The organism is Caballeronia temeraria (genome assembly GCF_001544795.2).
GTDB lineage: Bacteria > Pseudomonadota > Gammaproteobacteria > Burkholderiales > Burkholderiaceae > Caballeronia > Caballeronia temeraria.
This window is the reverse complement of record NZ_FCOI02000016.1, coordinates 1-111,759: the sequence shown is the minus strand read 5'-3', so window position 1 is coordinate 111,759 and position 111,759 is coordinate 1. Positions and strand designations below refer to the sequence as shown.

Below are 111,759 nucleotides of genomic sequence, written 5' to 3'. Positions count from 1 at the left end.
CGTCTCGGTCTGGTCAAGCGCGACGCGCTCACGGGCAACTACGAGCCGGGCCCGCTTTCGCTCAGGCTTGGGCTGCTGAATCTGGAGCATCAGCCGGCATACCGGGCGGCCGCGCCGCGCGTGTCGGCGCTGGCGCTCGCGACCGGCATGAGCGTCGCGGTCAGCGTGGCCGGGCCGCAGGGTCCGACGATCGTGCGCTACGAGCGCGGCGGCTATCCGCTGCACGTGAATCTGCACGTCGGCACCGTAATGTCGCTTTCGGCGACGGCGACGGGCCGCATATTCCGCGCTTTCGACAACGACGCCCGCGTCGCCGCGATGCTCGCGCATCAGGCCGAAGCGGTCGCGCCGGAAATGGCGGCGCGCATCGACGAGATCCGCGCGCGCGGCATCGAACGCAGTGTCGATGCGCCGAGTCCCGGCGTGAGCAGCATGAGCGTCCCGGTATTCGACGGCGCGCGCCGCATGCAGCTCGCGCTGACGGCGATCGGCCCGACCGGTCTTTGCGACGTCGACTGGGACGGCGCGCTCGCGCACGCACTGAAGGACGCCGCACGCGACATCACCGGACTGCTTTCATGACGATGTTCGAAGAAGACACGAAGCCGCAGCGCGGCATCAACGCGCTCGACGCGACCGGCGATCTGCTGCGCGCGCTGGTCGCGGCGGGCAAGCCGCTCACGCTGCGCGATCTCGCGGCCGCCGCCGGCATGCCGCCCGCGAAGGCGTTCGCGCATCTGGTGAGTCTCGTGAAGGTCGGCCTGCTCGCGCGCGACGACGCCGGGCTCTTTCACGCCGGCCCGTTGAGCCGCGAACTCGGACTGATCGCGCTGCAGCGCCTTTCGCCGATCCGCGACGCGGAAAGCGAGATCGTCGCGCTTGCCGCGAGCACGTCGATGACGGTCGCCGCCGCGGCGCTCGGACCGCTCGGCCCGACGGTGATCCGGCTGGAGGAATCGGCGCGGCCGCAGCACGTGAGCTTGCGGATCGGCACGGCGATGTCGCTCGTGAATACGGCGATCGGGCGCGTGTTCGCGGCGCATCTTCCCGCCGACATGCTCGCGAGCCTGATGGCGCAGGACGGCATCCGCCTGGCGGGCGCGCAACCGGACGCGGCGCTCGATGCCACATATCGCACAAGGCTCGATGAGATTCGCGAACGCGGTCTCGACACCGCGCTCGGCGCGCCGGTGCCCGGCATCCACACGCTGGCCGCGCCGGTCTTCGATCACACCGGCAGCGTGTGCCTCGTCATCGCGTTGATCGGCTCCTCGGGCGGCTTCGACAGCGCCCCCGACGGCCCGCTTGCCCGCGCGCTGCTGGCCGCGACGCGGCGTCTGTCGTGGCGTTTCGGGCTGATGGAGGCGACCTAGCCGCCCTTGACCGTCTCCGTGCCGGTCACGCGGATCGCGGGGAAACGATCGGTCGGCTTCGCGATTTCGTCCTGCGAGGCGACGATCTCCAGTTCGTAGCGCCCTGCATCGTAGGTTGCCTTCACGACCGCATTGACCGCCGCGAGCGTGTGCTCCAGCGCGGTGCGCAGCGAATCGCCCTGCAAGGTGCGCGCGACGAACACCGCGCTCGTCAGATCGCCGACGCCCACTGGCTGGCGCGCGAACGGATACAGCGGACGCTGCGCGAACCACGCTTCGGTCGGCGTCACGGCGAGCATGTTGAAGGTGTCGGCGCGGCTGTTGCGATCGAGCAGATGCTTCACCAGCACGATACGCGGGCCGCGCGCGAGCACTTCCTGGCAGGCGTCGACGGCTTCTTCCACCGTTTCGATCGTGCGCCCGACGAGCTTTTCGAGCTCGACGTGATTGGGCATGATCGCATCGGCGATTTCGGGCATCGTCGTGACGAGGAAATCCTCGATGCCGCCCGCGACCGTGCAGCCGCCCGTCTGGCCCATGACCGGATCGCAGAAAAAGAGCGCGCGCGGATTGACCGCCTTCACCATCTTCACGATTTCGACGACCGCGCGGCCCTGCTCCGGCGCGCCGAGATAACCCGAGAGCACCGCGTTGCAGCGCCCGAGCACGCCGATGGCGCCGATGCCCTCGATCACGTTCTGCAATTCTTCGGCGTCGAATGCGCTGCCGGTCCAGCGGCCGTACTGCGTGTGATTGGAGAACTGCACGGTGTTGAGCGGCCAGACGTTCACGCCCAGACGCCGCATGGGGAAGACCGCCGCGCTATTGCCCGCGTGGCCGAACACCACATGCGATTGAATGCTCAGGACGTTGTTCATGTTCTGCTTTCCCGATTGATCGTGTTCGGTCAGGTAAAACGTGTGTCGCGCCGGAGTCGTGCGGCGCAGCGCGACGATGGCTCCAGAAGGCACGCCCGTGGACGCCATGCGCGGGCAGTGCAACCTTCGTATTGTGCCGTGCCTCGACGCACTGCGGCATGGCGTGATCGTTATAAATTGCGCGGACGTATTTTGTCGACTGATGCGATCGATCGGCGGCCCAAAAGGTCGCGCGGCTGCAACACCGCCGCACGCCCGTGCGCGTTCGGCACACGCATTGCTCGAACCGGACGGCGCATTGGGCCGCCACCCGTTTGCATCGCGCTGCGAAAAAAACGGACGACTTCAGCACACGAATTTCAATACGCGCCGGATAATGCGTCATCGACGGATATAACGAAAGCACACGAGGACGAACACACGGCAAGACATCAATAGTCGCAGGTCAAATCAGGAGGCTGACATGGAGACGTTGTCTAAGAATCGCACCGATTTGCAGAAGTCGACCCTCGCAATCGTCCTCGCCGGCGGGCGCGGCACAAGGCTCGGACCGCTCACCGACAAGCGCGTGAAGCCGGCCGTTCACTTCGGCGGCAAGTACCGCATCATCGACTTCGCGCTGTCCAACTGCCTCAATTCCGGCATTCGCCGCATCGCCGTCGTCACGCAATACAAGGCGCATTCGCTCATCCGCCATCTGCAGCGCGGCTGGGGTTTCCTGCGCGGCGAGTTCAACGAGTTCATCGATATCTGGCCGGCGCAGCAGCGCGTCGATTCGAGCTGGTACCGCGGCACCGCCGACGCCGTGTATCAGAACCTCGACATCGTCCGATCGATCGGGCCGGAGTTCGTCATCGTGCTGGCGGGCGACCACATCTACAAGATGGATTACACGCGCATGGTGCTCGACCACGTGGAGAGCGGCGCGGACTGCACGGTCGGCTGCATCGAGGTGCCGCGCATGGATGCCGTCGCGTTCGGCGTAATGCACGTCGACGAGAACCGCCGCGTCACCGCTTTCCTCGAAAAGCCCGCCGATCCGCCCGCGATGCCCGGCAAGCCCGACGTCGCGCTCGCGAGCATGGGCATCTACGTGTTCAGCGCGAAGTATCTCTACGACATGCTGCAGGAGAACATCGAGACGTCCAACACGGATCACGATTTCGGCAAGGACATCATTCCGCGCGTCGTGACGACGGGCAAGGCGATCGCGCATCCGTTCGGCATGTCGTGCGTGACGTCGAGCAGCGATCCGGAAGCGCCCGCGTACTGGCGCGACGTCGGTACCGTCGACGCCTACTGGTCCGCGAACCTCGATCTGGCATCGACGATTCCCGAACTCGATTTGTACGACCGCAAATGGCCGATCTGGACGAATCAGGAACAGTTGCCGCCGGGCAAGTTTGTACGCGATCTGAACGGCCAGCAAGGCGCGATCACCAATCTGCTCGTGTGTGGCGGCTGCGTGATCTCGGGATCGCAGGTGTCGAAGTCGGTGTTTTCGTCGGCGGTGCGGGTGCACTCGTTCTGTAACATCAATGAGGCAGTCTTGTTGCCGCAGGTGACCATCGGGCCGAGTTGCCGCTTGCAGAAAGTCGTGATCGACCGCGGTTGCACGGTGCCCGAAGGTCTCGTGGTCGGCGAGGATCCGGACGACGACGCCGCGCGCTTCTTCCGCACGGAATCCGGCGTCACGCTGATTACGCGCGATGCGCTGGCGCGGCTGCCGCAAAGCTAAACCGCCGGCATCCAAAAAAACCAATCGACGGGAGCGCCGATGACCGTATGCGTGCTGCATGCCGCAGCAGAAATGTTTCCGCTGTTGAAAACCGGCGGCCTCGCCGATGTAGTCGGCGCGCTGCCGCCCGCGCAATCGCAACTGGGCACGAACGCGCGCGTCGTGCTGCCGGGCTTTCCCGCCGTGCTGGCGGGTCTCGACGATCTCCAGCCCGTGGCCGATCTGGGCGGCGCGTTCGGCGCGGGGAATATCCGCCTCGAACGCGGCGTGCTGCAACCGCATGGCGTGGTCGTGTACGTGGTGCGGTCCGATCAGTTCTACGATCGGCCGGGCAATCCGTATCTCGATGCCGGGCATCGCCCGTATGCCGATAACGACCGCCGCTTCGCGCTGCTCGGCTGGGCGGCCGCGCGCATCGCGACAGGCGCCGATCCGGCGTGGAAACCGCATATCGTCCACGCGCACGACTGGCACGCGGGGCTCGCGCCGGCGTATCTGCGCGCGTTCGAGCGCGGCGGCGCGGCGCGGGTTGCGAGCGTGATGACGGTGCACAACCTGGCGTATCAGGGCACGTTCCCGGCGTCGGAGTTCGGCGCCTTGCAATTGCCGGGCGACTTCTACGCGGTGGAAGGCGTCGAGTTCTACGGCCACGTCTCGTTTCTCAAGGCGGGGCTGTATTACGCCGATCGCATCACAACCGTCAGCCCTACTTACGCGCGCGAAATCCAGACGCAGGCGCAGGGCGCCGGCCTGCACGGCCTCTTGCAGACGCGCACACACGACATCACCGGCATTCTCAACGGCGTCGATTATTCGATCTGGAGCCCGTCCGTCGATGAATCCATCGCCACGAAATACACGCAAGCGAAGATCAGCGGCAAGTCGAAGTGCAAAACGGCGCTCCAGGAGCGCATGGGACTCGCCCGCGACGACGACGCCCTGCTCTTCGGCGTCGTCAGCCGTCTGACCGAGCAGAAGGGACTCGATCTGCTGCTCTCGGCCGTGCCGGACATCGTGCAGCGCGGCGGGCAGCTCGTCGTGCTCGGCACCGGCGATCCCGCGCTCGAAACCGGCATGAAGAACGCGGCGGCGGCGCACCCGGGCGCGGTCGCCGTCGAGCTCGGTTTCGACGAGACGCTGTCGCATTCGATCATCGCCGGCAGCGACGTGGTGATGGTGCCGTCGCGTTTCGAGCCGTGCGGCCTCACGCAGCTCTACGCGCTCGCGTACGGCGCGCTGCCGCTCGTGCATCGCGTGGGCGGGCTGGCGGATACCGTCGTCGACAGTTCGCTCGAAAATCTCGCCGATGAACTCGCGACCGGCTTCGTCTTCGATACGTTCGATCGCGCGGGCATCGTCGGCGCGATCCGGCGCGCATTCGCGCTCAAGGCGCGCCGTTCGGAGTGGAAAGCCGTCGTCAAGCGCGCGATGGGCCAGAGCTTCGGCTGGGAAGACGCGGCGCGCCGATACGCGGAGGTCTATCAGGGGCTGCTCGGCGCGTGAGGTTCGCCGGGCGCGCAATTTGCGTCGCCGACGGGCAAACCTCACACGAGAACACCCATGCACAAACCCCTCGCAGGCCAGATCGCGCTCGTCACGGGCGCGAGTTCGGGCATCGGCACGGGCGTCGCAACCGCGCTCGCCGATGCGGGCGCGCACGTCGCCATCAACTATCACTCGCACGCGGAACCCGCCGACAAGCTCGCCGCCGCGATCACGGCGAAAGGCGGCGAGGCGTTCGCGGTCGGCGCGGACGTGTCCGACGAAACCCAGGTCGACGCAATGTTCGATGCCGTCGTGAAGCGCTATGGCACCGTCGATATCGTCGTCGCGAATTCGGGCTTGCAGAAGGACGCGAAGTTCACCGCGCTCTCGCTCGCGGACTGGAACACGGTCATCGAAACGAATCTCACCGGCCAATTCCTCACCGCGCAGCGCGCCGTGCGCGAATTCGAGCGGCGCGGCATGCGCGACGTGTCGAAGGCGCTCGGCAAGATCATCTGCATGAGTTCCGTGCACGAGGTCATTCCGTGGGCGGGACACGTGAATTACGCGGCCTCCAAAGGCGGCATCCAGATGATGATGAAGACGATCGCGCAGGAAGTCGCGCCGCAGCGCATCCGCGTGAACGGCATCGCGCCTGGCGCGATCCGCACGCCGATCAACAAGGACGCCTGGGACACGCAGGAACAGCTCGACAAGCTGCTGACGCTGATTCCGTATGGACGCGTGGGCGAAGTCGAGGATATCGGGCGCGCGGCGGTCTGGCTCGCGTCCGACGACAGCGATTACGTCGTCGGCACGACACTTTTCGTCGATGGCGGCATGACGCTCTATCCGGGATTTGCGGATAACGGCTGAGGGTGGACAGGGGAATGAACGACATCAAGGCGGACGTCGCCGTGATCGGCGCGGGCACGGCGGGCATGGCCGCGTTTCGCGCGGCGCGGCTCGCGGGCACGAGCGCGGTGCTGATCGAAGGCGGCGAACTGGGGACGACCTGCGCGCGCGTCGGCTGCATGCCGTCGAAGCTGCTGCTCGCCACGGCGAACGGCTTGCACGATGCGCATTCGCTGGCGGCGCGCGGCATCGAAGGCACGCACGCGCTCGAAGCCGATTACGCGCATGTGCTCGACTATGTGCGGCGCGAGCGCGATGACTTCGTCAAAGGCGTGATCGACGAGGTGCGATCGCTGCCGGGCGGCATGCTGCTGCGCGGCGAGGCACGCTTCGAAGCGCCGACGCGACTGCGGATCGGCGGCGACACGCGCGTCGAAGCGAAAAGCGTCGTGATCGCGACGGGCGCGGCGCCAAAGGTGCCCGACGAGCTGAAAATCTTCGGCGACAAGCTCATCACGAGCGACGATCTCTTCGAGCTGCATACGCTGCCGAAGCGCATCGCCGTGTTCGGCGCGGGACCGATCGCGCTGGAGCTCGGTCAGGCGCTCGCGCGGCTGGACGTCGAAGTCTTTGTGTTCGGCAAGGGCGGCAGCGTTGCGGGGCTCAAGGACACACCCGTGCGCGACGCGCTCGCCGCCGCGCTCGCCGACGAGTTCTATTTCGACCCCGACGCGAAGTTCGAAGCGATGTCGCTCGACGACGGCCAGCCGACGCTGCGTTTCACGTCGCCGGACGGCGAGGCGCATGTCGAGCGATTCGATCTCGTGCTCGCCGCGACCGGACGCGCGCCGAATCTGAAGCCGCTGGCGCTGGAAAACGCGGGCATCGAACTGAACGATAAAGGCGTGCCGCTTTTCGACGAAACCACGATGCAATGCGGCAACAGCGCGATTTTTATCGCAGGCGATTGCGACGGCACGCGCCCCTGGCTTCACGACGCCGCCGACGAAGGCAAACTCGCCGGCGACAACGCCGCGCGCTTTCCGGACGTGCGGCCGGTCAAGCGCAAGGTGCCCTTCTCGCTCGTGTTCTGCGAGCCGCAGGTGGTGATCGTCGGTGCATCGTATGACGACCTCGACAAGCAGATGACGGTGACCGGCGAAGTCTCGTTCGAGAATCAGGGCAGAAGCCGCGTGATGCGCCAGAATCGCGGCCTGCTGCACGTCTACGCCGACGCGAAAACCGGCAAGCTGCGCGGCGCGCAAGGCTGCGGCCCGGCGATGGAACATCTCGGGCATCTGCTCGCGTGGGCGCTGCAACTGGAACTGACGCTGGACGAAGCGCTCAAGCTGCCCTTCTATCATCCCGTAGTGGAAGAAGGCTTGCGCAGCGCGCTGAAGGATGCGGACAGAAAGTGCTATGAGGAACGGGCGGAGACGCCGCCGGCCTTGCCGAGTGCAGCGGGTTGCTAAAAACGAAAACGCCGGTTGCGAACAACCGGCGTTTGATGATCAGAAGCAGGCAGTAGAACCGTTACCGATCAGCTTCCGCTCAGACCATATTGCAGTGCGAGATCGAAACCCAGCACGACCATCGAGCAGAACAGCCCCAGCAGCAGATTCGCCAGCCTGTGGCCGACGTCCTTGTGCTTCGTCAGCACGGCGCCCGCGAGGAACGCGATTTCCACGATGACCTGCATGCAGAACACGGCGATCATCAACGCGAACTCGTAACCCATCGAGTTGAAGTTCATGAAGTTGAAGCCGTTTACCGCCACCCAAGACCCCACTCGCCAAGCTTCGTATGCCAATAGCAGCAACGGAAAGAAATAGCTGGCTACATAAGTCGGCACCGTGGCGTGCCGCAATTCCATATTTAAGTGACGTGTTACTTGCATCGCGTACTCCTCATCTGATTGCCCGAAAACGACGGGCGTTCTACCTGCACCGTGGCGCAACCGGAGCGTTCTGACCGAACGGCAGACGGGCGTCGTGCTTTCAGAATAGGACAATTTTCTGGAAAGCGAATCATCGTATTCCCGATGATCGCAACCGATAAGGGATTGCGCGATTCGTTGTGCAGTGCAACTGAATAAAGCAGTTATTTCGCGGTGCTCGAATCGGCACGCGCGTGCGTGCCGATTTCCTAAAGTATTGGAGTTTTATTGCGCGCCCGAGTTCTTCGCGTACAACTTGATAATGCCGGAAAAATCGAGTCCGCCGAGTCCCTGCTGACTCATCGACTGATACAACTGTTGTGCCAGCGCGCCCATGAAAACCGGCTGCTTTGCGCCGCGCGCCGCATCGACGGCGAGACCCAGATCCTTGAGCATCAGATCTGCGCCGAAACCGCCCGCATAGTCCCGTGAAGCCGGCGCCGTTTCAACAATGCCCGGATAGGGATTACATGTATCCGAGCTCCAGCAGCGCCCCGTCGATGTATTGACGATGCTCGCGAGTTTCGCCGGATCGATGCCGAGCGTTTCGCCGAGTTTCATCGCTTCGGCGACGCCGATCATGGAAATCCCTAACAGCAGGTTATTGCAGATCTTCGCGATCTGGCCCGTGCCGGTTTCGCCGCAACGCACCATGTTTTTGCCCATGCCGGACAACACGGGACGCAAGGTTTCGAATAGCGCTTCATCCGCGCCGACCATGAAGGTCAACGTGCCCGCCTGCGCACCGACGACGCCGCCGGATACCGGCGCATCCGCGAACGGATTGCCCTGCTTTGCCGCCGCTTCGCCGATGAGCTTCGCGGTGGCCGGATCGATCGTGCTGCTGTCGACGACCGGCACGCCTTTGGCGACGCCCGCGAGCACGCCGTCGTCGTTCAGATAGACCGCCTTCACATGCTGCGCCGCGGGAAGCATCGTGATGACGACTTCCGCGCCTTCCGCCGCCGCGCGCGGCGACGCGGCGAGCGTCGCGCCCGCCGCCTTCGCGGCATCGAGCGCGGCGGGAACGAGATCGAACGCCGTCACCGCGTGGCCGGCCTTCAGGAGATTGGCGGCCATCGGACCGCCCATGTGGCCCAAACCAATGAAGCCGATTCGCATGAGAAATCTCCCTTTAGCGAAGCGCGATGGTCGTGTTGACGCCGTCGTTCACGGTGGCGTCGTCGAACCAGCGCGCCGTGACCGTCTTCGTCTGCGTATAGAACTGCACCACCTGTTTTCCGTACGGGCCGAGGTCGCCGAGCTTCGAGCCGCGCGAGCCGGTAAAGCTGAACGCGGGCACCGGCACCGGAATCGGAATGTTGATGCCGACCTGGCCGATATCGATCTCGCTCTGGAACTTGCGCGCCGCCGCGCCGCTTTGCGTGAAGAGGCCGACGCCGTTGCCCATCGGATTGCGGTTGACGAGCGCGATGGCGTCGTCGAGCGTCTCGGCTTCCAGCACGCACAGCACCGGGCCGAAGATCTCCGTCTTGTAGATCGACATATCCGTGTCGACGTTCGTGAAGATCGTCGGGCCGATGAAGTTGCCGCTCTCGTAGCCCTTCACGTCGATCTTGCGGCCATCGAGGGCGAGCGTCGCGCCTTCTTCAACACCACGGCCGATCAGCCCGAGAATGCGCTCTTTCGCCGCTTTCGATACGACCGGGCCGACATCCGTGTTCGGCTCCGTGCCGCCGTTGACCTTGAGCGTCTTCGCCTTCTCGACGAGTTCCGGCACCCAGTCCTTCGATGCACCGACGAACACCGCCACCGACGTCGCCATGCAGCGCTGGCCCGCCGCGCCGAAGCCCGCGCCCGCGAGCGCGTTGAGCGTCTGCTCCTTGTTCGCGTCGGGCAGCACGACGGCGTGATTCTTCGCGCCCATCATCGACTGCACGCGCTTGCCGTGCTGGCCCGCGAGGTTGTAGACGTGCGTGCCGACGGCCGTCGAGCCGACGAACGAGATCGCCTTGATATCGGGATGCGTGCAGATCGCATCGACCACGTCCTTGCCGCCATGCACGACGTTCAGCACGCCCGGCGGCACGCCCGCTTCGAGCGCCAGTTCTACGAGTTCCATCGTCGAAAGCGGATCTTGTTCCGACGGCTTCAGCACGAACGTGTTGCCGCAGACGATCGCCATCGGGAACATCCACAGCGGGATCATCGCGGGGAAATTGAACGGCGTGATGCCGGCGCACACGCCGAGCGGCTGACGCAGCGTGTACGTGTCGACGCCGCCCGCGACGTTCTCCGAGAACTCGCCCTGCTGCAAGGTGCTGATCGAGCACGCATGCTCGACGACTTCGAGACCACGGAAGATGTCGCCTTCGGCATCGGCGAGCGTCTTGCCCTGCTCGGCCGTCAGGGTCTGCGCGATGCGCTTCTGGTTCTGACGCACCAGGTCCTGAAACTTGAGCATGAGGCGCATGCGCGCACCGAGCGGCGTCGTGCGCCAGGTCTGAAACGCCTTGTGCGCTGCGGCAACGGCGGCGTCCACTTCGTCCATCGTCGCGAACGGCACGCGGCCGACCACTTCCTGCGTCGCGGGATTGACGATGTCGCGCCACTCCGCCGTCTTCGAATCGACGAACTGGCCGTCGATGAGCAGCTTGGCCGTACGGACGGACGCACTCTGCGCCGGATGTTCAGCAGCGATATTCACGAGTCACTCCTTTGGATGAGTTGCCACGAGGGGAAAGAAGGGAAGCGAAGACGCGCGGACGGAGCGCCGTTGCGGCGCCGAGGGGAAAAGCATGTCGTCTCCGTTTATAAGAAATCGGCCTGCACTGCTGCACGCTCGTTTCCTTGAGTATAGTTATGCAAAAGTCCATCATGGCACTAGAAAAATACCCGATCGATATGCAAAAAAACGCCATGCCATCTGGCAAGTTCGACCTTGCGCGGCTCAACTGGGACGACCTGCGCTTCTTCCTCGAAGTGGCGCGCACGCAGCGCGCGAGCGGCGCGGCGAAGCGTCTGGGCGTCGATTACACGACCGTCGCGCGGCGCGTGCGCGCGCTGGAGGACGCGCTCGGCACCCTTCTGTTCGACAAGTCGCGCAGCGGCGGATTCATTCTGACCGCCGAGGGCCAGCGTCTGCTCGGTTTCGTCGATTCGATCGAGACGACGGTGCAGTCCGCCACCGAGCAGATCGCCAATACGGGACATGCGCTGTCCGGTCACGTGCGCGTCGGTTCGACGGAAGGCTTCGGCTGCTTCTTTCTTGCGCCGCAGCTCGCGCGTTTTCAGGATGCGCATCCGAACATTTCCATCGATCTCTTGCCGGTGCCGCATTTCGTGAGCCTGTCGAAGCGCGAGGCGGATATCGCGGTGACGCTAGAGCGCCCGGAACAGGGCCAGTACGTCTACACGAAGCTCTGCGAATATCGGCTCAAGCTCTACGCGACCGCCGAATATCTCGACGCGCACGAACCGATCCGCACGAGCGACGACCTGCGCCATCATCGTTTCGCGAGTTATATCGACGATCTCGCGTTCAGCTACGAACTGCTCTATCTCGAACGCGCGGTGCCGGGCGCGGTGTCGCGCTGGCGCAGCACGAGCGCGATCGCGCAATACTTCGCCGCGCTGCAGGGCCGCGCGCTCGCGATCCTGCCGTGCTTCATGACCTCGCCCGATCCTCGCTTCGTGCCGGTGCTGCCCGACGATATCGTCGTGACGCGCGCCTTCTATCTGTCCTGCCGCGAAGATTTGCGCAAGCTGAAACGCATCACGGCCGTCTGGGACTATCTGCGCGCGGCAGCCGAAGCGAACCGCGCTTTCCTGATGGGCGACGGCTCTCAAATGGCCTGGGTGGACGTCAGATCATCGTGAGTACAGACAATTTTTGACAGCACCTCGAGACCGAACATGCTAACGATTCTTTGCCATCCAGCCGACACAAAATTTGACTCGATGTAATCGTGTAATTTTGCTTGGATGTACTGCTGAAACGTCACCCGCCCGGTCGGGCTCGGGCATAATCGCCGGCGATTCATTGCTTTGCCGTGGAGAGCGCGGCGTACTCCACCCCGTGATTTTTCTTAGCCTTTTCCCCGCCGGCCTGCCAGGCCGCGCCGTACGCTGATGGCTTTCGTCATCTGGTCACGGCGGACCATGTCCCGCCAGCGCATCCGCTTCGTCGAGGCACGCACGGCGCGCGCAATCGCGATCATCGGCGCAATCGCCCTGCTCGTTGCCGCGCTCGCGCTCGGCATCGCGATCGGCACCGTGTTCGCCCGCAGCCATCTCGGCGAAGAGCAGACGCTGATGTCGCGCCGTTCGTATGAGATCGAGGAACTCGGCCGGCTCAATGCCGCGCTGATCCAGCTCGCGCCACGTGTCGACGGCCTCTCCGCGCAAGTGAACGAACTGCACGAGTTCGATATCCATATGAAGGCCGCGAACGGCGCGCACGGTGCGTCCGGCGTGCACGATGTCCCGCCGCTGCCCGACAGCGAAGAATCGGCGGCTCCGCTCGACGGCGCCGGCGGCCCGCTGCTGCCGCCACGCCTCTGCGATATCGATCGAGACGACAGCGGCACGCCGCGCCAGCGCCTCAAGAAGACCCAGCGCGCCATCGATTGCCTGAACGGCGAAGTCTCGCAATTGCAGACGCAAACGCTCGACTACTACACCGCGTACATGGCGTTCCCCGGCCGCAATCCAGCGCCCGGCACGCGCACCGGTTCGCCTTATGGCAATCGTCTCGATCCCTTCACCGGCCATCTGAGTTTTCATCCCGGACAGGACTTCCCGGGTCCATCGGGTACGCCGATTCTCGCCAGCGCGGGCGGGCGTGTCGTGCAGGCGGGCGAGCGCGCCGGCTACGGCAACGCGGTCGATATCCGCCACAGCGACGGCATGGTGACGCGCTACGGTCATGCGTCGCGCATCTTCGTGAAAGCCGGCGACTACGTGATGCCGGGACAGGAGATCGCGGAAATCGGCTCGACCGGACGCTCCACGGGCCCGCATCTGCATTTCGAAGTGATCGTCGACGGCGCGCAGCTCAATCCCTCTCCCTATCTGGCGCTCTTCAGGCGCATGCCGAATGCGCAAAGTTGATTCGAAGCGGCCCTCGCTGCAACTCACTCGCCAGTCCTATTCCCTCACGCCCAAGCGCGGCGCGGGCATCTGGCTAGGCTCGATCGCGGCCGTGTGCGCGGTCGCGGCGCTCGGGGCTGCGGGCTTCGCACTCAAACGCTCGCATGAGGACGTGCGCAGGCTCGACACGCTCTGCGCGCCGCCCGTCTCCGAGCAGAAGCTGCGCGAACAACTCGCGCACGCACAGCTCGCGCTCGAACAGGAAGCGGCGAGCCGCAAGTCGCTGGAACAGAGCGTGAAAGACAGCACGACTCAGATTCAGCGCCTGCAGACCGATCTCGCTTTCCTCAAGAAACAGCACAAGCCCGATTGAGCGGCGCGCATCAGCGCTGACTTCGTGCAACCCTTTACCGCATTGCAAGGACTCGACATGTTTTCATCGAAGAAGGACTCAAACGGCGTCAAGATGGCCAAGCTCGCGACGCTCGTCGCGCACAACGTCCATATCTCGGGCAATCTCGAGTTCAGCGAAGGCCTGCGCATGGACGGCCAGGTGACGGGCAACGTGGCCGGCCGGCCCGGCGAAGAAACGCTGCTCGTCGTAAGCGACCAGGGCGCGATTCGCGGCAACGTGAATGCCTACGACGTCATCATCAACGGCTGCGTGACCGGCGATGTCACCGTCGCGCATTTCGTCGAACTTCAGTCCAACGCACGCGTGCTGGGCAACATCTACTACCAGCAGTTGCGCATGGATATCGGCGCGACGGTGGAAGGCAAGCTCACCAAAATCGATCCGCAGTCCGCGCAAATGCCGACCCTGCCCGCGCCGAACGAATACGATTTCGCCGCGAACTGATCGCGCGTAACGAATGCCTCATAGCCGTTGCTCGTTGGCAACGGCGCGCATGACCGGCTAAGATTCGAGGGATGAAGGCCACGCGCTCGCGCCCCTAGCGATTCACGCGACTTCGAGCACCCATCGACGCGTGGCCGGTGACATCGAAATAACTATAAAGGGCGCCCCATGCTGGTCAATTGCGCGGCTTATCAAAACGGCCGGAAACTCGCGGATGTCGATATCGAAGACATCAACGCTTATCGCGATCTGCCCGACTCTTTCATTTGGGTTGCATTGAAAGAGCCCGGCCCCGGCGAGCTCGCGCACATGACGCATCAGTTCGGCCTGCATGAACTCGCGGTCGAAGATGCGCAGCACGGTCATCAGCGGCCGAAGATCGAGGAATACGGCGATTCGCTGTTCGCGGTCTTCCATACGGTCGAGTTCGATGAAGAAGGCGAAGTGCTCGTCGGCGAAGTGAACGTGTTCGTCGGCAGGAACTACGTGCTTTCGGTGCGCAATCGCACGACGCAAGGTTTTCAGGAAGTGCGCAAGCGTTGCGAGCGCGAGCCGCATCTGCTCAAGCACGGGCCGGCGTTCGTGATGTATGCGCTGCTCGACGCGGTCGTCGATCGATATTTCCCCGTGCTCGAAACGCTCGGCGCGGAAGTCGACGAAGTGGAAGAGCGCATCTTCGAACAGAAGGGCTCGGTGGAATCGCGCGAGATCATCGAGGATCTGTACTCGCTGAAGCGCCGCATGACGATCCTGCAGCATCACACGGCGCCGCTGCTCGAAGCTGTCAGCAAACTGTATGGTGGACGCTCGCCCGCCGTGTGCTCGGGCATGCAGGAATATTTCCGCGACGTGTACGACCATTTGCTGCGCATCGTGAAGACCATCGAGGGACGGCGCGAAATGATCGTCACGGCGATTCAGGTGAATCTCGGCCTGATCGCGCTCGCGGAGAGCGAAGTGACCAAGCGCCTCGGCTCGTTCGCGGCGCTCTTTGCCGTGCCGACGATGATCGCCGGCATCTACGGCATGAACTTCAAGTCGATTCCGGAGCTCGACTGGGTCTACGGCTACCCGGTCTGCCTCGCGGTCATGCTGATCGTCGATCTGGTGCTCTACTGGCGCTTCAAGAAGGCAGGCTGGCTGTAGCAGGAAAGCCTCTTTTTCGGAACCTTCAGGCGAAATTCATTGTCTAATCAAGCGTTTTGCGAGAGAATGAGGGCTGGCCTTGCAACTCGGCCGATCGACCTCACATGACGTAAGCGCACCGCAGTTGCGCTCATTTCCGCAGCATACGTTGCTTTTCCGATTCACCCCGCACGTCGGCGTTGCTGTTTGCCGATGTCGCCGTCCCGGTCATGCCGGACAGGGCGCGCCGCATCCGCGGTTCGCCCTGTTGTCCGGCCTATGCCGTCAAGCTCACGACGAGCCTGAATTCGAGACGCGGCGCGCGCCGGTCGCACGTTTTTATCGTGCGCGGACGTGCCAGGCCACGCTTTGCATCGCCTCTTACGTTTCGTAGCGACGACGCTTCCAGGCGCGGCGCTGGATGATTCGTTGGCGTTGAGTGTGCGTTTTTCGCACGATGCGCGGCAGCACCCTCTATAACTCAATCAAAGGAGCCCCATATGGCGAAAGAAGAACTCATCGAACTCGACGGTATCGTTGACGAAGTGCTTCCCGACAGCCGCTATCGCGTCACGCTGGACAACGGCGTCGTCGTGGGCGCTTACGCCTCGGGCCGCATGCGCAAGAATCACATTCGTATTCTGGCCGGCGACCGCGTCACGCTGGAACTGTCCGTGTACGACCTGACCAAGGGCCGCATCAACTTCCGTCATAAGGACGAGCGTGCTGGCGGCGGCGGTCCGCGCCCACAGATGCGCCGTCGTTGATTGCCAGCCGTTTCAGCTGAATCATCCGCAACGAGCGTGAGCCTGATCCGCAGCGCACGCTTTTGAACCACTCTCGCGGATCATCCTGAACTTCGACGCGCCCGCTCACCGTCAAGGCTGCGCCACGCGTCGATGTCCTTTCTTCCTTCAGCCGCGCGCCGCCAGCAGCGCGTCGATGCCGATCGCGAAGCCGTCCTCGTCGTTGCTCTTCGAGACGAGGCTCGCGTGACGCTGCACGGCGTCGGATGCCTGTCCCATCACGATCGATACGCCCGCGACCTCGAACATCGCGACGTCGTTGCCCATGTCGCCGAGCACGGCCACGCGCTCGAGGGGCACGCCGGCAAGTTGCGCCAGTTCGCGCACCGCGGTGCCCTTGTTGGCCTCCAGGCTCGTGATATCGAGGTAGTAGGTTTGCGAGCGCGCCGCATGTCCGCGGCCCTCCAATTGCGTCTGCAAGTCGCTTTCCACGCGCGCCAGCAGCGCCGTATCGGCGGTCGAGCCGACGATCTTGTCGACCGCGCCGAGATCGATATCGTCGAAACGCGCGACTTGCACGCCCTCGTAACCGACCGTGCGCGTCTCCAGCGGCACGTACGTGCCCTCGGGATGCGTCAGATACCACGCATCGTCGATGAACACCCACGCGTCGACTTTCGCCGTGGCGAGCGCTTCGAGCGAGGTCTGCACGACATCGCGCGGCAGCTTGTGCGACGACAACACGTCCCACGTGCCCGGCCTCACAAGACTGCCGCCGTTGTACGACGCATACGGCATGTCGACGCCAAGCGTCTCGACGATATACCGCATGCCCTTGCCCGGCCGGCTGCTCGCGACCGTGAAGCGAACGCCCGCGTCCTTCAGACGGCGCACGGCGTCGATGGCCGGCTGGCCCAGCGCCTTGTCGGTGTAGAGCAGCGTGCCGTCGCAATCGGTGACGACGAGTTCCGCTTTCGCGAGCGCGGCGAAGGCCGCATCGGCGTCGCCGGTCGCGCTGTGAAGTCCGTATTTGCCGATGGCGTTCATCAGTGCGCCCCTTCCCGCTGATTGAAGTGCGGCAACTGGCGCGTCTCGCGCACGGAACGCGGATGCCACAGCCGCGCGCCGCCCTCGATGCCCGCCGCATTCGACACGATCGCCACGTTATCCGGCAGCTTGAACTTGATATGCGTCGCATTGCCGCCGCCGATCCAGAGCTTGTCGTAGTTCGTCAGCGTCGCCAGGATGCCGATGATCTTCTCCACCCGCCGGCTCCAGCGCTTCTTGCCCGCCTTCTCGCGCGCCGCGTTGCCGACGTACTCGTCGTAGGTCTTGTCCTTCGCAACCGGATGATGCGCGAGCTCCAGATGCGGCATCAGCTCGCCATCGCGAAAGAGCGCCGTGCCCGCGCCCGTGCCGAGCGTCAGCACCATCTCGATGCCACGTCCTTCGATCGCCGCGAGTCCTTGCATTTCGGCGTCGTTGATCATACGCGCGGGCACGTTGCCGAGGCGTTCGGCGATCAGTTGCGCGAGCGGCACGCCGCGCCAGGCCGGCGTGCCGAGATTCGGCGCGGTCAGCACGACGTTGTCGCGCACGACGCCCGGAAAGCCGATGGAAATGTGCGTCGGCGGCTCCGCGACAATCGGCGCGATCAGTTGAATCAGCGTCTCGACGACCACGTCGGGCTTCGCCGGATGCGGCGTCGCCACGCGCAGGCGGTCGCTCTTCATCTCGCCGTCCTCCGAGATGATGGCCGCCTTCAGCCCGGTCCCGCCGATATCGATCGCGAGAATGCGTTCCGCCTTGATCGCGAGTTTGTCGGCCGAAACATGCGTCTTCTGTTTGGCTCTGGATTCTGTGCTCATCTTCGTTGTCCTTTTGGTTGGCGTTGTGTTTCGGATGAGTTCAGTCCTTCTTGTGCGGGTCCGTCAGCGCGCGCCACGTGCGGCCATCGTCCGCAAGCAGTTGATCCGCTTCCGCCGGCCCCGCGCTGCCCGCCGCATAGCCGCGCACAGGAAGCGGGCTGTCCGGATGCAACACATGATCGACCGCCGCCCACGCCGTCTCGATGCTGTCCGCGCGCTGGAAAAGCGTGGCGTCGCCGAGCATGCAGTCGTAGAGCAGCGTCTCGTAGCCGACATTCGCGCGCTCGGCGAAGAAATCCGCGTAGTTGAACGCCGAGCGCACCTTGCCGATCTGCATCACCGGTCCCGGCACTTTCACGTTGAAGTCGAAGCTCGTGCCGTGCGCCGGATCGATGCGCAGCGTGAACACATTCGGCGTGAGTGCATCGACGGGCGTATCGCGGAACAGCAGAAACGGCACCGCCTTCATTTGCACCGAAATCTCGGTGCGCCGCTCGGTCAGACGCTTGCCTGTGCGCAGATAGAACGGCACGCCCGCCCAACGCCAGTTTTCGACATACACGCGCGCCGCGGCGTAGGTTTCCGTGCGGCTGTCCTTCGCGACGCCCGGTTCGTCCTTGTAGCCCGGCCCGGCCGGTCCGGCTTCGTACTGGCCGAGCACGACATCGTTGGCGGTGAGCGGGCGGATCGCATCGAAGACTTCGGCTTTTCGGTCGCGCACGGATTCGGCATCGAAGGAATTCGGCGGCTCCATCGCCACCATGCCGAGCAACTGGAACAGGTGATTCGGCAGCATGTCGCGGAACGCGCCCGTCTGCTCGTAGAACTTGCCGCGCCCTTCCACGCCGATCGTCTCCGCCGCCGTGATCTGCACGTTGTCGATGTACTCGCGCCGCCAGACGGGCTCGAACATCGCGTTGGCGAAGCGCACGGCGAGAATGCTCTGGACCGTGTCCTTGCCGAGAAAATGGTCGATGCGATACGCCTGCGATTCATCCGCGTACTTGAGGATGCAGCGATTGAGTTCCTGCGCCGACGCCAGATCGCTGCCGAACGGCTTCTCGATGACGAGCCGCCGGAAGTTGCCGTCTTTCTCTTCGAGCATGCCCGCCGCACCGAGATGCTCGATGATCGGCTGGAAAAAGCGCGCACCGACCGCGAGATAGAACACGACATTGCCGGACTTCGCCTTCGCGAGCCGTGCCTTGAGCCGCGCGAAAGTTTCGTCTTCCTCGAACTCGCCGGGGAAATACTCGAGCCGCCCGACGACCCAGTTCCAGGCGTCCTCGTTCAGTTGTGAGGTGTGGAACGTCGCGGCCTTGTCGGCGGCGAAGGTGCGCAGCGACTGTGTGAGTTCGTCGCGCCAGTCCGACGTCTCGCGCTCGCCATGATTCACGCCGATGATTTCCATGCCGTCGTCGAGCAGCTTGTCGGCGGACAGGTTGTAGAGCGACGGCATCAACAGCCGCTTGGTGAGATCGCCGCCCGCTCCGAAGATCACGAGCGTGCACGGCGGCGCGGGATGCTTGCCGGCGCAGGTCGCGCTCGCCGGGTTCGTTTGATTCGATTGATTCGACTGATTCGCTTCGTTCGATTCTTTCGGCATGGCGTGTCGCCCCTTGTCATTTGCGCGTGAACCTGGAAAGACCCTCATCGACGCGGCACAGTTCATTCGAACGACGCATCGCAAGCTCGCGCATCGATAAACGTATGCATTTTGTAATTTTTAACCTTACGTGTCGTAAAATATGCGCGCCTGGCGACTGCGCCCGCGGACATTGCGATATCGACGCTTACGAAGCCTGGACCACACATGAACGCACACGACACCTCCATCGACCTCGCGGCTTATTTCGAGCGCATCGGTTTTTCCGGACCGGCGCGGCCCGCACCGACGCTCGACACGCTGCGCGCGCTGCATCTGCTGCATCCTCAGGCCATTCCCTTCGAAAATCTCGACGTGCTCATCGGCCGTCCGGTCAGGCTCGATCTGGAATCGGTCCAGCGCAAGCTCGTCACCGACAAGCGCGGCGGCTACTGCTTCGAACAAAACCGGCTTTTTCGCAGCGTACTGCAGACGCTCGGTTTTCGCGTGCGCAGCTTCGCGGGCCGCGTCCTGTGGGGCCGTGAAGCGCCGGACATGCCGCCGCGCACGCACATGCTGCTGCTCGTCGATCTCGACGAAGGCACGTTCGTCGCCGATGTCGGCTTCGGCGGCATGACGCTGTCCGCGCCGCTCGTGCTCCAGACGGGCCTCGAGCAGATCACGCCGCACGGCGCGTTCCGTCTCGAAGACGCCAGCGGCGAGCCGCAAGCCTACCTCCTGCAGGCGCTCGTGAACGGCACGTGGACGAACGTCTATCGCTTCGACCTCGATCCGCAGTATGACGCCGACTACGAGATGGCCAACCATTTCGTGTCCACTTACCCGCAGTCGGTTTTCGTGCACAACCTGCTCGCCGCGCGTCTCGCGCCGGGCAAGCGCTACGGTCTCTTCAACCGGCGATTCTCGGCGCACGACGAACGCGAAGGCAGCGATCATCGCGAGCTCGATGGCGTGGCCGGCCTGCGCCGCGTACTCGAAAGCGAGCTCGGCATTCGTCTGCCCGATAGCGCCGAACTCGACGCCGCGCTCGCCCGTCTGCCCAACCAAGCTTAATCACAAGACCACGATGTTCAAGAAGAAGACACGCGGCGGCAGCGATTTCCAGACGCATCACCGCAGCACGGTGCTGGCGACAGCGCTGCCGGCATGGCGCTCGCGCCTCGTCGTGATCGGCGTGACGGCGGCGTTTCTCGCGCTCGCGGGGCGCGCGCTGTGGGTGCAGGTCATCGACCACAAGTTCTATATCGGCGAAGGTCAGAAGCGCTATCAGCGCACGCTCGCGCTCTCCGCGACGCGCGGTCGCATCGTCGATCGCAATGGCGCAATGCTCGCCGTGAGCCTCGCGACGTACGAAGTCTGGGCGACGCCGAAGCTCTTCGACGGCGATCACGGCAACGAGATCGCGCGCCTGCTCGACATGCCTCCACGCGACTTGCAGCGGCGTATCGACGGAAGTCGCACGTTCGTCCTGCTCAAACGTCAGGTGGAAGCGGAAACGGCCGAGCGCATCGCGACGATCGGGCGCGCGGGCATCACGCTCGTACCGGACACGAAGCGTTTTTATCCCGAAGGCGAATCGGCGGTGCATATCGTCGGGTTCACGAACAACGAGGATCACGGGCAGGAAGGCGTCGAGCTTGCCGCCGATGCGCGTCTCACGGGCGCAGCCGGCCAGCGCGAAGTGATCCGCGACCGGCTCGGGCGCGTCGTCTCGCAGATCGGCGAGCCGGCCATGCCGCAGAACGGCGAAACCATTCAACTGACGATCGACCGGCGCATCCAGCAGCTCGCGAACTCGCAACTGAAAGCGGCGATCGCGAAGCACAAGGCGCGCGCGGGCAGCGTCGTCGTGCTCGATGCGAAGAGCGGCGAAGTGCTTGCGCTCGCCAATTATCCGAGCTTCGATCCGAACGACCGCTCGCGCCTCACCGGCGAGCAGTTGCGCAACCGCGCGCTCACCGACACCTTCGAACCGGGCTCGACGATCAAGCCGCTCGTCGCCGCGCTGTCGATCGATCTCGGCCGCGTGCGGCCGGACACGCGCATCGACACATCGCCGGGCACGTTCAAGCTCGGCCCGAACGTGATTCACGACACGTCGAACCACGGCGTCATCACCGTGGCGCAGGCGGTGCAGATGTCGAGCAACGTCGCGCTGACGAAACTCGCGCTGCAGATTCCCGCGCAGACGATCTGGGACAAGTACCGCGAATACGGCATCGGCCGCGCGCCCGAACTGACCTTTCCCGGCGCCGCGACCGGCCGGCTGCGCGCGCCCGAGCGCTGGAAGCCGATCGAGCAGGCGACGATGGCCTACGGCTACGGCCTGTCGCTCTCGCTCGTGCAGATCGCGCAGATCTACACGGCGTATGCCGGCGACGGGCGCTTTCATCCCGCCACGCTGATTCACGGCGAAACGCGCCGCGAATCCGTACAGGTGACGAAGCCCGCGACCGCGAAAGCCGTGCGCGACATGCTCGAAAACGCGACGGGCGACCACGGCACCGGACGCGCGGCGGCAGTCGAAGGCTATCGCGTCGGCGGCAAGACGGGCACCGCGCGCAAGCAGGTCGGGCGTTCGTATGCGGCGAACAAGTATCGCGCGTCGTTCGTCGGCATCGCGCCGATGAGCGATCCGCGCGTGATCGTCGCCGTCATGATCGACGAGCCCACGGGCGGCACGTACTACGGCGGCACGGTGGCCGGGCCGGTGTTTTCGGGCATTGTCGGCGGGACGTTGCCGCTGCTCGGCGTGCCGCCCGACGCGTGACGGGGCGCGCATGCGGGCGCGGGCCTTGCTGCATCGACCGGTGCGTATCCCCGCGAACCTGACCGGTCTGTAAAGGGCTTGTGCTCTAATGTCGTGTTCGGCACCCAGCAAATCAAATGGGAAACACCATGAAAAAATTCGCCGCGGCGCTCGCGTTGCCTGTGCTTTTCGCCGCTTGCGCCCAGTTTCATAACGAAGACGCGGGACAACCCGAAGTCGAGAAGTCGTCGACGGAGAACAAGGTGAACGGCATCGTGCAATGCATCGCCGGCGAAGCGAAAAAGCACGACGCCCAGTACCAGCAGACGTCCATTCCGCAAGGCGTGATGCTCGAATTCGGCGACTCGAACGTGATCAAGGTCCGTTACGACAACGGCGAGACCACGTACCGGTTCTACCCGGGCGAGCGTCATCCGTCGAATCTGTGGATCGAAGGCGCGGGCAAGAAATGCGCGCCGGCAGACGCGACCGCGCACGACGAACCGCAGAAATAAGCAGGCACGAACATGCGCTCGACCAAAGCCATCAGCGCCGTGGAGCGGCTCAAGACGCGCAGCGGCAACGCGAACTACGCTGCCATATCGATGCCGGGCGGTTACTTCTATCTCGCCGAGCGTTCGCCCGAAGGCTCGAAAAAACTCTGCGATCCGATGCCCATGGACGACTTCGTCGCGTTCGTCAATGCGCGCGATCCGGCCAAGCCTCGCAAGGTCAGCAAGCTCGATCTCGCGATGGAAGAGCAGATCGGCCGCAGCGGCAAACGCACGGCAAAAGCGGGCGCCGCGAGCGACGACTAGGCATCGTTTCGCGTTGATTCCAATCGGCCCGCGCCGCCCTGGCGCGGCGCAACATCGAAATTCCCGCGTTGCTCTCACATGAATGTGCGATGACAGACGGAGCCAGCAGGCCCGCGTTGCGTACATTTTTGCTAACGATCCAACCCGCTGAGACGGGAAACGGTCGGTCATCCGAAGAAAAGAGCAAGGGCCACCCGCCGACGTACAAAAAAATGCGCGGGTGAACGGGGTGCCTGAACGGCGCACGCGTCCGATGTCCGGACCGGGTGTCGCATGGCCGAGAGGAAGACCAGAAAAATGAAGAAAAAGACCGAGACCAAGGGCAGCCTGCTGCCCTCGGCGATGGCGGACGTCGAGCTTCAGCATATCGAACGCGCAGTCGCGCAACTCCGCACGATGCACAAGCAATCATCCGGCACGCTCAACGTCGAGTACTGGCGCGAGCGGCTCACGGCCGTGCTGAAGGGCTACGCGCTCGTGCCGGCGCAGAAGCAACGCATCGAGGCGCTGCGCATCGCGCTCGATACGGTCGACAGCGGCCCGCGCGACGGCTCAGGCAGCCGCAGGAGGTCGACCAACAGGCTTTGGGCGAAAGCGGCCTAATCCCCGCTTTCGCCGCTCGCGCCACGGCGCGAATCCTACGTTCACGCCCGCGTTTCGCGACGAGCCGGGCGTGCGACGAATCATCGAACACTCGACGATTCACGGCCCGCGCCGTCAGGCACCGTTCATGCTCGAAAGCTAGTCTTTCGATCATGCCGGGAGTTCTCATGTTCATTCATCGTCACGACCACGCGCGCGAGATGCGCTGGCCGATGCTCGCGAACGCGGTCGTCGCCGGCCTCGTCGCGACGTTCAGCACGTACGGCGTCGCGCAGATCACGAACGGCGGCGGGTCCCAGAGTCAGGACAACCGTCAGTCGGATTCGACTTCGCGCGCGAATCCATCGGGTTCAGCGCTCGTCGAATCGCAAAAGCCGCAATCGAAGGATGCCGCGCAGGGCCGCGCCGCCACCGCCGGCAAGGATCACAAGCCGGACGGCAGCGGCGGCTTCAACAACGGTCTGTACGGCACCGGCGCGGGCAACAACAAGTGATGCGCGCGCGTGTCTAGTTGCGGCGATCCTGCGCCGCGCCCGTGATTTCCGGCGCGATCGCCGCATGATTGATGATCGCGACGAGCGACACGCCGCCGATCACATTGCCGATGAACGTCGGCACGAGGAACACGAAGAAGTAGTCGGAGACGCCCGCCGCGCCGATCATCACCGCGTACGCCGCTTCGACCGATCCGGCGATCACGTGCGTGAGCTTGCTCACGGCGACCGTGTAGGTCACGAGCAGGACCGTGAGGAGCCGCGCCGAGCGCGCGCTTGGCAAGAGCCACACCATCAGCGCGATGAGCCAGCCCGAGAACACGCCGCGCACGACGGTCACGCCGAAGTCGGCGGAGAGCGGCGTCATCGCGACTTTGGCGAACGCCTCGCTGACTTCCGGCGAGAACACGCCTCGAATCTGCAGGATGCCTGCGAATATCGTCGTGCCGACGAGGTTGAAGAACAGCACGATCGCCCAGACCCGCAGCGCCTTGAACAAGGTCGTGAGATTGCGGCGCGTGAGCACGGGCAGCACCGCCGTCAGCGTGCTTTCGGTGAAGAGCTGCTGACGCCCGAGAATCACGAAGACGAAGCCGATCGTGTAGCCGAAGCTCGATATCAGGCCGCGCCAGCGCGTCTCCGGCAGCGCGCTTTCGAGAATCGACTGGACGAGAAAGGAAAAACCCATCGAGAGCCCGGCGGCGAGCGCGGACCACATCAGCGCGGCGAAAGTGCGCTCCATCGCGACTTCGCCCTCCTCGCGCACGATCTCGTGGATGACGAGCGGATGCGGCGCGGAATGCTCGGCGGCCTGCTCCTGCTCGGCGCTATCGAGGTGCGGCGAGTCCGCGCCGGCTTGCGGCTCGTTCATGATCGTTCTCCCTGTACGCCGCTCGATACGGGATGTGGATGAGCGGCTGGCGGAACTGCCAAGCAGGAAGAATGCCCGGGTTAACGGACGATGCCGCCGTCGAGCGACTCGTAACCGCGCCACTTGTAGATGAGTAGGGAGACGATCCAGCACGCGACGAAGATCGCGACGATGCCGTAGCCGAGCATCCCGAGGTGCTCGGAGAGCGACGCGGCCACGTCCCACAGTCCGCCCTTCAGTTGCAGCCGGTCCGCGATCAGTCCGAGCGCCTCGATGCCGCCCACCAGCACCGCGATCAGCACCGACACGAGCGTGACGGTGAGGTTGTAGTAGAGCTTGCGTATCGGCTTCATGAACGCCCAGCCGTAGGCGCCGGTCATGAGCAGGCTGTCGACGGTATCGATGAGCGACATGCCCGCCGTGAACAGCGCCGGAAACACGAGAATCGACCAGACCGGCATGCCGCGCGCCGCCTCGGCCGCCGCGATGCCCATCAGCCCGATTTCGCTCGCCGTGTCGAAGCCGAGGCCGAACAGAAAGCCGAGCGGATACATGTGCCAGCTTTTGCCGATCAGCCTGAAGAGCGGCCGCGCGATGCGCGCGAGCGGACCGCCGCCGGCCGCGAGCAGGTCGATGTCCTCGTCGCGGCAGGCTTCGCCACGGCGCACGCGCCGGAAGGCGCGCCACACGCCGCGCAGCACGAAGAGGTTCATCGCGGCGATCGCGAACAAGAAGAGCGACGACACCGACGTGCCGATGATCCCGCCGATCTCGCGATAGCCGGCGAACCGGCCCTGCACGGCCATCGCGGTTGCGGCGATGAGCGCGGTGGCCGCGACGACGATCGTCGAATGCCCGAGCGAGAAGAAGAAGCCGGCGAAGAGCGGGCGCTTGCCTTCGTGCATCAGCTTGCGCGTGACGTTGTCGATGGCGGCGATGTGGTCGGCATCGACGGCATGGCGCAAGCCGAGCGAATACGCGAGCAAGGACGTGCCAAGCAGCAGCGGATAGTGACGGAACGCGAGAAGCGCCCAGAGCCACGCGAGCACGTTGAAAGCGATCAATCCGCCGATGAGACGCGCGGATTTGCGCGGCAGGACGCGATGCGCCGGACTGGGCGCGGAAGCGGGCGTGATCGGTTCGGTCATATGCGCGCGCAGGCGATGATGAAGGGACAAAGCATACCGTGCGCGGCTGCGTGGCCAATAATCGATCGCCGCGCGAACGAATGCTTATTGCGCCGATCGCGGAATCCTTAGCCGGATTCCTTGGTTGGGACGAACCGGACGCGCCGCTACGATGGCCCTTCGCCATTATCGACGTCCGCCATGCCCCGCTATCTCGACGACGCCCAACGCCAGGACATCCAGCGCCAGCGCAACACTTGGCGCTGGCGCAGCGAATGGCCGACGTGGGCGGTGATCGTCGCGATCTACGGCGGCTGGTTCGGCGTCGCGCTCAACGCACGGGCGATCGGGCTCGTGCCGGCCATCGCGCTGCTTGCGGTGCTGTCGTGCTGGTACATGTCGCTGCAACACGAGTTGATGCACGGCCATCCGACGCGCTGGCCGCTCGTCAACATGCTGCTCGGCATCGCCCCGCTCGCGGTGTGGTTTCCCTACGAGGTGTATCGCGAGTCGCATCTGCGTCATCACGACAATGCGTATCTGACCGAGCCCGGCCGCGATCCCGAAAGCTATTACGTCACGCCCGAACAGTGGGCGAGCGCCGGTCCCGTCCTGCGCGCCGCGCTGGCCGCGCGCAATACCTTCCTCGGGCGCATGCTCATCGGGCCGTGGTTCTCGATCGCGGCGTCGTGGCGGGAAGCGGCGCAGGCCGTCGTCGAGCGGCGCTGGCGCATCGTCGCGAGCTGGGCGGTGCATCTCGTGTCGCTCGGGCTGCTCGCGAGCTGGCTGGAAACGCGCTGCGGCATTCCGTGGCGCGCGTTCGTGTTCGGCGCCGGTTACGCGTCGCTGGCGCTGGCTTCGGTGCGCTCGTTCCAGGAGCATCGCGCGGCGGAGCGGGAAAGCGAACGCACGGTCGTCAACGAAGCCGCGTGGCCGTGGCGCCTGCTCTTTCTCAACAATAATTTTCACGCGGTGCATCACGATCTGCCCGGTCTGCCGTGGTTCGCGCTCGGCCGACTGTATGCGCGCCATCGCGACGCTTATCGCGCAAGCAACGGCGGCTTCGTCGTGCGCGGATACGGCGAATGGGCGAGCCGCCACGCCTTCGCGCAGGCAGCGGAGCCGGTGCATCCGTTCGCCGCGCCGGAATCGCCTTCGAGCCGGAACCGGAACGCGCGCGGCCGCGATACAGCCAGCCTCGCGAGCTGACGCATCGCGCGGTACGATTCGCGTCATGCACTGGATCGCAGCCCTGCCGATGTACAACGTCGCGCCCGCGCTCGCCACCGACTGGCGCACGCTGCTCGAGCGCGTCCGTGAACGTCTCGCACACTGGCTGGACGCGCGCGGTGATACGCTCGATATCGTCGATCCCGGCGCGGACCTCACCGCCTTCTGGCTGCGCGACGATGTGCTGCTGTCGCAGACCTGCGGCTATCCGCTCGTGCATGCGCTCGCGGATCGGGTGCGAGTTGTCGGCGCGCCCGATTTCGACGTGCCCGGCTGCGAAAACGGCGCATATCGCAGCGTGATCGTGGCCGGCGTGCATGTCGACGCACGGTCGATCGACGCCTGTCGCGGCCTGCGCGCCGCCTATAACGACGACGATTCCAACAGCGGCATGAACCTCTTCCGGCATGCCGTCGCTCCGTCCGCGCGGGACGGACGGTTTTTCGCTTCAGTCACGAAAACCGGCGCGCATCTCGCATCGCTGCGCGCGCTCGTCGAATCGCGCGCGGACGTCGCCGCCATCGACTGCGTCACGTTCGCGTTCGCGCAAGCGCATCTGCCGGAACTGACGGCCGGCGTGCGTGTGCTCGGCGCGACCGCGAGCGCGAGCGGGCTGCCGTTCATCGCGTCGATGCGCGTGCCGCAAGACGCGATCCGTCCCATATTCGACGCCCTCGCCGATACGCTCGATCGCGAACCGGCGCTCGCGGCGCGCCTGCGGCTCAAAGGCGTCGTGACGCGCACGCAGGCGGACTATGCGCCGATCCTCGACTACGAGCGCGAAGCCATCGCGCGCGGCTATCCACGGCTCGGCTGACCAAACGCAGAAACGCGCCCGCCCGATCCGGCAGATTCCCCGAAGTTTCGGCACAATCGGTTTTTTCAGCGCGTGGCAGCGGCGCGATGCGCCTGCATCGCGATCCGCCACGCTTTCGGAATGCCGCAATGATCCCCTTCTCGCTACTCGACCTTTCTCCGGTTCCGCTCGGCTCGACGCCGGCCGATGCCTTCGCCCATTCACTCGATCTCGCCCGGCACGCCGAACGCTGGGGCTATCTGCGCTACTGGCTCGCCGAGCATCACAACATGACGGGCATCGCCAGCGCGGCGACGGCTGTCGTGATCGGCCATATCGCGGCGGGCACGACGACGATTCGCGTCGGCTCGGGCGGCATCATGCTGCCTAATCACGCGCCGCTCGTGATCGCCGAGCAGTTCGGCACGCTCGCGTCCCTGTTTCCGGGGCGCATCGATCTCGGGCTCGGACGCGCGCCCGGCACCGACCAGACCACCGCGCGGGCGCTGCGCCGCGACCTGCACGGCAGCGCCGAATCGTTCCCGGACGACGTCGTGGAGCTGCAGCGCTATTTCGCCGATCCGGTCGAAGGTCAGCGTGTGCGCGCCGTGCCCGGCGCCGGCCTGCATGTGCCGATCTGGCTGCTCGGCTCGTCGCTCTTTTCGGCGCAGTTAGCCGCCGCGCTCGGACTGCCGTTCGCGTTTGCGTCGCATTTCGCGCCGGATTATCTGCTGACGGCGCTGGAGGTGTATCGCAAGCAGTTCCGTCCGTCCGCGACGCTGCAAAAGCCCTACGCGATGGTCGGCGTGAACGTCTTCGCCGCCGATACCGCCGAGGAAGCGCGCTTTCATTTCACATCGCTGCAACAGCAGTTCATCAATCTGCGGCGCGGCACGCCGGGACCGTTGCCGCCGCCGGTCGAATCGATCGCGTGGAGCGAGGCCGAACGCGCGGGCGTCGAGCATTCTCTTGCGTGCTCGGTGGTTGGCGCGCCGGCCGATGTCGAAGCCGGCCTGCGCTCGGTGATCGACCAGACACAGGCCGACGAGTTGATCATCACGGCGCAGATCTTCGATCACACGGCGCGTCTGCGCTCGTTCGAGCTCGCGAGCCAGGCACGGGACGCCATCGGCTCAACTAGCTGAACGGGCGTCCGACCGACAAAAATTAGGGGCCGCAAGGCTTCGACAGGTCTCCCGCTTTACGCGCGCGCTTTTGACAGGCAATAATGAGATACCGGAGGGCGGCGCGGGCCGCGGCGCTCTTCGCGTCTGCTTCATTCGCCACGCCGAAACTTCGCATCGCGCGCCCGGAATTCGTGCACGCCGGTAGTCGGCGCGGCGAAACAACAACAATGACGTCGCAAGACGGGAGGAAGAATGTCGATGCCGAGAAGCGCCGCCACCGGCGCCATGACGCTCCTGACGGAATACGACGAAGCCAGCGGACAGGAAGTGCGTTCGTTGCGCCTCGAGCCGGCTTCGGACGGCAAAGCGGTACTGCTGATAGAAATCGACGAGCGCAAACCCGGCATTCACCGTGAAGTGCGTTATGAGATTACGCCTGCGGAACTGATTGCCGCCATTCGCGCGCACGGTGCGGAATTACCGGGGGAGCAACACAGTCGTTAAAACGTTTTAATAGTTGCCGCAAGCAGCATACAATAGAGTTAGGCGAGGTTTTCGACCACCATGCAGCACCGGCGGCGGGCCTCGCCATCGGTTCGTGGCTCCCCGGCGTGACTTTCCGCGCGCATCCCTTTCGCGCGTCCGTCACGGCGATGCTCAGGCGGGCGAACCGTCGTATTGGTGGCAAAGCCCACATTAAAGAGGCAAAGTCGCTGTGCGAATTAATAGCGTGCGGTAAATACACTAATTGACGCGAGGTATGCACTGCGTCAGGCTTCATAAAACACATATATTCAAGTCATCGAACCGCCCCGGTCCGCGCGGGGTATCGGTTCGTCCTTTGAAAATCAAAAAGCTGAATCAGGAAAGCCGTGGACGAAAGAAAGCGAGACAGCATCATTGCGTATTTGCGCAGCCGAATGGTCGAGTTCGGCATTACGGAAGGAGCGTTGGCCGAAGCATTGGCCGAAGCGCCGGCGGAGAATCCGCCGCCACCTTCCTTTACCAAGACCAACGGGGCTCATGGCGCGCCGAAGGCAAAGCGGCCGATGCCGCAATTGCCCTTGATACCGCATTCGGCGGAAGGCGGAGCGCCGATCTTCCGAAACGCGAATGGCGACACGTGGGACGGCCTCGGCGATATGCCCGAGTGGCTCAAGCGTGCGGTGCACGCCGGGCAGGACATCGAGTTCTATCGCGTCTGAGGACGTCGCCGGCCATTGGCCGCGACGCGCCACGACCGGCCGCGAGCCGCTCGCGGCGGATCACGTCTGCACGGCGCATACGAATGGCGTGCCCGAACTGCAGACGCATCGGTGTTGAAACGGACGCGTGCGGTATTACGCGCCGCGTCGCGCCCGGTGCGTTGCCCCTCGCGTGATCGCTGCTAATCGGCAGCGTTCATAGGCAATTCACTGAGATTTATCAAGCCCAAAAAATTTTCGCCGATGGTTGCCCATCGAGCCTGAAAACGTTTATTGATACTTTCTTGTAAGTCGGCTCGCCCGGACGAGCCGCGCATCGGCCTCACGTCAAGCACGCCCGATCAAGTCCCGCCGTCTCCATTCGACAAGGGGGCACGCATGAACCCATACGGACGCCGCAACGTTGCACTCGTCGCTCAATCGCAACGACCGGCGCGGACGTCGGCTCCGGTTCGCGCAGTGGCGCCTGACGCCCCGATCGACCTCACGCAATCCTAACGATCGAGCGGCGCGCGCCATGCTCTCCCGCCCCGACACACTGCCGAGCGTCGTGCGACGCATGACGGCCGGGCGCATGCTGCTCGATGGCGCGTCGGTCGAGGCCGTGGCCGAGCATTTGCATCTGTCGGTGCAGACGGTGCGGCGCTACAAGGCGATCGTCACCGAGGGCGGTCTGGACGCGCTCGGACGGATGGGCGTCGGCGGACGCGCGTCGGTACTGGATCGGGAGGCGCTCGACTGGATCGCCGCCGCGCTTCGCGGCTCGGCGCGCGAGCACGGTTTCGAGAGCGATACGTGGACCAATGCGCGCCTGCGCGAACTGATCGAACGGCGCTATGGCGTGCGTTACTCGCGCGTGTATATCTGGCAGATCGCTACGAATCTCGGACTGGGACACTTGTTGTCGAAATCGCGCCGTTGAGCGCGTTTGCATGCTGACTGGAACAACTTGAAAACAAGGAGGCAAGGCATGTTCCGCTCGTCATCTCAAGCTTTGCAACGTCCGATCGCCATTGCGGCCGCGTGTTTCGCGCTTGCTGCCGGCGCGATCGGAAGCGCGTCCGCGCAGGACGCCGCGTCGGAACCGACGGCGCGCGGCGCGGCGGCGATCGCGCAAGTGCAGGCGCGTGTGGTCGGCATCGATCCGACGACCAATAGCGTGTCGCTGCAAGGGCCGTCCGGGCGCGTCGTCGAAGTCGCGGTGAGACCCGAAGTCGGCGATGTCAAGAAGCTCCAGCTCGGCGATATCGTGAACATCGACTATCGCAGCGCGCTGCTCGTGGCCGCGACGAAGGTCAAATCCAACGGCATTCGCGAGCGCATCGATACTGAAGCGACGATTCCCGCATCGGGCGGTGTGGCGGCGCAGGCGCGCGTTGTCGAGGTGATCGGCACCATTGAGCGCGTCGACACGAAAAAGCGGCTTGTGACGTTGCGCGGACCGAACCGGACAGTGACGCTTCAGGCCGCGCCGGATGTATCGCTCGCCGGGTTGAAGGCGGGCGATATGGTGCACGCCCGGTTTGAATCGGCGACGGCCGTGCAGGTGATGCGGGGCGGCCAGCCGATCAAGTGATCGCGATGGATGCGGATGGTGGGCCAGCGCTGCCAGTCGCGGGGCGCTGGATCAGAGCGCGAAAAAAGCCCCGCACGAGGCGGGGCAACCTTGAGACGCAGGACGGTCGATGAGTGACTCGCTGCAAGAGACAGTGTGCAGCAGGCTCGATCCGGACTGAACACGGAAAGTCCGAATCTACGCGATCGCGGCGCGGTTGATTCGTGGGTTCGGAGTCGGCCCCACCCTCACGGCCTCATGCACCGCACCCAATACATATTCACAGTTTCCGTGGAGAGCCTTGTGGACAGCCATATGAGCATCGGCGCAACTCCGTGATCGGAAAGGCTTTTCCGCCGAGCATCGGCAACGCGGCAACAAGGCAACAAGGCAATCGCTGAAAAAACGAAACGCCCCGAAGGGCGCGTCGTCATCCTCTCAGGTCCGGCAATCGCTGCCTCAGAAATTGAAGTTATCGATATTCGCCGCATCGAAGGTCGTCGGCGGTCCGAGAATCACTTCCCCGCTCTTGCCGACCGTACGCTTGCCCAGTTTCCCCGCCTCGAACGAATCGCCTTCCTTGCCGGTGATCGTCCCCGATGCGAGATTGGCCGCCGCGAACGCCGCCAGATAACCCAACTGACCCGGATCCCACAACTGGAACGCCTTGACCGTGCCGTTCTTCACGAACGCGCGCATCTGGTTCGGCGTGCCGAGACCCGTTACGACGACCTTGCCCTTCGCCGGCGAGCTCGAGATATAACGCGCCGCCGCCGCGATTCCGACCGATGTCGGCGCAACGATACCCTTCAGGTTCGGATACGCCTGCAGCAAGCCCTGCGTCTCGACGAAAGACTTCTGATCGTCGTCATTGCCGTAGGCGATCTTCACGAGCTTCATCTTCGAATACTCGGGCTTCTTCAGTTCCTCCTGCATCCACTTGATCCAGGTGTTCTGGTTCGTCGCGTTGGGCGTCGCCGAAAGAATCGCGAATTCGCCCTCGCCGCCGATCAGCTTCGACAGCAACTGAATCTGCCCGCGCCCGATCGCTTCCGAATCGGCCTGATTGACGAAGATCTGCCGGCCATCGGGCGCGGTGTCGGAATCGAACGTGACGACCTTGATGCCCTGCAACATCGCCTTCTTCAGATACGGCACGACCGCGTTGGCGTCGTTCGCCGCGATCACGATCGCGTTCTGCCGCTGCGTGATGAGCGTGTTGATATAGCTCACCTGCGACGACGCGCCCGCATCCGATGGACCGACGACCTTGCCATCGCCCTTGAACTCCTTGATCGCGGCCATGCCGCCGTCGTCGGCGATCACTTCGTACGGGTTGTTGATCTGCTTCGGCAGGAAGGCGATCTTCAGGCCGCTCTTGATGTCGGCGGCGCTCGCGGAGAGCGCGACGGTCGCGGCGAGAAAGGCCGCGGCCAGCGCCGGGCCGCGCAGGAATCGATGAGGTTTGTTCATGTTGGCATGTCTCCTGTCATTGCGCATTGGCTGCGCTGGTTAACTACGAACATCAAGGCGTCTGCGCCATCAGACGCTTCTCGCGCGCCGCCCGCCAGCGCGCGACGAGATTCGGTATCAGCACCGACGAGAGCAACAGCGCGCCCGTCACGATGGTCAGCGTTTCGCTCGATACATCCGCGAGCGTCAGCGCATTGCGCAGCACGCCGATGATGACGAGCGACAGCAGCACGCCGATCATCGAGCCGCGTCCGCCGAAGATGCTCACGCCGCCGAAGAGCACCGCCGCGATCACCGACAGCTCGAAGCCCTCGCCGTTGTCGCCGCGCGCGCTCGTGAAGCGCAGCGTATAGACGATGCCCGCGAGCGCCGCCATCGCGCCCGACATCATGAAGAGCTTCAGCTTCGTCTTCGCGACATCGATGCCGGAGAACTGCGCCGCCGTCGGATTCGCGCCGATCGCAAAGAGGCTGCGGCCGAATGGCGTCGCCTGCAGCAATACCGTGAAGACGAGCGCGCCTGCGATGACCAGGACGAAGGGCATCGGCAGGAACGTGTCGCCGACCGTGTTGATGCCGAACGCCGTGTACGACGCGGGAAAATCCGCGATCGCCTGATCGCCGAGCAGCACGTACGCGAGACCGCGAAAGAGCGCGAGCGTGCCGATCGTCACTGCGAGCGAAGGCAGGTTGAAGCGCACGATCACGAGGCCGTTGAGCAGGCCCGCGAGCGTGCCGAACACGAGCACGAGCACGATCACGAGCGGCATCGGCAGACCCATGTGCCAGAGCACGCCCATCAGCGCGCTCGATGCGCCGAGCACCGACGCCACCGATAGATCGATCTCCGCCGCGACGATGATGAGCGTCATCGGCAACGCGATCAGCGCGATCTCGGTGAAGTCGGCGAGCATGTTCGAGATGTTCGCCGCCGATAGAAACAGCGGCGACAGCACGCGCCCCGCGACGAGCGACACGACGAGCACGATCGCGAGCATCGCTTCCCATTGCAGATGGCGACGCTTCGCGGTGGACAGTGCGGAATCGGGTTTAGCCATGATCGCGTTTCCTCATCATGCGGCGCGCGACGGACCGCGCGAGCAAGGTATCGAGCGCGATCGCCGCGACGATCAGCGCGCCTTGAATCGCCTGTTGCCAGAACGGCGACACGCGCAACACCACCAGTGCGATGTTGATGACGCCGAGCACGAGCGCGCCGAGCGTCGCGCCGGCGATGGTCCCGACGCCGCCCGTGATCGCGACGCTGCCGACCACCGCCGCCGCCACCACTTGCAGTTCGATGCCCTTGGCCGTGCTGGCATCGACGGTGCCGAAGCGCGCGAGCCACAGCACGCCCGCAAGCCCCGCGATCGCGCCGGACAGCAGGAAGCCGATCATCACGCGGCGATCCACGCGAATGCCCGCGAGACGCGCGGCCTCGGGATTCGAGCCGATCGCGTAATGCTCGCGCCCGCCGCGATAGTGCTTCAGATACACCGACAACGCGATCAGCACGGCCAGCGCGATCAGCACGAGATTCGGCACGCCGAGGAGCGAGCCCGTCGCGATGGACGCGAACGCGTCGGGCAGGCTCGTCGCGTTGATCTGGCCGCCGTGGACCCACGCGTAATCCGCGCCGCGCACGATATAGAGCGTCGATAATGTCGCGACGAGCGAAGGCACGCGCCCGAACGTGACGAGCGCGCCGTTCACCGCGCCAATCACAACGCCGACGCCGATGCCCGCCAGCATCGCGACGATCACCGGCATATGCGGGAATATCACGAAGAGGCTGCCGACCGCATACGCGCTCACGCCGACCGTCGAAGCGACCGACAGATCGATATGCCGCATCAGCATCACGATCGTCATGCCCGCCGTCAGCAAGCCGATGATCGAGACATTGAGCAGCACGTCGCGCAGATTCTGCAAGTTGAGGAAGTCGGGCTTCACTGCCGCCGTCGCGCCGATCAGCACGAGCAGCACGATGAAAAGCGTCAGCTCGCGGCTCTTCGCGATCGTGACCGCGAGACTCTCGCGCTTGGTTTCGGCCGGCGGCATCGCGGGTAGCGTCGGAGAATGTCGTGTCATCATGCTGCGCGTCCCAGTGCTTGCGGCGATGCACCCAACGCGGCGCTCATCACCCGTTCCTCGTTCGCATCGGCGCGCGCGATATCCGCGCTGATGCGGCCTTCGTGCATCACGAGCACGCGATCGGCCATGCCGAGCACTTCGGGTAGCTCGCTCGAAATCATCAGCACGGCCATGCCCTCCTTCACGAGTTCCGCGAGCGTGCGATACACCTCCGCCTTCGCGCCCACGTCGATGCCACGCGTCGGTTCATCGATGATGAGCACCTTCGGGTTCGTCGCGAGCCATTTGCCGAGCACGACCTTCTGCTGATTGCCGCCCGACAGCGTGCCGACGGGCGCGTCGAGATCGGCGGCTTTGAGACGCAGGCGTTTGCCCCAGCCGGCGGCGAGCGTCGATTCGCTTTTCGCCGTGATGAGCCCGTGGCGCATCAATCTTCCGAGCACGGTCAGCGACGCATTGCGCGCAATGCTCAATTCCAGCGCCAGTCCTTGCGCGCGACGATCCTCCGGCACGAGCGCGAGTCCCGCGCGCACCGCCGCCGCCGGATGGCCCAGCGCGAGCTTCTTGCCGGCGATCTTCACCTCGCCGCCATCGACCGGATCGATGCCGAAAATCGCGCGCGCGACTTCGCTGCGTCCCGCGCCGACGAGCCCCGCGAGCGCGACGATCTCGCCCGCGCGCACATCGAAGGAAATGTTTCGGAACACGCCTTCGCGCGTCAGATTGCGCACCGAGAGACGCACGTCGCCGGGCGCGACATCGGCTTTCGGATAGAACGTGTCGAGATCGCGGCCGACCATCTTGCTCACGATCGCATCGATGCTCATGTCCTCGGTGAACGCGTCGTAGACCTTCATGCCGTCGCGCATGATCGTCATGCGTTGCGTCAGCGCGAACACTTCATCGAGACGATGCGTGATGAAAAGGATCGCCACGTCGCGCTCGCGCAATGCGCGCACGATCGCGAAAAGCCGTTCGACTTCGGGCAGCGACAGCGCGGCGGTCGGCTCGTCCATGATGAGCACGTTTGCATCGAGCGACAGCGCCTTCGCGATCTCCACGACCTGCTGATCCGCGATCGACAGCCCGCGCACGAGCCGCTGCGCGCGCAGATTCACGCCGAGCGACGCCAGCAGCGCATCGACTTCGCGGTGCATCTCGTCGTAGCGAATGCGCCCGAAGCGGTCGCGCGGCTGCCGGCCCATATAAATGTTTTCGGCAATGGACAGATCGGCGAAAAGCGTCGGCTCCTGATAGATCACGGCGATGCCCGCGTCGCGCGCTTCGGCGGGATTGGCGAAGCGTCGCGCCTCGCCTTCGACGAGCAATTCGCCCGCATCCGGCCGATACACGCCCGCGAGCAGCTTCACGAGCGTCGATTTGCCCGCGCCGTTTTCGCCGAGCAGCGCGTGCACTTCGCCGGGAAAGAGTTGCAGGCTGCCGTCGCCGAGCGCGCGCACGCGGCCGAACGACTTGCTTGCGCCTCTCAGTTCGAGTCTTGGCGTCATTCTCGTGTCTCCTTAGATGCGGTAAATCCGCTCCGCATTGCGCACGAAGAGCGCGTTCTTATCGCTGTCGCTCGCATCGGCGACGATCCGCGCATACGCATTCCACAAGGCCGTATAGGTGCCGAAGAGCCGATCCACCGGAAAGTTCGAGGCGAACATCGCGCGCTCGACGCCGAACGTATCGATGGTCTCGTGCACGTAAGGACGCAGGCTCTCGATGGTCCAGTCGTGATCGAACATCGCGAAGCCGCTCAGCTTCACCGCGACGTTCGGGCACGCGGCCAGCAGGCGCATGCCGTCGCGCCACGCGCGATAACCCTGCGTCGAATTCCGGTCGACGAACATGCCCGCGTGATTGACGATGAACTGCGTATCCGCATGCTCGCGCGCGAGTTGCGCGGCCTCTTCCATCTGCGACGGATAAAGCTGCAGATCGAACGACATGCCGAAGCGTTTCAGCAACGCGAAGTGCCTGCGCCATTGCGGCTCGCGCATGAAGTGACGCCCGACATAGTCGTAGAGCTTGTCGTCGTGCACGTTGAGAATCTGGCGGATGCCGCGCGTGTTGGCGAACGCCGCATGCGCTTCGAGCACGGCGGGCGCGTTATCCGCCGACAGATCCGCGCCCGCGACGATGCCGTTCGGCATGCCGTCCTTGTCCGCGATCGATTGAAGCCAGCGCGTTTCCTCGACCGGATCGGCGGGATCGTGATTCGCATCGACGTGCACGAGTTTCAGCACGTCGATATCTTCGGCATCGCGCAGCAGATCGGCGAGCAGATAGTCGTGCCGCAGATCGCGCGCATCGCCGACGAACGAGGTCTGCGGATTCGCAAGCCACGGGTAATGATGCGTCTTCAAGTCCCACAGATGAATGTGCGGATCGACGACCTGCATGATGGCGTTCCTCGCGAAAGAGGCGAACGTTTCAGGGAAGATGAAAGACCGGCACGAGCGGCGTCGTCACGGGCGCGTTGTCCGCGTGCGTCTCCATTAGTTCGGCCATGAAGTCCCACCACTTGCGCATGATCGGCAGCGACGGCAATGCATCGGTCGTCTGCGTATCCATGCGCTGATGAATGGCGAAGAGATGCCCGGTCGATTCGTCCAGAAAAATCCGGTAATCGCGGATGCCCGCGTCGCGCAGCGCATCGGCCAGTTCCGGCCAGATCTCCCGATGGCGCTTCTCGTATTCCTCGCGCATGCCCGGCTTCAGGGTCATGCGAAATGCCACTGTCTCCATGGCGAGCCGCCTTCTTCTGATTGGTGAATCCCTGTGTTCGGGACTCGTTGTGCTGCGACTATAATTCGCCGACCGATAACACGACAATCCGATTGCAGGATTGGCCGATCGCAAAAACGTATCGCTGCGCCGTATCATCGCGCGGTTCAAAGCGGACTGTCGAATGAATCAGAACGTGTCCCACAGTGTGTCGTCCAGCATTTCGCCGAATGCGCTGGTGAATCGGCTGAAGTTCAAGCATCTGGCGCTGCTCGTCGCGCTCGACGACGCGCGCAACCTGCATCAGGCCGCCGAGGCGATCAACGTCGCGCAGCCGAGCGCGAGCCGCATGCTCGCGGATATCGAGGAAGCGTTCGGCTTTCTGCTGTTCGAGCGCAATGCGCGCGGCATGCAGCCGACGCCGCTCGGCACCGCCGCGCTCGCCTATGCGCGCCGCTCGCTCGCGGACCTGACGCGTTTCGCCGACGATCTCGACGCGAAGCGCCGCGGCGGTCACGGTCAACTGACGGTCGGCGCGATCATGGGCGCCGCGCCCGACGTGCTCGCGATGGCCGTCACCGAACTGAAATCCGAGCGGCCGCTCTTGAACGTGCGCATTCTCGGCGAGACGAGCGATCAGGTCGTGCAGTTGCTGCATCGTCGCGAAGTCGATCTCGCGCTCGGGCGCCTCACGACGCCGTTGCAGCACAACGATTTCGACTTCGAGCCGCTCGCGCGCGAGGCGATGCGGCTCGTCGTGCGCGCCGGGCATCCGCTCGCGGGAAAGACGGAAGTCACGCTCAAGATGCTGGTCGGCTGGCCGTGGATTTTGCAGCCGATCACGAGCCCCGCGCGCGGCCTTTTCGAAGACGAACTCGCGCGCGCGGGATTGACGACGCCGGCGGATATCGTGGAATGCGCGTCGATCTTCGCGACGCTGCAACTGCTGCAAAACAGCGAAGCAGTGGCGATGCTGCCGGAATCCGTCGTGCGCGACTATCTGCGCGCGCAATTGCTGATCGAATTGCCGATCGAAATCGGCAAGAGCCTGTCGGGATTCGGGCTGCTGCGGCGCAAGTTCGAGACGTTGAGCGAACCGGCCGAATACTTCATCGCGCTGTTGCGCAAGTACTCGGCCGTGGCCCGTTACTGAAGATTGACGAAGAGCCCGCCGTCGACGAGCAAGGACGCGCCCGTCACATAACGCGCGCGGTCGGAGGCGAGGAACACGACGCACTGCGCGACATCGTCCGGATTGCCCAGCCGGCCCAGCGGAATGCGTTTTTCCATATAGGCGCGCTTTGCTTCGTCGGCGAGATCGTCGGCATTGAGGTCCGTCGCGATCGTGCCCGGCATCACCGAATTGCAGCGAATGCCGTACGGCCCGAGCGCGATCGCGCAGGACTGCATCAGCGAATGCACGCCCGCCTTGGTCGGCGTGTAGTGCGTCTGCATGCCGCCGCCGACGAGCGCGCTGATCGAACTCGTCGCGACGATCGCGCCGCCCGTGCCCTGCGCCTTCATCTGGTTCGCGGCCGCCTGCGTCACGTAGAACGCGCCGTTCAGATTCACGGCGACGGTCGTTTCGTAGACGGAAGGCGGCATGTCGAGAAACGCGTGAAACGGACAGATGCCCGCGTTGCTCGACAGCACGTCCACGTGGCCGAACGCCTCGACCGTACGCCGGATCAGCTCGATGCCCGTGCCGCGCTCGGCCACATTGCCTTCGACGGCGATCGCGCGCCGCCCGAGCGCCTCGATCTCGCCGACGATCGATTCCACCGCCGACGCCTTCCCGTAAGACTGATCGTTGTCGCGCCAGTAGTTGATCGCGACATCGGCGCCTTCGCGGGCGCTCGCGAGCGCGATCGCACGGCCGATGCCGCGCGAGCCGCCCGTCACCACGACGACCTTGTTTTCCAGCAGCATGCGATGCCCCCTTCAGTGGGTGTAAGGCCGCGTCAACGCGCATTCGGGATTGAGCCGCACGCCGAAACCCGGCGTTTCCGGCACCTTCATGCGGCCGTTCACCGGCACGGGCTCGTCGAGCAGCAAGGGCGTGAACATCGGCACGACCTGATCGGCCTTCGGCGCCATCATCAGGAACTCGGCGAACGGCGAGTTGTGGCGCGTCACGACGAAGTGATAGCTGTACACCGACGAACCATGCGGCACGACGAGCACGTTATGCGCATCCGCGAGCGCTGAAATCTTGATGAGCTCGGTGATGCCGCCGCACCAGCCGACATCCGGCTGCACGAGATCCGCGCAGCCCATCTCGAAGAGCATGCGAAAACCCCAGCGCGTCGCTTCGTGCTCGCCGGTCGTCACCATCATGCCGCTCGGCACACAACGGCGCAGTTCGGCATAGCCCCAGTAGTCGTCGGGCGGCAGCGCTTCTTCGATCCACTTCAGGCCGTGCTCGCGCGCCGCGTTCGCGAGACGCTTCGCGTAATTCAGATCGAGGCTCATCCAGCAGTCGAACATCAGCCAGAAATCGTCGCCGACTTTCGCGCGCATGTCCGCGAGCTTCGCGATGTTCTTGTGCAGCCCTTCCTCGCCTTCCGCCGGGCCGTGCTGCAACGGCATCTTGCCGCCGATGAAACCCATTTCCTTCGCGAGATCGGGACGCGCGCCGGTCGCATAGAACTGCAACTCGTCGCGCACGGGTCCGCCGAGCAGATGGAACACCGGCTCCTTGCGCACTTTCGCGAGCAGGTCCCACAGCGCGAGATCGACGCCCGAAATCGCGTTGAGCACGATGCCCTTGCGTCCGTAATAAAGTGTCGCGTTGTACATCTGATCCCACATTTTTTCGATGTCGGTCACGCGCTGGCCTTCGAGAAAGCGCGCCAGATGCTTCTCGACGATGAACGCGCCGATCTCGCCGCCCGTCGTCACCGCGAAGCCGACCGTGCCGTCGCTCGCCTCGATCTCGACGACGAGCGAGCCGAGCACGTTCAGCCCGAACGACTGACGGCTCGCGCGATATTCGGGATAGCGGGCCATCGGCGTGGCGATGTGATCGTCGATCCAGTGATCGGCGCCCTGATCGTGATAATCGGCGCCGCCGCCGCGAACGGTGAAGGCGCGCACTTGCTTGATGGTCGGCATGGACATGTTTTTTGTCTCCGTCTCTGTTCAGGATGCCTTCGCGGCATCGGCAAGATGGTCGTGTTCGATGCGGCCCGGCACGCGCACCAGCACGACGATGACGAGCGCCGCGAGCACGCTCGCCCCTGCCAGCACCATGAGCCCGGCGCTCGTCGAATGAAACGCGGCTTCGGCGGCGGTGCGGGCCATCGGCGCGAAGAACCCGCCGAGTCCGCCGAGCGAATTGATGAGCGCGATGCCCGCCGCGGCGGCCGCGCCCGTGAGATAACGCGTCGGGAAGGTCCAGAAGAGCGGCTGCGCGGCGATGAAGCCGCTCGCGGCGCAGCACAGCGCGATGAGCGATACGGCCGGCGAGCCCGCGAGTCCCGACACCGCGATCGCGACGCCCGACATCGCGAGCAGCGCGATCGCGCAAACGCGATGCCGCCCGGTGCGATCGGCATAACGCGGCACGATCCACGTGACGATGACGGCGGCGATCCACGGCAGCGCCGTCACGAGCCCGACGCGAAAGCCGACTTTCGTGCCGAGCAGCGCCGACACCTGTTGCGGCAGATAGAAGACGACGCCGTACACCGCCGCCTGAATCAGGAAGTACACGCAGCAGAGCACGAGCACGCGCGTATCGACGAGCGATGCCAGCACGCTGCGCGGCCCGTGCGACGACGCGGCGCGCGCATCGTCGTCGAGACGGCTGACGAGCAGCGCGCGCTGATCCTGCGTGAGCCATCGGGCTTTCGCGGGATCGTCGTCGAGATACCAGAACGCCCATACGCCGACGATCGACGCGAGCAGTCCTTCGACGAGAAAGAGCCATTGCCAGCCCTTCAAACCGAAAGCACCGTGCAGATCGAGCAGCAGCCCGGACAGCGGCGCCCCGAAGATGAACGCGAGCGGCGCGCCGAAATAGAACACGCCGAGCGCACGCGCGCGCGACGATTGCGGAAACCAGCGCGTCAGGTAATAGACGATGCCCGGAAAGAAGCCCGCCTCCGCCACGCCGAGCAAAAAGCGCAACGTGTAGAACGTGGTGGCGTTATGCGCGAAGGACATTGCGGCGGACACGAGGCCCCAGGTCACCATGATCCGGCACATCCACAGCTTTGCGCCGACGCGATGCAACAGCAGATTGCTCGGCACCTCGAAGATCGCATAGCCGACGAAAAACACGCCCGCGCCGAAAGCGAACGCGGCGTTCGTCAAGCCGGTGTCCTGCTGCAACGCCTTTTGCGCAAAGCCGATATTCGCGCGATCCAGAAACGCGAGCACGTACATGAGCAGGAGGAACGGCAGCAGCCGGCGCATCACGCGGGACGTGACGGCGCCTTCCGACTGTGCGGAATGGTTCATGTGATTCTCCCGATGGCGCGATCAGTACGTCGCGCGTCCGCCCGACAGATCGAACACCGCGCCCGTGCTGAACGCGCAGTCCTCGGACGAGAGCCAGAGAATCAGCGACGCGGCTTCCTCCGGCATCAGGAAGCGGTTCATCGGAATCTTGGAGAGCATGTAGTCGATGTGCTGCTGCGACATCGAATCGAAGATTTCGGTCTTGGCGGCCGCGGGCGTGACGGCGTTCACGAGGATGTTTTTGCCCGCGAGCTCCTTGCCGAGCGACTTCGTGAGCCCGATCAGCCCGGCTTTCGACGCGCTGTAGTGCGACGCGTTCGGATTGCCTTCCTTGCCCGCGATCGACGCAATATTGACGATGCGCCCGTAACCCGCCTTCAGCATGTGCGGCACGACGGCGCGGCAGGTGAGATACGGACCGATCAGATTGACGTCGATGACCCGGCGCCACACGTCCGGCGCGAGTTCCCAGGTCGCGCCGTTGCCGCCGGTGATGCCCGCGTTGTTGACGAGCACGTCGATCTTGCCGTGCGCGGCGAGCGTCTTGTTCACGGCGGCATCGACGGACAATTCCTCGGTCAGCTCGACGACCGCATCGCTGACCTTGCGCTCCTTGAACTTCGACGAGAGTTCGGCGCTCGTGCGCGCGAGACGCTCGCCGTCGACGTCCCAAAGGGCGACGTCGGCGCCGGATTCGAGCGCGCGCTGCGCCACCGCGAGACCGATGCCGCGCGCGCCGCCCGTGATGGCCACGACGCGATTCGCCAGGTCGATACGATTCATGAGTTCGTCTCCTTTCGTTGTCGTTGCTTTGATTGGGTCATGCCGTGAGAGGCACTATAGTCCCGAGCCAATAGCGCAACAATTCGAAAGGGCGATCGTTCGATAGCAAAAGCGGATCGGATGGAGGGATATCGAGTGAAAAGCCGGGCGGTCAGCGTCGCTGGTGACGCGCCATCGTTTGTTGTCGCGTTTCAACCTCCGTCGTGTCGGCAAATTGGCCGCGCGGCAGGGCGACCGAATCCTTGAAATGCCTGTCCGCGAAAAGCGCGAAGCCAAATAGCGCGGCGACGCCTATTGGGCAAATAAAGAAAGCAGTAACCAGCACGGCAACCTCCATTCGATGTTGCGTTGCAGTGTAGCGCCTATAAAACGGTCAATTGTCGTGGAAAACGACAATACTCCGTTCAACAATCGCGAATTTTCGCTGGGATCGATAGCTCGGCGTGCCAGTGCATAACGATTTCCACGGGTCAGGCACGGCCGTTGCTAAATGCTCCGGCCGTCGATCAAGACGTCCTTTCAACCTGGAAAAGCATGTTCACTCCGAAAGCCTGCACCGCTACCTGCGTCCTCGACGGAATGCCCGTCACGCTGACCTATTTCCCCGACACCACCCTGCTGCGCATCACCGACGCCACCGGCCATTGCGTGCGCGAAACCCGCTGGCCCGCGCCGTGGCGCACCTTGCTTGCGACCTTGCGCGAATTCAGCGGACGCGATGCCGATAGCCAGCTCTCGACCCTGCTCGACGAAATCCCCGCCCCGCCCCGCCCGGCGCGCGAACGCGCATTGGCGCTGGCGTAAGCGGGTTGCTCCTTCGGCACGGCGAGCGAAACGTGCGCGAGTGCGCGGCACCAAACCGCAGCGCGAAGATTTATCCAATAAGATCAAGGCGTTGCGGTCGTTCCGACGGAGCATTTTGAGCGCCCCGACCCGCGCCATTTACAATATCGGATCGACTGCGCATGGGCTGCCCGGCCCGTGCCAACCACGCCTTTCGCGCAGTCCCACCTTCACGCATCCGACTGGCTGTATGGTCACTGAAACGTCTTCATCGGAATCCCTCGCCGTCGCTGAACGCGTGCGCGAGCTCATGGGCCGTCACGGCATCGGAAAGCGCCAGCAGACGGCCGAGTTGTGCCGCATTCTCGACCTGAGTTTTTCGCAAGGCCATCGCAAATTGCGCGGCAACAGCCCGTGGACGCTCGCACAGATTCGCCGCGTCGCCGACGCCTTCGACGAACCCGCGCTCAAGCTCTTCGATTCGATCAACACGCGCCCCGACGAAACCGAAGGCACCGCGCACGATGCCGTGTTCAAGCTCGGTTCGGTGGAAATTCCCTGCATGGCGTGGGTCGGCAACGCGCTCGAGGCGGGCAGCCGTCCGGATTTCATCGCGCAGAAGCTGAACAATCGCTGGATCGTCACGAAGCATGAAGGCGTGCTGCTGCACGAAGCCAGCGACGTCCACAAGATCGAGATCCAGCCGCGCCGCCCGGATACCGATAAACCGGTCATCGCCGTGGTCGACGACGATCACGCCTCGGCCGACAATCTGCACGACTATCTCGAAGTCACTGGCTTCACGGCGATGGCCTTCTACGGCCTCGACGCGTTCCTCGAAGCGCTGCAGACGCAAGTGTTCGACGCCGTCGTGATGGACTGGCTCTTCGGCATGCACACCTCGGCGGATGCGATCCGCGCGGTGCGCCAGTCGGACAATCCGGACGCGCCGGTGTTCGTGCTCACGGGCGAACTCACCACCGGCAAGGCGAGCGAATCGGAGATCAGTCAGGTCATCCGCGACTACAACGTCACGTGTTTCGAGAAGCCGGCGCGGCTCGGCATTCTCGTCGCCGATCTTTCCAAGCGGCTGATGCGCAGCTAACCGGCGCGCCGGCGCATCGTCACCGCGCGATGCACGGCGCCCTTCAGCACCTCGTAGCGCACCGGCTTCAACAGATAGTCGAAGAACAACACCACCGCGCTCGGGTCCACGAGTTCGGGCGCGTACGCGCTCACCGCGATGATCGGCACACTCGCGCCCGGCGCACTGCGGGAACGATATTCGTTCGCGAACGAATAGCCGTCCTTGCCCGGCATGTGCAGGTCCGCGAGGATCACGTCGGCGTCGTTCGCGCGCAGCCAGGCTAGCGCGCTGTCGACGTCGGGCAATGCGACGGCGTAATAGCCCAGATGCGTGAGCATTTCGATCAGCGAATCGCGGATCGACTCGTGGTCGTCGATCACGAGCACGCGCGACTTGCGCAGCTCGGGCGCATCGATGTCCTGTTCGCGCTCCGGCACATGATGCGCCGCCACCGCCGGCAGACTCACGCGAAATGCCGCGCCCTGTCCCACTTCGCTCGATACTTCGATCTTTCCGCCGAGCAGATCGACGAGCCCGCGCACGACCGCGAGGCCCATTCCGGCGCCGTCGAAGCGCCGCGTGCTCGATGAATCGAGCTGCGTGAACTCCTGGAAGATCAGCGGCAATTGTTCACGGGAAATGCCCGGCCCCGTATCGACCACGGAAATGTCGAGGCGCTTTTCCGTGCGCGCGAAATGCACGTCGATGGAACCGGCTTCGGTGTACTTGATCGCGTTGGTGACGAGATTCGTCACGATCTGCCGCACGCGATGCGGATCGGACTCGATCGGCCCGCGCTCGCCCGCATAGTCGCCGCGCAACGCCAGCCCTTTCGCGTGCGCGGCGGGCATGTTCGCATCGACGATGGATTCCAGCAGCTCTACCGGATCGAACACGGCCATGCGCAGTTCGAGCTTGCCCGCGCCGAGACGCGCGTAATCGGTCAGATCGCGCATCTGCGCTTCGAGATGACGCGCGCCGGCTTCCAGGCGCTGCATGATCTTGCGGTCGGCGTCGCCGCGCGCATTCAGCCCGAGCAGTTCGACCGACGAGACGATTGCGTGCAGCGGCGTGCGCAGCTCGTGGCTGATCATGCCGAGGAACGTGTCTTTTGCGACGCCCGCCTCGCGCGCCGCGCGCGTCGCCTGATGCTCGGCCGCGAGCGCTGCGCGCTGTTGCTCGATGAGTCGCGTGCGGCGATAACCGTTCAGAAGCAGCAGGATCGTCGCCGCCGCCGACAGCAGACCGAGCATCACGCCGCCGTAGATCAGATAGCGGCGCTTCGCCTCGAAGTCGCGCACGATCGCCTCACGTTCAGCGACATCCATGAGCCGCCGCCCGCCGGCCAGTTCCGCCACGACCGCCGCGTTCTGGCGCAGCACGCCGATGACTCGCAGAGTGTGCTGATGCTCGGTCGGCAGACTGCCGACGTCGCCCTGGATGGAATCGAGCGCCGTCTGCAATTGACGCAGAATCTCGCGCTGCCGATTGAGCAGCGCTCGGTGATCGTCCGATAACTCCGCCGATTCCGACACCTGTCTCAGCCGCGCCCGCAGCAGCCGGTAGCTTGCGCGCACGGCATCGGCGTCCTCGTCGATGCCGTTGCGAAACAGCAGCACGTGATTCTCGAAACGCTCATAGGCGATCTGAAACTGCGCGGCGTCCCAGTACACGTCGTAAGGTAAGACGAGCCTGTGCGTCTCGCGCGCGAGCAGCCCCGAATACAGCATGTAGCCGACCGCGCCGATGGGTGGCGCAACCGCGAGCGCAATCAGCGCCGCATACCAGAGCCGGCGAAACCACGGACGCGCGGCGTGCGCGCGCAGGGAGGATTCGGTGCTGATGACGGCCATCGGTTTCGGTTACTGCAGGGCTTCGATGGCCCGCGCCGCGCGTTCCGAGGCGACCACGATCAGCTTCATCGTCGCCCGCGTCGCGCCGACGAAGACCTTGCGCGCGGCCTGTTCGTCGAGCGCGTCGAAGTCGACTTCCGTGAGAATCACGCACGGCGCCGATTGTCCCTTGAAGCGATAGATCGATTCGAGCAGCACGTCGCCCTCGCGATACTCCGGATTGCCGAACAAGTCGTAAGTGCCGGTGAAGGCGCGCAGCCGATGCGGTCCGAGTTGATCGACGGCGGTAAGCGCCGAGCCTTCGCGTCCGCGAAACGACAGCACCGCGATGTCCTGCTTGCGGAATCCGAGCGACAGCGCATGCGTGATGGCGCGCTTGGTCGCCTCGATGATTTCCTCGGGATGCCCGTCCTCGTAAGTCGATACGCTGACGTCCGATCCGTCGAAGGGACTGCCCGCGTCGAGCCGCACATCCGGCCCGACGATCTTGCGGATGAAGCCGAGCAGATCGCGCGGACTGCGATAGTTCGTCGATTCGCGCAGGATGGTCCAGCCCGGCAGCGGCACCGGCTCGCGCAGATAGAGGTTCTGCATTGGATCTTCGAGCCACCACCACGCGCCGTCCGGATTCAGCAGGCGTTCGAGCGCCTCGACCCACGCCGCCTGAAAATCCTGGCCTTCGTCGACGATCAGCACATCGGTCTTCCAGTGCTCGGGCACGGGCACGGCGGCGAAGCGCTCTTCGAGCGTCGCGAAGACATTGGGCTGACTGAAGTCGGGCGGACTGCCCGCATCGCGCGCGACGGCCGCGCTCAACTGATGATAATTCGCGATCTTCGCCTCTTTCGGCGCGATCGCGCGGATATGGTCCGCGAGCGGCCGGTTGAAGCAGACGTAGAGCACGCTCTTGCCCTGCGCGAGCGCGTCGCGCATCACGCGCACGGCGAGTTGCGTCTTGCCCGCGCCAGCCGTCGCGATCACGCGCAGCCGAAACGGCTCGAATTCGAGCCGGCGCGCCCATGTCGCGAGGCCGCCCGACAGACGCGTGACGAGCGTATTCGCCGCGCCGACGAGCGCGTTGGTATCGGGCGTGAGCGAGAGTTCGTCGGCGAGAAAATGATGGATGCGCGCCGCCGATTCGAAGCGCGGCTCGTCGGGCGGCAGGATTTCCAGCACGACGCGCGCGAGTTGCGCCTTACGGCTCGCATCGACGATGCGCGCCGGTGACACGCCCGCGATCGCCGCATTCTTCACGGTGTAGTCGGGGCAATACAGCAGTTCCTCGATCCGGTACGTGCCCGCGCCGAACGCCGCCGTGAACCGCCGATGCAGATTTTCCAGCGTGCGCGCAAGCTGAATGGCGACGTTGCGCTCTTTCTGAAGATAGACCTTCACGAGTCCTTGACCGGTCTCGCGCAGAAAACCCGCCTTCTGCTCGATCATCAGCACGCGGCCGGACGGCGCGACGACGACGAAATCCGCTTCGCCGAACACCGAAAAGCCTTCGTTGATGCGCGTCCAGTGCACGCCGTGATAGACCGTGTAGTCGTCGGGCAGCTTTTCGAGGAGCGCGAGCGTTTCGAGCTCTCGCGCCGCCGCGCCGGTCGCTTCGAGGTTCTTCCAGTCGTCGGGAACGATTCGGGCCATGCGTCGCCTTTGCGCTGAGTGATTGCGTGCGACTCATTGTACGCAACGCGCCCCGCCCGCCGGCAATAGGCCGGATGGCTAGCTTGCGAAGTCGTATCGCCCGCCGCGTTCGAGCGCGCGCTGGTAGGCCGGGCGCGCGTGAATGCGTTCGAGAAACGCGCGGATGTGCGGCAGCGACTTCGCGCCCGCGCGGGCGCTGCCGGCTTCGAGCGGAAAGCTCATCTGCACGTCGGCGGCGCTGAAGGTATCGCCGGCGAACCACGGTGACTTCGCGAGCTCGGCATCGATATAGCCGAAGTGCAGCCGCAGTTGCGGATCGATGAAACTGCTTTGCATCGTCTGCGCGATGCGCCGCGCGATCGGCTTCGCGAAGAACGGCATCTTCGCGCTCTCCAGCCGCCGCGCGACGAGCTTGAGCAGGAGCGGCGGCATCGCGGAGCCTTCGGCGTAGTGCATCCAATAGTTGTAGCGCACGCGTTCGGGCGACACGCCGGGCGGCGGCGCGAAACGCCCTTCGCCATATCGGTCGACGAGATATTCGATGATCGCGCCCGACTCGGCGAGCGTGAGGCCGTCATCGGTCACGACCGGCGATTTGCCGAGCGGATGCATCGCGCGCAATTCGGGCGGCGCGAGCATCGTGTGCGGATCGCGCTGATAGCGCTTGAGCTCGTATTCGACGCCGAGTTCTTCGAGCATCCACAGCACGCGCTGCGAGCGGGAATTGTTGAGATGATGGACGATCAGCATGGTTGGCTCTTGTTGTATTCGACGATGCCACCCGCGGTACGCCATTTGCATGGAGTGAACTTATGCGTGCCCGGGCGTCGAAAGGATACGGCCCTTTCATGAAGGCCACGCAACGATTTCTAGCACACAACGAAAAAGGAGAAGTCGATGACGTTGATCATTTATCTCGTAGGCTGGCTGATTTTCATTGGCGGCGTGTCGTGGGGACTCGTGGCGATGCATGTCTCGCAACACACGATCATGATCGTCGCCGTGATCATGCTGGGCATCGCCGTCATCACGGGCGCGACGCGGGCGCGCAACCGCGACCGGTCCTAGGTCATCAGGGCACGGGCCGCCGTCGACCGGCGGCCCAGACGCCTTAGGTTATTTCAGGTCACCACACGCGCCCCGACGGCATCCTGAATCAGCGCGACGAGTTCGTCGGGATGCACGGGCTTCGTCATGAAATGCTGGAAACCTTCGCCGATGCTGCGTAATCGGTACGCTTCGCCGTCATGGCCCGTCAGCGCGATGGCCACGGAAGGCGGCAGGTTGCCGCGTATTTCGTGGTCCCGCAAACGTTGGATGAGATAGAAACCGTCCATCTCGGGTAGGTCGAGATCGCAGATCACCGCATCCGGAAGATGCTCGATCGCCGCTTGCGCGCCGTCTTCGGCGTCGGCTACGGCGATGACTTCCGCACCTTCTTCCTGCAGCAACGTCTGCAGCGACGCTCTGCTCTCGGGATCGTCTTCGATGAGGACGATCCGCATATGCCCCAGTCTTGCCACTTCGCTCATGATGTTCTTTTCTACTGCCAAAAACGGAATTCTCGCGTCGGTCTCCAGCTCTTTCCGCCGCGCGCGCTGTTGCGCGCACTGATTGACTCGAAAACGCGGCGGGAATTCCGAACGCACCGTTATTTATTCCGCGTGTACGCCGGTGCTGAACGCCTCGCGATTGGGTTGCCGCCGGAGAATGGTTGCCCGGCGGCAGCGTGCCTAATCGAGCAAAAACCGGACCGACTTGCAATTCTGCCCGGAAAGCCGCATCGGACGGGCTTGACGGCCGATCTGCCATGCGCCGGCGTGCGACACCCGCGCACGATCGTGTAATTCCGGCATCGGACGTGCCCCGTTTTCCCGTCAGACGTTTGCCTCCCGGCCCGAATCGGGGCGCGAGGCGTGCGACGTGCCCCCTTGCAGCAGCGCCCGGTATTCGCTCGGCGTGATGCCCACTGTCGCCTTGAACTGGCGCGTGAAAGCGCTGTGATCGGTGTAGCCGCACAGCGCGGCGACATCGGTGACTTTCTCGTTCGAGACGAGCAGCGCGGTGGCCGCGTCGAGCCGCGTTTTCAGCAGCACCTGACGCGGCGTCAGATGAAAGACCTTGTGGAAATAGCGTTCGAGTTGCGCGATCGACATGTTCGCCATCTGCGCAAGCTGCCGCATGTTGAGCGGATGGACATAGTTTTCCTGGATGTGCTGCACGACCGCGGCAAGCCGGCTGTACACCGGATGCGTGCCCTCGGCGGCCTGCAGATCGCGCGAAATCCCGGCCAGTCCGACGATATTCCCCTGCGCATCGTGCAGCGGCTGCTTGCAGGTCATGCACCAGCCGGGCTCGCGTCCCGGGTAGAGATGAAGTTCGAGCTGATCGATCAGTTGATGTCCCTGCGCGATGATCGCCTGATCCTGCGCCGTATAGATGCGCCCGAACCGGCGCGGGAACACGTCCTCCGCGGTCTTGCCGAGCAGCGCCGATTTGTCGTCCTTGTGGCCGCAGCGCCGCGCGAGCGTGCGATTGACCATCGCGTAACGCGCCTCGCGATCTTTCACGAAGAACACGATGTCGGGCATCGCGTCGAAGACCGGCGCGAGCAGCGCGAAGTGCGCGAGCATGTCGGAGAGCGTCGATGCGGGAGCTTGGTCGATGGTCATGCGTGCGGATGTCGGTTGCGCTCGGTTGAATCACGCGGCCGATTATAGAAGCGCGCCCGCGCCGACAAAATTGGCGCTGGCCCCACTAGGCATTGGGCGCGTCGATGCATTCGCGCGCGGCGATCAGCGTATCGATGCGAACCGGCGCGAACGGAGCACGCGCCGCCGCGCGCGGCCATCCGAAATAGACCGATGCCGCCTCGCCGCAGATGCGCCCCTGACACGGTCCCATGCCGCAGCGCGTGTGCAGCTTGGCATCGCGCCAGTTCGCGTGGATGGCGACGTCGCCGATCGACACGTCCTCGCAGCGGCACAGCAGCGTGTCCGGCGACGGCATCGCGCGGGCATCGGCGCCGAGTTCGAACGCCTTGGCCACGCGCCGCGAGAACGCGCGCCAGCGATCGCGCTCGCGCACGAGACGCGCATCGATGGCAATGCCGAGCGCCGCATGCACCGCGATCGAACCTTCGGCGCGCGCGAGCTCCATCCCGCCGATGCCCGTGCATTCGCCCGCCGCGAAAATATCGTGCTGCGACGTGCGCTGGGCGTCGTCGACGTGAATCGCGCCGTCGCGTGCATCGGTCGAGCAGCCGAGCGCGACCGCGAGCGTCGAATTCGGCACGAGTCCGTATCCGCACGCGATGCGATCCGCCTCGAACGTCCGGTCACGCCCGCGCGCGCGAATGGTGACGGCCTCCACGCGCGCGTCGCCCTGCGCTTTCACGACGACGCTGCCCGCGCGATACGTCCGATAACACGCGCCGCCGAGCGCGACGGCCTGCGCGAGCTTGCCCGGCGTCGCTGCCAGCGACGCGACGAAGCGCGCGACACGTGCGAACGGCGCCTGCTCGACGACCGCGACGACGTGCGCGCCATGCCGCCGCGCGGTATCGGCGACGGCGAGCAGAAGCGGCCCGCTGCCCGCCACGACGATGCGCTCGCCGCGCACCGGCATCCCGCCTTTGACGAGCGCCTGCAAGCCGCCCGCGCCCGTGACGCCGGGCAAGGTCCAGCCTTCGAAGGGCAGCAGCCGCTCGCGCGCGCCGGTCGCGAGAATGAGCTTCGCATACGCGACGACAACCGGTTCGCCGTCGCGTTCGAGCACAAGCCGTTTGTCGCCGAACGATGCCGCGACCTTCGTCGCATTCATCACGATGAGGTTCGCAAGCGGGCGCGTTTCATCGAGCCATCGGCGAAGTGGCGCGGCGAGCGCGTGCGCCGGTCCTTGCCGCCAGATCTGGCCGCCGGCGCGCGGATTGTCGTCGATGAGCGCGACGCGCACGCCCGCTCGCGCCGCGATCCGCGCCGCGCTCAGACCCGCCGGCCCCGCGCCGATGATCGCGATATCGACCCGTTCGATGTTCATCGCATCGTCTCGATGCAAAGGCCGTCGCGGCACAGCGTCTGACAGCCGAGCACGTGCGCGCGGCCATCGACGCTCACGCGGCACTCGTGGCACACGCCCATGCCGCACAGCGCGGCGCGCGCCTCGCCGGTGATGGAGCGCCGCGTGCCACGCATGCCTTGGATCGAAATTGCGGCAGCGACGGTCGTGAAGGCGGGCACGTCAAGCGTCTCGCCGTCGATGATTACGCGCACCCGTTCAGCCATCGGCGTGCTCCGGCGCGAAACGTTGCGGGGAGAAAGCATGCGTGCCGGGCATATCGAACGGCATCGGCTCGCCGAGCATCTGCGCGGCGATGAGCTTCGCGGTGCCGAGCGACGTCGTCACGCCGAGTCCTTCGTGACCTGCCGCGAGCCACAGCCGGTCGCCGGGAAAACGCGCCGGCCCGATCAGCGGCAAGCCATCGGGCGTCGCCGCGCGAAAGCCGGTCCACGCGCGGATCGCATTCAGCCCGCCGATGCCCGGCAGATAGCGCGTCGCGCGCGCGAGCATCATCGAGAGCACGTTCATTTCGACGGCGGGATCGAGCGTGCCGAACTGACGCGACGAACCGATCAGCACTTGCCCTGTCGGACGCGGCTGCGCATTGAACGCCACCGACGTGCCGCGCGCGTGATGCGCGCTCTTGATATAGCCGAGTTCCAGCACCTGATGACGGATCGCGCCGGGATACCGGTCGGTAATGAGCAGATGCCCCTTCTTCGCTTCGAGCGGCACGTCCGCGATCAGATCCGGCACCGCCAGCCCATTCGCGACGACGACATGAGCCGCCGCTCGCCGCTCGCCGTTCGCGAGCGTGACGTCCGCATGCGTATTGTCAGCGTCGACCGCGCGAACCGCGCAGTCCGTCGATACGCGGATGCGCGTCGAACTCATCAGCAGCCACTGCGCGGCGGCGGGCGCGTAGACGATCGCGTCGTCGTCGATCAGCAAACCGCCTTGCATCGCGTGGCTCACCGCCGGCTCCGATTCGCGCAGCGCGCCGCTGTCGAGCAGATGCGCGCGCACGCCCGCCGCCGCGAACGCGTCGCGCATCGTGCGGGCGGCGTTGAGTTCCTCGTCGTCTTCGGCGATCCAGAGCGTGCCGCAGCGCGAAAACGCGTCGCGCTCGCGCAGGTGCGGCGCAAGCGCGAGCCACAGTTCGCGCGAAGCACGCGCCAGCGCGAATTCGGCGGGCGAATCGTTCATCACGACAATGTGGCCCATGCCCGCCGCCGTCGCGCCGCCGCCGATGCCGCGCGCCTCCAGCACGTCGACCGTCATGCCGCGCGCGGCAAGCTCGGCCGCGCACGCCGCCCCGACAATGCCGCCGCCCACGACGATCACATCCGCCGTCATAGGCCTTTGACGAACGGATCGCGCTCGTCGAACACGAGCCGCCCTTCGCCCATGATGTGCGCGTAGCCGGTGATCGTCGGGATGAGCGCGTCGCCGTCCATCGCGTAGCTGCCTTCGAACACGCTGCCGATGATGCTTTCCTGACGCCAGATTTCTCCCGGCGCGAGCGCGCCGTCCGCCGCGAGGCACGCGAGCTTCGCGCTCGTTCCCGTGCCGCACGGCGAGCGATCGTAAGCGCTGCCCGGACACAGCACGAAATTTCGGCTGTCGACGCCCGCGACGGGCGAATCCGCGAACAGCTCGATATGATCGATGAACGCGCCATCCGCGCCGGTGATGCCCTGCGCGTGCAAGGCATCGCGGATCGCCTCGGTGAACGCGGTCAGCTCCGCGATGCGCGCGGGCACGAGTTCGCGCCCGTGTTCCGCGACGAGGAAAAACCAGTTGCCGCCCCACGCCACGTCGCCGGTGAGCGGGCCGTGGCCCGGCACATCGACGGTCACCGCGCGCCGATGCCGGTACGCCGGCACATTGCGCACGCTGACGCTGCCGTTCGCGTGAAGCGTCGCGTCGACCGGTCCGACGGGCGTATCGATCCGATGCCGCCCCGGCGCGATCCTGCCCGCATGCGCGAGCGACGCGACGAGCCCGATCGTGCCGTGCCCGCACATGCCGAGATAGCCGACGTTGTTGAAGAAGATGACGCCCGCCGCGGCTTCCGGAACGTCCGGCTCGCACAGCAGCGCGCCGACCATCACGTCCGAGCCGCGCGGTTCGGTGACGATGGCGCGGCGCCAGTCGTCGAAACGCGAGCGAAACGCGTCGAGCCGTTGCGCGAGCGTGCCGTGGCCCAGATCCGGGCCGCCCGCGATCACGAGGCGCGTCGGTTCGCCGCCCGTATGCGAGTCGATGATGTCGATGGTTTTCATGCCGCCTATCGTAGAAACGCGCACGATGGGCGTCTTGACCCGGCTGGATCGATTTGATGACGATATCGGCACAATCGAAGATCGTCGTAACGGGCGCATCGCGCGACGCTTTCGCGATGAAACGGCTATGCCGAAATCGGCACACGGTACGCGCGAAACGCGCAAGACGCCTGATTTTTCGGTGCTTACACTGCCTACCGTCCAATCACTTTCGGAGAGCCGTCGTGACGCATATCTGGGAAGGCGTGATGCCCGCCGTGACCACCAAGTTCAACGCCGATTTCAGCATAGACCGCGCGTGGACCGCGAAGAATATCGACGCGCAGATCGAGGCCGGCGTGGACGGCATCATCGTGGGCGGATCGCTCGGCGAAGCGTCGACTTTGTCGCTCGACGAAAAGCTCGATGTGCTCGATATCGCCGTGGACGCTTCGCGCGGCCGCGTGCCGGTGCTCTTGACGATCGCGGAAAACAGCACGCTCGACGGCTGCCGCCAGGCCGAACGCGCCGCGCGTCACGGCGCGGCGGGCTATATGGTGCTGCCGGGACTGCGTTATCTGTCGGACCGGCGCGAGACGCTGAACCATTTCCGCATGGTCGCCGACGCAAGCCCGCTGCCGCTGATGGTGTACAACAACCCGCTCGCTTATGGCGTCGATGTCACGCCGAAAATGTTCGCCGAACTCGCCGAGGACAAGAAGTTTGCGGCGATCAAGGAATCGAGCGGCGACGTGCGGCGCATCACCGATCTCATCAACGAGACGGGCGATCGCTATGCGCTTTTCTGCGGCGTCGACAATCTCGCGATGGAAGCGATCCTGATGGGCGCGCACGGCTGGGTCGCGGGCCTCGTGTGCGCATTTCCGCGCGAGACGGTGGCGATCTACAAGCTGATTCGCGCGGGACGCGTCGAGGAAGCGCGCGCGATCTACCGCTGGTTCGCGCCGCTGCTCGCGCTCGACGTATCGCACAAGCTCGTGCAGAACATCAAGCTTGCAGAGGCGATCGTCGGACTGGGCACGGAGCCGGTGCGTCCGCCGCGCCTGCCGCTCGCGGGCGATGAACGCAAGGAAGTCGAAGCGCTGATTCGCCACAGCATCGAGACGCGCCCTGCATTGCCGACGCTCTGATCGCGCGTGGAAATAGAAATGCCGCCGGTTTTGACCCGGCGGCATTTTTTTCGTCGATACCGACTTCAAGCTGCGATCTGCGCAGGAGCAGGATCGGCGAGACCGTCGTCCATATTCTCGCCTTCATCGTAAAGATGCAGCAGGCGGTAACCGCTCTTGTAGACCGGCTGCAAGCGGAAGTTGTTGACCGGCTCGATTTCGAGCGCGAGACGCAGGCGCGACACGTGGCTGTCGATGGTGCGCGTGGTTTCGCGGAACTCGCGGCCCCAGACCATTGCGAAGATGTGATCGCGCGACAGCACGCGGCCGATGTTCGAGAAGAAGAGCTGCGCGAGACGGAATTGCGTGCCGCTCAACTGCACCGGCTTGCCACGCACGGTGACGGTCTGCTGACGGGCGTCGAAACGATACGGCCCGACTTCGAGGCACGCGCTCGATGTCGCGGGATACGCGCGGCGCAAGAGCGCTTCGACGCGCGCGCCGAACTCGCCCGGGCGGATCGGATAAACGACGTAGTCGTCCGCGCCGGCGGTCAGTGCGCAGACCACGTTGTGCTCGGCGCCGTCCGGCGTCGCGAACAGAACCGGCACGCGTTCACCGAAACTCGAGCGCACGGACTTCAGCAGATCGAGGCCGCACAGGCCGGTGGAATTCCAGTCGAGAATCAGCAAATCGACTGTCGAGCGCGACAGCGCTTTCGACAGCACGAGGCCATCGCCGAAAGTCACGCACGTGTGACCGAGTCGTTTGACGACGTCACTGATGAGATTTCGATAACTGGGGTCGGTTTGCAAAACGGCGACGCGCATAGTGTCTAACCTGATGAGTCCAAGGGACATTGGGCGGAAGCCTTACTGCAGGCGGCCGCCGGGCGTCTCGTCGCGGGATGAGACGGGGATATTCAAGCTGCGCATTCTGAGCAGCCAGCCGACCCTTTCCCATCGGACTCATCCGAATTGTCAACGCATGTGACTGCGCGGCCCTGCGAGCCCGCAGCGTCGGTTGCGCGCAACCATCTCAAAAATAGAACGGGTTTGCGCTTTTGCGTCCGCTTTCATCCTGTAACATGCCGGGTTTGGCTCAAAAGTTCCCGCTTCCGCCGTTTTACCGAGACGTCGCGTAGCAAGCTGTGCCGCGACTGTCCGTCGCACCGCGCAGCGCGGATGACGGGCGGCGGCTTTCGAATCCGCGCCCGCTGGTTTTCGGCCCGGTTCGTTCCCGTTCCGTGCACGGACCTTCGCTTCGCGTCCACCCGGCGCGTTTAGTCACTCCCGCAGGGCAAAGCCTCGTCCTACCGCGCGTCACGCGTGGCTTTTCCACTCACGGGTCCTTTTTTCGATGCAGGCAACACCTCTGTCCGACGCTCCCCGCGCGGCCGGCCGTGCGCTCACGCGCGGCGATTACAAGACGCTCACGCTCGCCGCGCTCGGCGGCGCGCTCGAGTTCTACGACTTCATCATCTTCGTGTTCTTTGCGCCGGTCATCGGCCAATTGTTCTTTCCGGCCTCGATTCCCGACTGGCTGCGTCAATTGCAGACGTTCGGCATCTTCGCGGCCGGTTATCTCGCGCGTCCGCTCGGCGGCATCGTCATGGCGCACTTCGGCGATCTGCTCGGCCGCAAGCGCATGTTCACGCTCTCCGTGCTACTCATGTCCGTGCCGACGCTGCTGATGGGCCTGCTGCCCACGTACGCGTCGATCGGCCTGATGGCGCCGGTACTGCTGCTGCTCTTTCGCGTGATGCAGGGCGCGGCGGTCGGCGGCGAAGTGCCGGGCGCGTGGGTGTTCGTGTCGGAGCACGTGCCGGGACGTCATATCGGCTATGCATGCGGCACGCTCACGGCCGGACTCACCGCGGGCATCCTGCTCGGCTCGCTGATCGCCACCGGTATCAACAAGACGTTCGCGCCGGCCGAAGTCGCCGATTTCGCGTGGCGTCTGCCCTTCCTGCTCGGCGGCATCTTCGGGCTGTGCTCGGTTTATCTGCGCCGCTGGCTGCATGAAACGCCGGTGTTCGCCGAGCTGCAGAAGCGCAAGTCGCTCGCGGCGGAAACTCCGCTCAAGGCCGTATTGCGCGATCACGGCCGCGCCGTCGTCATTTCGATGCTGCTCACGTGGATGCTTTCGGCCGCGATCGTCGTCGTGATCCTGATGACGCCGACGCTCCTGCAGAAGCAGTTCCATATCGCGCCGGCGACGGTGCTCGTCGCGAACTGCGCGGCGACGCTGTGTCTCACGATCGGCTGCGTGCTGGCGGGCGCGATCGCGGGGCGCATCGGCGCGGGCAAGACGATTTTCGTCGGCGGCGTCGCGCTTGCCGTGTCCTACTGGCTGATGTTCCAGCAAGTCGCAATCGACGCCTCCGTGCTGCTGCCGTGGTACGCGCTGGCGGGCTTTTTCGTCGGCGTGATCGGCGCGATTCCGTTCGTGATGGTCAAGTCGTTCCCGGCCGCCGTGCGCTTCTCGGGCATTTCGTTTTCGTACAACGTCGCGTACGCGGTGTTCGGCGGACTCACGCCGATCGTCGTTTCGCTGATGATGAAATCCAGCCCGATGGCGCCCGCGCTCTATGTCGGCGCGCTGTGCGTGATCGGCGCACTGACGACGCTCTTCATCAAGGAAGCGCGTTAAGCCTCGTTCTGCACGATGGCGCACCGTTCGCGGTGCGCCGTCTTTGATTGCGCATTCATACTTCAGGTCACGCCGAAACGTCGGGCGCGCGACGCGCTTACGATGAACGGCATGAACTCGAACCTTTCCTCATCCGAAACGCATCTGTCCGCGCGACAGATGCTCGTCGTCACCGCGACCAGCGTCGGCTTCGTCGTCTCCCAGCTCGATGTGTCGATCGTCAATGTCGCGCTTGCGAGCATCGGCGGCGATTTGCACGCGAGCGTCGCAAGCCTGCAATGGACCATCGATAGTTACGCCCTCGCCTTCGCCGCGCTCATGCTCTCGGCGGGATCGCTGGGCGATCGCTACGGCGCGCGGCGCATGTTTATCGGCGGACTCGCACTGTTCGCGCTGGCGTCGCTCGCATGCGCGTTTTCCCGCGATGCGCCGCAACTGATCGCCGCGCGCGCGCTGCAAGGCGTCGGCGCCGCGGCGATGCTGCCGAACTCGCTCGCGCTGCTGAACGCGGCATGCGGCCACGAACGCCGTCTGCGTGCGCGGGCGGTCGGCTTGTGGACGGCGGCGGGCGCGGTGTCCATCGCGGCGGGGCCGATCGTCGGCGGCGTGCTGATCGCGGCGTTCGGCTGGCGCAGCATCTTCTGGGTCAACTTGCCGATCTGCGCGGCGGGCATCGTCGCGACCTTCGCGTGGATCGAAAAATCGCGTGCGAGAGACGCGGCTCGCGCGCGCGGCATCGATCTGCCCGGCCAGGCGCTGGCGATCGTCACGCTTGCATCGTTCGTCGGCGCGGTGATCGAGTTGCGTCCGCTCGGCCCGGCGCATCCGCTCGTGATCGGCGCGTTGGTGCTCGCGTTGGCGTCGGGCGGCGCGTTCATCGCAATCGAACGGAAAAGCCGCGCGCCGATGCTGCCGCCCGCACTCTTCGCCGAGCGCACGTTCAGCGCGGCGGTGGCGTTCGGTATCGGCGCGAATCTCACCTATTATGGGATGGTGTTCCTTCTGAGCCTTTATCTGCAGCGCGCGCTCGGTCACACGCCCTTGCAGACCGGCCTCGCGTTCCTGCCGCTGACGGGCGGCTTCCTGATCTCGAACCTGGCGAGCGGTCCCGTCGTCGCGCGTTTCGGCTCGCGCGGCCCGATGATCTTCGGCGCGCTGCTCGACGCCGCCGGCTTCGCCGCGCTCGGTTTCGTCGATACGAACACGCCCACGGCGGCGCTCATCGTGCCCTTTCTGCTGATTCCTTCGGGGATGGGACTCGCGGTTCCGGCGATGACCACCGCGCTGCTCGGCACCGTCGGCCAGGAGCGCGCGGGCACGGCGTCGGCGGTGCTCAACACGGCGCGGCAGGCGGCGGGCGCGATCGGCGTCGCGGCGTTCGGTGCGCTCGCGGCGCATGGCGACGGCGCGGCGAGCGCGGAACATATCGTCGACGCGGTGCGCTGGTCGGCTGCGATTTCCGTCGCGCTGCTCGCGTGCGCCGCGCTGATCGCGCGTCAGGTGAACAATCCGGCGAACGTGAAAACCCAAGGACCGAAACCCGCGTGCGAAGCCGAATGAGTGCCGGACAAGGCGGGAACGTCTGTTGCAACGTAACGGGTGAAGCGTGCCGAAAAGTTGGGCGGCGCGCGTGCCGCGAAATCCTTGAGGAGAAACACCATGTCGACGATGCCCCGCTCCCCCGAGCCGCTCGAACCGGACCCCGACAAGCTGCTCGATCCAGACGCCCCGCCGAACCCCGAAGATCCGGACATGCCCGACGGCCCGGATTCCGCGACGCCGATGGTGCCCGCCGATCCGAAGAACGGCGAGCCGCGCATGTGAACCGCTGACGAGCGAACATCAAGCGCACAAAACGATGCCCGCGCGGCCGCAGGAGCCGCGCGGGCATTTTTACTGACGTGTGCGGACTGAAGCGTTAGAGGCTTGTCGTCTGCACGGCGCCGGTTTCCAGCGCGCGCTCGATCAGCGCTTCCTGCTGCGCCTTGCGCACGGCATCGGCGACGAGCGTATCGGGCGCTTCCACTTCCGCCTTGATCGCACCGATGATGCCGTCGGCTTCAACGATCACGAGCGATTCCGCCGAATCCGCGCGGCTGATGATCACGCGCGCCGGGCCGCCGCCTTCCGCGATGCTCGCGCAAAATTGCATCGTCTGCCCGCCAATCACTTGCTCGAATGTCTGAATCATCACTGCCTTCCGCGTTGGTTGGACAAAAGCTGACACAGGCTGCGCGCCATTCAGCGCGCAGCCTGCTTTCTCATTGATCCGCGCATCCGGACTAGGTTCAATTCTGTAAGCATGCGAGCGGCGACGCAAGCTCAACGTCGCGCATCGGCGAGTTCGCGAAGGATGGCGGCAGTCGTGTCGTCGGCGGGAAAGAAGGCTTCGATCGCAAGCTCCGACAAGGTGATGTCGACGGGCGTGCCGAAAACCGTCGTCGTGCTGAAGAACGACAGCACGCCGTGCTCCGTGCGCATACGCAGCGGCACGACGACCGGATCGGTCTCGCCGCGCGCCTCGTGCGCCGCGTGAACGGGCGTGGGATACGCGTCGAGTTCCGCGAGAAGCGCCACGAGCGTCGCATCGCCCGACACTTCGATCTGCCGGCGCAGCCGCGCAAGAAGATGCGCGCGCCACTCGTGCCAGTTGTCGATGGCATCGGCGAGCCCGTGCGGATGCATCGAAAGACGCAGCACGTTGACCGGCGGCGCGAGCAGTTCCGCCTTCGCCGACGCGACGAGCGGCGCGAACGCCGCGTTGGCCGCGACCATCGTCCAGTGACGATCGACTGCGAGCGCCGGATACGGCTCGTGCCCTTTCAGCACGAGATCGACTGCGCGCCGCGCCGCCGCGAGTTGCGGATCGGCCAGCGCGCGCTCGCGATAAAGCGGCGCATAGCCGGCCGCGACGAGCAGCGTGTTGCGCTCGCGCAGCGGCACGTCGAGCCGCTCGGCGAGGCGCATCAGCATGTCGCGGCTCGGCAGCGAACGCCCGGATTCGACGAAGCTCAGATGGCGCGTGGAAACGTCCGCTTCCCCCGCGAGATCGAGCTGGCTCATGCGGCGGCGCTGGCGCCATTCGCGCAACAGCGCGCCTACGCCGGATTGAGCGGCGGAATAGACAAGGGTCGAGTTCATGCAGACGATGTTAGACGAAGCCTGTACACGCGATCCATTACCAGCGACGTAAGCGGCTTTCGCGCATTTGACCGCATCGCGAACGAACGTAATATTTACAGCGCAAACCTTTGCGCAGAAAAACTTGCGCGCGGCACCCTAAATCTCCGGTCGTTCCGAGCCGTTAAGCCCCACAACAAGCGAACAATGCGTCGCGAGCCGTGCGCGTCTCAATCCCGAGCACGCAGAGCTCGCGGCGCCCGGACATTTGCGGAGAAATCATGTTTGTCATCATCGGATGGGTGTTGGTTATCGGCTCGGTGATCGGTAGCTTCATCGGCGTCGGCGGCCACCTTGCGGCGCTCGTGCAACCGTTCGAGTTGCTGTGTATTTTCGGTGCGGCGATCGGCGCGTTCGTCGTCTCGAACCCGACCGCGACGCTCAAGAAAACGCTGCAATCCATCCCGAAGGCGTTCAAGGGCGGCGGCTACACGAAAGAGAAATACGTGGCGCTGATCGCGCTGCTCTACGAGCTGCTTCAGAAAGCGCGCAAGGAAGGGATGATGGCGCTCGAAGCCGATGTCGACGCGCCCGAGGCCAGCCCGCTCTTTCAGAAGTACGAGCACGTGATGGCGGATCATCATCTGCTCGATTTCATCGTCGATTATCTGCGCATGATGTCCGCGGGCAATGTGAACGCGCTCGAAATGCAGGACCTGATGGATGAAGAACTCGAGACGCATCACACCGAAAGCTCGGTCGCCGCGAACGCGATCCAGAAGATGGCGGACGGCCTGCCCGCGTTCGGTATCGTCGCGGCGGTGATGGGCGTCGTGCATACGATGGGTTCGGTCGGCGCCGCCCCCGCCGTGCTCGGCGAGATGATCGCGGGCGCGCTCGTCGGCACGTTCCTCGGCATTCTGCTCGCGTATGGCTTTATCGGACCGCTCGCGGATCTGCTCAACGCGAAGGGCGCGGCGGAAGCGAAGCCGTTCCAGTGCGTGAAGTCCGTGCTGCTCGCCTCGATGAACGGCTATGCGCCGACGGTGGCCGTAGAGTTCGGCCGCAAGGTGCTTTTCACCGCCGATCGTCCGAGCTTCAAGGAACTCGACGATGCGGTGCGCGCCACCAAGATGCCGAAATCGGCTTCGTGATGATCTCGGGCACGCAAAGGATTTACGCTCATGGCTGAAAAACCCTCACGCGATCCGCTGCAATCGGTGCTTGCGCCGACGGTCGTCGTCAAGCGCAAGAAGAAGGCGCACGGTCACGGTCATCATGGCGGCGCATGGAAGATCGCCTACGCCGACTTCGTCACCGCGATGATGGCGTTCTTCCTGCTGATGTGGCTGCTCGGCTCGACGTCGAAATACGACAAGGAAGGTATCGAGCAGTACTTCAATACGCCGCTTTCCGCCTTGTTCGGCAACGACGGCGGCGCATCGGCGCATACGAGCGTCATCACGGGTGGCGGCAAGGATCTGTCGAGCACGCGCCCGGGTGAAGGCGTAAAGAGTCAGACGCAGCCGGTGCCGCAATCGATCGCGCGCGCGGCCGTCGCGGCGGACGACTTGCAGAAGCTGCAGCAACTCAAGCAGAAACTGATGGCGCTCATCGAACAAGTGCCTGCGTTGCGTGCGTTCAAGGATCAGATTCGCATCGCGATCACGAGTGAAGGCTTGCGCATCGAGATCGTCGATTCGCTCAAGCGGCCGATGTTCGCATCGGGCAGCTCGAAGCTCGAAGGCTATGTGACGACGATTCTAACCAACATCGGCGCTTCAATGAACGATGTCGATAACCGCGTGTCGATCGCGGGACATACCGACGCCGTGCCCTATTCCGGCGGCCAGGCGGGTTATTCGAACTGGGAGCTGTCGAGCGAACGGGCGAATGCCGCACGACGCGCGCTGGTTGCGGGCGGAATGAAGGAAAGCAAGGTATTGCAGGTGCGCGGTCTTGCCGACGTCCTGCCGCTCAACAAGGATGTCGTCGATGAGCCGACCAACCGGCGCATCAGTATTCTCGTTTTGAACAAGGCGGCGGAACAGGCATTTTTCCGCGATGGCGGAAGAACGACGGTCGATGAAACGCGGCCTGTCGAAGCGGCGCTTCCCGCGGCGGTCGCGGCGAAGTCGGATGCGCCGGTTGCGGTGGTGAAGTAAGTAAGCAACGCTTGCTGTCTTTATCGAGCGCCATGCACGTTGAATCGTGCATGGCGCTTTTCATTTCAGCCGAGCCACTCCATCACCGTCTGCACCACGAGCCACAGATTCGCCGCGCTGATCAACACGAACAGCGCCCACGCGACGATCTTCATATGCGGCTTGTTCGCGAACATCCCCATGAGATTGCGATCGCTCGTCATGCGAATCAGCGGATACAGCGCGAACGGCAATTGCAGGCTCAACACGACCTGGCTCGCGACGAGCAGTTTGCCGACCGCGCCATTCCCCATCACATACACGCCGATCAACGCCGGCACGAGCGCAAGCGCACGTGTGATGAATCTGCGCTGATAACACGGGATCTTCAATTGCAGAAAGCCTTCCATGATCACCTGCCCTGCGATGGTTCCGGTGAAGGTCGAGCTTTGTCCCGAAGCAAACAACGTCACCGCGAAAAGAATCGCAGCGAGCCCGGTACCGACGATCGGCGCGAGCAGCTTGTACGCATCCTCGATTTCGGTCACCTGCGTATGCCCTGTCGCATGAAACGCGGATGCCGCGAGAATCAGGATCGCCGCATTGATCAGCAGCGCGAGTATGAGCGACACGATCGTATCGACCCGCGAAAGCTTGATCGCCGAAGCAAGGCTTTTCGTATCGCGATCGACGACTCGCGTCTGCACGATCGATGAATGCAGATACAGGTTATGCGGCATCACGGTCGCGCCGAGAATGCCTATCGCGAGATAGAGCGGCTCGCGATCGCTCAACGCGTGAATCGAAGGCACGAGCCCCGCTGCAACAGAGGGCCAATGCGGTTTGACAAGCACGAGTTCGACGATATAACCCACGCCGATCGTCGCGATGAGCCCCAGCATGATGGCTTCGAGATCGCGGAAGTTCTTGCCCTTCAAGCCGAGCACGATGAGCGTATCGAATGCGGTGAGCACCACGCCCCATATGAGCGAAACGCCGAACAGCAGATGAAACGCCAGCGCGCCGCCGAGCACCTCCGCGAGATCGCACGCGATGATCGATAACTCCGCGAGCATCCATTGCACATTCGCGACAGGCTTCGCGTAGCGCTCACGCGATAGCTGCGCGAGATCCTTGCCCGTGACGATGCCAAGCCGCATCGAAAGACATTGCAGCGCCATCGCCGCGAGACTCGATAGCACGACGACGAAGAGCAGCCCATAGCCATAACGCGATCCGGCTTCGATGTCCGTCGCCCAGTTGCCGGGGTCCATATAGCCGATGGAAATGAGCAGGCCCGGCCCCGCGAATTGCAAAAGCTTTTTCCAGAGCGGCGCACCCGCCGAAACGGCGACGGAGCCTTTGACTTCCGATGGGCAAAACGGCGCGGTGGCCGTGGTCGGCAGATTGAACGGCAATTTTTCGGGTTCCTGATGCGATATCGAACGATGTTCTTCTAAGCGGCTTACAAAGCGCCTCCCGCGGGCGAGTCTATCACCGGCGGTGCGCGCTCACAGACAGCCTCTGGCTGCGTCCTGCTCCCATTCAGCGCACGCTCCAATCTGACCATAGCGCCATCTGATCGCCAGCATGTCGTCACGGTACGACAAATAGAATTCAGTGGTGGCTGTGGTAGGCGTGCCGACGCTGAAATTCGCGCAACCGCACGCCCCGTTTGTCCTTCAATCGCATCAGGAGTACGCCATGAAACTGATCACACGCATTGCTGCAATCGCCCTCGCCGCCGCTCCGCTCGCCGCGCTCGCGCAATCCGACGGGCTCACGCGCGCACAGGTCAAACAGGACCTGCAACGCGTCGAACAAGCCGGCTACAACCCGTCCGAGCGCGATGCGTTCTATCCAACCGACATCCAGGCGGCCGAAGCCAAGGTCAGCGCGCAAAGCGCCTATGGCGCATCCACCGATGGCTCATCGTCTTCGGGACGCACCATGTCGACGACGCCGCTCGGTCAAACGCCGCAGTAACCTAGCTTCTCGAACGAGACACGCGCGGCTTCCGCCGAACGCGATCGATCCCGCGCCGTCTCGTTCATCCCCGCGTCGTGCGCATTTAGCCCACATTTCGCGCGTTCGTTCGATACCTCGCCACATGCGAGATAAGCGCGCGGATTCCAACTCCCTACAATCACTGTGCGGCTGTTCGATCACCGCACTCGCGTCGCCGGCCGCGCTCATCCCATCATCAGCATGAGGAGTCCGCCATGAAGCTTGTCACGCGCATCGTCCTTCTCGGTCTCGCCGCCGCGCCACTCGCCGCGCTCGCGCAGTCCGACGCCCTCACACGCCAGCAAGTCCGCGAGGATCTCGTGAAAGCCGAGCGGGCCGGTTATCGTCCGGGGGAACAGGACGGGCGGTATCCCGGCAGTTTCCTCGACATCAAGGAAGGCATCTATACCGGCGCGAGCGTCTATCGCACGAAGCCGGGTTATCCGAATCTCGCGCCCAATGCAGAGGCTTACCTGCGCTGACGCTCCGTTATTCCCGTTGATCGAATGCAAAAGCGCGCGGCCCTACCGTGCGCTTTCGGCAAGCTTGCTTTCAAATCACCTAATCTGACAGACGCGCCATATTCACGTCATATTGTCGTTGGCACGCGGCCACTACCATAACGACACGGATGGCGAATCGCACATCTCACTCCGTCATTGCGTCTCGCGCGCTGCATTCGCGTCATGCGCAGCGCCCTTCTCAAGCATCTTTCGAACGACTCAATGTGGATAGTCAACGTCGCGCTTAAGCGGCCTTACACGTTCATCGTGATGGCCATCATGATCCTGCTGGCGACGCCGTTCGTCCTGATGACGACGCCAGTGGACGTGCTTCCCGAAATCGATATTCCCGTCGTCAGCATCATCTGGAACTACACGGGCCTGTCCGCGCAGGACATGGCCAATCGCATCACGTCGGTCAACGAGCGCAGTCTCACGACCACGGTGAACAACATCGAGCATATCGAGTCTCAATCGCTGCAGGGCATCGCGATCATCAAGCTCTTTCTGCAGCCGACGGCGAACATCCAGACCGCGATCGCACAGACCGTCGCCGTCGAGCAGGCGCAATTGAAGCAGATGCCGCCGGGCGCGACGCCGCCGCTCGTCATCAGCTATTCGGCGTCGAGCATTCCTGTGATCCAGCTCGGTCTGTCCAGTCCGAAGCAATCCGAACAGGATCTGAACGACACCGCGCTCAACTTCCTGCGTCCGCAGCTCGTGACGATTCCCGGCGCGGCCGTGCCTTATCCCTATGGCGGCAAGACGCGCCTCATCTCCGTCGATCTGGACACGCGCGCGCTGCTCGCCAAAGGCCTCACGCCGACCGATGTCGTGCAGGCCGTCAACGCGCAGAACCTGATTCTGCCGACCGGCACCGCGAAGATCGGCCCGCGCGAATACACCATCAACATGAACGGCTCGCCCGCGACCGTCGCGGGCCTGAACGACATCCCGGTGCGCACGCTCAACGGCGCGACCACATACCTGCGCGAAGTTGCGCACGTGCGCGACGGCTTCTCGCCTCAGACCAATATCGTGCGTCAGGACGGGCATCGCGGCGTGCTGATCTCGGTGCTGAAGAACGGCAATGCATCGACGCTTTCCATCGTCAACACGCTGCAAGATCTCTTGCCGCAAGCACGCGCTTCGTTGCCGCCGGATCTGAAGATCAGCGCGCTCTTCGATCAGTCCGTGTTCGTGAAAGCCGCCGTGCAGGGCGTCGTGCGCGAAGCGCTGATCGCCGCCGCGCTCACCGCCGCGATGATCCTGCTCTTTCTCGGCAACTGGCGCAGCACGTGCATCATCGCGATCTCGATTCCGCTTTCGATTCTCTCCTCGCTGATCGTGCTGCATGCGCTCGGGCAGACGATCAACATCATGACGCTGGGCGGCCTCGCGCTCGCGGTCGGCATTCTCGTCGACGATGCCACGGTGACCATCGAAAACATCGAGCGCCATCTGCACCTCGGCACGAATCTGCACGATGCGATTCTCGAAGGCGCGGGCGAAATCGCGGTGCCCGCGCTCGTCTCGACGCTGTGCATCTGCATCGTCTTCGTGCCGATGTTCTTTCTCACCGGCGTCGCCAAGTTCCTGTTCGTGCCGCTCGCGGAAGCCGTCGTGTTCGCGATGATCGCGTCGTACATTCTTTCGCGCACGCTCGTGCCGACGCTCGCCATGCTGTTGATGGGCCACGCGCACGCACCCGACGCAAAGGCAAAGCCGAATCTCTTCATGCGCCTGCATCGCCGTTTCGATCGCGGTTTCGAGCGCATGCGCGGCGCGTATATCGTGATTCTGTCGACGCTGCTTGTGAGGCGGCGTATGTTCGCTTCGCTCTTTCTCGGCTTCTGTCTGCTGTCGGCGGGCCTCGTGTTCGTGCTCGGCGAAGACTTCTTCCCAAGCGTCGATGCGGGCGATATCCGCCTGCACATGCGCGCGCCGACCGGCACGCGTATCGAGGAAACCGCGCGTCTCGCGGATGAAGTCGAAAAGGTCGTGCGTCAGATCGTGCCGCAAGACGAACTCGCGACCATACTCGACAACCTCGGCCTGCCTTATAGCGGCATCAACCTGTCCTACAGCAATGCAGGCACGATCGGCACGCTCGACGGCGAAATCCAGGTCGCGCTCACGCCCGATCACGCGCCGACGCAGAAGTACATCGACGAATTGCGCGCGATGCTGCCGCGCCGCTTTCCCGGCGTCGAGTTCTTCTTTCAGCCCGCGGACATCGTCACGCAGATCCTGAACTTCGGCCTGCCCGCCGCTATCGACGTGCAGATTCAAGGACAAAACGGTCAGGCGAATTTTGAAGTCGCGAGCAAGCTGATGAAGCAGATCCGCCTGATTCCCGGCAATGTCGATACGCATATCCAGCAAAAGCTCGACGAGCCCGCGATCGATTTGCAGATGGATCGCACGCGTCTTCAGCAACTCAATCTCTCCGCGAGCAACGTCGCGCAGAACGTGCTGGTTTCGCTGTCGGGCAGCTCGCAGACCGCGCCGGGATTCTGGTTCAATCCGCGCAACGGCGTCGAATACAACCTCGCGGTGCAAACGCCGCAGTATCAGGTCTCGTCGATCGATGAACTGCTGCGCACGCCCGTATCGGCATCGATCAACGGCCCCACGCAATTGCTCGGCAATCTCGTGCGCCTCTCGCCGCAGAATCAGTTCGCGGTAGTCACGCACTACAACATCCGGCCCGTGATCGATCTGTTCGTGAGCGTCGAAGGCCGCGATCTCGGCGGCGTCGCGCGGCAGGTGAATCATCTCGTCGACGAAGCGCGCAAGACGCTTCCGCGCGGTAGCCAGATCGTCGTGCGCGGTCAGGTCGAGACGATGCGCACGTCGTTCTTCGGCCTTGGTTTAGGCGTCGCGATGGCAATCGTGCTGGTGTATCTGCTGATCGTCGTGAACTTCCAGTCGTGGGTCGATCCGCTCATCATCGTGAGTGCATTGCCTGCCGCGCTCGCGGGCATCATCTGGATGCTCTTTCTCACCGGCACGCACTTGAGCGTGCCCGCGCTGACGGGCGCGATCATGACGATGGGCGTCGCCACCGCGAACAGCATCCTGATGGTCTCGTTCGCGCGGCAGCGCCTGAACGCCGGCATGCCGCCGCTCACCGCCGCGCTCGAAGCCGGCGCAAGCCGCATACGCCCCGTGTTGATGACGGCGTTCGCGATGATCATCGGCATGATTCCGATGGCGCTCGGTCTCGGCGAAGGCGCGGAGCAGAACGCGCCGCTCGGCCGCGCGGTGATCGGCGGCCTTCTGTTCGCAACGGTTTCCACGCTCTTTTTCGTGCCGCTCGTCTTTGCGGGCATTCACGCGCGTCTCGCGCGCCGCGCCGCGCGCAAGGGACAGACGCAACATGAAGACGGCGACAGCCAACACTGACATCCAAGCATCCCGACGAACATGACTGAAAAGAACCATGCATCGCTAGCGATTCCCGCTCGCGACCCGAACGAAGGGCCCGCGTTGCCGCCGCGCCATGTCGAATGGAAGCGTGCGAAGATCGCGCTCGTCATCGTGCTCGCATTGCTCGCGATCGGCGCGGCGCGCACCGTCGTCACCGATGTGCTGCATAGCCGCTCCATCTCCACACGCACGCAGCAGAGCGCGCAGCAATACGTGAACGTCGTGATGCCGAAGCAGACCGACGGCGGCGGCGAAACGACCTTGCCGGGCACCTTGCGCGGCTTCGTCGAATCGCCGATCTATGCGCGCGCGACGGGTTATCTGCTGCACTGGTATGTCGATATCGGCGCACGCGTCAAGCAAGGCCAGTTGCTCGCCGATCTCGATACGCCCGAGATCGATCAGGAGCTTGCGCAAGCGGTCGCGCAGCGCGATCAGACCGCATCGAGCCTCGGCCTTGCAAAGAGCTCGCTCCAGCGCTGGCAGCAATTGCGTCAGCGCGACGCCGTGTCGCAACAGGAACTCGACGAACGTCAGAGCACATACAACCAGGACGTCGCGAATCTCGCCGCCGCCGATGCCAACGTGAAGCGCCTGCGTCAGCTCGAATCGTTCAAGCGCATCGTTGCGCCGTTCGCGGGCGTCGTCACGCAGCGCAATGTCGATGTGGGCGATCTCATCGATGCAGGCAGCGGCACGAGCCGCGCGCTCTTCGCGCTCGCGCAGTCCGATCCGCTGCGCGTGTTCGTGCAGTTGCCGCAGGCGTATGCGCAGAACGTGTCCGTCGGGCAGGACGTGACGGTTACGCAGGCCGAGCTGGCCGGCGAGCAGTTCCACGGCAAGATCACGCACATCTCCGGTGCGATCGACGTGCCCACGCGTTCGCTGCAAGTCGAAGTGACGTTGCCGAATCCCGATGGACGGCTGCGGCCCGGCGCGTATGTGCAGGTCGCCGTGCCCGCGACCGCGCATGCGCGTCTGCTCGTGCCGGGCAATGCGCTGCTGTTTCGCGCGGAAGGGCCGCGTCTCGCTGTCGTCGATAGCGACGGCCACGTGCGTCTGCACAAGATCGTGATCGCGCAGGATCTCGGGCAATCGCTCGAAATCGAGAGCGGCATCGAGGCGACCGACAAGATCATCATCAACCCAAGCGATTCGGTCGCGGATGGCGATCATGTCGTGATCGCGCCGCAACAACAGCAACAACAGCCCGCGCCGGGCGGCAAGGCCGCATCATGAAAGCCGCGCTTTGCATCACGCTCGTATCGATGCTTGCGGCATGCACCGTCGGGCCTGACTATCATCGGGTCGCCGCTGAAACGCCGCCTGCATGGAAGACGGATTCGTACTGGCGCGTCGGTGAACCGTCGCACGCGCCGCTCGCGCTCGACTGGTGGCAAGGCTTCGGCGATGTCACGCTGAACGGCCTCGAAACGCAGGCGCTCGCGCAGAACCAGACGCTCGCCGCCGCGAGCGCGCACTACGCGCAGGCGCGCGCCACGCTCGCGCAGACATCGTCGCTCGCATTGCCTGAAGTGGATCTGGGCGCGAACGCGTCGCGGTTTCGCATATCGAAGAATCGGCCCGTCACCAACTACGCAACGCCGAACAGCGAGACCGTGCAGAACGATCTGAAGCTCGCGCCGACAGTCAATTACGACGTCGATCTCTTCGGCCGCATCCGTCGCGAAGTGGAGGCCGCGCATGCATCGGCGGATCAGTCGCGCGACGATCTCGCGAACGCACGTCTCGTGCTGACCACCGATCTCGCCAGCGATTACTTTTCGATGCGCGAGCTCGACGCCGAAATCGACGTGCTGAACCGCTCCGTCGTTCTGCAGAAGAAAGCGCTCGATTACGTGCAGGCGCAACACGATCTCGGCGCGGTCTCGGGACTCGATGTATTGCAGCAACAGGCGCAGCTCGATCAGACGCGCGTGCAGGCGCAACTGCTTCTGAACCAGCGCGCGCAGTTCGAACACGCGATCGCCGCGCTCGCCGGCACGCCCGCGCCGCAATTCGCGATTGCGCCGGAATTGAACGACCGCCCGCTTCCGCCCATTCCGCTCGGTGTACCGAGCGACGTGTTGCAGCGCAGGCCGGACGTCGCGTCCGCCGAACGCGCGATGGCCGCGGCCAATGCGCAGATCGGCGTCGCGAAGGCGGCGTTCTTTCCGAGCCTCACGCTGAACGGCACGATCGGCTGGGAAAGCACCGCGTTCTCCAGTCTGATTTCCGCGCCGAGCCTCTTGTGGACCATCGGCACGATGGCGAGCCAGGTCGTGTTCGATGGCGGACGCCGCGCCGCCGCCGTCGACTTCGCAAGCGAGGGCTATGTCGCGGCGGTCGCGAACTATCGGCAGACCGTGCTCGGCGCGTTTCAGCAAGTGCAGGACGGTATCGTCGGGTTGTCGGTGCTGGACGGCGCGGCGAAACAATCGCACGCGGCGGTCGTCGATGCGCAACGATTGCTGTCGCTCGCGAACGATCGTTACTCGGGCGGACTCGTCGCTTATCTCGACGTGATCACCGCGCAGCAGCAATTGCTCACGAGCGAGCGACAGGATGTGCAGATTCGCGGGCAGCAGCGCACGGTTTCAGTGGCGCTCGTAAAAGCGTTGGGCGGCGGGTGGGATACGAACGACACGGCGAATGACGCGCCGCACGACAATGAAGAAGTGGCCAATGCCGGCGATTCCAGCCGATAGCAACGTCAGCACGATGCCCGCGAGGCTCGTATAGTTAGCAGTTGAAGATCACGGTAAACACACACTGAACGCGCACAGGTGCCAGGCATGAAAGTCCTGATAGTCGAAGACGAACACAAAGTGGTGGATTACCTGCGCTCGGGGTTGACCGAGCAGGGCTGGGTCGTCGATATCGCGATGGACGGCGAGGAAGGCACGCATCTCGCCATCGAATACGATTACGACGTGATCGTGCTCGACGTGATGCTGCCAAGACGCGACGGCTTCGCGGTATTGAAGGCGCTGCGCCTGCAAAAGTCGACGCCCGTCATCATGCTCACCGCGCGCGATCACATCAACGATCGCGTGCGCGGACTGCGCGAAGGCGCGGACGACTACCTCACGAAGCCGTTCTCGTTTCTCGAGCTCGTCGAGCGTCTGCATGCGCTCGCGCGGCGCACGCGCGCGCAGGAATCGACGCTGATTTCCGTCGGCGATCTATATGTCGATCTGATCGGCCGCCGCGCGACACGCGATGGCGTGCGGCTCGATCTCACCGCGAAGGAGTTTCAGTTGCTCTCCGTGCTCGCGCGCCGTCATGGCGACATTCTTTCGAAGACCGCGATCACCGAGCTCGTCTGGGAAGTCGATTTCGAAAGTCACACGAACGTCGTCGAAACGGCGATCAAGCGACTGCGCGCGAAACTCGACGGACCATTCCGCACCAAACTGCTGCATACCGTACGCGGCATGGGCTACGTGCTCGAAGTGCGCGAAGCCCGCGACACGCGCGATGCACGGGAAGACGCGAGAACATCATGAACACGCAGTGGGCATCGTCGCCGGCGCATGACGCGCATGAGCCGCGCACGCAACGTTCCATATCGCGGCGCCTCGCCGTCATGTTCGCGCTCGTCGCGCTGTTCGTCTTTGCGCTCGTCGGCTCGGGACTCTTTCTCGTGCTGCGCGTGCAACTGGAGCAGCATCTGCGCGACTCGCTCGACAATCGCGCGGAGATCGCACGGCTCATCGTCACGCATGTGTCGACGCCGGACAAATGGAAGATCGCGAAGGAGAAACTCGCCGACATCACGCCGCGCGATGGCTCCACGCTCTTCGCCGTGTCCAGCAACGATCCGCGCTTCGAGTACGGTTCGCCGCCCGCGGGCCGCGTCGTGAAGCGCGTGATGGGCGGCTACGCGCGCTTTCGTCCCGAAGGCCGCGCGTATGACATGCTGATGACCACGCTGACCATTCCGCCGAACGCGGACCGTCCGCCGTTGCAGCTGTTCGTCGCGATCGACTGCTCGCCGAATGTCCATACGATGCGCGCATTCGGTCTCGCGCTCGCCTCGTTGATGGCGCTCGCAACTGTCGCCGTGCTGCTGCTGAGCTATTCGGTCGCGCGGCTCGGCCTTGCGCCGCTCACGCGTCTCACGCGCGATGCATCGAAGCTGAGCCCGAACAATCGATCGCAACGTCTGAACACGCGCGCCCTGCCGATGGAACTCGAAGATCTCGCGAAGTCCTTCAACGGCGCGCTGGAACGGCTCGATCACGCATACGGCCGGCTCGAATCCTTCAACGCCGATGTCGCGCACGAACTGCGCACGCCGGTCACGATCCTCATCGGTCAGACGGAAGTCGCGTTGACGCGCGATCGTTCGATCGACGAGTTGCGGCACACGTTGCAGTCGAATCTCGAAGAGTTCGAGCGCGTGCGCGCGATCATCAACGACATGCTGTTTCTCGCGCGCGCCGATCAGGGTGAGCGCGCGACCGGGCTCGTCGAAGTCTCGCTCGCGGCGGAGATTGGCCGCACGCTGGAGTTCCTGGAAATTCCGCTCGAAGAAGCGCACGTCCGCGCGATCGCGAGCGGCGATGCACGCGCTTTCGTCAATACGTCGCTGTTCGGGCGCGCGCTGTCCAATCTCGTGATGAACGCGATTCAGCACTGCGCGCCGGGCGCGACGATCTCTGTGTCCGTCACGCGTGAACATGGGCGCATCCGCATTGCGGTGGCCAATCCCGGCGAAGCGATTCAGCCGGATGTCATGACCCATCTCTTCGACCGTTTCTATCGCGCGGAGAGCTCGCGCACGAACAGCCGCGAGAATCACGGCCTCGGGCTCGCCATCGTGAAGGCGGTGGCGGAGATGCATCGCGGCACGGTGTCGGCGACGAGCGAGCACGGCATCAACACGTTCTCGTTCTCGGTGGCGCGTTTCGGCACGGAATCCCGCACCACGGAGGATGTGGCCTTGCCCGTGCCGCCGGTTGTCGAACCGAAGTCGGCCACGACCTGAGCCAGGCTCACTGGCAGAAGTATTCGTCCGATGCCGCCACCGGCGCCTCGGCCGTCGCCGGCTTGAAGTGGCTGTACTTGCGATACGTCTTGCCGTTCACCGTCACGGATTCCGCGGCTTCGGTCTCACCCGAGGCCGATGCGATCGCGCTGCTGTGCGCTTCGACGTTGCCGTTGCCCCAGCTGCTCGCGCTCGCATACGATCCGCCCTTCGACGTATCGGCCTTGCTCTGCGTGGCCATCGCGCTCGTCACCGGATTGCCGAAGCTTTTCGTATCGAGAGACGATTTCGGCGGCTCGTAACCCCACTTCGACGTGAGCGTGCTCATATCGATCTCTTGCGGCTTCCAGCCGATCACCTTCGCGCCGATCGACAGCGGCGACAATTCCACCGCGACGATCTGCGTGCCGCGCCGCGCGACGAGCAGGCACTTGCCGCCCGATGTCTGCAACGGCACGTAACCGCTCGAAGGCAAGAGCGCGAGGGCCTGCGCATTGGGCATCGACTGCACGCCTGCCGGGTTCGCTGCCCAGATGACACCGGCGCCTGCATCGGCGTGCGCGCTCATCGGCATCATCGAGACCATCGCACTCGCCGCGAGCGCGATGGCCGCCATTGTCTTGTGACTCTTCATCGCATGCCTCAGCGGGAAAACGAGGGTTGACTCTCCGGGACCAGTCTTTCAGAGCCAACCCTTCAAAGATAGAGACGGCCCGATTGCTCAGGCGCGTCCCTGCTGCTCCGTGGCGCTGCTTTGCCACTGGATCTCTTGCATCCTCACTTGACCAGCGAGACTTCGATCTTTTCGCCGATGGGCGCGCTCGCCACTTCGACATTATCCGCGCTGTCAGCGTGATCGATCACGCGGGCCGCGACCGGCGTCGGCTGCGCGACCTGCTTCGCCGGCGCCGGCTGAGCCTGCTTCGCCTCGTCCTGGCTCTTCAGGTTGACTTCAGGATTGTTGGCGGCGGTCACCGGCAAGCCGAGGCGCGCGCGGACCAGCGGATCGCGATACTTCTCGTCATCCGAGAGCACCGCGTCTTCGCCCGATTTCGCGAGCGGCTTGGTCGTGCCCGGGCACAGATGGCCCGTCGCTTCGACGGCGCGGCGGTTCGCATCGCTCTGGCAGAGCAGCGCGAGCGCGACATCGGTCAGGCCCATCGCGCGGAATTCGCGTGCATCGAGACGGCGTACGCACGCCTGATCGACGAGCGTCGTGCCGCCGGTCGCGCCGAAGCCCGTGATCGACAGGCCGAAGCTCGCGGAGCCCATGCAGGTGTCGGAAAGGGTCGTCGTCAGCGAGGGCGCGGCGATCGCCGGCGTCGTGCGCACCGAGTACGAGCTCTGGTTGTAATCGACCGTCGTGCGCGTGTCGAAGGCGCTCGTGCCGGGGCCGCTCGTGGCCGCCTTGCCGGTTGCATCCGTGCCGCTCGCGTCGTTGCCCGCGGTCGTGAGCGCAGGCATCGTCAGCGCGATGTTCACGTTCGACGAACCGCCCTGTGCGCTCGAACGGCCGCCGCTCGCCGTCGCGACGCCGAGGCCGCCCACCGACGACGAATTGGAACTGGTGTTGGCCGTCGAGTTCGCCGACGTGCCGATGTTGTTCAGGCTGGAACCGCCGCCCTGACCGATGCCCGTGGACGTCGAACCCGAAACCGAGCCGGACGAGGAATTGGCCGTGGTGTCAGCGTGGGCAAGTTGAGCGGCGCAAAACAGAACCGCGCATGCCAATTGCAAAGTGGTCTTGTTCATTTTGGTTCTCCGGAAAGGAAGGGGACGCCAATTCGCGTGACGGTCCCGGACGACTTAGAGTTTTTTTATTTGATTCGGCAAAGGCGGTATCCCGCAAGCACGCGGCTCGTCATGACGCCGCCCCTGCCCTGGTCCACGGACCGGCTTAACGCCAGCCGCCGCCCAGCTTGCTCCATGCATTGGCCGCTGCGTCCGCGCCCGAGGTGCCGCCCGCTTGCGACGTGCCGTGACCGAAGCCGCTCACCGTCGACGTGTTCGTGTGGCTCGTCGTCGCGTTGGTCGCGTTGCCCGTCACGCCGAACATGTTGCCGGCGATCGATTGCGCGTTACCGTTGGCCGTGCCGGAGTTGGTGGCCGTGAAGTGGCCGAATCCCGAGACCGAAGCGGACGTCGTGCCGCCCGAGGTCGAGGACGAGCTGGAGTTCGTGGTCGTGGCCATCGCGGCGACGGAGACGAACGAGAGCAGTGCAGCAGCGATCAGAGTGCGTTTCATGATTTGCATTCCTTATTGAATCGATGAGATTGGATTTCGTTTTGTGTTTCTTTTCTTGTTATTCGAACAGCATCACACGGGTGACAGGAGAGCGAACCCCGTTGCGGCGAAGTCCGCCGTCCGTCGCCGTGTGCTTAGCGCCAGCCGCCGCCCAGCTTGCTCCAGGCGTTCGCGCTAGCGTCGGCGCCGGAGACGCCCGTTGCCGTCGAGCCACCGAAGCCCTTGCCGCCGACCGACGACGTGTTGACGTGGCCGGTCGTCGCGTTGGTTGCGTTGCCCGTCACGCCGTAGCCCTGGCCAGCGATCGCCGAAGCGTGGCCGTTGGCGATGCCTGCGTCGGTCGCGCTGAACGAGCCGTAGCCGAACACGGCGGCGCTGGTGGTGCCACCCGAGGTCGAGCTCGAGCTGGAGCTCGTGCCCGTTGCGAAAGCAGCGGCGGAAACGAGCGAGAGGACGGCGGCTGCTGCGATCAGTTTGCGTTGCATGGTGAGGTCTCCAAGTTTTGGCGCACGGTCAATTCCAGCTACATCGACGCCGATATGTAGCGGGCACAACGAGTAATCTTTTAATTACCATTCCTATCTCAATCGCCTGACTGAATTTCACGTCGATGAACCAGCGTGAAAAAATCAGTGAACGTTCGAGACAGGACGCGCAGCGAGCGCGGCTAAACAGATCAGATGCAGATTAGAAGCTTTGAGCAGCGAACGTCGCGGACTTCGATCAGGAGAAGTCGGCGTTCGTGCAACAGGTCGATGTCGGCGTGCAATACGCGGAGCGTGGCGCGTGGGCCTTCCGCGTGGTCGATTCGTTTTGTGTTGTTCTTCTTCATCATCACAATCCCCGTAAAGCCATTTCGTTTTGTTCTCAGGCGTCTTTTTGTTTAGTGCCTGTGTTTGATGTGACTTTACGGAAGACGAATTGGCTCGAGCGTGGGCGAGCCAACACACCATTTCACCTCGTAACAATTCGTAAGTAGTTTGGTTGGGAAGCGCTCATTCGAGCATACCAATACCCCGGAAACGCCCTGTTTTCGCGGGTTTTCACGGATACGTCCGCATCGCGCGGACGCGCAGAAGCGAAAACGCGGGCGACATGCGCCCGCGTCCGTGCGATAGACCACGCAGTCATCAAACCGTCGAGAGGCGCGCCATCTCCGTTTCGACGATGAGCTTTTTCAGCTCCGGCACACATGAGCCGCAGTTACCGCCGGCCTTCAGACACGAGGTCACTTCCGCGGCGGTTTTCAAACCCTTGTCGCGAATCGCGTTGCAGATCGTGTTGCGTCCGACGCCGAAGCACGAGCACACGGTCGGTCCGGTGTCCTCGCCCTTGCCTATCGGCTGGCCGAGCAAAAGACTCGCGCGGTCCTCGTCGTCGAGCCGGTCTTTTTCGAAGAGCGTCGCAAGCCACGCGCGCGCGGGCAGATCGGGACGCTCGGAGATGAACACGCAACTCTCGATGCGCTCGTCGACCACGTGCGCCGCGCGATATACGCCCGCGCTCTTGTCCTCGTATTCGATCCAGTCCGCATGGTGATCGTCGATGTGAAAGAGTGAGCGCGCCCAGTCGTGATGATCGCCATGCGATGCATCGAAGCGATTGCGGCCCGCCATCTCGTAGCGCACGAAGCGTGCGCCATGCACGCGCGTCCAGTGCGTCACCATGTCGAGATCGGGCGCGGTGCGCGAGAGCGAAAAGCCATGCCACGTGACGTGAAATTTCTCGATTGCAACGGGCGTGTGCTTGAATTCCGGCTCGCCCGAAACGGGATCGACGACGGGATTCACGACCGCGCCCACGCGCGCATCGGAGGCGACCTGATCGTTCCAGTGGATCGGCACGAACACGCTGCCGCGCGGCATGCCGCCGCCGTGCTGCACGCGCGCGATCATCGAACCCCAGCGGCTCGACACGCGCGCGAGTTCGCCTTCGCGCACGCCGCATGCGAGCGCGTCTTGCGGATGCATGTCGATGAACGATTCGCTGATGTGCCCCGCGAGTTTCGCAGAGCGTCCCGTGCGCGTCATCGTGTGCCATTGGTCGCGTACGCGGCCCGTGTTGAGCACGAGCGGATACTCGTCGTCGGGCGCGTTGACCGGCCCTCTTGCAACGGTGGCAACGAAGCGCGCGCGGCCATCGGCATGACTGAAGCGATGATCGTCGAAAAGCCGAGCAATGCCAGCTTCGTTCGCCGCGCGCAGCGGCCATTGCGTGGGCTGTAGCGCATCGTATTGTTCGCGATCGAGGCCAGCCAGCCCGCCGATATGAAACGCGCGATGCACGCCCGTCGCAGCATCGTTGCGATGAGCGCTCAGGCGCGCGTGTTCGTCGAAGATCTCATGCGGACCCGCGAAATCGAAGCCATCGAAGCCCATGCGACGTGCGACATCGCAGATGATGCGCCAGTCCGCGCGCGCGTTGCCCGGCGCCGGAATGAACGCGCGCTGTCGCGAGATGCGCCGTTCCGAGTTCGTCACGGTGCCGTCCTTCTCGCCCCAGCCGAGCGCGGGCAACAGCACATCGGCGAACGCGTTCGTATCCGTCTTCTCGATGATGTCGGACACGACCACGAGCTCGCACGTATCGAGCGCACGCTTCACGCGATCGCCGTCGGGCAGGCTCACGACCGGATTCGTGCCCATCACCCATACGGCTTTTACACGACCCGCTTCGATCGCATCGAACAGTTCGACGGCCTTCAATCCCGCACGTTCCGCGATTGCAGGCGAATTCCAGAACGTCCGCACGATCTCGCCATGCAACGGATCGCCGAACTCGAGATGCGCGGCGAGCGTGTTCGCGAGGCCGCCGACTTCGCGCCCGCCCATCGCGTTAGGCTGGCCGGTGAACGAGAACGGCCCCATGCCCGGCTTGCCGATGCGCCCCGTCGAGAGATGACAGTTGATGATGCTGTTGACCTTGTCCGTGCCCGCGCTCGACTGATTCACGCCTTGCGAATAGACCGTCACCACGCGCTCCGTGCGCGCGAACAGGCGATAAAACTCCATCAGTTCGTGCTGGTCGAGCTTGCAGTCCTTCGCCGTTTGCGCGAGATCGGACGGCCCCGCAGCGGCGAGCGCATTGTCGAAGCCGTTGGTATGCGCATCGACGAAAGAGGCATCGGTTGCGCCATGCTCCGCGAGAAACGCGAGCAGGCCGTTGAAAAGCCGCACGTCGCTGCCGGGCTTGAGCGGCAAATGCAGATCGGCCATTTCGCATGTTGCGGTATAGCGCGGATCGATGACGACGATCTTCATCTCCGGCCGCCTCTCCTTCATCTTCACGATGCGCTGAAAGAGAATCGGATGACACCACGCCGTATTCGAGCCGACCAGCACGACGAGGTCCGCAAGTTCGAGGTCGTCATAGCTCATCGGCACGATGTCTTCGCCGAATGCGCGCTTGTGCCCCGCCACCGACGACGACATGCACAGCCGCGAGTTCGTATCGATGTTCGCGCTGCCGATGTAGCCCTTCATCAGCTTGTTGGCGACGTAGTAGTCCTCGGTGAGCAACTGTCCCGACACATAGAACGCGACCGCATCCGGACCATGCTCCGCGATGATGCGCGCAAAGCCGTTCGCGACCGTGCCGAGCGCATCGTCCCATGAGACATCGGACAGTAAGCCGGTTTGCCTGTCGCGCAACTTCGGGTTGAGCAGGCGCCCTTCAAGCCCTACCGTTTCGCCGAGCGCCGAGCCTTTGACGCACAGACGTCCGAAGTTCGACGGATGCGCTTCATCGCCGGAAATGGCCACTTCGGTCGCGCTCTTCGGCGACGCATTCACGCCGCAGCCGACGCCGCAATACGGGCATGTCGTTTTGACGGTCGCAGGTTGAATCGGGATGATGGGCATGCTCACGTTCTATTTCCTTGGCCTTGTTTCAGGCTTCACAAAGCGTCTTGCCGAAGAGGAGCTTGCCGCGCAGATGCGAGATGTCCGTGCGGTTCTGAATCAGATCGAAGTACCAGCCGCCGTCCTTCACGTCGCCGTACAGCACCGCGCCGATCACACGTCCCGCCTGCAGCACGAGACGCTTGTAGACGCCACGGCGCGGATCGCGCAGCACGAGATCCTCGCTGCCGTCACCGCCGATGAAATCGCCCGCCGAGTACAGATCGACGCCCGTCACCTTGAGCTTCGTCGCGGTCGCGCGCTGCACATAGCGCCGATGCCCCGCGCCCGCGAGATGCGCACCCGCGACACGCGCCTGATCCCAGATCGGCGAGACGAGACCAAACGTAGCCGAACGATGCTGCACGCATTCGCCTACTGCATACACGCGCGGATCGAAGGTCTGCAAGGTATCGTCGACGATGATCGCGCGTTCGCAATGCAAGCCCGCCTCTTTCGCGAGCGCGATGTTGGGCCGCACACCCGCCGTCATCACGACGAGGTCCGCATCGATCTGCGTGCCGTCGGCGAAACGCACGGCGCGCACGCGGTCGTCGCCGACGATTTCAGCCGTCTGCGCGGCCATCGCGAAGAGCAATCCTTTTGCTTCGAGCGAACGCTTCAGCAATGCGGATGCAGTTGCGTCGATCTGACGGTCCATCAGGCTTTCGCTCGAATGCACGACCGTCACCGACATGCCCTGGCGCTGCAAGCCGTTCGCCGCTTCGAGCCCGAGCAAGCCGCCGCCGATGACCACCGCATGCCGATGATCGCGTGCCGCGTCAAGCATCGTTTCGACATCCTCAATATCTCTGAACGCGATCACGCCGGAAAGATCGCAGCCCGGCACCGGAATGATGAAAGGCTTCGAACCCGTCGCAATCAACAGACGGTCGTAACGCGCCTCGACGCCCTTCTGCGAACGCACGATGCGCCGCGCTCGATCGATCTCGATCACGGCATCGCCCGCATGCAGCGTGATGCCGTTCGCGTCGTACCATTCGCGCGTGTTGAGGATGATGTCGTCGACGCTCTTCTCGCCCGCGAGCACCGGCGACAACAGAATGCGGTTGTAGTTGCCGTACGGCTCCGCGCCGAACACGGTGATGTCGTACAGCTCGGGCGCGATCTTCAGCAGCTCTTCGACCGTGCGCATGCCGGCCATGCCGTTGCCGATGACCACGAGCCGCTGGCGCGACGCGGCGTCCTTCAGCGACGCCATGCCCGCAACCGCATATTCGGTCTTCATGCCGCGACCCACACCTTGCCGCCCGCGACCTTCACCCGATACGCGCTCACGGAAAGCTCCGGCGTTTCGAGGCATTCGCCGGTGCGCAGATCGAAGTGCTGCTTGTAGATCGGCGATGCAACCACGACGCGCTCGCCCACGCTGCCGACGATGCCGCGCGACAGCACCGCCGCCTGCGAATGCGGATCGTAGTTGTCGATCGCGTACACCGTCTCGTCTTCGCCCGCGAGATGAAACACCGCGACTTGCGTGCCCTTCACGAGCGCGCAGACGCCCGTATCCGGCACGATGTCATCGAGTTCACACACGGCGGTCCAGTCCTGTTCGATGCGGTCGTTCATGATGTTTTCTCCCGAGGTGTCAGACGATTTCAGCGAGCTTCGACTTGCGTTCCTCCAGCGTGGCCGGACGAATCTGGCCGCGCTCCTCCACGAATGTCACGTTCGCATCGCCCTGTTCGCTGTTGACGAAGTGGCGGAAGCGCTTGCGCGTTTGCGGATCGGTGACGGCCTTCTTCCACTCGTCCTCGTAGGTATCGACGACGAGCTGCATCTCCGCTTCGAGTTCGGCGGCGATATCGAGCTTGTCGTTGATGATCACGTCGATCAGATAATCGAGGCCGCCTTCGAGGTTGTCGCGCCATACGCTCGTGCGTTGCAGACGATCGGCCGTACGCACGTAGAACATCAGGAAGCGGTCGATATAGCGCACGAGCGTGTCGTGATCGAGATCGCTCGCGATGAGTTCCGCATGACGCGGCTTCATGCCGCCGTTGCCGCAAACGTAGAGATTCCAGCCCTTTTCCGTTGCGATCACGCCGACGTCCTTGCCTTGCGCTTCGGCGCATTCGCGCGTGCAGCCGGACACGCCGAACTTGATCTTGTGCGGCGTGCGCAGGCCCTTGTAGCGGTTTTCCAGCTCGATTGCGAGACCGACCGAATCGCCGACACCGTAACGGCACCATGTCGAACCGACGCACGACTTCACCGTGCGCAGCGCTTTGCCATACGCGTGACCGGATTCGAAGCCCGCCTCGATGAGTTCTTCCCAGATGAACGGCAGCTGCTCGACGCGCGCGCCGAACATGTCGACACGCTGGCCGCCCGTGATCTTCGTGTAGAGGCCATACTTCTTCGCGACCTGGCCGACGGCGATCAAACCATCGGGCGTGACTTCGCCGCCCGGCATGCGCGGCACGACGCTATACGTGCCATCGCGCTGAATGTTCGCGAGGTAGTAATCGTTCGAATCCTGCAGGCTCGCGTGCTCTTTCTTCAGCACGAATTCGTTCCAGCATGATGCAAGAATGCTCGCGACGGCCGGCTTGCAGATATCGCAGCCGCGTCCCTTGCCGTGCTTCCCAAGCAGCGAGCCGAACGTGCGATGTCCCTCCACGCGCGCGATGTGATAGAGCTCCTGACGCGAATACGGGAAGTGCTCGCACAGATGGTTGTTGACGGCGAGCCCTTGCCGCTTCATCTCCGACTTCATCACTTGCGTGACGAGCGGCACGCAGCCGCCGCACGATGCCCCCGCCTTGCACGACGACTTGATCGCGCCGATGCTCGTCGCGCCCGCGCAGACCGCCGCGCAGATTTCCGCCTTGCTCACGTTGTTGCACGAGCAGATCTGCGCGCCATCGGGCAACGCTTCGACGCCGAGCGCGGGCTTGGCCTTGCCATCGCTCGACGGCAGAATCAGGAACTCGGGCGCTTCGGGCAACTCGATCCTGTTCAGCATCATCTGCAGCAGCGTGCCGTATTCCGTTGCATCGCCGACCATCACGCCGCCGAGCAGGAACTTGCCGCAATCGGACACGACAATCTTCTTGTAGACCTGCTTGCGCTCGTCGCTGTACTGATACGTGCGGCTGCCGGGCGTCTTGCCGTGCGCATCGCCGATGCTCGCCACATCCACGCCCATCAGCTTGAGCTTCGTGCTCATGTCCGCGCCCGCGAACGCCGCTTCCTCGCCGACGATCTGCTTCGCGACGATACGCGCCATGTCGTAACCCGGCGCGACGAGGCCGAACAACTGGCCCTTCCACAACGCGCATTCGCCGATGGCGTAGATCGCTTCATCGCTCGTGCGGCAGGCGTCGTCGATCACGATGCCGCCGCGCGCGCCGATCTCGAGACCCGCCGCACGCGCGATATCGTCGCGCGGACGAATGCCCGCGGAGAACACGATCATGTCGGTGTCGAGATGCGTTTCATCGGCGAAATTCATGCGATTGACCGCGCCCTCGCCATCGACGATCGCGAGCGTGTTCTTGCCGGTGTGCACCGTCACGCCCAGCTCCTCGATCTTCGCGCGCAGCACGCGTCCGCCGCCGTCGTCGACTTGCACGGCCATCAGGCGCGGCGCGAATTCGATCACGTGCGTCTCGAGCCCCAAGTCGCGCAACGCCTTCGCCGCTTCGAGACCGAGCAGGCCGCCGCCGACCACCGTGCCCGTCTTCGAGCGCGCGCCGAACGATTGCATCGCTTCGAGATCCTCGATCGTGCGATACACGAAGCAGCCGTCGCGATCACGGCCTTCGACGGGCGGCACGAACGGATACGAACCGGTCGCGAGCACGAGCTTGTCGTAGGCGAGCACATCGCCCGTCGAAGCCGTCACCGTGCGCGCCACGCGATCGATCGCCACCGCGCGCGCGTTCAGCTTCAGCGCATAGCCCGCACGCTCGAAAAAGCCTTCTTCGACGAGCGAAAGATCATCCGCGCTCTTGCCCGTGAAGAATTCGGTCAGATGCACGCGGTCATACGCGGCGCGCGGCTCTTCGCACAGGACCGTCACGTCGAGCGCTTCATTGCCAGTCTCGGCGAGACATTCGAGGAACTTGTGGCCGACCATGCCGTGGCCGATGACGACGATTTTCATGACGGTGACCTTCTCAGTTTGCAATGACGTTATTGGCTGCGAGCGCGCTTTCACGCAGTGCCGCTTCGCGCGCCTTGTGTTCGGGGGAGAAGCGCACCGCGAGCGCGCACAGCGCCGTGCCCGCGACGATCACGCCGAGCATCGAGAGCGTCGCCTGTGCGTTGCCGAGGCCCTTCATCAGGAAGCCCGCCGCGACCGCGCCGACGTTGCCGCCCGCGCCGATCACACCGGCCACGCCGCCGAGCGCCTTGCGATCGATGAACGGCACGAGCGCGTAGGTCGCGCCGCACGCCATGTGCGTGAAGAGGCCGAACGTGAGCATCGCGACGACGGCCGCAACGACGCCCGGTGCATGCGCGAACGCATAGAGACCGATGCCTTCGCCCGCGATCAACGCGAACAGCAAGGTCGCGCGGACATCGAGGCCTTTCTTCGCGGCGGCTTTATCGGAGAGCCAGCCGCCGAGCGCGCGTGCGAAGAGCGCGAGCAGACCGAAGCTGCCCGCCGCCATGCCGGCTTGCGCGAGCGAAAGACCGAAGTGATCGACGTAATAGATCGCAGCCATGTTGTGGATGAACACTTCCACGCCGAAGCACGCGCCGTAGGTGACGAACAGCATCCACACGCGATAGTTCGAGCACGCGGTCAGGAAGCTCTGCCAGCCGCCCTTCTTGCCGCCGTCGATGGCGATGCCGGCACGGCGCAGCGTAGCGAAATCGCCTTGCGGGCAGTCCTGCGTATAGCGCCAGTAAAAGAAGGCCATCACCGGCATCGCGATGCCCGGCACGATCAGCGCGACGCGCCATGCCGATGCCTCGCCCGCGCCGAGCGCGATCGCCGCCGCGACGAACAGCGGAATGATCGCCTGCGCCGCGCCCGCACCCGCGTTGCCCCAGCCGGCGGTCGTCGCGTTCGCGGTGCCGACGACGTTCGGCGCGAACATCACCGACGTGTGGTACTGCGTGATGACGAAGCTCGCGCCGATCGCGCCGATCGCGAGACGGCACCACAGGAAGCTGTCGTAGCCCGTCGAGAATGCAGCGCCGAGCACGGGAATCGAACCGGCGAGCAGCAGCGCGCTATAGACCTTGCGCGGGCCGAAGCGATCGCACATCGGTCCGACGACGAGGCGCACCAGAATCGTCACGGCCACGGCCGCGATATTGATGTTCGCGACCTGATCCGCGGTGAGACCGTATTCGCGCTTGATGAGCGGCATCAGCGGCGCGCAGGCGAACCACGCGAAGAAGCACACGAAGAACGCCATCCACGTGAGATGGAAGGCGCGCATCGGCGCACTGCGCATGCTGAAGAGATCGATCCGGGTGGCTTTGTCCATCGTCTTTCCGCCAAAAAGAAAGGCGTCCCGCGCATTCAGCCGGGAAGCCGATGCGGGGGACGCCGTTGTCCGATGCCCCGCATGTTCTTCACTTGCCGGGCGCTGTATTCAGGACGGATCGCCGTTGATCCGATGGCGAGACATAAGGCAAGGCCTATGCCATGCGCGATGCATCGCCGGGAAACGCTTGCTGCGCAAGGCTTTGCGCGAAGCGTGCACTGCTTGCGCGCACGCGCTTCGCGACGCGTTTCGATGCAGACGGGCACAGCGATGGTGCGACGCAGCACTGATGCCGTGCGAACGTGCGCGCATCGACGTTTCGTATCGACGTGCTTTTTGTACTATCCGGTTAGCCGAAGCGTTCACTCGAAGCAAGCGAGTTTGCGCCGTGACGGTGCCGCGCGCGCCGTTCCCGCACAACGAGAGTGCAGCCGATGCAGCCAAACCCCTGTTTATCCAGTGGCCCGCTTATTGCATTGCTGAAAGCGCTGCGGACAACGGCGTTCGCGGCACCCACATTCAGAAGAGCAAGGACAAAGGCGTCCCCATCGTGCAGCGACACGAGCGGACGCTTTCAGCGTTTGCCGCGCCGATGCGCCTCACATACGAAGCAAGCAGACTCAGGAAGCAACGATGAGCACCGTCAAAGGCAAAGTCACTCTGTTGAGCGCGGGACCCGGCGATCTGGACTTGTTGACCTTGCGCGCCGCGAAGGCGCTCGCCGCCGCCGACATCCTTCTCGTCGACGATCTCGCCAACGCCGATATCGTCACGCTCGCGCCGCGTGCGCGCGTGATTCGCGTCGGCAAGCGCGGCGGCTGCAAGTCGACGCCGCAAGCGTTCATTCAGCGCCTCATGCAGCGTTACGCGAAGAAGGGACTGCACGTGCTGCGCGTGAAAGGCGGCGATGCGCTGCTCTTCGGCCGCGCGGGCGAAGAGATCGCCGCATTGCGCGAAGCACAGATTTCCGTCGATATCGTCAACGGCGTGTCGTCGGGATTCGCGGCGGCGGCGGGACTCGGCATCTCGCTCACGCATCGAGATCATTGCCAGGGCGTGACCTTCGTCACCGCGCACATGCAGGATCACAGCCAGCCGGACTGGGCCGCGCTCGCCGCGACCGGCACCACGCTCGCGATTTATATGGGCATGAGCCGCATCGCGAGCCTGACGTCATCGCTGCTCGAAGCGTTGCCCGCGAGCACGCCGGCGGCCGTCGTGCAGCACGCGGGATCGTCGCAGGAAAAGCGGCTCGTCACGACGCTCGAGCGGCTCGCCACCGATGCGATCTCCGCCGGTCTCGGCAGTCCTGCTGTGATTCTGATCGGCGGTGCGATTGGCGAAGCGGCCGAATTCGCCGCACGCGCCGCGCACAGCGAAGGGCTCGCGCATGCAGCGTGAAGCGGGTTCTCAAATGGCGGACGGCGCGCTAGAGTCACAAGCGTTCCCCGCATGACCGCTTCCGCTTCCCGCATGCTTCGCGTCCTTCTCGTCACCGACACCGACAAACCCATCGGCGATTTGCGCGAGCAACTCGCGCGCATGGGCTATGACATGCTCGCCGAGGTGGCTGCGCCGTCGGCGCTGCACAAGGCCGTCGAGAGTCAGAAGCCCGATGTCGTCATCATCGATACCGAATCGCCCTCGCGCGATACGCTCGAACAACTCGCCGTGATGAACAAGGCCGCGCCGCGCCCCGTGCTGATGTTCAGCAACGACGCGGACCAGCAGTTCATCCGCGCGGCGGTCGGCGCGGGCGTCACGGCATATTCCGTCGAAGGACTCGCGCCCGCGCGGCTCGCGCCGATCATCGAAGTGGCGCTCGCGCGTTTCGCGCACGAAGCGCAATTGCGTCAGCGTCTCGCGAAAGTCGAGGACGAGTTGGAACAGCGCAAGGTCCTCGACCGCGCCAAACGTCTTTTGATGGACAAGCGCGGCATGTCCGAAAACGAAGCCTATGCGGCGCTTCGCAAGCGCGCGATGGATCAGGGCGTGAAGGTCGCGGAAATCGCACGCCAGCTTCTTTCGATGGCCGATCTTCTTTAGCGTCACCACACCTCATGAATTCGCCAGAACTGACTTTTCCCGCGCCCGAACGCACGCATCTGCGGCTCGGCTTCGTCGCCCTTTCGGATGCCGCGCCGCTCGCCGTCGCCGCATTGCGCGATCTCGGCGCGCGTCACGGCATCACGATCGAGCTATGCCGTCAGCCATCGTGGGCCGCCGTGCGCGACACGTTGCTGTCCGGCGAAATCGACGCCGCGCATGCGCTCTACGGGCTCGTGTATGGCGTGCAACTGGGCATCGGCGGGCCGCAGTCGGACATGGCCGTGCTGATGGTCCTCAATCGCAACGGTCAGGCGATCACACTGTCTCGCCCGCTTGCCGATGCGATTGAACACGGCGCGAGCGTGAAGGAAGCGCTGCATTCGCTCGGGCGGCCGCCTGTCATCGCGCAGACCTTTCCGACCGGCACGCACGCGATGTGGCTGTATTACTGGCTCGCGGCGCAGGGCGTGCATCCGTTGCGCGACGTGCAAAGCATCGTGATTCCGCCGCCGCGCATGGCCGATGCGCTCGTCGAAGGCGCGCTCGACGGTTTCTGCGCGGGCGAGCCGTGGCACGCCGTGGCCGAAGCGCGCAACGCGGGCAAAACGGTCACGTACACGAGCGAGATCTGGCCGGATCATCCCGAGAAGGTGCTCGCGTGCCGGCGCGATTTCGCCGCGCTCTATCCCAACACGGCGCGCGCGCTCGTGCGCACGATGCTCGATGCCTGCGCCTGGCTCGATGCGAGCGCGCATCGCGGGGAGATCGCAGAGGCGCTGTCGTCGTCCGCGTTGCTCGGCGTGCCGCGCGAGTTGATCGAGCCGCGCCTCGTCGCGTCCGGCGGCGATGCGCGCGCGCTGCCCGTGCGTTTCTTCGATGGCGGCGCGGTCAACTATCCGCGCGTATCGGACGGGCTGTGGTTTATCACGCAGTACCGGCGCTGGGGCATGCTCGACGCCGATATCGACGATGAAGCCATCGCCGCGAGCGTCAATCAGACCGCGCTGTATCGCGATGCGGCGCAGGCGGCGGGCATCGCGGTCCCCGCCGAGCGGCACGCGGCGACGTTCTGCGATGGCCGCGTGTGGGACGGCAGCGATGCGGCGGGCTATCTCGCGGGGTTCAGCGTCAGGGCGTAGAGGCGTTCGGCAACGCGGTCTGATCGGAAATAGCACGCGAAAGCGCCGCGCCAAGCTGCTGCACCGCGCCGCTCCAGTCGCCCGGCACGGCCTGACGAAAAAGGCTCGCCGTTCGCGGATACCATGAGGTCCGCTGTGCCTCCAGTCCCCAGCGCCAATCGGCTCTCGGCGTGCTCACGAGCACCCAGCACGGCTTGCCCAATGCGCCCGCGAGATGCGCGACGGCTGTGTCGACCGCAATGACCAGATCGAGATTCGCGACGATCGCGGCCGTATCGGCGAAATCGCGCACATGCGGAGCCGTGTCGTAAATGGGAAGACGCGCTTGCACGGATGACGCCTCGTGCTCGCCGGGTCCCTTCTGCAAGCTCACGAAACTGACGCCCGGTATGTCCCACAACGAAGCAAGCGTGTCGATGGCGGGCAACGAGCGGTAACGGTCATTCGGATGGCCGGGATTTCCCTTCCACACGATCCCGACCCTGAACCCGCCGAGCGGCGCGAGACGCATCCGCCATGCGTTCACACGTTCGGGGTCCGCGCGCAGCCAGCCGGCGCCGGGAATCGGCTCGTATCCGGCATGAAGCGGGACATCCAGCAGGAATGTCGCGAAATCGTACTGTCGTGCCGGCGGATTGCGTGGATCGAGGAGCGCGTCGATATCGCCGGCGCTTCGAAACAGGTCGTGCAGCAGCGGACGGCACGCGAACGCGACATGCGCGGCACCTCGTTTCTTGAGCAGCGAAAAGTATCGGCCGAACTGAATCATGTCCCCGTGGCCTTGCTCTCCGCACACGAGGATGGATTTCCCTTCCAACGGCTCGCCGCGCCACGCCTTGCATCGATCGTCCAGCGGCAACCGTGCGGCGTTCGGTAGTCCGGGTTGATTACGCGACTCATAGAGACGCCAGCCCTCTTCGAACCGGCCCATGCGCAGCAGGACCAGCGCAAGATTGAAACGCGCGTAGTGATGATCCGGCCGGATCGCGAGCGTCCTGCGATAGGCATCTTCGGCTTCGACGAAGCGCTCTTCGTTCTCGAGAAGCGTAGCAAGCGTGTAATGCACGTCGGCGTCCATCGGATACGACGCCATCAATGCTCGGCAGACGCCGGTTCCCTCGGAATAGCGATCAAGCGCATTCAGGACGTTGGCCAGTCCCAACTGCGCCGGCACACTGTCTGGCTGGATGCGCAGCAACTGCCTGTACGCGATCTCGGCTTCGGCAAAGCGGCGATCGTCGTGCAGCAGCGAGGCCAGATTGTGCAACGTCCCGGGCAGATCGGCGCGAAGAGAAAGCGCCTGGCGATAGGCCCGTTCGGCCTCATCGACGCGCTTCAGCGTGTGCATCAGGCCACCCAGATTGCCGTGGGCCTCGGCGAAGTCGGGTCGTAACGCGAGCGCCTTGCGATAAGCCGCTTCGGCTTCATCGAAACGCCCGATCGTGACGAACAGATTCCCGAGATTGTTGTGCGCCGCCACGAATGCCGGGTCGATGGACACGGCCTGAAGGAAGGCACGTTCCGCTTCGGAATGGCGCGCCTGACCGCTCAATAAGTCGCCGAGCTGGTTGTACAGACTCGCGCTGGACGGATTTTCGTCGATGGCGGCACGAAGCCGCATTTCGGCTTCGGATGAACGGTCACCCGGTCGCGATGGAGGCAATGTCGAGGAGGACGTGGTCACAGGGATTCGCTGCTGGCATTGGATGCCCATCTTAACAAGCACCCAAACGGCAATTCGCCGCTGGCCGCCGGCTGGCGCAATCCGTTATCTGAAATCGGATTCGTCCGACCCCGGCGATGACATCGCCAAAACCCGTCTACCATTGATCGTGCAACCCGCGCACCGGAGATTCGCCATGGAACTGCTCGCCATCGCCATCGACAAGCCCGAGGACACGAACTTCATCCTCGGCCAGTCGCATTTCATCAAGACGGTCGAGGATCTGCACGAGGCGCTCGTCGGCGCGGTGCCCGGCATCCGCTTCGGGCTCGCGTTCTGCGAGGCGTCGGGCAAGCGGCTCGTGCGCACGTCGGGCACGGACGCGCATTGCATCGACATGGCCGCGCACAACGCGCAGAACATCGGCGCGGGGCATAGCTTCATCATCGTGCTCGGCGACGGTTTTTTTCCCGTGAACGTGCTCAATACCATCAAGGCCGTGCCGGAGGTCTGCCGCATCTTCTGCGCGACCGCCAATCCGACGCAGGTGCTCGTCGCGCAGACGGATCAGGGGCGCGGGATCGTCGGCGTGGTGGACGGGCTGCCGCCGCTCGGCGTCGAGACTGACGAAGACGTGAAATGGCGCAAGGACCTGCTGCGCAAGATCGGCTACAAGGCTTGATTTCCGCCGAAAGGCCCGCCGCGCCTTGACTTGACGGCGCAAATCGCGAGAATGAGGCCCGCCGCCGCCGCGCGCCTATCTGGAGCGTTTTTCCGGCCGGGGCGCGACATCATGGAAAATATCGGGATACGGTATAAAGGCCGTTAGCGTTTTTCTGACGTTCCATGCCGTTCGGCGCGCCCGAAAACCGCATGAACAGACGATTCCCGGCATCACCCCCGCCACCGAAACGGCACCGAACACCGGCCACCCGCGCCGCCCGAGGATAGGGTCGTCCTCGCGCGGCCAACAGGAGCATCACATGACCGACATGAATCCAGGCTTTTTCGGCAGGATAGGCATTGCCTTCGGCGCCTTCTTCGGCATTCTCGGCAACGCGACGTTCGCGGGCCGCGTCCAGCGCCTGCGCGAAGCGCCGAATGCGCCTGAAGCAGCGCCCCAGGCGCCCGATTTCAAAGCCGAAACGCCGAAGCCCGCCGCCGCGCCGGTTCAGCCCGCGCCGTCCGCGCTGAAGGAAGCAAGCCCGGTCGCCGCGCTGCAACTGCTCGGCCTTTTGCAGCGCGATGCGCGTTTCATCGATTTCGTCGAGGAAGACATCGTCAATTACAGCGACGCCGATATCGGCGCGGCCGCGCGTCTCGTGCACGACGGCTGCCGCGCGGTGCTGCGCGAGCATTTCACGATCAAGCCGGTGCGCACGGAAGCCGAAGGCAGCCGCATCACGCTGCAGGAAGGTTTCGATGCGGCTGCGGTCCGTCTGACGGGCAATGTCGTCGGCAAAGCGCCGTTCAACGGCAGCATCAGCCATCGCGGCTGGAAGGTCGAGGACACGCGCCTGCCGAAGCTCGCGCCGTCCCATGATGCAAGCATCGTCGCGCCGGCGGAGGTGGAACTGTGAGCGACTTCCAATCGAACGATAATCAGGCGCGCTATTCGATCGGCGTCGATCTCGGCACGACGCATTGCGCGCTTTCCTACGTCGACATGAGCGCGAGCGACGGCGAAAAGACCGCGCAAGGCGTGCTGCCCATCTCGCAACTGACCGCGCCCGGCGCCGCCGAAGAGCGCGACCTGCTGCCCTCGTTCCTCTATCTGCCGCACGAAAACGAGCTCGCGCCCGGCGATCTGACGTTGCCGTGGACGCAGGAGCGCACGTTTATCGTCGGCGAACTCGCGCGCAGCCGTGGCGCAGGCACACCGATCCGCCTCGTCTCCAGCGCAAAGAGCTGGCTGTGCCATCCGGGCGTCGATCGCCGCGCGGCGATTCTGCCGTCCGATGCGCCCGAGGAAGTCGCGCGCGTGTCGCCGATGGAAACCTCGGTCCGCTATCTGACGCACTTGCGCGAAGCTTGGAACCACGCGCATCCGGATGCGCCGTTCGATCAGCAGGACGTCACCGTGACGATTCCCGCGTCCTTCGATCCCGCCGCGCGCGAACTCACCGCCGAAGCCGCCGCGGCCGCCGGCTACACGCGCATGACGCTGCTCGAAGAGCCGCAAGCCGCGCTCTATAGCTGGATTCAGAAGTCGTCGGGCGGCTGGCGCAAGCAGGTCCAAGTCGGCGATGTGATCCTCGTCGTCGATGTCGGCGGCGGCACCACCGACCTCTCGCTGATCGCGGTCGTCGAACGCGAAGGCAATCTTGAGCTGCATCGCGTCGCGGTCGGCGAGCACATCCTGCTCGGCGGCGACAACATGGACCTCGCGCTCGCGCATACCGTCGCGCGCAAGCTCGCAGCGGGCGGCACGCAGCCCGATCCGTGGCAGTTGCGCGCGCTCACCTACGCATGCCGGTCGGCGAAGGAGACGCTGCTCTCCGATCCGTCCGTCGATGCCGTGCCGCTCGTCGTGCCGAGCCGTGGCTCGAAGCTGATCGGCGGGTCGCTGCGCACCGAACTCACGCGCGCCGAACTCACGCAAATCCTGCTCGAAGGCTTTTTCCCGCAAGTCGATGCCTCCGCGCGGCCCGTTTCGCGCGCGCGCGTCGGTCTCACGCAGCTCGGTCTGCCCTACGCGCAGGATGCCGCCGTCACGCGCCATCTCGCCGCGTTCCTCGGCCGTCAGGTCAATGCGCTCGCGGAAGTCGAAGGCTTGCAGCATCAGGCGCCGCAAGGCGCGACGCTGCTGCATCCGACCGTCGTCCTCTTCAACGGCGGCGTGTTCAAGTCGCCGCTGCTCGTCGAACGCGTGATGTCGACGCTCAATGCCTGGCTCGCCTCCGAGAACGCGCCCGCCGCGCGTCTGCTCGAAGGCGCGGACCTCGATCTCGCGGTGGCGCGCGGCGCGGCCTATTACGGCTACGTGCGGCGCGGCAAGGGCGTGCGCATTCGTGGCGGCACGGCGCGCGCGTACTACGTCGCGGTGGAATCGGCGATGCCGGCCGTCCCCGGACTGGAGCCGCCCGTGCAGGCGCTGTGCGTCGCGCCCTTCGGCATGGAAGAAGGCACCGACGCCGAACTCCCCGCGCAGGAATTCGGGCTCGTCGTCGGCGAGCCGGTGCATTTCCGCTTCTTCGGCTCGTCGGTGCGCCGTCAGGATCAGGTCGGCACGCTGCTCGATTACTGGCAGCCGGACGAGTTGCAAGAACTCGAAGAGATCGAGGCATCGCTGCCGCCCGAAGGCCGCACGCCGGGCGATGTCGTGCCGGTCAAGCTGCATGCGCGCGTGACCGAAGCGGGCACGCTCGAACTCGAAGCGATTCCGCGCGGCGCGTCGGAGCGCTGGAAAGTCGAGTTCGATGTACGCGGCGGCGCGAACTCCGGCGTGGATCAGGGCATGGGCCTGTAAGTGTCCGCGAGCAAGAAAAAGACGGCGCGCGCGCGGTATAGCGTCGGCATCGATCTGGGGACGAGCAATACCGTCGTCGCCTATGCGGAAACCGGGTCGAACGCGATCCGCGTGTTCGAGATCGATCAGCTCGTCGGCGCGGGCGAAGTCGCGGCGCTGCCGCTCTTGCCGTCGCTGCGCTATCACTACGCGCCGGGCGAGCTCAAATCCGCCGATCTGCAACTGCCGTGGGGCGAGATGGAAGCGCCCGCCGTCATCGGCCGGTTCGCGCGCACGCTCGGCGCGCAGGTGCCCGGGCGGCTCGTGTCGAGCGCGAAGAGCTGGCTGTCGCACGCGGCGGTTGACCGTCTCGCGCCCATTCTGCCGTGGGGCGCGGGCGACGATATCGAAAAAATCTCGCCCGTGATCGCGAGCGCGAGCTATCTGGCGCACGTGCACGCGGCCTGGAACGAGCGCTTTCCGGACGCGCCGCTCGACGCGCAGGACGTCGTGCTGACCGTGCCCGCCTCGTTCGATGAAGGCGCGCGGGCGCTGACGCTCGAAGCCGCGCGCATGGCGGGGCTCGAAAAGCTGCGGCTGCTGGAGGAACCGCAGGCCGCGTTCTACGACTGGCTGTTTCATCATCGCGAGACGCTCGCTGAAGCGCTTGCATCGACGCGGCTCGTGATGATCGTCGATGTCGGCGGCGGCACGACCGACCTCACGCTGATCCAGGTCGCGATGGAGCACGGTGAGCCGGTGCTCACGCGTATCGGCGTGGGCAACCATCTGATGCTCGGCGGCGACAACATGGACCTCGCGCTCGCGCATCTCGTCGAGAGGCGGCTCGCGGGCGCCGATGCGCGTCTGTCGGCCGGGCGTCTGTCGCAACTCGTCGAGCGCTGCCGCGCGGCGAAGGAGCACCTGCTCGGCGAGAATGCGCCCGAATCCACGTCGATCACGCTGCTCGGCGCGGGCGCGAAGCTGATCGGCGGCGCGCGTTCGGCGGACGTCACGCGCGACGAGATCGAGAAAATCATCGTCGACGGCTTCTTTCCGATGGTGTCCGCGAGCGATCGTCCGGGGCGTTCGCGCGGCGGCATCGTCGAGTTCGGGCTGCCGTATGCGAGCGATCCGGCGATCACGCGGCATATCGCGGCGTTTCTCGGCCAGCACGCGGGCGAAGCGCGCAAGGCGCTCGGGGTAGCCGCCGAAACGCTCGCCATTCCGGACACCCTGCTGTTGAACGGCGGCGTGTTTCGCGCCGATCCGCTCGCGCGCCGCATCGCCGATACGCTGTCGGGCTGGCGCGGCGAACCCGTCAACGTGCTCGCCAACGGCAATCCCGATGTCGCCGTCGCGCGCGGCGCGGTCGCCTATGCGCTCGCCCGCGCGGGCCACGCGCCGAAGATCGGCGGGGGCTCGGCGCGCAGCTTCTTCCTGCTGCTCGAAGACGACGCCAACTCCGCTTCCGATGTCACTCGCGGCGTCTGCGTCCTGCCGCGCGGCACCGAAGAAGGCCAGGCGATCCATCTCGCCGACCGCACGTTTGCCCTCACGCTGGGCGCGCCGGTGCGCTTTCACCTGGCGTCGTCGGTGTCGGAGACGGCGTACGAAGCGGGCGCGCTCGCTGACCTCGGAGGCGCATCGGGCGATTTCATCCGGCTGCCGCCGATCGCGACCGTCGTCGATCCGCACGCCGCCGGCAAGGGCAAAGCGCGCGAAACCGCCGTTCAGCTGACGACCTCGCTCACCGAAGTCGGCACGCTGGAAATGCACTGCATCGCCGTCGACGATCCCGGCGAGCGCTGGCTGCTCGAATTTCAGTTGCGCCGCGAAGCATCGCCGACGACCGATGAAGCCGCGAGCGAAGCGCATCCGGCGCTGCCGAAAGCCATCGAGTTGATCGATCGCACTTTCGGCGCGCGGTCGCAGGACGTCGGCCCGAAGGAAGTCAAACGCCTGCGCGCGCAGCTCGAACAGACGCTCGGCCCGCGCGACACCTGGGACATCGCGCTCTTGCGCGAGCTTTTCGGCGCGCTGCTGGAGCGCGCGAAAAAGCGCCGCCGCACCGCCGATCACGAGCGCCTGTGGCTCAATCTCGCGGGCTACTGCATGCGTCCGGGCTTCGGGCATCCGCTCGACGACTGGCGCGTCGAGCAGCTTTGGACGCTTTTCGATCAAGGCATTCAGTACAGCAACGAAAGCCAGATCTGGTCCGAATGGTGGACGCTCTGGCGCCGCGCGGCCGGCGGCCTGCCCGAAGCGGCGCAACTGAAGCTGCTCGACGATATGGCCTTCGTGCTCCAGCCGCCCGGCACGAGCCGCTATCGAAAGGCAGCGGGCGCGGCGCGCGCGGGTTACGAAGACATGGTGCGGCTCGCCGCGTCGCTAGAGCGCGTGCCGGTCGAGCGCAAGATCGAGGTCGGCGAGTGGCTGCTCACGCGCCTGAAAAAACCCTCGGAGAGCGTGCAAAGCTGGTGGGCGCTGGGCCGCATCGGTGCGCGCGCGCCCTTTTACGGCAGCGCGCACGGCGTGGTGCCGCCGGATGTCGCCGTCGGCTGGCTCGATGCGATCCTCGCGCTCGACTGGAAGAAGGTCGATCCCGCCGCGTTCGCCGCCGTGCAGATCGCGCGCATGACGGGCGACCGCTCCCGCGATCTCCCCGACGATGCCCGCGCCGCCGTCGTGCAGCGGCTTGAGACGATGGGCGCGGCGCAGGCGTGGATCGCGATGGTCCGCGAGACCGTCGAGCTGGATCGCGCGGACGTGGGCCGCGTGTTCGGCGAGACGCTGCCGGCGGGGCTGAAGCTGATCGGCTGAAGCTGATTGGCGCGAAGCGGGTATCAGCCGAAATGCTTCGCTCTCAGAAGCTTTTTTCGCCGATGCGTTGCGCTTGGGCCGCACGCGTCTTGAATACCTGCCGGGCGCATCCTATGGTTAGAAATGTGTCGATATGGACACATACTGAAGGAGGTCAGCATGCCATCCCCACGCAAGGCTCAGGCGAGCCAACCCGCTGAAACGGAAATGTCGAGCCGCAAGAAAACGGCCGGCAGCAAGGCATCGCCCGCGAAGGCTGCAGGCGCGAAGGAAATGCAGGTCACGAAGCGCACCACCAAGGCCAAACCGAAAAGCTGAACGGTTCTCGTGCAAGACCGCCCTCGTCATCGTGCGTGCGGCATTCGATGTGGCTGTCCTTCGAATCGGCGGGCAAAAAAATCAGACGCTCGCCGATCGGCCCTCCTCCTTCCTTCCGCCTCGCCGCATCCGGTCGAAACACGCCACCAATCCGCAATAATTTCCGGCATTTACCGCCTATTGCTAAAAAAAGGCGTATTTGTATGACCGCGTTGGCCTAAAGTAGATATCCCGATTCCGTGAGCGAGCATGAAGATGGCCGTACCGCAACGCGCCGCCGGCGTGCGCAATCCAGGCATTCTGCTCTCCGCCGCCCGCGAGGCCGGCGCGAGCCTGGTGCGCAATCTGTCGATTCCGGCGCCGTTTTCCGATCCCGTGCTCGAGGCACAGTTTCTCGAAGATCACAGCCAGCGCTTCTGCGCGTTCCGGCGTGCGTCGACGCTGCTCGCGCTTGCCATCTGGACATGCTTTCTCTGGTGGGACTTCAGCTTCGCGCGCGGCAATCAGGCGCTCGACTCGCGCCTGCCCAACATCCTCGCGCTACGCTTCGCGGGCATCGCGCTGCTGTTTTTCGTCGGCGTGCTGGTGTTGCGGCCGTCGTTCCGCGCGCACGCCACCGCGCAGCGCATCATTCTCACGGGCATCTACGGGCTGCTGTGCCTCATCCTCGCGATGGTTGCGATTACGCCCGCGCCCTATAACTACACGCAGCATTTCATCGGTCTGTGCCTCGCGCTGTTCTTCCAGTTCAGCTTCTTCTATCTGCGTTCGCGCGTCGCCTTGACGGCCGGCATCATCACGCTGGCGTCGATCGTCGTTCTGCAGGTCACGATTCATCTGCTCAACCCGGAGGATTTCTTCGCCGGGCTCTTCTATATGTTCAACGTCGTGGTCGTGGGGCACGGCGTCTGCACGCATGCCGAGCGCGTCTCGCGCGAGCGCTATAGCTCGGAGCGCGCGCTCGCGTCGCTCAACGACGAACTGCGCACCGCGAATGTCTCGCTGGGCCGGAAGAATCGCGAGCTGGAAGTATCGAAAAAGGATCAGGAGAACAAGACGAACGCGCTGCTGGCGTTGCGCGAGCAGCAGATGATCGCCGCGCAGACCGCGAGCCGCGAAAAATCCAACTTCCTCGCTGCCGCGACGCACGACCTGCGCCAGCCGATGCACGCGCTCAACCTGTTCCTCCAGGCCGCCGCCGAAGCCATCCGCCACGGCGAATTCGATCAGGCCGAACGGCTCATCAACGAATGCGGGCGCTCCTCGGTGATTCTCGCGCGGCTCCTGAACGCGGTGCTCGATCTGTCGCGGCTGGAATCGGGGCGCGTGGTGCCGCGTTATCACGTCTTTGACGTGCGGCAGATCGTCGAGGAAGCCGCCGAGCAGTTGCGCCCGTTCGCGATGAGCCGCGGCGTTGAATTGCGCCTGCGGCTGCCGAAGGAAGATGTCGTCTGCGTGCGCAGCGATTCGCACTGGCTCGGGCGCGCGGTCGCCAATCTCGTGTCGAACGGCATCAAGTACGCGGACCAGAACAAGGCGTCGAAACCGACGGTGATTGTCGGCGTGGTGCGCTCCGCGACGCGTGCTCGCATCGATGTGCTGGATAACGGTATCGGCATTCCGGCCGATTATTTCGATGCCATCTTCCAGCCGTTCTTCCAGGTCGACAATCCGGAGCAGGATCGTGACAAGGGTCTGGGACTCGGGCTGTCGATCGTCAACGCGGTGATGTCGATGCTCGACCAGCATCGTATCGAACTGAAGTCGACGGAAGGTCGCGGCTCGCGCTTCTCGCTCGAAATGCCGCTGTGCGGGCCGTCGCCCGACAAGCCGTCGGCGCGCGCGCCTGCTCGCTCGGAAGCTGCGGAAATGGCGCAGCTCAAGGGGCGTTACGTGCTGCTCGTGGAGGACGACGGGCTCGTGCGCGCGTCCACTGAGGCGCTGCTGTCTCAATGGGGCGTGCTTTACGATTCGGCCGCGAGCTTCGAGGAGTTTCAGACGATTCTCGACGATATCGAACGCTTTCCGGATCTCATCATCACCGACTTCCGGCTGCGCGATGCCAAAACCGCACGGGAAGTGGCCATGCTTGGTGCTGCTCGGCTCGGGCGGCCGTGTCCGTGCCTCGTCGTGACGGGGGAGCCGGCGGCGAGCATCGTGCCGCTTGCATGTGAGCAGGATGTGCTTTCCAAGCCCGTTAGTCCCGCGGAATTGCGGCGCGGGATGCTTGCTTTGATTGCTGGCGAATGCGTTTTGAATGCGTGAGTTTTTTTCGCGCCGGATCCCGTATTCGTGTTGGTTTATTAGCTCTGCCCCTGTGCGGGGCTAACAAACCAACACGAATACGGGACCCAGCGAATAATCCTAAACACCCAGCCGCGCACCGAGCCAAACCCGCAAAGCCTCAACCTCCTCCATACAAACCGAATGCGGCATAGGAAAAGAATGCCATTCGACATCACACCCTTGCGCACGCGCAAACTCGCACGCCTGCTCGCCGAGGCTGACGTTAAGCACATCATCGAAACTGCCGTGCGCGGCGAAGATGGAGATCGAGCGATTCGCGTCGGAAAGCGATTCATCGATAAGCCCTTCCGAGGGAATGTACCCCGACAGCACGATCAGCCCCGCGAGCTTCTCGGGATGCGTGAGACCCGCGTGATAAGTCATCGCCCCGCCCTGCGAAAATCCCGCGATAAAAACACGCTCGCTGGGAATCCCCCGCGCGTTCTGCTCCGCGATGAGCGCCCGCACGCGCTCGACGGAAGCCACGATGCCTGCCTCGTCCACACGCCGGTTGATGCCCTCGAACGACAGAATGTCGTACCACGCGCGCATCACGTAACCGTTGTTGGCGGTAACAGCGATCTCCGGCGCATTGGGAAACACGAAGCGGATGCCGGGCGCATCGGCGAGACGCAACTCGGGCACGAGCGGCACGAAGTCGTTGGCATCGGCGCCGAGTCCGTGCATCAGGATCACGGCGAATTCGGGATTCGGCGCGGTGTCGATCTCGATGGTCGAAGCTTGATCGGTCATGGCCCTTCACTCCTCGTCAGATGATGGGAACGAGAATCTGCACGATGCCCACGACCGACACCAGCCACACAAGCGAGCGCACGAACGGCACGCCAGCAGCGTAGAGCGGCACGTAGACGAGACGCGCAACGAAATACGCGAGCGCGCCGTAGTGCGTGAGCGCATTCTCGCGCCCCGTCACATGCACGATCAGCACCGCGATGGCGAAGATTGGCAGCGTTTCGAACAGATTCGACTGCGCGCGCATCAGCCGTCCGGAAAGCCTGCTGGGCGGCGGCGTCGCGGCATCGCGCGGACCAGCCTGGTATTTGATGCCGACTTCGCGGTTGCGCACCACAGCCGGCAGCAACACTTGCACCAGCGCGAGCACGAGCGTCCAGGCCAGCATCGTCAGTTCGAAACTCATGGCGTCTCCACGTAAGAAATAGCCACGACAATAGCCACGACGGGCCGCCCATGATGCCACCGCGATCAGCGAGCGTGTAGTCTTGAATGCGATCCGCTTCGAGTCTTTCACCCATGCATACGATGACCCTTCGTCTCTCGCCCGGCGACGACCTGCGCGCCGCGCTCGATCACGCTTTCCGCGCGCGCGGGCTCTCGGCCGCATTCGTGCTTCAGGGCATCGGCAGCCTGAGCGTCGCGCGGCTGCGCTACGCGGGCCGCGACGAAGCCGCCGAACTGCGCGGCGACCTCGAAATCCTCACGCTCGCCGGCACGCTGTCGGCGCAAGGTTCGCACCTGCACATGAGCGTGTCCGACGCCGATGGCCACGTGTTCGGCGGCCACGTCACGTCAGGCTGCATCGTGCGCACGACGGCGGAGCTCGTCATCGCCAGTCTGCCCGGCGAACGTTACACACGTGAGCACGACGCCGCGACCGGCTTCGCGGAACTCGTCATCCGGGCGACGTGACCGCGATCGCGGGCCGTGCGCCGTCGAGCGCGAGATCGTGGCGCACGATCATTTCGAACGCCTCGCTCGTCTCCGAATAATCCCAGCGCTCGACCGTCGTCGTGCGCGCGCCATCGTCGGCGGGCGTGGCGTGGCGAATCACGTTCACCGAATTGTCGATCGTGCCGCGCGTGCGCCGCGACAGCGCCGTGCCCGCCTGCACCGCCCACATGCGGCGCGCGAGACCCGCGAACGTATCGTGCAGCGGCAGCACGTAAGGCAGGTGAATATGCCCGCCGAGAATCAGATCCGCGCCCGCGCGCGCCCAGCGCTGCACCGCGCGCTCGCGGCCGTGCAGCAGATTCTTTTCGTCCTGCGCGCGCGTGACGGCCACCGGCTGATGCGTGACGACGACGCGCAACTGCGCCGCACTCGCCGCACTCGCCGCTTCCAGCCGCGCGGCGACGCGCCTCACCTGCTGCATCGACACTTCACCGTCCTTGTGGCGATACGGCCGCGTCGTGTTCACGCCGAGCACGAGCAGTCCGGGCGATTCGAACGCCGGCTCGAGATCGGCGCCGAACGCGCGCTGATGATTCGCGTACGGATAACACAGCCGCGCGAGCGGATCGAAGAGCGGAATGTCGTGATTGCCGGGGATGACGAGCGTCGGCGTCGCGCCGAGGGCATCGACGAACGCGCGCGCCGACGCGAACTGCCGCCTGCGCGCGCGCTGCGTGATATCGCCCGACAGGACGACGAGATCGGGCGACAGCGCATCGGCGAGCCGCAAGAGCGCCGCGACGACGAGCGGCCGTTCGGTGCCGAAATGCGTATCGGAAATCTGCAGCAGCACGGTCATGAGCGATTCGCTTCGGCCTCCGCCGGCTCGGGCTTGAGCAGAAAAAGCGGCTTGTCGGACACGCGGAATTCCAGCGGCATCTGCAGTTTCGCGATTTCGCCATCGGTCGCGATCTTGACGAGTCTGCGCTTCTTCGATGGATGCGTCACCGTAATGTGCTCGAACGTGAAGCTCACGACGTGATCCGAATCCGACAGACGCCCTGCCGCGCCGTGCAGCGACAGCCACAGATGCATGAGCCGCCCCACGGGACGCGGCGCAATCGCGACGAGCAAACCTTGTTCCAGCGCGCGCGCTTCATCCGGCATGCCGATCTGCTCCATCTGCAACCGGTTGTTGCCGACGAAAAGCGTCGACGAGCGGATCTCGGTCGTGCTGCCTTCATGGTCGATATGCAGCCGCAAATGCCGATGCGGCTTGAGCATCGTAGAGAGCGCCGACCAGAGCGCGACCAGACGGCTGCGGCCGAACTGCCGCTTGTAGATTTCGCGATCCTCGAGCAGGCGCGGATAAAGACCGAGACTCGCGTTGACGAGAAACATGCGCCCGTTGACGAAGCCGACTTGCACCGGAAACGCGCGCGCATCGAGCAGGAGTGTCGTCGATCGATCGAGGTCGGCCGGAATGCCGTGGTCGCGGCTGAAGTAATTGAAGGTGCCGCGCGGCAGCACCGCGAATGCGCAGCCGGCGTCGTGCGCCGCATGCGCGACGGTGCAGAGCGTGCCGTCGCCGCCCGCGCCGACGAGCACGCCGCCCTCTTTGCGCGCCGCCGCGGCGGCCTCGCGCGCGACATCCGCGAGACGGCGCGGATCGTCCACAACGCGCAATTCGAAGCGCCGGCCCACCGCGCCAAGTTCGCGTTCGAGCACGCTGCGAGTGGCGTCGGACTGACGCCGGCCCGAGCCCGCGTTCATCACGATGAAGAACGGCGCGTCGGCGGCGAGCGTCTTTGCGCTTTCGTCGAATGCGGCGGATGCGGCTGTCGGTGTCATCGGCGGCGCTCCCTCGATGCTCCGCACGCGGAACGCGCACGACGAGCTTGACTCCGCGCCCACGCGCGGAGCCTGCCGATTATAACGAAAAGCTTACAGCCAGAACGGCGGCTTGCTTACGTGTGCTCGCCGCGAATGTAGTACTCGAGCTGCTGGATGGTGAACTGCTGCTCGGAGATGATGTTCTTCACCAGATCGCCGATGGAAATCATGCCGACGAGCTTGCCGTCGTCGATCACGGGCAAGTGGCGCATGCGCTTGTCGGTCATGAGCGCCATGCAGTCGTCGGTGGTCTGGTCGGGGCGCACGTAGCGCACCTGCGAGGTCATGATGTCGCGCACGGGCGTGTGCTTCGACACGCGGTCCATCAGCACGACTTTGCGCGCGTAGTCGCGCTCGGTCATGATGCCCACGATCTCGTCGCCTTCGGTGACGATCACCGCGCCGATATGCTTGTCGGCCATCATCTTGATTGCATCGAAGACCGACGCCGTTGCGGCGATGGTATAGACCGTCTGGTCGGGTTTCGAATTCAGAACCTGTGCGACTGTTGCCATCGAGCGCCTCCGTTATGAGCGGGGAACGTTGTTGCGCCTGGGCGACGGGTTTGCTTGCGCCTGTGTCGAGCGTAATGCCTCGCGCCCGATGCCTTCATAGGCATTAACCCGACCATTCGAAAAAGTATAGATCACTGGCACGGCGCGCGACGTGCCGCACACCGCGCCATTCGTTCGGCATGCCTTCAGTTTTGCCAATTGATGCCGCTAATCAGGCATCCGCTGGAAAGTCATCGCCGCGGGCACACATACACGAATGCACCGCTTAGAGGGAGAACGAGGTGAGCAGTTCACAACAGGATATCGAGCAGCGCGTGCGGCTCGCGGGCAGCAACATGTTCGAATTGCTTCTGTTCAGGCTCGGCGAGGCGCCGGCCTCGGAGCAGCGGGAGCTTTACGGCATCAACGTATTCAAGGTGCGCGAGATTCTCGCGATGCCGACGATCACCGCCGTGGCCGGATCGAGCGAAGAGATTCTCGGCGTCGCGGATATTCGCGGGCAGATCATTCCCGTGATCGATCTCGCGCGCATCACCGGCTGCCGGCCGAAGAACGGGCCGAAGATTCTGCTCGTCACCGAGTTCGCGCGCACGACGCAAGGCTTCGCGGTCGAGGAAGTCGACGATATCGTGCGGCTCGAATGGAATCAGGTGTTGTCGGCGGAATCGCATTCGGGCGGCAAGACCGTGACGAGCTTCGCGCGGCTCGACGGCAACGTCGACGGCTCGCGCCTCGCGCAGGTGCTCGATGTGGAGCGCATCGTGCGCGACGTGCTGCCGTCGCAGGAAACCGATATCACCGAGGCGAACACCGGCCGCCTCATGCTCAAGCCCGGCGCGCGCGTGCTGGCGGCGGACGATTCGGGCGTCGCGCGGGCGCTCATCGAGCAGAGCCTCACCGCGATGGGCGTGCCTTTCGTGATGACCAAAACCGGTCAGGAAGCGTGGGACGTGCTGGAAGCGGCGCTCAGGAAAGCGCAGAAGGACGGCACCGAAGTCGCGGATCACATCGCGCTCGTGCTCACCGATCTGGAAATGCCCGAAATGGACGGCTTCACGCTCACGCGCCGGATCAAGGCGGAAACGGGGCTGATGCACATTCCGGTGGTGATTCACTCGTCGCTGTCGGGATCGGCGAACGAGCAGCATGTGCGCAAGGTCGGCGCGAATGCCTATGTGTCGAAGTTCGAGGCGTCGGAACTCGCCAACGTGATGCGCGGCGCGCTCGCGCACGCGGCCTGAAAAAGGATCGGCGCCCGCTCGACGCGGACCTTTTGAGTCCGTGCCGGCGGGCGCCGAGCAGTCTTTCAGCCGATGTGCCCGGCGGATAAGCCGGGCCAGCCGATTCGATTAGTGACCGAAGAAGACCGATTGCGGGTTGTTGCTCGATTGCGAACGTGCGCCGGTTTGAGCCAGCGTGTCGCGCGAGCCGCCGTAAGCGTGCGTGTCGACGCCGTTGGCGTTTTCTTCAGCGGCGATCGCTTGCGCGCTCGGGCCTTGTTGCGACGTCGGCGCGCCGACAGCCGGACGGTAGAACGGAGCCGGACCGTAGCCGCTGGCGAAAGCGGGAGCGGCGAGCGTGGCGGTAGCGGCGATCAGAAGGGTAGCGATGAGGTTGCGTTTCATGGTGAGCTCCAAAGACGGTTGACGTTCAATCAGAAAGCGCCGCAGCGGTCTTGCGAGAAACTGTCTGCTACGTCGATGAAATGCAGTGTATACCCCTACTATCGCTTTTTTATCCCCATAAATTTCAATTCAGTTTTCGATCTCAGCCAACAATCGTTGGCCGCACGTTCGTTCAGAATTCGCCGAAATGCCCGTCCCGCAAGGGACTGCGCGTGTTGCATCGCAACGCGATATGACCCTTCGTTCGGCGGGGGCAGAACAATTATTTGTCGATCGAACGTGCGAATCAGTGGACCAGACGCCCGATCAACCGAACGAGTTCGGCGGGCGGATTGCCTTTCTGACAGTAACCGTCGAAGCCGGAAGGCACGGCTTCGGGCCGCACGATCTCCTCGCCGAGCGCCGTGAACGCGATGATCACCGCGTCGCGCGTGCGGCCGATTCGGCGCAGCACGCGCGCGGTCGCGTAGCCGTCGTGCTCGGGCATCGTGATATCGAGAATGACGACATGCGGAATCCAGCCGTCGATCGTATGCAGCGCATCGACGCCGGAGAGCGCGAAACGCGTGTCGAAGCCGTCCGATTCGAGCGCGGCGGACAGCGCTTCGGCGCTATAGGCGTTGTCGTCGACGATGAGAATGCGCCACGTATCGTGGTCTACGTCGACGCTACGGTTCGTCCACAGCGCGCAATGGGAAGAATGAAGGGATGCGGACATGGGCAAGGGACGAGAGCACATGCCTGCTGAACAGCATGATTCGCGCCCGCACCGGCGGCCTGATTCAGGCGTCGCTGTCCTTCTTGCTCTTGCGACGTTTGCCCGATGCCTCTTCGCGCTCGCGCAGCCGCGCATTCGCCTCGACGAGCGATGCCGCGTCGCGCTGACGCAACGCAAGATCCAGCTCACCGAGCGCGCCGAAAAGCGCGGATTGTTCGTCCTCGTCGAGCGGCGCGCCGCCCTGCGCGGACACGCGCCGCGCTTCCTTGTCGAGCCGCTTGAAAAGTTTCGCGCCGAAGCGCGTATCGATCACGCCTTCGCGTGCGAGCCCCGCAATCACCGACGCAAGGCGGACGAGTCCGCCCGCCGTGCTTTGCGTCGCCCCGTCCAGATCGTCACGGTCTTCCACTGCCTTCTCCCGATGTGCGCCGTCCTGCGTGCCGCGATGATACGCCGACAATATGACAGTCATATTTGCACGGTCCGGCATGCTCGCCGCGACCGTTTCATGCTTTCTCCGGCGTTACGATCGCATTTCGGGGCGCGACCGATGGCACACTAGCGCGTGAAGGCGCGCACGCCCGAGCCGTCGCATCCCCGAATGTCAACCGAACGCCCGCATGAATCCCGCTATCCAGCAAAGACCGCCCTACGGCTCCGATTTCTCCGGCCTCGTCTGCGGCTTCCGGTTCCGTCTCGATCAGCCCGGCGAGCCGATCGATGCCGAAGCCGCGAGCGACTGGCTCGCCCGCGACGACACGACCAGGGAGTTCGTATGGCTGCACTTCGATCTCGCGAACAGCTCGTGCGAACGATGGATGCGCAAGCGCCTCGGCCTGCCCGACGCCTTCTTCGACACGCTGAACGAAGGATCGCACTCCACGCGCATCGAGCATCAGGAGGGCGCGCTCTTCGCCGTCATCAACGATGTGATGTTCAACTTCGAGCTGACGCCCTCGGAGATCGCGACGCTGTGGGTTTATACGCATCAGAAGCTGATCGTCACGGCGCGGCTCAAACCATTGCGTTCGGTCGATTCGCTGCGTGAATCGGTCCGGCGCGGCGAAATCTTCCGCTCGCCCGCCGAATTGCTCGCGCATCTGCTGCGCGATCAGGCCGATCTGCTCGTGCATATCGTGCGGCGCACGAGCGTCGAGGTCGACGGCATCGAGGATCGTTTTCTATCGATGCGCGGCGCCGCGAGCCGCACCGATCTCGGCGGCCTGCGCCGTGTGCTCGTGCGGCTGCAACGTCTGCTCGCGCCCGAGCCCGGTTCGGTGTTTCGACTGCTCGCGCGGCCGCCGCGCTGGCTGCATTCGCAGGATATTCAGGATTTGCGCGACGCGACCGAAGAGTTCTCGCTCGTGCTCAACGATCTTGCCGGTCTCGTCGAACGCATCAAGCTGCTGCAGGAAGAAGTCGCGACGCGCATGGACGAGCAAAGCAATCGCACGCTCTTCACGCTGACGCTCGTGACCGTGCTCGCGCTGCCGATCAATATCGTCGCGGGGTTCTTCGGCATGAACGTGGGCGGCATTCCGCTCGCGGAAAATCATCACGGCTTCTGGCTGCTCGTGGTGATTGTCGCGACGTTCACGGCGCTCGCCGGATGGTGGGCATTCCGGCGCCGCCGCGATATGTAGCGGCGCCGGGCAGGCACGCTCGATGCGTCTCTTCCGATGAGGCGCGAGCCTCGCAAATCGTCGGAGGACATCATGGACAAGAACCGCATCGAAGGTACGGCTCGCCAGATGAAAGGCATCGTCCGCGAAGCCGTCGGCAAGGCCACCGGAAGCCGCGGCACGCAAATGCGCGGCACCGCCGAAAAGATGGCGGGCAAAATGCAGGCCAAACTCGGCGCCGCCGTCGATGCCGTCAGGCGCGTCAAGAAGTAAGCGCTGTCAGAAGCCCAGGTCGCTCAGGCCCGGATGGTCGTCGGGCCGGCGGCCGAGCGGCCAGTGATACTTGCGGTCCGCTTCCTTGATCGGCAGATCGTTGATCGACGCATGCCGATGCGTCATCAGTCCCGCTTCGTTGAATTCCCAGTTTTCGTTGCCGTAGCTGCGATACCAGTTGTTCGCGTCGTCGTGCCATTCGTACGCGAAACGCACCGCGATACGGTTGCCCGTGTACGCCCACAGTTCCTTGATCAGCCGATAATCCAGTTCGCGCGCCCATTTGCGGCGCAGGAACGCGACCACTTCCTCGCGTCCGTTCGCGAACTCCGCGCGATTGCGCCAGCGCGTGTCGACGCTGTACGCGAGCGAAACGCGTTCGGGCTCGCGCGTGTTCCATCCATCTTCGGCGAGACGGACTTTCAGCCTGGCGGATGCTTCATCGAACGGCGGAAACGGCGGCTTGGATTCCATGACGAGTCCTCGTGTATCAAGTGATGAAAAAGAGTAGACAGATCTGTCTACTCGACGCACTCTAGCGCAGGTAGACGAACCTGTCTACAATCGATTGCATGACTCCCTCCGCTTTCCCCACCGATCTCGCCGACCTCGCGCCGGACGCACGCATTCTGTACACCGCGCACGATCTCTTCTATCGCGACGGCATTCGCGCAACGGGCATCGATCGCGTGATCGCCGAATCGGGCGTCGCGAAGAAGACGTTCTATCGATATTTCCCGAGCAAGGATGATCTGATCGTCGCGTTCCTCGACTTTCGTCACAACAACTGGATGGCGTGGTTCCGCGACGCGCTCGCGCGCCACGGCGGCACGCTCAACGCGCTCGTGCCCGCGCTGGCCGAATGGTTCGGCAGCGAGCATTATCGTGGGTGCGCGTTCATCAACTCGGTCGTCGAGGTCGGCGCAACACTGCCGCAGGCCGTCGATATTTCACGCCGTCACAAACGTGACATGACCACGGCGATTCGCGCGCTCATGCCCGCTTCGCGCACTGCAAAGGCCGATGCGCAGGCGCTCGCGCTGGCTGTCGATGGCGCGATCGTCGCCGCGCAATTCGCCGATTCGCCCGCCGATGCATTGAAGGCCCTCGCGCGCGTCGTCCGTGCCGTCAAGCGTAGCGCGGCGGATCAATAGCGCACGGACAGCGCCAAAGAAAACACCGGCGCGAGGCCGGTGCCAAAGGTTGAGTCGGGGATTTGACACAACCCGAGAGAACTTCAAGAGTGCGATAGAAACGCGCTCAAGTGAAATCAAGGATTTCAATCGAGTCGATTGATTTCAGAGACATGCTTCATGCCTGAGCCATGTGCATCGGCATCAACGCGTGCTCGATGACATCGGCGAGCTTCGCGAAATTGGGCGCGATCTCGTCGTTCGGCACGCACGCATAGCCGAGCATCAAACCTCGCAGCGCCCTTTCATGGTTCATGAAGTAATTGATGAGCGGCCGTGTCACGACGCCGGCGGCCAGCGCGTCGGCGGCGACCGCGCGATCATCCATACAGCCCGCGCATGCGCCGCACATGCGACGTGAGATGGCCGTCGAGAATGAACTCGGTCAGCACCGCCTGCTGCATGAGCTGCCCTTCGCGATACAACTCCGCCACGCCGATCCGGAACGTTTCGACGAGCTCTTCCGGCACGACCATGTAGCCCATCCGCAGGCCGGGATACAGCATCTTGCCGAGACTGCCGACGTAGATCACCTGCCCTGCATCGTCGAGCCCTTGCAGCGATGACAGCGGCCGGCTGCCGTAGCGGAATTCGCTGTCGTAATCGTCCTCGATGATCCACACCTTGTGCTGACGCGCGAATTCCAGCAATGCGCGGCGTCGCGCGAGGCTCATGACCATGCCGAGCGGATATTGATGCGACGGCGTGACCAGCGCGAGACGCGGCGGCTCGGTCATGTCGCGCGAGGCCGGATTGAGCCCTTCCTCGTCGACGGGAATCGGCACGAGCGTCAGCCCCGACGATTGCAGCACGCTGCGCGCGCCCCAGTAGCACGGCTCCTCGACCCACGCGCGATCGCCAAAATCGGTGAGCAGGCGCACGGCGAGATCGATCGACTGGTGGATGCCCGTCGTGATGATGATCTGATCCGGCTGACACTTCACCGAGCGCGCGACCCGCAAATAATCCGACAGCGCGCGCCGCAGCGGCCGATAGCCGCCGCCCGGCGCATAAGTCAGCAGATCCGGACTCGCGCGTTTCCAGAGGCGCGCCTGCAAGCGGCTCCAGGTGCGCGCCGGAAACTCGGCCACGTCCGGCACGCCGGGCATGAACGCGCCCCACTGCTTCGGCGACACGCCCGCCTGCGCGATCAGGCGCTCGCCGCGGCGCGAGATCGTACACGGCGCCTTGGTCTCCGCGGCTTTCGCTTTCTTCGAAGCGCCATCGCGCGGCGCGGTGTCGGCGACGTAGGTGCCGCTGCCGGTCGTCGAACTGACATAGCCTTCCGCCGTGAGCTGATCGTAGACGTGCAGCACGGTATTGCGGGCGATGCCGAGATCGATCGCGAGCGTGCGCGAACTCGGCAGCTTGGTGCCCGGCGCGAGCTGGCCGGTCAGAATGGCCTGCTGCATCAGTTCGAGCACTTGCCGGTACATCGGTTCGGCGGCCGTGCGGTCGAGGCGCGCGCTCAGCCAGTCGGCCAGGATGATGGTATCCATGAAGTCTCCCATCGCATGGAACCACTCTTCTTGACACGCCTAACAGGTTGCTGAAGTACCGAGGGTTCATGTCATCGTGGAAGTGCCCTGATGCGTTGATATTAGACCCCTTACTTG

The 111,759-nt window shown here is 64.5% G+C and carries 108 protein-coding genes and 2 pseudogenes (1 of these 110 only partly in view); 56 read left to right on the top strand and 54 right to left on the bottom strand.

All coding sequences use genetic code 11. The features are described from left to right. Positions 1-1,373: pseudogene (locus AWB76_RS42210) on the top strand (IclR family transcriptional regulator); it begins 237 nt to the left of the window's first position. Here AWB76_RS42210 and pdxY read toward each other — a convergent pair. Beyond that, entirely contained in the window at positions 1,370-2,251 is an 882-nt protein-coding gene (gene pdxY, locus AWB76_RS22690; protein ID WP_061162440.1) for a pyridoxal kinase PdxY, read from the bottom strand. The pseudogene AWB76_RS42210 and the gene pdxY sit on opposite strands and share 4 nt — an antisense overlap. A gap of 463 nt (positions 2,252-2,714) precedes the next feature. Between pdxY and glgC the strand changes: the two genes are divergently transcribed. From glgC to AWB76_RS22670, 4 genes are read left to right on the top strand one after another with little or no spacing between them, the layout of a single operon-like run. Further along, the gene (gene glgC / locus AWB76_RS22685) at positions 2,715-3,989 is read left to right on the top strand and encodes a glucose-1-phosphate adenylyltransferase (RefSeq protein WP_061162378.1); all 1,275 of its coding nucleotides are present in this window, start codon (positions 2,715-2,717) and stop codon (positions 3,987-3,989) included. Positions 3,990-4,028: 39 nt separating this feature from the next. Further along, on the top strand, positions 4,029-5,492 hold the full coding sequence (gene glgA, locus AWB76_RS22680; protein ID WP_061162377.1) for a glycogen synthase GlgA: 1,464 nt from the start codon (positions 4,029-4,031) through the stop codon (positions 5,490-5,492). 57 nt (positions 5,493-5,549) lie between these two features. Continuing rightward, positions 5,550-6,350 (top strand): SDR family oxidoreductase, encoded by an 801-nt coding sequence (locus tag AWB76_RS22675; protein ID WP_061162376.1) that lies wholly within the window; start codon positions 5,550-5,552, stop codon positions 6,348-6,350. Positions 6,351-6,364: 14 nt separating this feature from the next. Beyond that, positions 6,365-7,801: a dihydrolipoyl dehydrogenase gene (locus AWB76_RS22670; RefSeq protein WP_061162375.1), complete on the top strand. Its 1,437-nt coding sequence runs from the start codon at positions 6,365-6,367 to the stop codon at positions 7,799-7,801. 68 nt (positions 7,802-7,869) lie between these two features. On the opposite strand, the gene AWB76_RS42205 is transcribed toward AWB76_RS22670, so the two are convergent. From AWB76_RS42205 to AWB76_RS22655, 3 genes are all read right to left on the bottom strand, one after another. Further along, on the bottom strand, positions 7,870-8,082 hold the full coding sequence (locus AWB76_RS42205) for a hypothetical protein (RefSeq protein WP_244173419.1): 213 nt from the start codon (positions 8,080-8,082) through the stop codon (positions 7,870-7,872). Positions 8,083-8,490: 408 nt separating this feature from the next. Next, a complete protein-coding gene (gene mmsB, locus AWB76_RS22660) occupies positions 8,491-9,387 on the bottom strand; it encodes a 3-hydroxyisobutyrate dehydrogenase (RefSeq protein ID WP_061162373.1) in 897 nt (298 codons plus the stop codon). A 13-nt stretch (positions 9,388-9,400) separates the two neighbouring features. Continuing rightward, positions 9,401-10,933, bottom strand: a complete 1,533-nt coding sequence (locus tag AWB76_RS22655; RefSeq protein ID WP_061162372.1) for a CoA-acylating methylmalonate-semialdehyde dehydrogenase — start codon at positions 10,931-10,933, stop codon at positions 9,401-9,403. Between the two features lie 197 nt (positions 10,934-11,130). Here AWB76_RS22655 and AWB76_RS22650 point away from each other — a divergent pair, with 197 nt between their 5' ends. The 6 genes from AWB76_RS22650 to infA all read left to right on the top strand — a co-directional run bounded on the left by AWB76_RS22650 (position 11,131) and on the right by infA (position 16,068). Then, positions 11,131-12,105 (top strand): LysR family transcriptional regulator, encoded by a 975-nt coding sequence (locus tag AWB76_RS22650; protein ID WP_061162371.1) that lies wholly within the window; start codon positions 11,131-11,133, stop codon positions 12,103-12,105. 282 nt (positions 12,106-12,387) lie between these two features. Then, positions 12,388-13,338, top strand: a complete 951-nt coding sequence (locus AWB76_RS22645; RefSeq protein ID WP_082864492.1) for a M23 family metallopeptidase — start codon at positions 12,388-12,390, stop codon at positions 13,336-13,338. After that, positions 13,325-13,690, top strand: a complete 366-nt coding sequence (locus tag AWB76_RS22640; RefSeq protein ID WP_061162369.1) for a hypothetical protein — start codon at positions 13,325-13,327, stop codon at positions 13,688-13,690. Before AWB76_RS22645 ends, AWB76_RS22640 begins: the two co-directional genes overlap by 14 nt. Positions 13,691-13,747: 57 nt before the next feature. Beyond that, positions 13,748-14,176 (top strand): bactofilin family protein, encoded by a 429-nt coding sequence (locus tag AWB76_RS22635; RefSeq protein ID WP_061162368.1) that lies wholly within the window; start codon positions 13,748-13,750, stop codon positions 14,174-14,176. A gap of 168 nt (positions 14,177-14,344) precedes the next feature. Then, positions 14,345-15,322 (top strand): magnesium/cobalt transporter CorA, encoded by a 978-nt coding sequence (gene corA / locus AWB76_RS22630; RefSeq protein WP_061162367.1) that lies wholly within the window; start codon positions 14,345-14,347, stop codon positions 15,320-15,322. A gap of 479 nt (positions 15,323-15,801) precedes the next feature. Beyond that, complete coding sequence (gene infA / locus AWB76_RS22625; RefSeq protein WP_061162366.1) at positions 15,802-16,068, top strand: translation initiation factor IF-1; 267 nt, start codon at positions 15,802-15,804, stop codon at positions 16,066-16,068. Positions 16,069-16,215: 147 nt separating this feature from the next. Here the strand turns inward: infA and AWB76_RS22620 are convergent, their stop codons facing one another. Genes AWB76_RS22620 through zwf form a run of 3 tightly spaced genes read right to left on the bottom strand, consistent with a single transcriptional unit; the run spans position 16,216 to position 19,521 of the window. Further along, the gene (locus AWB76_RS22620; RefSeq protein ID WP_061162365.1) at positions 16,216-17,094 is read right to left on the bottom strand and encodes a Cof-type HAD-IIB family hydrolase; all 879 of its coding nucleotides are present in this window, start codon (positions 17,092-17,094) and stop codon (positions 16,216-16,218) included. Beyond that, positions 17,094-17,915: an ROK family protein gene (locus tag AWB76_RS22615; RefSeq protein WP_208606598.1), complete on the bottom strand. Its 822-nt coding sequence runs from the start codon at positions 17,913-17,915 to the stop codon at positions 17,094-17,096. The genes AWB76_RS22620 and AWB76_RS22615 overlap by 1 nt, the downstream gene beginning before the upstream one ends. Positions 17,916-17,955: 40 nt before the next feature. After that, on the bottom strand, positions 17,956-19,521 hold the full coding sequence (gene zwf, locus AWB76_RS22610; RefSeq protein WP_061162364.1) for a glucose-6-phosphate dehydrogenase: 1,566 nt from the start codon (positions 19,519-19,521) through the stop codon (positions 17,956-17,958). Positions 19,522-19,728: 207 nt separating this feature from the next. On the opposite strand from zwf, the gene AWB76_RS22605 reads away from it, so the two are divergent. The 6 genes from AWB76_RS22605 to AWB76_RS22580 all read left to right on the top strand — a co-directional run bounded on the left by AWB76_RS22605 (position 19,729) and on the right by AWB76_RS22580 (position 24,185). Then, entirely contained in the window at positions 19,729-20,574 is an 846-nt protein-coding gene (locus AWB76_RS22605; RefSeq protein WP_061162363.1) for an arylamine N-acetyltransferase family protein, read from the top strand. Positions 20,575-20,587: 13 nt separating this feature from the next. Further along, complete coding sequence (locus AWB76_RS22600) at positions 20,588-22,291, top strand: peptidoglycan D,D-transpeptidase FtsI family protein (RefSeq protein WP_061162362.1); 1,704 nt, start codon at positions 20,588-20,590, stop codon at positions 22,289-22,291. A 128-nt stretch (positions 22,292-22,419) separates the two neighbouring features. After that, positions 22,420-22,785, top strand: coding sequence for a hypothetical protein (locus tag AWB76_RS22595; protein ID WP_061162361.1), 366 nt, complete (start codon positions 22,420-22,422; stop codon positions 22,783-22,785). A 12-nt stretch (positions 22,786-22,797) separates the two neighbouring features. Continuing rightward, complete coding sequence (locus AWB76_RS22590) at positions 22,798-23,088, top strand: hypothetical protein (RefSeq protein ID WP_061162360.1); 291 nt, start codon at positions 22,798-22,800, stop codon at positions 23,086-23,088. Positions 23,089-23,385: 297 nt separating this feature from the next. Next, positions 23,386-23,691, top strand: coding sequence for a hypothetical protein (locus AWB76_RS22585; RefSeq protein ID WP_061162359.1), 306 nt, complete (start codon positions 23,386-23,388; stop codon positions 23,689-23,691). Positions 23,692-23,858: 167 nt separating this feature from the next. Continuing rightward, positions 23,859-24,185, top strand: a complete 327-nt coding sequence (locus AWB76_RS22580; protein WP_061162358.1) for a hypothetical protein — start codon at positions 23,859-23,861, stop codon at positions 24,183-24,185. A gap of 13 nt (positions 24,186-24,198) precedes the next feature. On the opposite strand, the gene AWB76_RS22575 is transcribed toward AWB76_RS22580, so the two are convergent. After that, entirely contained in the window at positions 24,199-25,056 is an 858-nt protein-coding gene (locus tag AWB76_RS22575; protein ID WP_061162357.1) for a formate/nitrite transporter family protein, read from the bottom strand. 80 nt (positions 25,057-25,136) lie between these two features. Next, positions 25,137-26,204 carry a HoxN/HupN/NixA family nickel/cobalt transporter gene (locus AWB76_RS22570; RefSeq protein ID WP_061162356.1) on the bottom strand — a complete coding sequence of 356 codons (1,068 nt, stop codon included), beginning with the start codon at positions 26,202-26,204 and terminating at the stop codon, positions 25,137-25,139. Between the two features lie 180 nt (positions 26,205-26,384). Between AWB76_RS22570 and AWB76_RS22565 the strand changes: the two genes are divergently transcribed. From AWB76_RS22565 to AWB76_RS22535, 7 genes are all read left to right on the top strand, one after another. Then, positions 26,385-27,392: a fatty acid desaturase gene (locus tag AWB76_RS22565; protein WP_061162355.1), complete on the top strand. Its 1,008-nt coding sequence runs from the start codon at positions 26,385-26,387 to the stop codon at positions 27,390-27,392. A gap of 25 nt (positions 27,393-27,417) precedes the next feature. Continuing rightward, positions 27,418-28,230 (top strand): phosphate/phosphite/phosphonate ABC transporter substrate-binding protein, encoded by an 813-nt coding sequence (locus AWB76_RS22560; protein ID WP_061162354.1) that lies wholly within the window; start codon positions 27,418-27,420, stop codon positions 28,228-28,230. Positions 28,231-28,358: 128 nt separating this feature from the next. Beyond that, positions 28,359-29,354: an LLM class flavin-dependent oxidoreductase gene (locus AWB76_RS22555; RefSeq protein ID WP_061162438.1), complete on the top strand. Its 996-nt coding sequence runs from the start codon at positions 28,359-28,361 to the stop codon at positions 29,352-29,354. 240 nt (positions 29,355-29,594) lie between these two features. Next, the gene (locus tag AWB76_RS22550) at positions 29,595-29,840 is read left to right on the top strand and encodes a hypothetical protein (RefSeq protein ID WP_061162437.1); all 246 of its coding nucleotides are present in this window, start codon (positions 29,595-29,597) and stop codon (positions 29,838-29,840) included. Between the two features lie 446 nt (positions 29,841-30,286). Beyond that, positions 30,287-30,541, top strand: a complete 255-nt coding sequence (locus AWB76_RS22545) for an H-NS family nucleoid-associated regulatory protein (RefSeq protein ID WP_374729942.1) — start codon at positions 30,287-30,289, stop codon at positions 30,539-30,541. 517 nt (positions 30,542-31,058) lie between these two features. Then, positions 31,059-31,463, top strand: a complete 405-nt coding sequence (locus AWB76_RS22540) for a helix-turn-helix domain-containing protein (protein ID WP_061162352.1) — start codon at positions 31,059-31,061, stop codon at positions 31,461-31,463. A gap of 48 nt (positions 31,464-31,511) precedes the next feature. After that, positions 31,512-32,117: a copper-binding protein gene (locus AWB76_RS22535; RefSeq protein ID WP_061162351.1), complete on the top strand. Its 606-nt coding sequence runs from the start codon at positions 31,512-31,514 to the stop codon at positions 32,115-32,117. 438 nt (positions 32,118-32,555) lie between these two features. Here the strand turns inward: AWB76_RS22535 and rhaS are convergent, their stop codons facing one another. Genes rhaS through rhaM form a run of 6 tightly spaced genes read right to left on the bottom strand, consistent with a single transcriptional unit; the run spans position 32,556 to position 38,413 of the window. Beyond that, entirely contained in the window at positions 32,556-33,569 is a 1,014-nt protein-coding gene (gene rhaS, locus AWB76_RS22530) for a rhamnose ABC transporter substrate-binding protein (protein WP_061162436.1), read from the bottom strand. A gap of 52 nt (positions 33,570-33,621) precedes the next feature. Then, positions 33,622-34,626 (bottom strand): ABC transporter permease, encoded by a 1,005-nt coding sequence (locus tag AWB76_RS22525; protein ID WP_061162350.1) that lies wholly within the window; start codon positions 34,624-34,626, stop codon positions 33,622-33,624. Further along, positions 34,619-35,659, bottom strand: a complete 1,041-nt coding sequence (locus AWB76_RS22520) for an ABC transporter permease (RefSeq protein WP_061162435.1) — start codon at positions 35,657-35,659, stop codon at positions 34,619-34,621. The genes AWB76_RS22525 and AWB76_RS22520 overlap by 8 nt, the downstream gene beginning before the upstream one ends. Further along, positions 35,659-37,170 carry a sugar ABC transporter ATP-binding protein gene (locus AWB76_RS22515; protein ID WP_061162349.1) on the bottom strand — a complete coding sequence of 504 codons (1,512 nt, stop codon included), beginning with the start codon at positions 37,168-37,170 and terminating at the stop codon, positions 35,659-35,661. The genes AWB76_RS22520 and AWB76_RS22515 overlap by 1 nt, the downstream gene beginning before the upstream one ends. 12 nt (positions 37,171-37,182) lie before the next feature. Further along, on the bottom strand, positions 37,183-38,067 hold the full coding sequence (locus AWB76_RS22510; RefSeq protein WP_061162348.1) for an amidohydrolase family protein: 885 nt from the start codon (positions 38,065-38,067) through the stop codon (positions 37,183-37,185). Positions 38,068-38,098: 31 nt separating this feature from the next. After that, positions 38,099-38,413: an L-rhamnose mutarotase gene (rhaM, locus tag AWB76_RS22505; RefSeq protein WP_061162347.1), complete on the bottom strand. Its 315-nt coding sequence runs from the start codon at positions 38,411-38,413 to the stop codon at positions 38,099-38,101. Positions 38,414-38,576: 163 nt separating this feature from the next. Here rhaM and AWB76_RS22500 point away from each other — a divergent pair, with 163 nt between their 5' ends. Beyond that, the gene (locus AWB76_RS22500) at positions 38,577-39,545 is read left to right on the top strand and encodes a LysR family transcriptional regulator (RefSeq protein WP_061162434.1); all 969 of its coding nucleotides are present in this window, start codon (positions 38,577-38,579) and stop codon (positions 39,543-39,545) included. Here the strand turns inward: AWB76_RS22500 and lra1 are convergent. The 5 genes from lra1 to AWB76_RS22475 form a co-directional block, all read right to left on the bottom strand. After that, a complete protein-coding gene (gene lra1, locus AWB76_RS22495) occupies positions 39,539-40,321 on the bottom strand; it encodes an L-rhamnose 1-dehydrogenase Lra1 (RefSeq protein WP_061162346.1) in 783 nt (260 codons plus the stop codon). The two genes, AWB76_RS22500 and lra1, sit on opposite strands and share 7 nt — an antisense overlap. A 12-nt stretch (positions 40,322-40,333) precedes the next feature. Next, positions 40,334-41,512 carry an L-rhamnonate dehydratase gene (gene rhmD, locus AWB76_RS22490; protein ID WP_061162345.1) on the bottom strand — a complete coding sequence of 393 codons (1,179 nt, stop codon included), beginning with the start codon at positions 41,510-41,512 and terminating at the stop codon, positions 40,334-40,336. A gap of 21 nt (positions 41,513-41,533) precedes the next feature. Further along, entirely contained in the window at positions 41,534-42,856 is a 1,323-nt protein-coding gene (locus AWB76_RS22485; protein WP_061162344.1) for an MFS transporter, read from the bottom strand. A gap of 21 nt (positions 42,857-42,877) precedes the next feature. Continuing rightward, the gene (locus AWB76_RS22480) at positions 42,878-43,639 is read right to left on the bottom strand and encodes an SDR family oxidoreductase (protein WP_061162343.1); all 762 of its coding nucleotides are present in this window, start codon (positions 43,637-43,639) and stop codon (positions 42,878-42,880) included. Positions 43,640-43,790: 151 nt separating this feature from the next. Then, positions 43,791-43,976 carry a hypothetical protein gene (locus tag AWB76_RS22475; RefSeq protein ID WP_061162342.1) on the bottom strand — a complete coding sequence of 62 codons (186 nt, stop codon included), beginning with the start codon at positions 43,974-43,976 and terminating at the stop codon, positions 43,791-43,793. Between the two features lie 197 nt (positions 43,977-44,173). Between AWB76_RS22475 and AWB76_RS22470 the strand changes: the two genes are divergently transcribed. Beyond that, the gene (locus tag AWB76_RS22470) at positions 44,174-44,443 is read left to right on the top strand and encodes a hypothetical protein (protein ID WP_061162341.1); all 270 of its coding nucleotides are present in this window, start codon (positions 44,174-44,176) and stop codon (positions 44,441-44,443) included. Between the two features lie 229 nt (positions 44,444-44,672). Continuing rightward, the gene (locus AWB76_RS22465; RefSeq protein WP_061162340.1) at positions 44,673-45,527 is read left to right on the top strand and encodes a helix-turn-helix domain-containing protein; all 855 of its coding nucleotides are present in this window, start codon (positions 44,673-44,675) and stop codon (positions 45,525-45,527) included. On the opposite strand, the gene AWB76_RS22460 is transcribed toward AWB76_RS22465, so the two are convergent. The 3 genes from AWB76_RS22460 to AWB76_RS22450 all read right to left on the bottom strand — a co-directional run bounded on the left by AWB76_RS22460 (position 45,524) and on the right by AWB76_RS22450 (position 49,759). Then, the gene (locus tag AWB76_RS22460) at positions 45,524-47,362 is read right to left on the bottom strand and encodes an ATP-binding response regulator (protein ID WP_061162339.1); all 1,839 of its coding nucleotides are present in this window, start codon (positions 47,360-47,362) and stop codon (positions 45,524-45,526) included. The two genes, AWB76_RS22465 and AWB76_RS22460, sit on opposite strands and share 4 nt — an antisense overlap. Positions 47,363-47,371: 9 nt before the next feature. Then, positions 47,372-49,009, bottom strand: a complete 1,638-nt coding sequence (locus AWB76_RS22455; protein WP_061162338.1) for an ATP-binding domain-containing protein — start codon at positions 49,007-49,009, stop codon at positions 47,372-47,374. A 78-nt stretch (positions 49,010-49,087) separates the two neighbouring features. Beyond that, positions 49,088-49,759, bottom strand: coding sequence for a glutathione S-transferase family protein (locus tag AWB76_RS22450; protein ID WP_061162337.1), 672 nt, complete (start codon positions 49,757-49,759; stop codon positions 49,088-49,090). A 147-nt stretch (positions 49,760-49,906) separates the two neighbouring features. On the opposite strand from AWB76_RS22450, the gene AWB76_RS41665 reads away from it, so the two are divergent. Continuing rightward, positions 49,907-50,077, top strand: a complete 171-nt coding sequence (locus AWB76_RS41665; protein ID WP_167357777.1) for a hypothetical protein — start codon at positions 49,907-49,909, stop codon at positions 50,075-50,077. A 53-nt stretch (positions 50,078-50,130) separates the two neighbouring features. On the opposite strand, the gene AWB76_RS22445 is transcribed toward AWB76_RS41665, so the two are convergent. The 6 genes from AWB76_RS22445 to AWB76_RS22420 all read right to left on the bottom strand — a co-directional run bounded on the left by AWB76_RS22445 (position 50,131) and on the right by AWB76_RS22420 (position 55,362). Then, positions 50,131-50,541 (bottom strand): response regulator, encoded by a 411-nt coding sequence (locus AWB76_RS22445; RefSeq protein WP_061162433.1) that lies wholly within the window; start codon positions 50,539-50,541, stop codon positions 50,131-50,133. Positions 50,542-50,886: 345 nt separating this feature from the next. Continuing rightward, a complete protein-coding gene (locus AWB76_RS22440; RefSeq protein ID WP_061162336.1) occupies positions 50,887-51,681 on the bottom strand; it encodes an AraC family transcriptional regulator in 795 nt (264 codons plus the stop codon). 85 nt (positions 51,682-51,766) lie between these two features. Continuing rightward, positions 51,767-53,047: an NAD(P)/FAD-dependent oxidoreductase gene (locus tag AWB76_RS22435; RefSeq protein WP_061162335.1), complete on the bottom strand. Its 1,281-nt coding sequence runs from the start codon at positions 53,045-53,047 to the stop codon at positions 51,767-51,769. Further along, on the bottom strand, positions 53,044-53,292 hold the full coding sequence (locus AWB76_RS22430) for a 2Fe-2S iron-sulfur cluster-binding protein (protein ID WP_061162334.1): 249 nt from the start codon (positions 53,290-53,292) through the stop codon (positions 53,044-53,046). The genes AWB76_RS22435 and AWB76_RS22430 overlap by 4 nt, the downstream gene beginning before the upstream one ends. Continuing rightward, positions 53,285-54,424, bottom strand: coding sequence for an NAD(P)/FAD-dependent oxidoreductase (locus AWB76_RS22425; RefSeq protein ID WP_061162333.1), 1,140 nt, complete (start codon positions 54,422-54,424; stop codon positions 53,285-53,287). The genes AWB76_RS22430 and AWB76_RS22425 overlap by 8 nt, the downstream gene beginning before the upstream one ends. Next, entirely contained in the window at positions 54,421-55,362 is a 942-nt protein-coding gene (locus AWB76_RS22420) for a 4-hydroxyproline epimerase (protein WP_061162432.1), read from the bottom strand. Before AWB76_RS22420 ends, AWB76_RS22425 begins: the two co-directional genes overlap by 4 nt. Before the next feature lie 215 nt (positions 55,363-55,577). On the opposite strand from AWB76_RS22420, the gene AWB76_RS22415 reads away from it, so the two are divergent. Then, positions 55,578-56,483: a dihydrodipicolinate synthase family protein gene (locus tag AWB76_RS22415; protein ID WP_061162332.1), complete on the top strand. Its 906-nt coding sequence runs from the start codon at positions 55,578-55,580 to the stop codon at positions 56,481-56,483. Between the two features lie 65 nt (positions 56,484-56,548). Here the strand turns inward: AWB76_RS22415 and AWB76_RS22410 are convergent, their stop codons facing one another. After that, a complete protein-coding gene (locus AWB76_RS22410) occupies positions 56,549-57,292 on the bottom strand; it encodes a response regulator transcription factor (RefSeq protein ID WP_061162331.1) in 744 nt (247 codons plus the stop codon). Between the two features lie 529 nt (positions 57,293-57,821). On the opposite strand from AWB76_RS22410, the gene AWB76_RS22405 reads away from it, so the two are divergent. The 3 genes from AWB76_RS22405 (at position 57,822) to AWB76_RS41050 (ending at position 60,938) form a co-directional block, all read left to right on the top strand. Further along, on the top strand, positions 57,822-59,114 hold the full coding sequence (locus AWB76_RS22405; RefSeq protein WP_061162330.1) for an MFS transporter: 1,293 nt from the start codon (positions 57,822-57,824) through the stop codon (positions 59,112-59,114). Positions 59,115-59,225: 111 nt separating this feature from the next. Further along, on the top strand, positions 59,226-60,674 hold the full coding sequence (locus AWB76_RS22400) for an MFS transporter (protein WP_374729941.1): 1,449 nt from the start codon (positions 59,226-59,228) through the stop codon (positions 60,672-60,674). Between the two features lie 99 nt (positions 60,675-60,773). Continuing rightward, positions 60,774-60,938: a hypothetical protein gene (locus AWB76_RS41050; protein WP_157696180.1), complete on the top strand. Its 165-nt coding sequence runs from the start codon at positions 60,774-60,776 to the stop codon at positions 60,936-60,938. Positions 60,939-61,032: 94 nt separating this feature from the next. Here AWB76_RS41050 and AWB76_RS22395 read toward each other — a convergent pair whose 3' ends face one another. After that, positions 61,033-61,305 carry a hypothetical protein gene (locus AWB76_RS22395; RefSeq protein WP_061162329.1) on the bottom strand — a complete coding sequence of 91 codons (273 nt, stop codon included), beginning with the start codon at positions 61,303-61,305 and terminating at the stop codon, positions 61,033-61,035. 131 nt (positions 61,306-61,436) lie between these two features. Next, positions 61,437-62,255 (bottom strand): helix-turn-helix domain-containing protein, encoded by an 819-nt coding sequence (locus tag AWB76_RS22390; RefSeq protein WP_061162328.1) that lies wholly within the window; start codon positions 62,253-62,255, stop codon positions 61,437-61,439. Between the two features lie 260 nt (positions 62,256-62,515). Between AWB76_RS22390 and motA the strand changes: the two genes are divergently transcribed. Both motA and motB read left to right on the top strand, forming a co-directional pair. Then, complete coding sequence (gene motA, locus AWB76_RS22385; RefSeq protein WP_061162327.1) at positions 62,516-63,388, top strand: flagellar motor stator protein MotA; 873 nt, start codon at positions 62,516-62,518, stop codon at positions 63,386-63,388. Positions 63,389-63,418: 30 nt separating this feature from the next. Further along, entirely contained in the window at positions 63,419-64,399 is a 981-nt protein-coding gene (gene motB / locus AWB76_RS22380; RefSeq protein ID WP_061162326.1) for a flagellar motor protein MotB, read from the top strand. Between the two features lie 65 nt (positions 64,400-64,464). On the opposite strand, the gene AWB76_RS22375 is transcribed toward motB, so the two are convergent. Continuing rightward, positions 64,465-65,796, bottom strand: a complete 1,332-nt coding sequence (locus AWB76_RS22375) for an Nramp family divalent metal transporter (RefSeq protein ID WP_061162325.1) — start codon at positions 65,794-65,796, stop codon at positions 64,465-64,467. A 286-nt stretch (positions 65,797-66,082) separates the two neighbouring features. Here AWB76_RS22375 and AWB76_RS22370 point away from each other — a divergent pair, with 286 nt between their 5' ends. The 7 genes from AWB76_RS22370 to AWB76_RS22340 all read left to right on the top strand — a co-directional run bounded on the left by AWB76_RS22370 (position 66,083) and on the right by AWB76_RS22340 (position 75,313). Beyond that, positions 66,083-66,364 carry a DUF4148 domain-containing protein gene (locus AWB76_RS22370; RefSeq protein ID WP_061162430.1) on the top strand — a complete coding sequence of 94 codons (282 nt, stop codon included), beginning with the start codon at positions 66,083-66,085 and terminating at the stop codon, positions 66,362-66,364. A gap of 236 nt (positions 66,365-66,600) precedes the next feature. Continuing rightward, positions 66,601-66,867: a DUF4148 domain-containing protein gene (locus AWB76_RS22365; protein ID WP_063936375.1), complete on the top strand. Its 267-nt coding sequence runs from the start codon at positions 66,601-66,603 to the stop codon at positions 66,865-66,867. Positions 66,868-67,110: 243 nt separating this feature from the next. Beyond that, positions 67,111-70,296, top strand: a complete 3,186-nt coding sequence (locus tag AWB76_RS22360) for an efflux RND transporter permease subunit (RefSeq protein WP_061162429.1) — start codon at positions 67,111-67,113, stop codon at positions 70,294-70,296. Positions 70,297-70,317: 21 nt separating this feature from the next. Then, the gene (locus AWB76_RS22355) at positions 70,318-71,559 is read left to right on the top strand and encodes an efflux RND transporter periplasmic adaptor subunit (protein WP_061162324.1); all 1,242 of its coding nucleotides are present in this window, start codon (positions 70,318-70,320) and stop codon (positions 71,557-71,559) included. Then, the gene (locus AWB76_RS22350) at positions 71,556-73,028 is read left to right on the top strand and encodes an efflux transporter outer membrane subunit (RefSeq protein WP_061162323.1); all 1,473 of its coding nucleotides are present in this window, start codon (positions 71,556-71,558) and stop codon (positions 73,026-73,028) included. Before AWB76_RS22355 ends, AWB76_RS22350 begins: the two co-directional genes overlap by 4 nt. A gap of 87 nt (positions 73,029-73,115) precedes the next feature. Continuing rightward, entirely contained in the window at positions 73,116-73,829 is a 714-nt protein-coding gene (locus AWB76_RS22345; protein ID WP_061162322.1) for a heavy metal response regulator transcription factor, read from the top strand. Next, entirely contained in the window at positions 73,826-75,313 is a 1,488-nt protein-coding gene (locus tag AWB76_RS22340) for a heavy metal sensor histidine kinase (protein ID WP_061162321.1), read from the top strand. The genes AWB76_RS22345 and AWB76_RS22340 overlap by 4 nt, the downstream gene beginning before the upstream one ends. 7 nt (positions 75,314-75,320) lie before the next feature. Here the strand turns inward: AWB76_RS22340 and AWB76_RS22335 are convergent, their stop codons facing one another. The 10 genes from AWB76_RS22335 to AWB76_RS22295 form a co-directional block, all read right to left on the bottom strand. Continuing rightward, positions 75,321-75,947, bottom strand: coding sequence for a hypothetical protein (locus AWB76_RS22335; RefSeq protein ID WP_061162320.1), 627 nt, complete (start codon positions 75,945-75,947; stop codon positions 75,321-75,323). Between the two features lie 143 nt (positions 75,948-76,090). Next, positions 76,091-77,065: a hypothetical protein gene (locus AWB76_RS22330; protein WP_061162319.1), complete on the bottom strand. Its 975-nt coding sequence runs from the start codon at positions 77,063-77,065 to the stop codon at positions 76,091-76,093. A 145-nt stretch (positions 77,066-77,210) separates the two neighbouring features. Beyond that, complete coding sequence (locus AWB76_RS22325; RefSeq protein WP_061162428.1) at positions 77,211-77,558, bottom strand: hypothetical protein; 348 nt, start codon at positions 77,556-77,558, stop codon at positions 77,211-77,213. A gap of 134 nt (positions 77,559-77,692) precedes the next feature. Next, positions 77,693-78,043 (bottom strand): hypothetical protein, encoded by a 351-nt coding sequence (locus tag AWB76_RS22320; RefSeq protein ID WP_061162318.1) that lies wholly within the window; start codon positions 78,041-78,043, stop codon positions 77,693-77,695. 191 nt (positions 78,044-78,234) lie between these two features. Next, positions 78,235-78,393, bottom strand: a complete 159-nt coding sequence (locus AWB76_RS41045; protein ID WP_157696179.1) for a hypothetical protein — start codon at positions 78,391-78,393, stop codon at positions 78,235-78,237. Between the two features lie 295 nt (positions 78,394-78,688). After that, positions 78,689-81,418: a nitrate reductase gene (locus AWB76_RS22315; protein WP_061162427.1), complete on the bottom strand. Its 2,730-nt coding sequence runs from the start codon at positions 81,416-81,418 to the stop codon at positions 78,689-78,691. Between the two features lie 28 nt (positions 81,419-81,446). Then, positions 81,447-82,706 (bottom strand): NAD(P)/FAD-dependent oxidoreductase, encoded by a 1,260-nt coding sequence (locus tag AWB76_RS22310; RefSeq protein ID WP_074171385.1) that lies wholly within the window; start codon positions 82,704-82,706, stop codon positions 81,447-81,449. Continuing rightward, entirely contained in the window at positions 82,703-83,047 is a 345-nt protein-coding gene (nirD, locus tag AWB76_RS22305; protein WP_061162316.1) for a nitrite reductase small subunit NirD, read from the bottom strand. Before nirD ends, AWB76_RS22310 begins: the two co-directional genes overlap by 4 nt. Before the next feature lie 19 nt (positions 83,048-83,066). Beyond that, positions 83,067-85,589: a nitrite reductase large subunit NirB gene (gene nirB / locus AWB76_RS22300; RefSeq protein ID WP_061162315.1), complete on the bottom strand. Its 2,523-nt coding sequence runs from the start codon at positions 85,587-85,589 to the stop codon at positions 83,067-83,069. 13 nt (positions 85,590-85,602) lie between these two features. Then, the gene (locus AWB76_RS22295; protein ID WP_061162314.1) at positions 85,603-86,928 is read right to left on the bottom strand and encodes an MFS transporter; all 1,326 of its coding nucleotides are present in this window, start codon (positions 86,926-86,928) and stop codon (positions 85,603-85,605) included. Positions 86,929-87,217: 289 nt separating this feature from the next. Here AWB76_RS22295 and AWB76_RS22290 point away from each other — a divergent pair, with 289 nt between their 5' ends. From AWB76_RS22290 to AWB76_RS22275, 4 genes are all read left to right on the top strand, one after another. Continuing rightward, positions 87,218-87,565 carry a hypothetical protein gene (locus AWB76_RS22290; protein WP_157696178.1) on the top strand — a complete coding sequence of 116 codons (348 nt, stop codon included), beginning with the start codon at positions 87,218-87,220 and terminating at the stop codon, positions 87,563-87,565. Then, positions 87,562-88,329: a uroporphyrinogen-III C-methyltransferase gene (cobA, locus tag AWB76_RS22285; RefSeq protein WP_061162312.1), complete on the top strand. Its 768-nt coding sequence runs from the start codon at positions 87,562-87,564 to the stop codon at positions 88,327-88,329. The genes AWB76_RS22290 and cobA overlap by 4 nt, the downstream gene beginning before the upstream one ends. Positions 88,330-88,401: 72 nt before the next feature. Beyond that, a complete protein-coding gene (locus tag AWB76_RS22280) occupies positions 88,402-88,974 on the top strand; it encodes an ANTAR domain-containing response regulator (protein ID WP_061162311.1) in 573 nt (190 codons plus the stop codon). Between the two features lie 14 nt (positions 88,975-88,988). Further along, the gene (locus AWB76_RS22275) at positions 88,989-90,116 is read left to right on the top strand and encodes a CmpA/NrtA family ABC transporter substrate-binding protein (protein ID WP_061162310.1); all 1,128 of its coding nucleotides are present in this window, start codon (positions 88,989-88,991) and stop codon (positions 90,114-90,116) included. Here the strand turns inward: AWB76_RS22275 and AWB76_RS22270 are convergent. Further along, the gene (locus AWB76_RS22270; protein ID WP_061162309.1) at positions 90,106-91,737 is read right to left on the bottom strand and encodes a tetratricopeptide repeat protein; all 1,632 of its coding nucleotides are present in this window, start codon (positions 91,735-91,737) and stop codon (positions 90,106-90,108) included. The two genes, AWB76_RS22275 and AWB76_RS22270, sit on opposite strands and share 11 nt — an antisense overlap. A 238-nt stretch (positions 91,738-91,975) precedes the next feature. Between AWB76_RS22270 and AWB76_RS22265 the strand changes: the two genes are divergently transcribed. The 6 genes from AWB76_RS22265 (at position 91,976) to AWB76_RS22245 (ending at position 100,633) form a co-directional block, all read left to right on the top strand. Then, a complete protein-coding gene (locus AWB76_RS22265) occupies positions 91,976-92,461 on the top strand; it encodes an adenosine-specific kinase (RefSeq protein WP_061162308.1) in 486 nt (161 codons plus the stop codon). Positions 92,462-92,762: 301 nt separating this feature from the next. Next, a complete protein-coding gene (locus tag AWB76_RS22260) occupies positions 92,763-93,359 on the top strand; it encodes a DUF2760 domain-containing protein (protein WP_061162307.1) in 597 nt (198 codons plus the stop codon). Next, positions 93,356-95,248 carry an Hsp70 family protein gene (locus tag AWB76_RS22255; protein ID WP_061162306.1) on the top strand — a complete coding sequence of 631 codons (1,893 nt, stop codon included), beginning with the start codon at positions 93,356-93,358 and terminating at the stop codon, positions 95,246-95,248. The genes AWB76_RS22260 and AWB76_RS22255 overlap by 4 nt, the downstream gene beginning before the upstream one ends. Further along, complete coding sequence (locus AWB76_RS22250) at positions 95,249-98,050, top strand: Hsp70 family protein (protein WP_061162305.1); 2,802 nt, start codon at positions 95,249-95,251, stop codon at positions 98,048-98,050. A gap of 159 nt (positions 98,051-98,209) precedes the next feature. Continuing rightward, entirely contained in the window at positions 98,210-98,368 is a 159-nt protein-coding gene (locus AWB76_RS41040) for a hypothetical protein (protein ID WP_157696177.1), read from the top strand. A gap of 249 nt (positions 98,369-98,617) precedes the next feature. After that, the gene (locus AWB76_RS22245) at positions 98,618-100,633 is read left to right on the top strand and encodes a hybrid sensor histidine kinase/response regulator (RefSeq protein ID WP_244173418.1); all 2,016 of its coding nucleotides are present in this window, start codon (positions 98,618-98,620) and stop codon (positions 100,631-100,633) included. Positions 100,634-100,732: 99 nt separating this feature from the next. Here the strand turns inward: AWB76_RS22245 and AWB76_RS22240 are convergent, their stop codons facing one another. Both AWB76_RS22240 and AWB76_RS22235 read right to left on the bottom strand, forming a co-directional pair. Then, the gene (locus tag AWB76_RS22240) at positions 100,733-101,407 is read right to left on the bottom strand and encodes an alpha/beta hydrolase (protein ID WP_061162304.1); all 675 of its coding nucleotides are present in this window, start codon (positions 101,405-101,407) and stop codon (positions 100,733-100,735) included. 16 nt (positions 101,408-101,423) lie between these two features. Next, a complete protein-coding gene (locus AWB76_RS22235; RefSeq protein WP_061162303.1) occupies positions 101,424-101,813 on the bottom strand; it encodes an MAPEG family protein in 390 nt (129 codons plus the stop codon). A 113-nt stretch (positions 101,814-101,926) separates the two neighbouring features. Between AWB76_RS22235 and AWB76_RS22230 the strand changes: the two genes are divergently transcribed. Then, the gene (locus AWB76_RS22230) at positions 101,927-102,322 is read left to right on the top strand and encodes a PPC domain-containing DNA-binding protein (RefSeq protein ID WP_061162302.1); all 396 of its coding nucleotides are present in this window, start codon (positions 101,927-101,929) and stop codon (positions 102,320-102,322) included. Here AWB76_RS22230 and AWB76_RS22225 read toward each other — a convergent pair. From AWB76_RS22225 to AWB76_RS22215, 3 genes are all read right to left on the bottom strand, one after another. Next, entirely contained in the window at positions 102,306-103,163 is an 858-nt protein-coding gene (locus tag AWB76_RS22225; RefSeq protein ID WP_061162301.1) for a metallophosphoesterase family protein, read from the bottom strand. The genes AWB76_RS22230 and AWB76_RS22225 overlap by 17 nt on opposite strands. Next, on the bottom strand, positions 103,160-104,155 hold the full coding sequence (locus AWB76_RS22220; protein ID WP_061162425.1) for a diacylglycerol/lipid kinase family protein: 996 nt from the start codon (positions 104,153-104,155) through the stop codon (positions 103,160-103,162). Before AWB76_RS22220 ends, AWB76_RS22225 begins: the two co-directional genes overlap by 4 nt. Before the next feature lie 116 nt (positions 104,156-104,271). Further along, positions 104,272-104,712, bottom strand: coding sequence for a CBS domain-containing protein (locus AWB76_RS22215; RefSeq protein ID WP_061162300.1), 441 nt, complete (start codon positions 104,710-104,712; stop codon positions 104,272-104,274). Between the two features lie 281 nt (positions 104,713-104,993). Here AWB76_RS22215 and AWB76_RS22210 point away from each other — a divergent pair, with 281 nt between their 5' ends. Beyond that, the gene (locus AWB76_RS22210; RefSeq protein WP_061162299.1) at positions 104,994-105,953 is read left to right on the top strand and encodes a chemotaxis protein; all 960 of its coding nucleotides are present in this window, start codon (positions 104,994-104,996) and stop codon (positions 105,951-105,953) included. Between the two features lie 108 nt (positions 105,954-106,061). Here AWB76_RS22210 and AWB76_RS22205 read toward each other — a convergent pair whose 3' ends face one another. The 3 genes from AWB76_RS22205 to AWB76_RS22195 all read right to left on the bottom strand — a co-directional run bounded on the left by AWB76_RS22205 (position 106,062) and on the right by AWB76_RS22195 (position 107,527). Next, positions 106,062-106,337 (bottom strand): hypothetical protein, encoded by a 276-nt coding sequence (locus AWB76_RS22205; RefSeq protein ID WP_061162298.1) that lies wholly within the window; start codon positions 106,335-106,337, stop codon positions 106,062-106,064. 286 nt (positions 106,338-106,623) lie between these two features. Next, complete coding sequence (locus AWB76_RS22200; protein WP_061162297.1) at positions 106,624-107,055, bottom strand: response regulator; 432 nt, start codon at positions 107,053-107,055, stop codon at positions 106,624-106,626. A 64-nt stretch (positions 107,056-107,119) separates the two neighbouring features. Beyond that, positions 107,120-107,527 (bottom strand): hypothetical protein, encoded by a 408-nt coding sequence (locus tag AWB76_RS22195; protein ID WP_244173417.1) that lies wholly within the window; start codon positions 107,525-107,527, stop codon positions 107,120-107,122. A 148-nt stretch (positions 107,528-107,675) separates the two neighbouring features. Between AWB76_RS22195 and AWB76_RS22190 the strand changes: the two genes are divergently transcribed. Continuing rightward, positions 107,676-108,698: a transporter gene (locus AWB76_RS22190; RefSeq protein ID WP_061162296.1), complete on the top strand. Its 1,023-nt coding sequence runs from the start codon at positions 107,676-107,678 to the stop codon at positions 108,696-108,698. Between the two features lie 72 nt (positions 108,699-108,770). After that, on the top strand, positions 108,771-108,950 hold the full coding sequence (locus tag AWB76_RS22185; protein ID WP_061162295.1) for a CsbD family protein: 180 nt from the start codon (positions 108,771-108,773) through the stop codon (positions 108,948-108,950). Positions 108,951-108,956: 6 nt separating this feature from the next. Here the strand turns inward: AWB76_RS22185 and AWB76_RS22180 are convergent, their stop codons facing one another. Then, entirely contained in the window at positions 108,957-109,424 is a 468-nt protein-coding gene (locus AWB76_RS22180) for a nuclear transport factor 2 family protein (RefSeq protein WP_061162294.1), read from the bottom strand. 98 nt (positions 109,425-109,522) lie between these two features. Here AWB76_RS22180 and AWB76_RS22175 point away from each other — a divergent pair, with 98 nt between their 5' ends. Then, positions 109,523-110,104: a TetR/AcrR family transcriptional regulator gene (locus tag AWB76_RS22175; RefSeq protein ID WP_061162293.1), complete on the top strand. Its 582-nt coding sequence runs from the start codon at positions 109,523-109,525 to the stop codon at positions 110,102-110,104. Positions 110,105-110,261: 157 nt separating this feature from the next. Here the strand turns inward: AWB76_RS22175 and pdxR are convergent. Further along, positions 110,262-111,642 (bottom strand): annotated as a pseudogene (gene pdxR / locus AWB76_RS22170) (MocR-like pyridoxine biosynthesis transcription factor PdxR). Between the last annotated feature and the right edge of the window lie 117 nt (positions 111,643-111,759).

What these genes read in the sequence shown, in the direction of transcription:
- AWB76_RS22565 (WP_061162355.1), top strand. Translation starts at nt 26,385, where the DNA reads ATGCCCCGCTATCTCGACGACGCCCAACGCCAGGACATCCAGCGCCAG.
- AWB76_RS22330 (WP_061162319.1), bottom strand. Translation starts at nt 77,065, where the DNA reads ATGAACAAGACCACTTTGCAATTGGCATGCGCGGTTCTGTTTTGCGCC.
- AWB76_RS22265 (WP_061162308.1), top strand. Translation starts at nt 91,976, where the DNA reads ATGGAACTGCTCGCCATCGCCATCGACAAGCCCGAGGACACGAACTTC.
- AWB76_RS22405 (WP_061162330.1), top strand. Translation starts at nt 57,822, where the DNA reads ATGCAGGCAACACCTCTGTCCGACGCTCCCCGCGCGGCCGGCCGTGCG.
- rhmD (WP_061162345.1), bottom strand. Translation starts at nt 41,512, where the DNA reads ATGTCCATGCCGACCATCAAGCAAGTGCGCGCCTTCACCGTTCGCGGC.
- AWB76_RS22235 (WP_061162303.1), bottom strand. Translation starts at nt 101,813, where the DNA reads ATGAGTTTCGAACTGACGATGCTGGCCTGGACGCTCGTGCTCGCGCTG.
- AWB76_RS22390 (WP_061162328.1), bottom strand. Translation starts at nt 62,255, where the DNA reads ATGAACTCGACCCTTGTCTATTCCGCCGCTCAATCCGGCGTAGGCGCG.
- AWB76_RS22590 (WP_061162360.1), top strand. Translation starts at nt 22,798, where the DNA reads ATGCGCTCGACCAAAGCCATCAGCGCCGTGGAGCGGCTCAAGACGCGC.
- AWB76_RS22175 (WP_061162293.1), top strand. Translation starts at nt 109,523, where the DNA reads ATGACTCCCTCCGCTTTCCCCACCGATCTCGCCGACCTCGCGCCGGAC.
- AWB76_RS22510 (WP_061162348.1), bottom strand. Translation starts at nt 38,067, where the DNA reads ATGCAGGTCGTCGATCCGCACATTCATCTGTGGGACTTGAAGACGCAT.
- AWB76_RS22435 (WP_061162335.1), bottom strand. Translation starts at nt 53,047, where the DNA reads ATGAACATCGAACGGGTCGATATCGCGATCATCGGCGCGGGGCCGGCG.
- AWB76_RS22195 (WP_244173417.1), bottom strand. Translation starts at nt 107,527, where the DNA reads ATGACTGTCATATTGTCGGCGTATCATCGCGGCACGCAGGACGGCGCA.
- AWB76_RS22465 (WP_061162340.1), top strand. Translation starts at nt 44,673, where the DNA reads ATGGTCACTGAAACGTCTTCATCGGAATCCCTCGCCGTCGCTGAACGC.
- AWB76_RS22515 (WP_061162349.1), bottom strand. Translation starts at nt 37,170, where the DNA reads ATGACGCCAAGACTCGAACTGAGAGGCGCAAGCAAGTCGTTCGGCCGC.
- AWB76_RS22540 (WP_061162352.1), top strand. Translation starts at nt 31,059, where the DNA reads ATGCTCTCCCGCCCCGACACACTGCCGAGCGTCGTGCGACGCATGACG.
- glgC (WP_061162378.1), top strand. Translation starts at nt 2,715, where the DNA reads ATGGAGACGTTGTCTAAGAATCGCACCGATTTGCAGAAGTCGACCCTC.
- AWB76_RS22535 (WP_061162351.1), top strand. Translation starts at nt 31,512, where the DNA reads ATGTTCCGCTCGTCATCTCAAGCTTTGCAACGTCCGATCGCCATTGCG.
- AWB76_RS22605 (WP_061162363.1), top strand. Translation starts at nt 19,729, where the DNA reads ATGAACGCACACGACACCTCCATCGACCTCGCGGCTTATTTCGAGCGC.
- AWB76_RS22270 (WP_061162309.1), bottom strand. Translation starts at nt 91,737, where the DNA reads ATGCGGCTTCGTGCCGCCATCGACGAAAATCCGTCCAGCGCGAGTCTG.
- cobA (WP_061162312.1), top strand. Translation starts at nt 87,562, where the DNA reads ATGAGCACCGTCAAAGGCAAAGTCACTCTGTTGAGCGCGGGACCCGGC.
- AWB76_RS22190 (WP_061162296.1), top strand. Translation starts at nt 107,676, where the DNA reads ATGAATCCCGCTATCCAGCAAAGACCGCCCTACGGCTCCGATTTCTCC.
- lra1 (WP_061162346.1), bottom strand. Translation starts at nt 40,321, where the DNA reads ATGCTGCTGGAAAACAAGGTCGTCGTGGTGACGGGCGGCTCGCGCGGC.
- AWB76_RS22260 (WP_061162307.1), top strand. Translation starts at nt 92,763, where the DNA reads ATGACCGACATGAATCCAGGCTTTTTCGGCAGGATAGGCATTGCCTTC.
- AWB76_RS22675 (WP_061162376.1), top strand. Translation starts at nt 5,550, where the DNA reads ATGCACAAACCCCTCGCAGGCCAGATCGCGCTCGTCACGGGCGCGAGT.
- AWB76_RS22325 (WP_061162428.1), bottom strand. Translation starts at nt 77,558, where the DNA reads ATGAAACGCACTCTGATCGCTGCTGCACTGCTCTCGTTCGTCTCCGTC.
- AWB76_RS22345 (WP_061162322.1), top strand. Translation starts at nt 73,116, where the DNA reads ATGAAAGTCCTGATAGTCGAAGACGAACACAAAGTGGTGGATTACCTG.
- AWB76_RS22600 (WP_061162362.1), top strand. Translation starts at nt 20,588, where the DNA reads ATGTTCAAGAAGAAGACACGCGGCGGCAGCGATTTCCAGACGCATCAC.
- AWB76_RS22410 (WP_061162331.1), bottom strand. Translation starts at nt 57,292, where the DNA reads ATGCGCGTCGCCGTTTTGCAAACCGACCCCAGTTATCGAAATCTCATC.
- AWB76_RS22215 (WP_061162300.1), bottom strand. Translation starts at nt 104,712, where the DNA reads ATGGCAACAGTCGCACAGGTTCTGAATTCGAAACCCGACCAGACGGTC.
- AWB76_RS22480 (WP_061162343.1), bottom strand. Translation starts at nt 43,639, where the DNA reads ATGAATCGTATCGACCTGGCGAATCGCGTCGTGGCCATCACGGGCGGC.
- AWB76_RS22370 (WP_061162430.1), top strand. Translation starts at nt 66,083, where the DNA reads ATGAAACTGATCACACGCATTGCTGCAATCGCCCTCGCCGCCGCTCCG.
- AWB76_RS22575 (WP_061162357.1), bottom strand. Translation starts at nt 25,056, where the DNA reads ATGAACGAGCCGCAAGCCGGCGCGGACTCGCCGCACCTCGATAGCGCC.
- AWB76_RS22470 (WP_061162341.1), top strand. Translation starts at nt 44,174, where the DNA reads ATGTTCACTCCGAAAGCCTGCACCGCTACCTGCGTCCTCGACGGAATG.
- rhaM (WP_061162347.1), bottom strand. Translation starts at nt 38,413, where the DNA reads ATGGAGACAGTGGCATTTCGCATGACCCTGAAGCCGGGCATGCGCGAG.
- AWB76_RS22570 (WP_061162356.1), bottom strand. Translation starts at nt 26,204, where the DNA reads ATGACCGAACCGATCACGCCCGCTTCCGCGCCCAGTCCGGCGCATCGC.
- AWB76_RS22555 (WP_061162438.1), top strand. Translation starts at nt 28,359, where the DNA reads ATGATCCCCTTCTCGCTACTCGACCTTTCTCCGGTTCCGCTCGGCTCG.
- AWB76_RS22355 (WP_061162324.1), top strand. Translation starts at nt 70,318, where the DNA reads ATGACTGAAAAGAACCATGCATCGCTAGCGATTCCCGCTCGCGACCCG.
- motB (WP_061162326.1), top strand. Translation starts at nt 63,419, where the DNA reads ATGGCTGAAAAACCCTCACGCGATCCGCTGCAATCGGTGCTTGCGCCG.
- AWB76_RS22275 (WP_061162310.1), top strand. Translation starts at nt 88,989, where the DNA reads ATGAATTCGCCAGAACTGACTTTTCCCGCGCCCGAACGCACGCATCTG.
- AWB76_RS22560 (WP_061162354.1), top strand. Translation starts at nt 27,418, where the DNA reads ATGCACTGGATCGCAGCCCTGCCGATGTACAACGTCGCGCCCGCGCTC.
- AWB76_RS22200 (WP_061162297.1), bottom strand. Translation starts at nt 107,055, where the DNA reads ATGTCCGCATCCCTTCATTCTTCCCATTGCGCGCTGTGGACGAACCGT.
- AWB76_RS22425 (WP_061162333.1), bottom strand. Translation starts at nt 54,424, where the DNA reads ATGACGGCGGATGTGATCGTCGTGGGCGGCGGCATTGTCGGGGCGGCG.
- AWB76_RS22580 (WP_061162358.1), top strand. Translation starts at nt 23,859, where the DNA reads ATGTTCATTCATCGTCACGACCACGCGCGCGAGATGCGCTGGCCGATG.
- AWB76_RS22180 (WP_061162294.1), bottom strand. Translation starts at nt 109,424, where the DNA reads ATGGAATCCAAGCCGCCGTTTCCGCCGTTCGATGAAGCATCCGCCAGG.
- AWB76_RS22320 (WP_061162318.1), bottom strand. Translation starts at nt 78,043, where the DNA reads ATGCAACGCAAACTGATCGCAGCAGCCGCCGTCCTCTCGCTCGTTTCC.
- AWB76_RS42205 (WP_244173419.1), bottom strand. Translation starts at nt 8,082, where the DNA reads ATGAACTTCAACTCGATGGGTTACGAGTTCGCGTTGATGATCGCCGTG.
- AWB76_RS22315 (WP_061162427.1), bottom strand. Translation starts at nt 81,418, where the DNA reads ATGCCCATCATCCCGATTCAACCTGCGACCGTCAAAACGACATGCCCG.
- AWB76_RS22335 (WP_061162320.1), bottom strand. Translation starts at nt 75,947, where the DNA reads ATGAAGAGTCACAAGACAATGGCGGCCATCGCGCTCGCGGCGAGTGCG.
- AWB76_RS22400 (WP_374729941.1), top strand. Translation starts at nt 59,226, where the DNA reads ATGAACTCGAACCTTTCCTCATCCGAAACGCATCTGTCCGCGCGACAG.
- AWB76_RS22450 (WP_061162337.1), bottom strand. Translation starts at nt 49,759, where the DNA reads ATGCTGATCGTCCATCATCTCAACAATTCCCGCTCGCAGCGCGTGCTG.
- AWB76_RS22615 (WP_208606598.1), bottom strand. Translation starts at nt 17,915, where the DNA reads ATGAGCACAGAATCCAGAGCCAAACAGAAGACGCATGTTTCGGCCGAC.
- motA (WP_061162327.1), top strand. Translation starts at nt 62,516, where the DNA reads ATGTTTGTCATCATCGGATGGGTGTTGGTTATCGGCTCGGTGATCGGT.
- AWB76_RS22280 (WP_061162311.1), top strand. Translation starts at nt 88,402, where the DNA reads ATGCTTCGCGTCCTTCTCGTCACCGACACCGACAAACCCATCGGCGAT.
- AWB76_RS22240 (WP_061162304.1), bottom strand. Translation starts at nt 101,407, where the DNA reads ATGACCGATCAAGCTTCGACCATCGAGATCGACACCGCGCCGAATCCC.
- AWB76_RS22230 (WP_061162302.1), top strand. Translation starts at nt 101,927, where the DNA reads ATGCATACGATGACCCTTCGTCTCTCGCCCGGCGACGACCTGCGCGCC.
- AWB76_RS41050 (WP_157696180.1), top strand. Translation starts at nt 60,774, where the DNA reads ATGTCGACGATGCCCCGCTCCCCCGAGCCGCTCGAACCGGACCCCGAC.
- AWB76_RS22475 (WP_061162342.1), bottom strand. Translation starts at nt 43,976, where the DNA reads ATGGAGGTTGCCGTGCTGGTTACTGCTTTCTTTATTTGCCCAATAGGC.
- AWB76_RS22185 (WP_061162295.1), top strand. Translation starts at nt 108,771, where the DNA reads ATGGACAAGAACCGCATCGAAGGTACGGCTCGCCAGATGAAAGGCATC.
- AWB76_RS41040 (WP_157696177.1), top strand. Translation starts at nt 98,210, where the DNA reads ATGCCATCCCCACGCAAGGCTCAGGCGAGCCAACCCGCTGAAACGGAA.
- AWB76_RS22220 (WP_061162425.1), bottom strand. Translation starts at nt 104,155, where the DNA reads ATGACACCGACAGCCGCATCCGCCGCATTCGACGAAAGCGCAAAGACG.
- AWB76_RS22595 (WP_061162361.1), top strand. Translation starts at nt 22,420, where the DNA reads ATGAAAAAATTCGCCGCGGCGCTCGCGTTGCCTGTGCTTTTCGCCGCT.
- AWB76_RS22550 (WP_061162437.1), top strand. Translation starts at nt 29,595, where the DNA reads ATGCCGAGAAGCGCCGCCACCGGCGCCATGACGCTCCTGACGGAATAC.
- AWB76_RS22350 (WP_061162323.1), top strand. Translation starts at nt 71,556, where the DNA reads ATGAAAGCCGCGCTTTGCATCACGCTCGTATCGATGCTTGCGGCATGC.
- AWB76_RS41045 (WP_157696179.1), bottom strand. Translation starts at nt 78,393, where the DNA reads ATGATGAAGAAGAACAACACAAAACGAATCGACCACGCGGAAGGCCCA.
- AWB76_RS22635 (WP_061162368.1), top strand. Translation starts at nt 13,748, where the DNA reads ATGTTTTCATCGAAGAAGGACTCAAACGGCGTCAAGATGGCCAAGCTC.
- AWB76_RS22500 (WP_061162434.1), top strand. Translation starts at nt 38,577, where the DNA reads ATGAATCAGAACGTGTCCCACAGTGTGTCGTCCAGCATTTCGCCGAAT.
- AWB76_RS22245 (WP_244173418.1), top strand. Translation starts at nt 98,618, where the DNA reads ATGAAGATGGCCGTACCGCAACGCGCCGCCGGCGTGCGCAATCCAGGC.
- AWB76_RS22460 (WP_061162339.1), bottom strand. Translation starts at nt 47,362, where the DNA reads ATGGCCGTCATCAGCACCGAATCCTCCCTGCGCGCGCACGCCGCGCGT.
- AWB76_RS22360 (WP_061162429.1), top strand. Translation starts at nt 67,111, where the DNA reads ATGTGGATAGTCAACGTCGCGCTTAAGCGGCCTTACACGTTCATCGTG.
- zwf (WP_061162364.1), bottom strand. Translation starts at nt 19,521, where the DNA reads ATGCCGAAAGAATCGAACGAAGCGAATCAGTCGAATCAATCGAATCAA.
- AWB76_RS22520 (WP_061162435.1), bottom strand. Translation starts at nt 35,659, where the DNA reads ATGACACGACATTCTCCGACGCTACCCGCGATGCCGCCGGCCGAAACC.
- AWB76_RS22485 (WP_061162344.1), bottom strand. Translation starts at nt 42,856, where the DNA reads ATGAACCATTCCGCACAGTCGGAAGGCGCCGTCACGTCCCGCGTGATG.
- AWB76_RS22620 (WP_061162365.1), bottom strand. Translation starts at nt 17,094, where the DNA reads ATGAACGCCATCGGCAAATACGGACTTCACAGCGCGACCGGCGACGCC.
- corA (WP_061162367.1), top strand. Translation starts at nt 14,345, where the DNA reads ATGCTGGTCAATTGCGCGGCTTATCAAAACGGCCGGAAACTCGCGGAT.
- AWB76_RS22440 (WP_061162336.1), bottom strand. Translation starts at nt 51,681, where the DNA reads ATGACCATCGACCAAGCTCCCGCATCGACGCTCTCCGACATGCTCGCG.
- AWB76_RS22670 (WP_061162375.1), top strand. Translation starts at nt 6,365, where the DNA reads ATGAACGACATCAAGGCGGACGTCGCCGTGATCGGCGCGGGCACGGCG.
- AWB76_RS22310 (WP_074171385.1), bottom strand. Translation starts at nt 82,706, where the DNA reads ATGAAGACCGAATATGCGGTTGCGGGCATGGCGTCGCTGAAGGACGCC.
- mmsB (WP_061162373.1), bottom strand. Translation starts at nt 9,387, where the DNA reads ATGCGAATCGGCTTCATTGGTTTGGGCCACATGGGCGGTCCGATGGCC.
- AWB76_RS22525 (WP_061162350.1), bottom strand. Translation starts at nt 34,626, where the DNA reads ATGGCTAAACCCGATTCCGCACTGTCCACCGCGAAGCGTCGCCATCTG.
- AWB76_RS22225 (WP_061162301.1), bottom strand. Translation starts at nt 103,163, where the DNA reads ATGACCGTGCTGCTGCAGATTTCCGATACGCATTTCGGCACCGAACGG.
- glgA (WP_061162377.1), top strand. Translation starts at nt 4,029, where the DNA reads ATGACCGTATGCGTGCTGCATGCCGCAGCAGAAATGTTTCCGCTGTTG.
- rhaS (WP_061162436.1), bottom strand. Translation starts at nt 33,569, where the DNA reads ATGAACAAACCTCATCGATTCCTGCGCGGCCCGGCGCTGGCCGCGGCC.
- AWB76_RS22640 (WP_061162369.1), top strand. Translation starts at nt 13,325, where the DNA reads ATGCGCAAAGTTGATTCGAAGCGGCCCTCGCTGCAACTCACTCGCCAG.
- AWB76_RS22295 (WP_061162314.1), bottom strand. Translation starts at nt 86,928, where the DNA reads ATGGACAAAGCCACCCGGATCGATCTCTTCAGCATGCGCAGTGCGCCG.
- AWB76_RS22650 (WP_061162371.1), top strand. Translation starts at nt 11,131, where the DNA reads ATGCAAAAAAACGCCATGCCATCTGGCAAGTTCGACCTTGCGCGGCTC.
- AWB76_RS22455 (WP_061162338.1), bottom strand. Translation starts at nt 49,009, where the DNA reads ATGGCCCGAATCGTTCCCGACGACTGGAAGAACCTCGAAGCGACCGGC.
- AWB76_RS41665 (WP_167357777.1), top strand. Translation starts at nt 49,907, where the DNA reads ATGACGTTGATCATTTATCTCGTAGGCTGGCTGATTTTCATTGGCGGC.
- AWB76_RS22205 (WP_061162298.1), bottom strand. Translation starts at nt 106,337, where the DNA reads ATGAAACGCAACCTCATCGCTACCCTTCTGATCGCCGCTACCGCCACG.
- AWB76_RS22395 (WP_061162329.1), bottom strand. Translation starts at nt 61,305, where the DNA reads ATGATTCAGACATTCGAGCAAGTGATTGGCGGGCAGACGATGCAATTT.
- AWB76_RS22290 (WP_157696178.1), top strand. Translation starts at nt 87,218, where the DNA reads ATGCCGTGCGAACGTGCGCGCATCGACGTTTCGTATCGACGTGCTTTT.
- AWB76_RS22585 (WP_061162359.1), top strand. Translation starts at nt 23,386, where the DNA reads ATGAAGAAAAAGACCGAGACCAAGGGCAGCCTGCTGCCCTCGGCGATG.
- AWB76_RS22430 (WP_061162334.1), bottom strand. Translation starts at nt 53,292, where the DNA reads ATGGCTGAACGGGTGCGCGTAATCATCGACGGCGAGACGCTTGACGTG.
- AWB76_RS22445 (WP_061162433.1), bottom strand. Translation starts at nt 50,541, where the DNA reads ATGAGCGAAGTGGCAAGACTGGGGCATATGCGGATCGTCCTCATCGAA.
- nirB (WP_061162315.1), bottom strand. Translation starts at nt 85,589, where the DNA reads ATGAAAATCGTCGTCATCGGCCACGGCATGGTCGGCCACAAGTTCCTC.
- infA (WP_061162366.1), top strand. Translation starts at nt 15,802, where the DNA reads ATGGCGAAAGAAGAACTCATCGAACTCGACGGTATCGTTGACGAAGTG.
- AWB76_RS22645 (WP_082864492.1), top strand. Translation starts at nt 12,388, where the DNA reads ATGTCCCGCCAGCGCATCCGCTTCGTCGAGGCACGCACGGCGCGCGCA.
- nirD (WP_061162316.1), bottom strand. Translation starts at nt 83,047, where the DNA reads ATGAACGACCGCATCGAACAGGACTGGACCGCCGTGTGTGAACTCGAT.
- pdxY (WP_061162440.1), bottom strand. Translation starts at nt 2,251, where the DNA reads ATGAACAACGTCCTGAGCATTCAATCGCATGTGGTGTTCGGCCACGCG.
- AWB76_RS22365 (WP_063936375.1), top strand. Translation starts at nt 66,601, where the DNA reads ATGAAGCTTGTCACGCGCATCGTCCTTCTCGGTCTCGCCGCCGCGCCA.
- AWB76_RS22340 (WP_061162321.1), top strand. Translation starts at nt 73,826, where the DNA reads ATGAACACGCAGTGGGCATCGTCGCCGGCGCATGACGCGCATGAGCCG.